Genomic DNA, 103,836 nt, shown 5'->3' on the forward strand with positions numbered 1-103,836 from the left:
CAGGCGGCCTCCGGGCGCAGGCTCGTAAGGCGGGGGCGCAGGATGTCCAGGGCAGTGTCGTCGTTGACGGCGAGCGCACGCATCAGCTCGTCACGCGTCTCGCAGCGGACTACATCGCCGAAACGCTCACGCAACGCCGAACCGGCCGCCCGCACGGCGTCCGCGGTGCGGTCGAGCAGGTCGGCGTCGGAGGTGACGACGTCACTGGTCTGAAGGGTTTCGGACATGGTGGTGCTCCTGTCTGAGGAGGGGTGATGAGGCCGGTCGGGGCCGCGTTCGGCGCACGGCGGAGGCGGATGGCGCGCGTTGTGGAAGCGCCTTGGTCAGGCGCGCCGCGGCAGAAGGCTCAGTCGAGCAGTTCGGCAGCCCGTTCGGCGATGGCGTAGACGGTCGCGTTGGTGTTGGCCGGCGGGATGGACGGCATCACCGAGGCGTCGGCGACCCGCAGCCCGGCGATCCCGTGTACGCGCAGGTCCGCAGGGGCGACGACGGCATCGGCGTCGGTTCCCATGCGACAGGTACCGGTGAAGTGGAAGTAGGGGCCGGTGGCCTTGCGGATGAACTCTTCCACGGATTCGCCGCTCGTCCGGGAGCCCGGCACCGCCTCCCGCTTGCGCCAGTCGGCGAACGCGTCGGCCTCGCCGATGCGGCGTGCCACGGCCAGGCCCTTGCGCATGACCTCCAGGTCACGGTCATCGCTCAGGTAGCCCGGGTCGACGACGGGAGCACTGGCGGGACGGGCGTCCGCCAGACGCACGGTGCCACTGCTGCGCGGGGCCATCGCAGAGAAGGCGATGGAGTATCCGTTGGCCGGCGGCCGGCCCCATGCCGACGGGAGCGGTGCGGCGACGACGTAGACCTGAAGGTCCGGCCGGGCCGCGGCGGGGTCGCTGTACAGCAGGCCCATCATTTCGGCCGGTGGGTTGGCGGGAACGAAAGGTACGGGCCGGTCGGCCTCGTACACCACTGCCGCCATCGGATGGTCCTGCAGATGGGATCCCACTCCCGGCAGGTCGGCGACGACGCCGATGCCGTGTTCGCCGAGGTGTCGTGCCGGGCCGATCCCCGACAGCATCAGGAGGTGCGCGGAACCGATGGCCCCCGCGGTCAATATGACCTCGGCGCTATCGACGGACCGGTGCTCGCCGCCCACGGTGTACTCGACGCCGGTGCAGCGGCCCGCGGTGACGCACAGCCGCTGCACGGTCGCGTCCGTGACGACGTCCAGGTTCGGCCGGTCGAGGAACGGACGGATGTAGGCGTCGGCCGCGCTCTGGCGGGCGCCGCCGGGCAGATTCATGTCACTCCACCCGAACCCGGTCTCCAGCCCGCCGCCGATGTCAGCGGCGCGTGTGAACCCAGCCTGCACCGCGGCGTCGACGCCCGCGGTGGCCAGGGGATGGGGTTCCGTAACCGGGGCGACCACGACCGGCCCGTTCGTGCCCCGCAGGGAGGTGTCACGACTGCGGGTGCTCTCGCTGCGGCGGAAAGAGGGCAACAGATCGTCGAAACCCCAGCCCGGAGCCCCGAGTCCGGGCCATTCGTCGTAAGCGGAGTGGTGTCCCCGCAGGTGGTAGAGGCCGTTGATGCTCGACGATCCGCCGAGTGCCTTACCGCGCAGCACGTCGGCGGCCCTGCCCGTACCGGCCTGCACGGTCGAGGAACCCAGCCACAGGGATGCCGGGTCGAACCCCAGGAACCCCCAAGGAGATGCCATCGCCTCGGTCGCGTCCCGTGCTCCCGCCTCCAGCAACAGCACCCGCAAGCGCGGGCGTTGCGAAAGCCGGGAGGCGATCACGCACCCCGCCGTCCCCGCTCCCACAACGACATAGTCATAGTCATAGTTCATCAGGACTCCGGCCCCTCATATCTTCGCTTCCCACGGCAGCACTGTCCGACCACCGGGTTTCGGGAAAGGGCTCCTCGACGATGCTCCGACGGACCTGGGCGTGCCCGTCCGGCCATTGCCGATCACCCCGTCGGGGACGTCCGTGCCGGCGCCCGTCCTGGAACAGCGCGGGTTTCCCACCTGCCGTCGAATCCTAGGAACACCGACACGGGGCGTACTTGAACCTCCGCGACGTTCGTTCGGAACCTCAGCGCCATACGAGGGGGTGGAAAGCGGCCGGATCACGGCAGAGCACGTAGACATCGACGCTGCCCGGACACGCCTCATGCGGTGCACGGCCGAGCCTCGTACGACGGACCAGCGCAGGCGGCCGGTATCGGCCCAGCGCTGGATGATCGACCGGTGATGCCGCACGGGCGGACGTTGTCAGGTTCGGCCACGTGGTCTGGGCTCCTCCCTTCGCGCTGGTCGTTCATCACCCCCGCTCCGGGCCCGCTCCGACGCGCCACGGCGGGTCGGGCGGCAGCCCGGGCGCCGACGGGGCCCGGCAGCAAGCGGCGCGGGTACGGCTGATCGCCAACCGAAAACGGCTCGGCAGCAAAGGCGGCCGACCACCGGCTTTCGACAAGACCGCCTACAAACAGCGGAACACCGTCGAACGCTGCATCGACAAGCTCAAACAGTGGCGCGGCCCGGCCACTCGCTACGACAAGACCGCCACTGGCTTCGTAGGTGATGACGGGCTCCGGTCCACATCTTGTGGGGACTCACGGACAGTGATGTCAGTGTCGTGTGGTGGGATGGCCAGACTCTGCCGTTGATCCGCTGGGAGGCCCTCGTGACGTCCTCGTACCCGTCCCTGACTCGTGCCTTGGCCGAGGCTTTGGTCGATGTCCTGTGGTTCATCGACGGCAGCGAGGACGAGCAGATGGATCAGGACGACGCGGTCAAGGTCATGGAGGGTGTTGCCCACGTGGTCAGCACGCTGCCGAGTGATCAGCGACAGGAGCTGATCGAGCTCGTCGGGGAGATGGCAGCCGCCGAGAACAATCCGGCTCGCCGCGAGTTCCTGGAAGCGTTCCGGAGGGCTTTGGGGTGATCGACGATGGGTCCTGAGGCGCCTTTCAGGAGTAGAGCTCGCAACCGTGGAGCTCCAAAGTCGTCGAGGGCCATGTCAACCGGAGCAAGATGCTGAGCTCGGCACTCAGCTCGTCCAGCCGCTGCCGGCTTACGGACGGGGGCAACAGCTCCGGTCTCATGTCCACAGCTCGAAGTATGTCCGTCGGTGCCGACCCGCCCGAGCCAAGCTCACTGGGTGCTGTCAGTGCTCGGTTCCGGCACAGGTTTCGGAGGCTCGGAGTACTACTGCTGCCCTCCCCAGCTCAGATTGCGGGGCGACGCAGCACGTCAGTGGGCTCCCAACCGCTCTTCCAAAAGGCCTCCAACCCGTGCTCGTTGATGAACTGGCGCTCCACCTCGTGAATGGGGTAAATCCCCTGGATGTTGATCACGTCGTGGCCTTCGTGTCCCGGAACGCCAACGTCGATGCCCAGGGAGTCGTCCCTTTCGAGGACCATCGGAGCGAACACGCAGAATGAGCTCATCTCGGACTCGGGAACGATGCGCTCGCCGAAGTTGATGGTGCTGCCGTAGCTGAAGGGACAGGTACCGCGGAGCTGCTCGGCGAGGTAACCCACGGCGTGGGCCCAGATCACGTTGGTCGAGTGCACGCTGAGACAGAGTTCCGGCGATCCGTGCTGCCAGTCCGAATGTTCTGCCAGCGACAAGCCATAAGTGAGCGCCGTGAGAAGCCCGTCCGGCAGGTCGTCGTACACGATCTCCGTCACGCCCCCCAGCCCCTGCTTGGTCGACTCGACCGGGAAGAACCGCGGCTCCCTTCCCCCGGAAAGTCGATCAAGATGAGCGAGGTACTTCTCTACCCGACTGGCCATGTGCCCAGCCTGCACGATTGCTCTCCGGTGCATGCCACCGGGGGCCGTCACCAATAACACTCCGCAACAAATCATCAGAAGTTGTGCCAGAACCCGAAACTCGCGAACAAGGCCACGGCGTCTTCGGCCTCCACGGCCGGGCGGGGCTGATGCGTTCTCATCAGGTGACCTTGAGAGCCCGATGGCGTAGTCGGGGGGCGACCATTAGTGGTCGGCTGCGACGGCGACGTTGGTCCGGCCGCCGGGCGCATAAGGCCGACGGCGAGGTTGCGGAGATCGATGGCGGTGTCGGCGCTGCTATCCGATGAGGATCACGTCGAGGACGTCGTCTCACCTCACGCCGAGGCGAACTTGGCCTGGGCCATGGATGGCCGGAGCCGGCCGCTGCGGCTGCCGACTCCCCCTCTTCCACTGCTGCGCCCGCACCCGGGAGGAGGGCCAACCGCGCGATGGAACTACTCCTGGTCATTGAGCACGTGGCCAGGAGGCTTCAGCCCATTGAGTTCGCCGTCAGTTCCACCTCCGTTAAGCACGCCCAAGCGTGCTCCACCCGCCTCGGTACGGAACACACAGCCCGTATCGGGGCGACATGTGGCAAAGGGTCGCGGCCGCTTGCGAGGTAGCGGTTCACGTGTTTGTGGCCAGAAGAGACCAGGGGCTATGAAACGCTGACGTGGGTTGGCGCGAGAACGCGAACGCCTACCGCCTTCGTTGACCGGGAGAGAAATATGACCATCAAGGACATCGGGCCGGAACCTCAAAGCTTCGACCTCGAGAAGGCGACGCTCGAGAACACGAACTATCGCGCGGTCGCCTGGTCCGGGAAGTACCTCCAGTTGACCCTCATGTCGATCCCGGTGGGTGAGGACATCGGCTTGGAGGCCCACCCGGAGACTGACCAATTCCTACGACTCGACGCGGGCCGGGGCCGCGTCCAGATGGGCCGCACGAAGGATCGACTCGAATTCGACCAGGAGGTCGAGGATGGCTGGGCGATCTTCGTGCCCGCCGGCACGTGGCACAACGTCACCAACATCGGTGACGAGACCCTGCAGCTCTATGCCGTATACGCGCCGGTCCATCACGCGTCGGGCAAGATCCATACGGCATCCGCCGACGCGGAGCGCGACGAGGACTCAGACAACGACGAGCCACCAAGCTGGTCGGTCCAGCCTGCCCAGCAGCCATCGGACGAGCACGCCTGACCAGCGAGGGATTGTCGCGACAGCAGCTCCTTGCCCCGAGGCGAGTCGAGACGATCACGATCCTCCCCTCAACGGGCTGGGTAACGATCGGACATGACTGCTCAGATATGCGCCGAAGGGCTCGCTGCACCGCGGGCCGGGGGTCCTCAGGGCCGCTCCCATGCCTGGAGAGACGACCTGGTCGCTGATGCGTCGTCTCTCTGCCCGCTACGGGCAGGACTCCAGCTGGCTGCTGGGCAACTGGGCGGGGGAGAATCCACCAGCCCAGGCACGACAGTGGATCGCGGAAGGCCGACGCCGAAGCGCTGCTCGACGCAGCCGGGCGGAAGTGCTGGCCGAGCTGTGCGGGGTGGAGGAAGCAGTGTTCGGCCGTGCGCTGCCGTCCTGGGCCCGCGAAAATGAAGATGAAAAGCTGACGAGGCAGGACACAGCGGGACAACCTCACGCGGTGTGGCGGATCGGCGGCCTGCAACACCCCAGCTCACCGAGCAGCTCATACCCCGACCGCCCTCCTCCTCAGAGACACCGGGGCACTGCATGTCCTCCACTACGCCGCCCACGGCGTCGCCCGCCTGCACCGCCTCATCCAGGGGGTCGACGGCGCAGGTGGCGGAGGTCGGCGAGGCCGAAGGGCTTGCGGGTGCTCGCCTCCGTCGCCGACGCCACCAGCAGGGCTTCGAGCGCTTCCTCCTCCGGCGACGCCTCACCGGTCACGCGGCGAAGGCAGAGAGAGAGGATGCCCAGAGTTCGTAGCTGCGCCAGCCAGTCGGGACAGTCCTGCGGGAGAAGGGAGACGAGTTCCCTCTGGATCTCGACCACCCGCCGAAGGACGGTGTTGTCGTGCAGTTCCTGCACGCCGCCGTAGAGCGCCTCGGCCACCTGCTGGCGGAGCCTGATCTGCCGGCCCAGCGAGATGTGGGGGAAGGACGGGGCGGCCAGTACGTCCTCGGCGGCTGCCGACAGGGCGGCGAGCCGCTCCCCCGTAAAGACGTACGAGGCTCGACCAGGTATACAGCGGCGGAGGGCATCGCCCACGCCGTCATCAAGTCCGTGCTCCAGGTCCTCACCGAAGAACATATGAGGACATCACCGATGTCCTGCGCCGGCTGGAGACGTTCGAGTCGCTCCCGCCGCTCGCCTTCCTTGCGTTCGTGCACGGCCGCTTGGCCGCCGAGGGCCACCCAGACGGACTATTCCTCTCAAGGCAGAGATCGGCTTCGATGGCGGCACCATCGAAGGGGGACCGATGACACTCGACGTCTGGACCAACTACGTACTCATTCGCCTGAAGGCCCTACTTGCGATCTTTCCTCCGCTGATCGAGGAACAGCGCGCGCGCAACATCGTCCCGGACGCAATAGACGGAACCCTGGAGTGGACGCTCCCATGGGGCATGGACGACGGGCTTGGAAACGTCCGGCTCACCCTGATCCGCGAGCCCTCGGGCTGGGGCGTTCCGAAGCGTGTGCGCGTGGTCGTGGCCGCGAAGGCGGCGGCATTCTCCTCCACGGTCAACGAGGAAGTGGCCCTCCCCCGCTACGACCCCACGGCGCCCCCCGCGCCGCCGGCCGGCGACAGGCAGGAACCGCGGCGAGTCAGCACCAGCATGGCCCAGTGCCTGCTGGAACACGTCGGCGGTGACCTTGACTCGCTCCGGTACGAAGCGGACGGTTCCCGAAGTTTCACCGTGGTGGTCGCAGAATGACATTGACGATGTTTCTGCACGTGGTCGCGGAGGACACCCGGTTCGCCCTCGAGTCGGCCTTGGCCGACGGCTCCGTAACCAAACGGCGGCGCTGACACCTGACATCGACACCGCCGCTCGCGGTGACAACCGCTCCCGTGCCATGCAGAGGAACGCGAAGCTGGAGGGCTGGCCCACAGGGCGCGGGTGCGGACCAGCCTTCCGGGTCAGTTCCTGCCGGCGGGACGTGCGGCCAATGCTGTGCGCAGGCGCGCGGCGATGGGCTGGAATCGCTTTGGCTTCTTCTCCCGGTACGTGGAACGTGAACACCTTGCACGGGAGCGCGCCGACACCCACGTGACACCGGAGTGGCGCCGTCGTTGAACAGCGCGCTCTTGTAGGGCCGGGCCCGGGGATGTCATGGCTGATCCCCCCCGGGCTCGTGATGTGTCCTGGGTAGGGCCGTGGTGCGTCGAGGGGGCCCGCCTCGTGCTGCGTGGGGCGGTTGGAGATGGCCTGTGTGTCCGACCACCCGTGGTGGTGCCCTTCGAACTTCAGGATCCGGGAGCGGGGGAGCGTCCGGTGTGGCCGCGGGCGTCGCGTACTGCGCCTTGCACGGCCTCGCTGCCGGAGTTCGCGAAGCGAACGAGTTCCGCGCAGGCAGCATCCAGCAGATCGTCTCGGCCAGTTCTACTTCCGGGACGTTGCAGGTGCCGAACATCGTGCCGGTGTGCAGCACCTGGGTGAGGGCGGGCGTCCGTCAGTACGGGCGGGGGCATCTCCGAGGACGGCGCTGCCGTAGGAGATGAGGTAGTCGATGTACTCGCGCCGTCGACGTCCCGGATCAGGGAGCCTGACCCGCTGGTGATGTAGAGCTTCTCATACTGAGCCCATTCCAACCTGTCTGCTGGTCTGCGCTCTGTTGCCGATCGGGTCCCCGTAGCTGGCGCAAGCTTTTGACCAGGAGCTCCGCAGTCGATCGGGGGTTCCGGGGAACCATCTGCGGGGCACTCCTTTCCTCACGCGCCTCAGATTGGAAAAGCTCGATGCGACGCGTTCACCGTTCGGGTGGCGGAGATTGAGCCAGATCCGCGCGCCGGAGGACTGGATGAACGCACTCCACGCCACTCTTGAACTCGGACGCTGAATCGATTCTTTGACCGCTAGAGCAGCGATTGGGATGGATTACGGCGTTTCTTGACCCATTTGAGAAAATCACTGGAACCCTCTCCTGCCGGTTCTCTGTCCGAATGGTTTCGTTCACGTACTCCGTGTTCAGGTGTGAGGAATCACAGCTCCGCCCGGTGGGGAGTTCTCCGCACGTGACATCACTTTTTGTCGTCGACGCAGAGGAATCGCCCTCATGAGCACCCCCTCGCCCACCCTCGTCTCTCTGGCCACCAACCGGGCACCGGATGACACCCTGCTCGTCTGGGACGAGACGCGCTGGGAGGCTGCTGTCGGTAGCTGGACCGATCTGCCCGGCGCCACCATCGACCTGCACATCGGGCAGGGCGCCGCTTCCTACGGGGCGATCTTCGTGGCGACGTTCAGCGCCGAGGCCATCGCCTCCCACCCCGACAACAACGCGGTCGTCAGCGCCACCGTGTTCTTCGGCAGCGACCCAGCCTCTCCGGTCAGCGCCAACCACCGCTTCGTGACGGCCCGCGGCAATCCGGAGTGGTCCTCTCACACCATGATCCGTGTCGCCGAGTTCCGGCCGGCCTTCCCTGCCAGGGACGTCACCGCCCGGGTGAAGGTGAATGCCTCGACCGGCACGACGGCGGGCTTCCAGAACTGGGTCCTGAGGATCGACCGGTACAACCTCTGACCAAGTCCGCGAGCTGCTGAACAGCGACGCGGCAACTCGGAAGCCGGCCGTGTCCGCCTCGGCCTTCAGCTTTCTGGAATGGAACGAAACCTTGCACAGCGGGGACAGGTGAAGGGACGACCATGAGCACTACCCGCACGGAGCCCGTAGGCGTCGAGCAGTCCGCTCCTGCAATCAGCACGATCGCCGGAACCGGTATCGGCGGATTCGAAGGAGATGAAGGGTCGGCCGTTTCGGCTCGGTTGAACTATCCCTACGGAATCGCGGTGGACGACACCGGCACCCTGTACTTCTCCGACCACGGTAACCATCGGATCCGGAAGGTCACGGCAGACGGGACGATCACCACGATCGCGGGCACCGGGGCCGCGGGCTACAAGAGTGACAACGTCCCCGCGATCTCGGCGCTGTTGAACTGGCCGCGGGGCGTGGCAGTGGACGGCGCGGGCACCGTCTACATCGCCGATTCCAGCAACCACCGGATCCGGAAGGTCACGGCAGACGGGACGATCAGCACAGTTGCCGGCACAGGCAGGGCCGGATCCAGCGGTGACGGCGGCCTTGCCGCCTCCGCCCAGTTGAACGTGCCCTTCGGACTGGCGGTGGACGGTACCGGCGTCCTCTATGTCGCCGAGTACAACGGCCATCGGGTTCGGAGGATTACGGCCGACGGGACGATCAGCACGGTTGCGGGGACCGGGGTCGCGGGATCCAAGGAAGACGGCGATCTTGCGGCTTCGGCCCAGCTGAACCGCCCGCAGGCCCTGGCCGTGGACAACCTAGGCACCCTCTACATCGCCGACAGCAACAACCACCGGATCCGGAAGGTCACGGCGGACGGGACGATCAGCACGGTCGCCGGCACGGGCACAGCAGGCTTCGGCGGTGACGACGGCCCGGCGACCTCGGCACAGCTGAACAACCCCTTGGGAGTGATGGTGGACGGTACCGGCACCGTCTACATCGCCGACAGCAACAACCACCGGATCCGGAAGATCAGGGCAGACGGGACGATCACCACGGTCACCGGCACGGGCACAGCAGGCTTCAACGGTGACGACGGCCCGGCGACCTCGGCACAGCTGAACAACCCCGTGGGGCTCGCCGTGGATCACGCCGGCGCCCTCCACATCGCCGACCACGTCAACCACCGGATCCGGAAGGTCGCGGCGGTGAGAGTGGCCGGGCTGCCCGAGTCGGGCGCGGTGGTCTGCTGGACCAATGTCCGCAGCAGGCTGCGGATGGGGGTCTTCCAAGAGTCCCCCAAGGACGGGGCCGAGGTCCACCTGTCCCTCGTCTCGCCCCGGAACCACCAGCGGTGGCGGCTGGTCGAGGTGGGCCAGGACGGCGCTGACGTCCTGTACCGGATGGAGAACGTGCGCAGCGGCAAAGTCCTGGAGGTCGCCGACGCGCAGGAGGCGGCAGGAGCTGTGGTCGTGCAACGGGCCTACGAGGGCGGCGACGCGTATCACCAGCATTGGAGGCTGATCCCGGTGGGCCCGGCGACCGATACCCTGCGGGTATTCGAGATCGCAAACCGCAACAGTGGTCTGCTGCTGAGCGTCGACACGAACGCCCGCACGGCAGTCAGGCAGCACGGGCCGGAGGGCGATCATCGGGGCCGCCAGTGGCAGTTGCTTCCCGTATAGCGTACGAGAGGGGGGCAGGGGCGGTCTCGCCCCTGCCCCCCTCTCGACTCCGGCCCTATTGCTCGGAACGGGACGGCTTCTCCGCCGTCGCCTTGGGTGCCTTGGGGGCTTCCGGAGCTTTGGGGGCCTCCGGGGTCTTGGGGGGCTTGGTGAAGTCGCTCTTCTTCGGCTTGCTCTCCAGGTCCTCGTCCTTCTGGAGATCGCCGTACCCCGTCACCGTCGCGCTCGCCTCCTGCATGCCGGCGGACGCGGCCTTGGTGACCGAGCCGGGATCCTGGGCGTACTGGGCCTGCGCGCCGGCGGACGCCTGTGTGGTCTGGATGAAGGAGCCGAGGAAACCCAGGACGGCGCGGGCTTCGGGCGATGTCTCTTGCACGATCTTGGCGCGGGAGGTAGCGCCGTGGATCGCGTTGTTGAACAGGCTGGCGCTGGTGTCGTCGTACGTGTCGTCGTTGGAGTCCTCGAAGTCGACGCCCTCGCCCGGGTGGGGCTTCGTGCTGTCGGTGGTCACGGAGAAGAGCCCCGCGCCCTTGCCCGCGGAGTTGAAGATGTTGTCGAACACCATGGTCGTCACCTCTGGTCGTTGTGGCGGCGGTGCCGCGTGGTCAGGGCTGCTTGTAGAGCGTCTGCTGGCTGAGGGTCAGGCTCTCCACGTCGAGCAACGTGTGGTGGACGTCCAGGGCGGATACGACCTCGGCCAGTCCCTTCATGCGGAAGCCGCCGGGTGCAAGGTCGATGTCGCCGATGTCGCGGGCGACCATCGGGCTCAGGCCGGGATAGGCGCCGGGCTGCGGGGGAGACAGGACCGACACCGGCACGGCGTACTGCACCGCGATCAACCCGGAGAAGGTGACCGGGATCTCGTAGGTGTACTGCTTGCGGGTGCGCCGCTGCGTGACGATGGTCTGCACGCGGGAGTTCGCCGGGACCTTCCCGGAGATCTGGGACTTCGAGGCCCAGCTGGTGTTCAGGGAGCCGCCGACGGTGGCCGCGATCCCCAGGGCCAGCTGTGCGTTGAGCGAGGCGTTACCAGTGGCGCTGCCGGAGGTGGTGAACCCCACCGAGTTGGTCATCGTGTTCGACGAGGAGTTCGTCGCGGAGCTGCTCGCGGACGTCTCGGTGGTGTTGGCGTTGTCGACCCCGATGCTGTCCTTGCTGTTCTTGTTGGTCACCGTGTTCGCGTTCTTGTTCGCCGTCCCGTTCTGGCACGACGCCGCAAGCTGTGACTGCAGGTCCAGGCGGAGCTGGTTCTGCAGCTGCAACTGGAGCGATGCCCCGATGCTGCCGCCGAAGGTGAGCTTGGCATCGCCGTTGAGCGACCAGGTGACCCCGTTGGTGACGGTGAAGTCGACCGAGTCCGTGAAGGTCATCTCGGTGCTGCTGCGGTTGACGTAGGAGCGCGAGGAGAACGTGTCGGGCGGGGGCTGGGCGATGTCGCCCCGCACCTCGATCAGCGGCTCTCCGAGGTTCATGTAGACAAGCCAGCCCCGCTCGAACGCGCTCCCGGAGAAGGTGCCGAAGCTCGACTTGTTCACGGAGAACCCGACCGGCTTGTGCTTCACGCCGGAGGGGTCGACGTACACCAGATTGGGGTGGTTCAGGATGGACTGCCAGGTCTGCTCGATGTTGAGTTCCCGCAGGTTCTTCTTCGTCAGCGGCTGACGCTTGGCATCTACCAGACTGTATGCGGTGGAAGGCATGCACCCGTCCTCGAATATTTGGACCGAACCACGCTCGGTGAAATCTAAACAGAAATATGCGCACGTTTCAGCAGGCGAAATTACCGCCTCTCCCCCAACCCGAGAAGACGCATCTACACGTCACACTCAATCGAGTGATCGATTTTCGGAAATTGTTTCCGAAACGCCGTCGGAGTGACCTTTCTTCACCGCCTGTCACCCGATCGATGACTTTTCGGCTCCCTTGCCTTTGGGTACCGTGACCTCGGCGTTTCCGTGGGAATAATTTCATTTTCAGCCACTGATTCGGTTTCGGACACCTCTTTGGCGAAGACGATCAGGCCCGCGGCAATGTGGCGTCATGACCCCGCATCGAGCGTCCGAGGCATTGTTCTCCGTATTCAGAACAGGTGAGGTTTCCGCGATGTACACCCAAGAGCGCACGGCGATGTCCAATTTGGTGGTCGGCGGCCCGGTGGCCGTGAACAGCTACGACAACGCGATCGTGGCGGCACTGGTCGAAAACCGGCCGGTCATGCTCGTCCACGCCTTCAACGGCGGCTACCTGCGGCCCGTAGAGCTGAGCGGGGAGAGCCACGACAAGGGCGTCCAGTTGGCCACGGCCCTCGACCCGGCCACGAAGGAGGCACAGGGCCACCTCTGGTACCTCACCCCGGCCGGCTTCTTCGGGCAGCGGCCGTTGTACGTCATCGAGAGCGCCGCGGGCCAAGTGACGCCCAAGCCCGCCGGTGCGGGCGACGCCGACACCGGGCGCGGCGACGACGGGATGCCCAAGCCGCAGCGCAGGCGCGTCACCGTCCACCAGGACGCCCCCCAGAGCACAGCAGACACCGTCCAGGTCGGCCTGCCCGACAAGGTGGGCGACAAGTGGCGGGGGAAGAACGGCGCGCCCGAGGACACCCAGCTCTGGGTCGTCACGGTGACGCCGTGGGGAGGCATCACCTTCGTGCCGATCACCCACCCCGACGCCATCCTCGGGTTCAAGGACCACGCGGTGACGGCCAACGGCGAGGTGCGTGTCACCTACAACTGGGGCGGGGACTTCACCGGGACGGTCATCAACACGTTCTACCCGCGGCTGCCCAGCGAGTGGAACGTCCCGTACCACCACCTCTTCACGTGATCCGCGGCCACCGCCGTACCGCACCCGTCCCGAGCCAACCTCCGCACCGCCTGGAAGAGGCACCACGATGCCCGTGCCCACCGAAGAACTGAAACTGGAAATCGTCAACGCCGCCACGGGGAAGACCCTCGACAGCAGGGCCGCGCCGGGGCAGGGCGGGGCGCTCGTCGTCCGAGAGCTCCCCAAGGACGGTCCGACCCCGGAGCAGTGGCAGATCGTCCCCGTGCAGTCCACGCAGGACGAGCAGATCTATGTGATCCGCAACGCGGCCGGCGGCAAGGTCCTTGAGCAGCCCGCCGCCGCGGGCGGCGTCGTCCGGCAGGGGGACGCGGCCGACGGTAAGAAGAGCCAGCAGTGGCGCGTCATTCCCGTCGAGGGCGCAGCCGGCCTCTACCTCATCGAGAGCGCGACCGACGACACCGTCCTTGACCTCGACGAGTCCGGTGCGGACGGCACCCCGGTCGTCCTGTGTGCGTACGACGAGGACGCGGAAAGCCAGCGGTGGCGTCTCGTCCCGGCCGAGCCCGAGCGCGTCAGCGACCCCGTACTGCGTTGGGGAACGCTCAGCCACTGGAACGGCCGCCGATCCTGGCGGCTGGTCCCCTCGGCCGCGTTGCGGCCGACGCCCGGCGCGGCGCCGTCCTTCAGCGACATGCTGCTGGTCCTCGAACGGTTCGGAAGCGACCAGGACGCCGGTGGCTGGCAGAGCGACGGGCCTTCTCCCTCTCCCGACGGCCGACCGGGCTGGTGGGCCGCACTCGGCGCCCGGTTCCTCGCCGGCACCACCGGTAAGGGGCCGGCAGACATCATCGGGCTCAAGCCCGCCAAGGGGGCTATGACGTCGGCTGCGCGAGGTGACGGCACGTTCGATGACGAGGAGCGCGTCCTGCACCCTCCCGCGCCTACTGCGAGCACCGCGGACCTGTGGACCCTCGCTGACATGACGGGCGACGGCAAACTCGCCGTCGTCGTGCTCGCCGCCGACGGCGTCCGGATCTCCCCCCAGGGAGAGGACGGAACGTTCGAGTCCCCGGCCGGCGAGCCGGCCCTCAAAGCCTTCGGCCACGGCGAACAGGCCGGGGGGTGGCTCGTGGACAAGCACCCTCGCTTCCTCGCCGACACCACCGGAGACGGCAGGCTCGACATCGTCGGCTGCCACGACGACGGCGTCTGGGTGGCCCTCCAGGACGAGGAAGGGAAGTTCGCGCCGCTCTCCGACGAGCCCGCTCTACGGGCGTTCGGCCACGGCGAGAAGACCGGGGGGTGGCTCGTGGACAAGCACCCTCGCTTCCTCGCCGACACCACCGGAGACGGCAGGCTCGACATCATCGGCTGCCACGACGACGGCGTCTGGGTGGCCCTCCAGGACGAGGAAGGCGTATTCGCCGAGCCCCTGTACGTCCTCGACGACTTCGGAACCGACCAGGGGTGGAGCTCGGCCGCGGAGCATCCCCGATTCCTGCTCAAGATCACCCGCGACGGGGCGTCGGACCTCATCGGCTTCGGCCCCCACGGCGTCGTCGTCGCACGCGGCCTCGACGATGGCACCTTCGAGCCCACGAAGCTCGTTCTGAACGACTTCGGGACCGCCCAGGGATGGACCGCCAAGAAACACCTCCGCTTCCTCGCCGACGTCACCGGCGACGGCAGCCCCGACATCGTCGGATTCGGCGACGAGGGGGTCTGGGTGTCGCACAACCGCGGCGACGGCACGTTCGAGCAGGCCCAACTGACCTGCCGCGGCTTCGGATACAACGACGACGCCGGCGCCTGGCGAGTCGACCGCCATCCCCGCTTCCTCGCCGACGTCACCGGCGACGGACGCGTCGACATCATCGGCTTCGGCGGCCCGGGCGTGTACGTAGCCCGGAACCTCTACCGCCGCTTCCGGACCCGATAGCCCCGGAGAACGTCGCGACGTATCGGCGGACCGCCTGAACCGTACCCCGAATCCCCGCTCACGGACTTCGCGGAAGACGGCTCGCGTCCGTGCAGCCGTTGAGGAAGCGGGCGGGCTTGCAAGTAGGGTGCGAGGAGCCCCGTTCGACGATGCCGTGTCGAAGATGTCCCATTCGAAGGTAGCCGTACCCGTGGGGGAGTTTTTGCGCATGATCCGGCCGAGTACGTCGCGCTCGTACGTGATCTCCTCACCGAGCCCGTTCACGCATGAGCTCAGCCGCCCGTTCGGGTCGTAGGAGTACCCCCTCGAAGTCGGCGTCTGAGATCAGCCGCCCTGCCGCGTCGTACTCGTACTCCCAGGTCAGGCCCTGGGGGTCGTGTACGCAGGTCAAGCGCAGCAAAGCCTCGATCGACGCCGGCTACGACGCCCCGCGCATGGCGCACCTCCTGGCCGGGCTGCCGGTGGAGGTCCTTGGACGAATGCGCACGGACCGGGTGATGCGCAAGCCGGTCCCGGTGCCCTGGATCTCCCCGCCGCAGGGCGGACGGCCGCCGAAACACGGCAAGGAGTTCCGCTTCGCCAAGCTGGAGACCTGGGGCGAGCCCGAGGCTGCAACGACACAGGTCACCGACCGGTACGGCACCGCCCGAGCGATGGCCTGGGACCGCATCCACCCCCGGCTGACCACTCGCTCCGCCTGGATCGACCGCACCGGTGAACTTCCCATCATCGAGGGCACCTTGATCCGCCTCCAGGTCGACCGCCTGCCCGGTGGCGGGGACCCACTGCCTGTCTGGTTGTGGTCCTCTGCCACCGGCCTGACCGGCGAGGGCATCGATGTGCGCTGGCTGGCGTTCCTGAGGAGATTCGACCTGGAGCACACCTTCCGGCTGATGAAGCAGACCTTCGGATGGACCCGTCCGAAGCTCCGCACCCCCGAGGCCGGCGACCGCTGGACGTGGCTCGTGATCGCCGCCCACACCCAACTCCGGCTCCCCCGCGAAGCCGCGGCGGATCTCCGTCGGCCCTGGGAGAGACGGCCGAGCCCGCACGACTCACCGGCCCGTGTCCGCCGAGGGTTTCGGAACCTCCGCCCAAACCTGGCCTGTCCGGCCCGTGCACCGAAACCATCAACACCCGTACCTGGAAGGCCGCTTGGCTCCAAGAATCGCCGCCCCGCGCCCCGCTATGACGTCGGGAAGACGACCAGACGACCCGAGAGCGTCATCGAGCGCGACAGTCTCAGAGGTTAAAAGACAAGTTCAGCCCCTGTCTCTGAACTCCCGTCGTCCACCCAGCTGACGGGGGGTAACCCCACCTTCAAACAGGTGGTTGGCGTTATCCCGGGCCCGGACCTTGATCGAAATACTGGGTCCAGATCAGGTCGTCACCTATCAGCGACAGGAGTATTCGTGTACGAGCACGGACACGCAGCCAATGGGTCACGTGCGTCCACGAGGGGTGGCCGCAGCCGCGGGGAGCGCAGGCTGCGGGTCGCTGTCGTCGGGGCGGTTGCCACGGTCGTGATGAGCGCCGGTCTCGCCCTGCCGGCGTCGGCTGCCGGCACTGCGGACGCTTCGGCGGCACGAGGCGGGCATGCGGCCACGCGGGCGGCACTGGACTCGGTCGTCCAGGACGGGGCGCCCGGAGGCATCGTGCTCGCCGAGCAGGGGCACGACATCTGGGCTGGACATGCGGGCACTGCGGATCTGGCAACCGGCCGCACGCCGCGGGCCGATGACCGCTTCCGGGTCGGCTCGATCACCAAGACGTTCGTGGCCACGGTGATGCTCCAGTTGGAGGAGGAGCGGAAGCTCAGCCTGGACGACACGGTGGACCACTGGCTGCCGGGCCTGGTGCAGGGCAACGGGCACGACGGCAGCAAGATCAGGCTACGGCAGATCCTCAACCACACCAGCGGCATCTACAGCTACACCGACGACGAGGACTTCAAGCGCAAGGAGTTCGGCACCGACTTCCTCAAGCACCGCTACGACACCTGGACGCCCCGCCAGATCGTCCGGCTCGCCATGACACACCGGCCGGCCTTTGCCCCCGGCGACGACTGGAGCTACTCCGACACCAACTACGTCATCGCTTCCATGGTGATCCAGAAGGCTACCGGCCACTCCTACGCCCACGAGATCGAGCAGCGCATCCTGCGCCCCCTGCACCTGGACTCCACGAGTCTGCCGGGCACCCGCGCCCGCGTCCCCGGACCCAGTGGACGCGCCTACTCGAAGCTGACCGGGGAGCTCGCCGGGCCGGGAGAGCCGAACAGCGCGATCCACGACGTCACCGAACTCAACCCCTCCTTCGCGGGCGCCGCCGGAGAGATGATCTCCAACAACCAAGACCTCAATCGGTTCTACCGGGCCCTGTTCTCCGGTCGGCTCCTGGAGGAGCCTCAGCTGAAGGAGATGATGACGACCGTCTCGATCAAGAACATGCCGACCTTCTCCTACGGCCTGGGACTGATGAGGATGACGTTGTCGTGTGGTACCGAGATATGGGGGCACAACGGCGGCATTCAGGGATCCATCTCGCAGACCATGGCGACGGCAGACGGAGATCACGTGCTGTCGCTGAACTTCAACGGCGACTGGAACATCCACGAACAGCGGCTCGCCGACGCCGAATTCTGCGGTGTCTGAGCTTGACTCGGGGATCTCGGAGGCGTCGTGGTCAGATGCCGAGGCGTCGGGACGTGCTCGGGTCTGACGGGCGGGCACGGGCTCGCTATCACCGAGGTGGTCAGCCTCTGGTCGTCCAGGCTGCGGGTGGGTAACGGAGCGGCTGTAGATGGTGCCGGACTTCGTCCAAGGCGTCGGGCTCATCCCCCTTCTGTCAGGTCGATGTCGTTCGTGACCTCACCGAACCGATCCCGCACTACGCGGAGCGTCGATTCGCCAAGCCGGCGGCCGGTGATCGCGATGTCGTATCGGCGCGCGTTGTTGAGAGCATCCTTGGCCAGGGCCCTGTGCTGGTGGAAGTCCCGGCTCATCGCGTCCAGGGCCTTGCCAGTGAGTGGGGGTCATGTCGCTCAGCTTTGGGTGGAGAACGGCATGGCGTCAGCCCACTTCCAGAATGCCCGGCCTTCGGACACCTCGCGTTGCATGATGTCGAACAACGTCGAAGGCTTCGCCTCAGGTGGAATGTCGACGGCGACGTGGCGGTCACCGTTCCACTCGCTCAACAGACCTGCGACAGCGATTTCGGTCGGGAAATCCTCGGCGGTGACGCCGCAGATGAGGCCGCCGGACAAGGAACGGGCGATGAATTCGATTCGCCCCTGGTCATCTATGAGGCGGGATACATCGGCCTACCGGCACCCGGTCCGCTTCAAACGCCTACGCCTGGACCTCACGGCGGGAGACGTGGTCGACGGAGGTGTCGGCGCTGACCTCGGCGACCAGCTCCGGGCGGACCAAAGTCACGTCCAAGGCGTCGCGGCCGCCCCACGCGGAGGCGAACCGCATGCCGGTCCAGGGGTGCCCGGGGTCGGCCTCGGTGATGCTTCCGGCGACGAGGCGGGCCACTTCGGGACGCCCTTTGTCGCCGCCGGGCTGTTGTCCCCGCGGCACGACATCCGCGCCCTGCGCATGGACGAGAGCGTCGTCGGAGGCGGGGGCGGCATGGTGTTCGACATCGACTCCCGCGTCTACACGCAGTTCCCCGCACCTACCAAGGCTCCGACCCTGTCCGAGGCCATCATCGGCGGCGACCCCCGCCCCTTCGGACCTGACACCCCCTGAGAAGTCCGGATTCCGTGTGTCTCAGCCGGGCCGCGCGAATCAGGACGACACTGCCCTGGCGCCTGCGGCTCGACAGGCCGTAGCCCAGCCCTCAAGGCGCCGGGGCTCTCGTAGCCCGCTGCCCTCACAGACGCCCCGCCGCCCGACGGAGCAAACGGACGTTCCGACTGGTTGGTGATGCCCACCTCGGTCAGGTGGCGGCGGGTGTGGGCCTGCACGTGGCGGGCGGGAATGCTCCGAATGCCGTGGGGCGCTCCGCCGCCGACCAGGTAACGGGCACAAGGCGCGGCATCGGGGTGGTCATGGGCGGGTCCTCTCCATGACGGCACTGTAGTGAACCGTTTCGCCTCCCCGGAGATGGTCTCGCGGGCGCGTCGCGCAAGCATTCGAACACATGTTTCACTAAGTGGATGGCACCACTCCCCTTCCCCGACGACCTGATCCACCTCCAGCAGCAGTGGACCCGCACGTACAACCTGCTCGCCGTCCGGCCGCAGCAGGGCGGTGCTGAGCTGCGGCGGGAGCTGATCCGGCTCTCCGAGATCAGCGGGCATCCGTTCTGGCGGGCGCACGGGTACGGCGCTGCCCGGCGGGTGGAGCTGCGGCGGGCCGCCGAGGCGGCTGTGGGTGAGGAGCCGGAACCGGTGGTGCGCCACATCGACGGCGCCTTCACCGTCTCCGACCCGGGCGCGCGGTCGTCATGAGCGGCACGAAGGAGCGGCTGGAGCGGTGGCGGGCCGTGCAGGCGTGGCTCACCTGGCAGCAGTACCAGGTCGCGCGCACCATCGCCGCCCTGGAGGCCGCCCTGGCCGAGGAGCAGAGCCGGCTTCCCCTGCCGCCGCCTCCGGATTGGAAGGCGGAGGCGATACGGACTCCGGGCGGCCCGCAGGTGCTGCGGGTTCACCTGGGCGTGTGCGGCATGGGCAAGGGAAAGCCCATCGGCCGGGAGCAAGCCCGCCGCATGCTCGCCGACGGCGTGGAAGCGTGCCCGTACCGCGGTCCGGACACCGCCCTCGGCATGCCCGGCTGAGCATGGGACGGAGCCCTCCGCCGGGCACGAGGTGCTGCGCCGACTCGCTGTCAAGGGGCAGCGCCCTTACGGATCGCGCGGTCAAGGGGTTGCCCGCCTGGTGATCAGCGGTTGCGCGGCAGGAAGCCGAGCCAGCCGTTCGCCCGGCGCTCGCGCTCCAGGGCCGCCTACGTCATCATGCCGGCGGCTCCGCACGGTCGTGGCGGGCCACCACCAGGCCCCGGTCCGCCCCCGCGATCCGCCCGCAGCGGGCAGCACGTCTCCCGGACACCGTCGGCCGGCTCCAGGCCGGCGAGAGGGGAGCGGCGGCCCTCGTCGATCGTGCGGACCGCTGCCAATCCAGCCCGGGTGGGCCCAGGGGGCGGGAGCGGCCGTGCGGCCGCTGCTCCCCCGTCGCGAGTACTTCTGCCCCACGCCCCTCGCCCTCCTTCTGGGCAGCGGATCCCCGCACGCGCTGCGCGCCGGCAGGCTCATGTCGACCCTGGTGATGACGATCGAGGCCCTCCTGCCCCTCGGGCTGCTCGTCCCGGGCATCCGTCCTTACGCCGCTGCCGTCGGCATCTGTATGGACCTGCGCTTCTGGGCTCTGCTCCCCGTCCAGCTCGCGGGATTCTCCCTGACCACGGCGGCCTCCTACATCCTGTTCGCCGGATGATCAGCCGGTCCTCGGGGTCAGTCCTTGGTGGCGGAGTGCCAGCTCATCCCCCAGCCGTATTCGAGGTCGGCGGCCTGCTGCTTGAAGACGCCCGGCGCGAGCACCAGGTACTTCGCCTCTCTCCGTACGACCAGTTCGCCGCCCACGTTCTCGATCAGTGCGATCGCGGCGACCGGTGAGGGAACGGTGCACTCGTCCAGACGCACTTCGATCGGTGGGCCGGCGGGTGGATACAGCGTGGCGACGCCGTGGAGTCCCGCGAAGTCGGGCGCCCCGTCGTAGATGACCACGAACACCAGGAGGCGTTCGATCTCGGCGGAGTGATCAAGGTTGATCATCAGGTTCTCGCCGTCCTCGCTGCAGCCGGTCCGGTCGTCCTGATCCAGCAGGACGTACGGCGGTCGGTCGAACGAGCCGAACTGGTTGCCGATGGGGTGGACGATGCCCTTCGTTCCGTTCCGCAGCTCCCACATACAGGAGAGGTCCAGGTCGACGTCCTCCAGCCGGACGGCGTCCTTGCCCCTGCCCAGCCGGCCGCGCCCCGGCTCGGCCGCGCTCCACGTGAGGTTGACCCGCATGGCCCCCGAGGTGGCGCCCTGCTTGGTCAGCGACACCGCGGGGGCGGCCTTCGTCAAAGTGATCTTCGACAGCCGTACGGGTTCGGGCGCCGGGGGCACCGGCGCGGGCGGCGGCTGCCGTACCGGCGGGGATGACGGTGTGGTGGGCTCGTCCACGGTGATGCCGAAGTCGGTGGCCAGCCCGGCCAGGCCGGAGGCGTAACCCTGGCCCACCGCGCGGAACTTCCACGCACCACCCCGCCGGTACAGCTCGCCGAGCAGGAACGCCGTCTCGGAGTCGGCGTCGGTGGCGTCGAACCTCGCCGCCTCGGCACCACTCTCCGCGTCCAGTACGCGTACGAACAGACCGGGCACTCGGCCGAACGTGCCGTCGGTGGAGGCCGCGACCACCACGGTCGAGATGTCCTGCTCCACCGCCGACAACGTCACGCTGATCGTCTCGACGACGCTCGCGCCGTCCTGTCGCCTGCCCTCGTGGCGGACGGCGCCGCTGCGGTGGGCGGGCTGGTTGTAGAACACGAAGTCGTCGTCCGACCGCACCTTGCCGGCTGCGGTCAGCAACAGGGCCGACACGTCGACGTCCGGAGTTCCGGGGCGCTCCTGCCATCCCAACTCCACCCGCACCGAGGCGTGTTCCACCGGCACATTGGCGCCTTTTCGCAAGCCCATGCGGGCCCCCTTCCGCGACTGCCCCCGACGTCCGCAGCGTACGAGATTGTCCCGCCCGTCTCGGTACTTCTCGCTCAGCCGCAGTGCTTCCTGATCAATTCGTAGGAGCGCAGGCGGTCGCCGAGGTCGTGGACGGGCGTGGTCAGCATCAGCTCGTCCGCGCCGGTCTCGCGCGCCAGTCGGTCGAGCCGGCGTACGACAGTCTCCGGGGCCCCGACGGCCTGCTGTGCCCGGAAGTGGGCCAGCACCGTTCGCTCTTCCTCCGTGAACGGGTGGGTGGCGGCTTGCGCGGGGGTCGGGAACGGCATGTCGCTCACCCCCTTGAGGAGCCCGGCCTTGACGACGGCCATCGGCCCCGTCCGCCGCACGGCCTCCTCGTCGGTGTCCGCGCACACCGCCTCGACGCACAGCAGCACCCGGGGCCGCTCGCACCAACGGGACGGGGTGAACTCCGCCCGGTAACGTTCGAGTACCGCAAGGGTGTTGTCGGGTCGGATGTGGTGGGCCACGGCCACCGGCAGGCCGAGCGCCGCGGCGAGGGCGGCGCCCGCGGGGCTGGAGGCGAGCAGCCACGGCTCCGGCAGCGGGTCGAGGGCGACTTCGTCCACCAGGAAGGAGAGGACCGAGGCCACGTCGCTCCCGTACTCCGCGTCGGTGGTCGGTCCGGCGCCGCGGCGCAGCGCCCGCGCGGTGGCCTCGTCGAACGTTCCGGGGCCGCGGCCGACGCCCAGGTCGATACGGCCCCCGTGCAGGGCGGCCAGTGTCCCGAACTGCTCCGCCAGCATGATGGGGGCGTGGTTGGGTGCCAGCACCCCGCCCGAGCCGAGACGGATGACGGAGGTCGTGGCGGCGGCGTGCGCGATCAACACGACCGGCGGGAACGCGCCGATCGCGGGCGAGTGGTGGTGCTCGGCGTACCAGAGCCGGTGGTAGCCGAGCCGTTCGAGTCCCTGTGCGAAGGCCGCGGTGTCCCGCAGCGTGTCCACGGCGCGGGTGTCCGTCTGGACCATCGCGACTTCCAGTGCTGAAAGAGGTATGTCGAGCATGTCGTCAGCATAGGGATCATGCGCCTGCATGGGGATCACTCGTGGACACGGGCAGCACGCGTCCGGCGGGAGGTCAGGTGCGAGGGGATCGCAACGACTTTGAAGGTAAGGCCCCGCCCGGGCTGGACGACTGCAAGGTTGCCTGCGCTGTAGTCGATGACCAGCGCGGAGAGCGGCAGGGCGATGCCGGGCGATTTCACGGTACTGATCCGCGTCCCGGTGCCGTCACGCGGCGTGGGAGTAGACGGGCATGTCCAGGGCGGCGACCTTGCCGCCCAGGCCAGGGGGTGTTGCCGGAACAGTCCCAGCGGTTCCGCTCGCCGGGGTGCGGGTCGTACAGGGCCCGGCCGCCGGCGCCGGACTGGCCGCCTTCGGTCAGCAGCGCGGCGCCGGTCTGGCTCTCGTTTGCCGTCCGGCCGGTGATGTCGAGCAGCAGCACGTCGAGCGGGCCGCCGACGAACTCGGCGCAGTCCCGGCCGGGCCGTGGGCCCGGGTTCGGGTCGTCGTGGTCCGTGCCGTAGACCCGGCCGCGCAGGTTGCGCAGGCCGGTCGCGATGATCGGGGCCTTCCTGTCGTAGCCGCTGAACCCGTCGGCCGGCTCGCCTGCCCACAGCGGCCGGGTCAGCTCCTGAAGTCGCGGGACGGTGCGGTTGGAGTCGCGGGCGCCGATGTGGTTGAAGACGATCAGCATGGGCGGGTGCGGGTCCTTCGGTGCCGCGGTCGGCTGGTCCGCAGGACGGGTAGCCTGTGGCTGGCTCTGTTGCACTGGTCGGCCTGATACCGAAGTTGTGTGACGTGCAGGTGTTCTCCGTTGAGATCTCCGATGCTGTGGTGGCGGTCCGTGCCCGCACGAGGTCCGGCGAACCGGCGGGGCGCACGGGCTGTGGCCAGCTCAGCGAGTGGTGCCGCAGCCGCTCCGCACATTGGTCCGGCGGTACGGCCGTGGGGCAGGTCGATAGCCCGGGCGGCGGTTGTGGGAGCCCAGTGGCCGGGCAGGTGCTGAAGGACCCAGTACCAGCGCGAGGCCGTCAACCGGGCGGACTTCACGGACGAGTACGCCAGCCCCGACGTTCCGGGCCAGGCGGAACAACGAGGCCTCTCCCCCGGGAGCCCCAGAGGCCGGGTCACATGCGGAACGTCTGGCACCGCATTCCTTTGCCCGGCCAATCTTGAGGTGGGTTGGGAGTTGCTGGGACGATCCGTAGCCTGACGGTTCGTCACCGGGCGGATCGCGATCTGAGGGGGCTCGATGAAGCGGTACGCCAAGAAATTGGCTCTCCTGACCGTTGCACTGATGGCAATCGGCTTCGCGCCCGGCACGGCCCAGGCCGCGAGTGGCCAGAACATTCAGAACGGGAACGGCCTGTGCCTTGATTCAGGGAAGTACATGGACCAGTCCGTCTCCGATCAGGCATGCAACCTCGGAAGCTATCAGGCCTGGGGCTTCTCGAACGTAGGGACCTGGAACGGATACCAGGTATACCAGCTCTGGAATGGGGCACACGGGTGCCTTGACGACCCGAACTACGACGCGCCGACGACGCATGCCTGCAACGGCGGCGACTACCAGCACTGGGCATTGATCCCTTACGGCTCTGGATTCATGCTGGAGAACGTGCACTTCCACAACGGCTGTATCTACGCGGACTACTCTGGCGTCGGCGGCGTGAGGACGGGAAACTGCGACTACAGCTCCAAGGCTCTGTGGCACCACTTGTAAGACATCTTGCGACGGTGTGCGCATGGTCGGTCCGGGACGTGATCCACCACTTCGACATGCCGGCGTGTGCCCGGTGAAGCGGTCCTCCTGGGCGGTCGGAGAGGGCGACAGGCGCGGTCCGGCACGGGGCTGGGCGGCTGCCACAGCGGATGGTCGGGATGCCCACGATGGCAGCCGGGTGCCCCGCTCCGACAGGGTGGCCCCCACGGTCGGTGCCGCCGACCGCACCCTGACGACCTCGACCGCACACTCGGCCGCGAGTTACGCAGCCGCTCTCGGCGTCGGCGCCTCCACGCCTTCCCCTTGACCGCCCTGACCCTGTCGAAAGCGGTCCGGCCCTGTGCCATCGATGGCACAGGGCCGGAGCGTCGCGCGGTGACGTCGTCGAGGGGCTTCAGACCACAGCAGTTCCACCTGACCGAACAGCCTGAACGGCGTCAGGTCGGCTGGGCGATGTAGTTGCAACTGCGGTCAGGGCCTCGAATTTCCCCGCCCCCGCCCGCCTCCTGTGGCGCACCCTCGGCACCCGCCTTTACCAGCGCACCACCGTCCGCGTCCGCCGAAGCGGCACCGTGGTCCGCCAGCCATAGCTCCCCCGCTCCATGTGCGGGGGGACGGGCCCTCACCGGTCCAGGGCTTCGCCGCCTTCCTTCAGAACGACTGGGACGCCGTCGTGAACGGCCTCACCCTGCCCCGCAGGTGGCAGCCCTGGCGCCTTCCCACCGCCGGGGCCCTCGCGCCTGCCCGCCGCCAGTGCCGCGAACGGCACACCGACGTGCCGAACACGCCGCCGTCTTCACCGTCGGCATCAATGGCCCACTACAGCCACGGCAGAATCACGGCCCGGGATCGTCGTCCGTGACCACGACCAGCCTCAGCCAGGCCGTTCCGTCCCTGCCCACGGGACCGCGATAGGGGCCAGTCAAGGCGAGCCGAAATCCCGTGGAAACCCACCTGCGTGGCGTGGAATGATCTTCGGCGGACTGTTGACGAAAGGGAAGGGTGAAGACGTGTACGTACCGTCATCTGCACGAGCTCTCGATGATGACGAGCGTGAGCTCGTGGAGCTGGCACGCCGCACCATAGACGCGCATACCGACGCCGGGCCCGGCGAAGACGGGATCCACACAATGGGCGCCGCGGTCATGGCCGCCGACTACCGGATGTTCGCCGGCGTTAACCTGTACCACTTCACCGGCGGACCCTGCGCCGAACTCGTGGCTCTGGGAGCCGCACGAGCCCAGGGCGCCCGCCAGATGCGCTGCATCGTTGCCGTGGGAAACCACGGACGGGGGGTCATCGGCCCGTGCGGGCGCGATCGGCAGGTCTTCGTGGACTACTACCCCACCATGCGAGTCATCGTGCCCACGCCCGCGGGGCCCAGGTCCGTTCTCGCCGCCGACCTGATGCCGCTGACTCAGCGATGGACCCCGGAAGGCATGAACGGTCTCGACCCATCGCTTTACCAAGACCCCGAGACGGCCGGTCCCCCGATCATCCGGTTCAACCCCCGCTACCTTGAAGACGTCCGCTCCGGCGCCAAGACCAAGACCACCCGCTTCCGGGACCCGGCCCAACTCGGGCCGGCACGGCTGGTGTTTGCAAGCGACCCCGAAGTCGTCCTGCCGGCAGAGGTGACCGGCATCAGGCACTGCCTGGTCAGCGACCTCACCGACCAGGACGCCCAAGCCGAGGGGCTGACGACCGCAACCGAACTCAGGGAATGCCTCAAGGGCCACTACCCTAATCTGGCGGGAACCGACGAAGTCGACGTAATCACCTTCCAGATCAACGACAACACAGGCGCTGCTTGAACTGCGGAGGCACCAGCGACGACTGGGCTGCAAGGTGACGACGAGCAGATCTCCTCTGACGCGCGCAGCACACGGCCGAGCTTCCTTCGTTCTCTTGCAGACCCTCGTCCTCGCCCAGCCGCCATGACCATCACGAGATATCTGCCACAGCCGTTTTCAGGAATCGCCATCAAGAGCCGGTCAGAGGCGGTGCCGCGGTGCCGTAGGGTGGGGTTCACCGACGCGGGGTGGAGCAGCTCGGTAGCTCGCTGGGCTCATAACCCAGAGGTCGCAGGTTCAAATCCTGTCCCCGCTACTACCCGGAAGGGCCCGGATCCTCAAAAGGACCGGGCCCTTCTGCCATACCCCGGCCCTCACGGGTGAGGGGCGTGGTGGCCGGGCCGCCGGATTTCGGTTGGTCCACGCGACTGCGGTCAGGAGGCGGGTCGTAGACACCAGCGCCGTCACCGCCCTGGCGGGCGGACACAAGGCGCTCAACGCCCTCGCGGTCAACATCACCGCGAGCGGCGACCGGCTCCTCGTGCCCGCACTGTGCCTGGCTCGGGCCGAAGCCGACCAGACCGGAGCGCGCCCGCCGTTCTCGGCTACCCGTGTACCGACCTCGAGCCGCTGGGGCAGATCGACGCACCGGCCGTGGGCACGATGTTCCGCGACGGGTACGGCGGCATGGACCCCCGCCACGCCTCTACACCGCACTGCGCCGCACGGCGCCGGGGGAATGCCCATCCTCCTGACCGACGACCAGAACCGCTACCCGCCAGGCATCCTCGCCATGGGCATCGACACCCCCGGCATGCTCGGCTTCCACTGACCTCGACTGGCGAACCAGAAAGGCAGTCGGCGGCTGACCGCGTCATCGATCACCTCGGGCCGATGTTCGCGCTCCAGTCCGCGAACGGTGCGTCAAGAACACCGTCCTCATCGTGGACGGCACCCTGGTCCCGACCCGGGACCATGCCGTCGCCACGAAGCCGAGGAACTATCGGTAGTCCACCAGCACCAGGCCGTCATCGACGCCGACACCCGCTTTTTTGCAACACCCTTCAAGCCACTGTTGCGCCTGTCAGGGCCGCAGGCCCGCCCGCCTAAGTGCGACCTCAGCCAAGGCGGCAACGACCTGCTGGTCGCCGCGGCGCCAGGCGTCCGCGAAGCCGCCCGGCGGGGCGGGAATCGCGCGGAGGTCGCCCGGCGGTCCGGTGAGGGCTCGAAGCGCAAGGAGGTCGGCGCCTCCGGTTCCGTCGTAAAGGCTGCGAACGATGGCACTGCGACGGATCCAGCGCAAGCGCAGGGGAAGCCACACCAAGAGTACGAAAACCACGGGAACGACGATCAGAACGACTGCGACCAGGGTAGCCAGCTGGCTGATGGCGTCTTGCAGGGACTGCCCGGCATCGGCAAGCCCGGTGCCGGCATCGGCCGCGGAATGGAAAGGCTTCTTCAGGAGGCCGCCGACCAGCGGCACATCCGAGGCTGTTGCACCGGCGTCGTCGAGAGCGCTGGCGAAGCCTTCACCTGCGCTCTCCACCTTTCGTCCCGGCTCGGCCAGCAGCATGATCGCGTCGTGGACAGCCAGCGCGAACCACACCGCGCCGGCGATCACGACCACGGCGATCAGGTCCGCGAGGATCTGGCGGTTCCGCTGTGCTGGGGTCTGGGCGTAGAGAAGCATCCGCTGCTCCGCTCCTGGTCCGGTCATGGCGTCGAGGCGCCGACCCGGGAGGCCGGCGCCAGAGTGTACGGTCCCGGCCGCAAGGCTCGGTCCGTTGCTCGACCGTACGTCGGCACGGGCCGCACGACCGCTGTTCACGGGTACACGTCCGCGCCAGGTTGCCAGGTGCAGCAGCAGCAGCGCCCGCGGCGGGCGGGCGCGGAACAGGTGGCGCCGTTGTATTAGCCGCGTCGATGGGGATATTGGCGGAACAGGACCAGCCCCAGACCGAGGGAGCCGGATATGCGGTGATGGAGCAGATGCTCGGGGACCTGGTCCTCATCGGGGCGGCAGTACGCGTCATCGTAGGCGCTGTCGACGTGGGGCTTCACAGGCTCGGGCAGTCCGCACCTCGCGGGCCGAGGCCGGTCCGCCTACGGCACAGGACCAATCGGACCAACCGCCGGGCGAGGTCTTTGCCCCGCCTGAAATGAGTGCCGCTTCACCGCCTGGGTTGGCCGGTGAGCCCGCACCGTGCGGGCTGTGTCGCGTGATATCAACTCAGCAACACGCCCGTGAACCGCGTTTCGGACAGACGTCGATGCCGAGGAGTTGATGCGCATGCCGTCGGCCGAGAGTCCCGTCGGGGCACCTGTGGCGCCGCCGCCGGACCCCTTCGCCCAGGTCAGGACCCGCGGCTATGTGGGTCTTCTGGTCATGGCAGCGGTGCTCGGGGTGCCGATCTCCGCAGGGGCGTACGGCTTCCTGGCGCTGGTCGGTGCGCTTCAGTCCTGGACGTACACAGACCTGCCCAAGACGTTGGGCTTCCAAGGGACCCCACCCTGGTGGCCGCTGCCGCTGCTCGCGGTGGCGGGCCTGCTGGTCGGAGCGACCATCCGCTACCTTCCCGGGACGGGCGGCCACAAGCCGGCCGAGGGGCTGTCGATGACGGGCGCGCCGAAGCCGCTCGAGCTTCCCGGCATTCTCATCGCGGCCGTGGCCACGCTGGGGCTCGGCGCTGTCCTCGGACCCGAGGCGCCGCTCATCCTGCTCGGCGGGGGCGTTGCCGTCCGGGTGGTGCGCCTGCTCAAGCCGGAGCTGCCGCCGCGGGTCGACGCCGTGGTCGGGGCAGCGGGGAGCTTCGCGGCGGTCAGCACCCTGCTCGGGTCACCCATCACGGGGGCCTTCCTCCTCATGGAGGTGTCGGGCATCGGCGGGCCGATGCTCGGGATCGTGCTGGTGCCCGGCCTGCTCGCCGCCGGCATCGGCTCGCTCGTCTTCATCGGCCTAGACAACTGGACCGGCCTCGGCACGTACTCCCTCGCCATTCAGGACGTACCGCACGCCAACGCGCCCACCGGTGCCGAATTCGGCTGGGCACTGTTGATCGGACTCGCGGCGGCGCTCGCGGGCACGGGCATCCGATGGCTCGCCCTGCTGCTGCAACCGCGCGTCGAACGGCACCGCATCCCCGCCACCGTGCTGATGGGCCTGACGATCGCAGGGCTCGCCATCGCCTACGCCCAAGGCTCAGGCAAAGCCGCGACCGAGGTCCTGTACTCGGGGCAGAACGCCCTCGGCCCCCTAGTGGCCCACAGCACCGACTACACCGTGGGCAGCTTGATGCTGCTCATCGCGTGCAAGGGGTTGGCCTATTGCGTCTCACTCAGCGCCTTCCGGGGAGGCCCGATCTTCCCCGCGATGTTCCTGGGGGTGGTGGGCGGGATCGCTCTCTCACACCTTCCAGGCCTACAACTGACCCCCGCGTTCGCGATGGGCATCGGAGCCATGTCGGTCGCCATGCTCAAACTCCCGCTGACCTCGGTGCTGCTGGCCACCCTGCTGCTGGGGACGCAGGGCCTCACCGTCATGCCCCTGGTGATCGTCACGGTCGTGGTCTCTTACGTCGTGACGCTCAGGCTCAGCCCTGCCCCGACCGGCGACACCAGGACCGGCACGCGGAAAGACTCCGCTCCGGCATGAGAACCCTTGAGCCCCACCTCGGCGGGGTCGGCCGCGGCCGACCCCGCCGTTCATGACGTCTCTTGGGCGGTACACCCGCGCGCTGCATGTGCCGATCCAAGATGCCCACAACACACCTGGCACACACGACAGCCGTCCGGTCGGTTTGCGCCGGCGGTGAAGCCTTGATCAGCGCCGGTCCCGGCGGTCGTCCCGCCGGTATTCACGGTCGTCCCCGGCGGTCCTTGCGCCGGTCACCACGGCGACCGACCCGGTGGGCGACGACAGCTTCCGTGCCTGCGACGGCCGCTGTGCCACGTGCCGCTTCGCCCAACTGCTTTCGGTCGAAACGGGCGAGCGAGTCACAAAACGATTCTGTGAGAGACGAGCTGCCCACCTCGCCGTCACCCACCATGCCCGGGCCGCCGCCCAACCCAGGACGCTACGCTGGCGCGGTGACTGATGAGCAGGAGCGGGTGCAGCCGTCGGGAGTGTGGGCCACGGCGGTGGGGGTGGCCAGGGTGCGGGCGCTGGAGACCGAGCGGGAGAACGCGCTGTTCCGCGACCCACTGGCGCAGGCCTTCGCCACCGCCGGCGGCCTGTGGCCCTCGTCGCCGCCGCTGCCCGATGACGAGGCCGCGCGCCGCCGCCGGCTGGCCGTCTCGTTCTCCATCGTCATCAGGACGAGGTTCCTCGACGACCTGTTGCAGCGGGCCTCCGCGTCCGGGGTCCGGCAGGTCGTGCTGCTCGGCGCCGGCATGGACAGCCGGGCCTTCCGTATGGACTGGCCCGAGGGCACCCGGCTATTCGAGGTCGACACCGCCGCCCCGCTGGACTTCAAGGCTTCGGTGCTGCGCCAGGAGCGGGCCGTCGCACGCTGCGAGCGAATCACCGTCGCGGTGGATCTGCGTGAGGACTGGCCAGGCGCGCTGGCCGCAGGAGGGCACGACCCGGCCGCGCCGACCGCCTGGATCGCCGAAGGGCTGCTGATCTATCTGCCCGAGGACGCGGTGGAGCTACTGCTGGCCCGGATCAGCGAGCAGTCGGCGGCAGGCAGTCGGATGGGGCTGACACTGGGCTCGCGCGGCGTGATCGAGCGCTTCAGCGCGGACGCCGCGCCGGGATCGGCGGCGTCCATGTGGATCTCGGAGATGCCGGACGACCCGGTGGGCTGGCTGGCCGAGCACGGCTGGGAGGCCGACAGCCACACCCTGCGCGAGCGCGCCGCCGCCTACGGCCGCCCGATCAACACCCCACCGCAGCACGAGGAACGGCCCGGCGGCCTGATCTCGGCGGTCCGCCGGTAGACCGCCTTCCGGTTCCCTTTCTTCGAATCATGATCGGAAGTTCCTGCGTCTCACCTCACCGCGAACCGCAGGCTTGATGCGCACCCGCCCCCGCATCCGGGCACGGGATCGCCCAAACCGGTCCGCTCGCCGTCCCGGCCGTCCACAAGGCCGCCCCGAAGGACGGCACATCCACAACCGTCACGAGGGTCCCGTCCGGTATCCCGGGCGGGGCCCCCAGCGTCGAACTGTTACGGGATCACGAGGTAGAACGCCTGGTCGGCAGCTGCGCCGTTGGTGCCGGTGGTCACGCGGATCGAATTGCCGGGGCACGTGTTGTGGTTGCGTGACACCCGGACCTCGCTGTCCCAGTCGGCCGAGGCGCTCGGTGTGGCGGCCGGAACGGCCCTGCCGGCGTCGATGCCCGAGACCAGCACGACGCAGTACACGCCGGTCTCGGGCTTGCTCACCGAGGCGATGGTGCTGGTCTTCTGGACGATGCTGCCGCTCGGGCCGACCGAGGTCGCGTCCTGGGCATACGGGGCCCTGACCGTGTTGGTGGGGTCGGCCGCCATCACGATCCCGCCGAAGGCGGCACCGGCGGTGACAACGCCGAGACCGGCGAGGAGCAGCTTGGTACGCATTCGCATGGGAACCGTGACATGGGTACGGCATCTCACCAGCGTCCGCCCGGTCGCACCGCGCACGCCGGATGCACAAACCAGAGCGCCCGAGCCTGACCAGCCCGGCACGGCGCACCAGCGCACCGGCACGACTCCGCCGCAGTCCTGCCACTTGCACACGCACGCCTCCCCCGGGCCCGTGTACGCCACCCCGTGGTGTTCCACCGCAACCGAGCCCGCCGAGCCGGCGCCCCGCAGACCGCCGGCCAGGCCGGCGTGTGGCACGGTCAGCCGGCTCACCGACGAGGCTACCGTCGGCCCCGGGGGTACTTCGATCTTGTCGTGCGCCAGGAGCCGGGCAACAACCTGGTGGCGCTCGAACTGCGGGCGCATATCCGTGCCGGCCACCGGGCCGGGGAAGTCGGGATGCCGGCGGCGGCGGCAGTTCACCACCAGGTCCGTCTCCGGCGTCAGGCGGCCGGAGCGGAGGCCCGCGAGGGACCAGCCGAGGTGAAACGTCACTGGTAGGACGAGTTCGTGCCGGTATGCACGGCGCACTGCACGTGGCACTTGCGCCCCATGCGAACTCTGCGCGCCCTACCGGTTGCCACCTGTGACGGAAAGGATGAACGCACCGCACATGAACCAGGCGATCCGCACACCCCTGTCCGTCGGCCAGGTGGACATGCGGCGGAAGGAGCTCATGGTGTTGCTTCTCATCTCCCCGGACAGCGTCGAGGAAGCCCTCGATTGTGTGAAGGCTGCGGAGCACCTCGACATCGTCGACGTCAAGAAGCCCGACGAGGGCTCGCTCGGCGCCAACTTCCCCTGGGTCATCAGGGAGATCCGCGACGCGGTACCAGCGGACAAGCCAGTGTCCGCGACCGTGGGTGACGTCCCGTACAAGCCCGGCACGGTGGCGCAGGCCGCGCTCGGCGCGGTCGTCTCCGGCGCCACGTACATCAAGGTCGGCCTCTACGGGTGCACGACGCCCGAACAGGGCATCGAGGTGATGCGCGGGGTCGTCCGGGCAGTGAAGGACCACCGCCCCGACGCGCTCGTCGTCGCCTCCGGCTACGCCGACGCCCATCGCATCGGCTGCGTCAACCCGCTCGCCCTGCCGGACATCGCCGCCCGATCCGGTGCCGACGCGGCGATGCTCGACACCGCCATCAAGGACGGGACGCGGCTGTTCGACCACGTTCCACCGGAGGTCTGTGCCGAGTTCGTAGGGCTGGCCCACGCCTCCGGTCTGCTGGCCGCTCTCGCGGGCAGTGTCCGGCAAGCCGACCTCGGTCCGCTGACCCGCATGGGCACGGACATCGTGGGCGTGCGGGGAGCGGTCTGCGAGGGCGGCGACCGCAACGCCGGGCGGATTCGGCCGCATCTGGTGGCAGCCTTCAGGGCGGAGATGGACCGCCATGCCCGGGAGCACGCTGTCGGCGTCCCCGCCGTGAACTGACCGCGGGCATGCCGACGCCTGAAGCCGGAAGCGTCCCCGCCGGACGCCGAGTCGTACGTCTCCCCGTCGTCGACCCGGCCACCGGAGAGACCTTCGACGAGGTCGCCGACCAACAGCCGGGCGAGTTGGACGACGTGGTCGCCCGTGCCCAGCGAGCCTGGCATGGCTGGCGCGCCGACCCCGCCGCCCGCACCTCCGCGTTGCGCGGCGCGGCCGACGCGGTGGCGACGGCCGGCGACGACCTCGCCCGGTTGCTCACCCGCGAACAGGGCAAGCCCCTGGCCGAGTCGTACGCGGAGGTCGCCCGCACTGCGGCCCGTCTGCGCTACTTCGCCGACCTGGCCCCCCGGACCCGCCGGATCGACGACGGCCGACCCGTGCACAGTGAGATCCGCTGGCGCCCCCTCGGACCCGTCGCGGCGATCGTGCCGTGGAACTTTCCCCTCCAGCTCGCGGCGGCGAAGTTCGCGCCCGCGCTCGCGGCGGGCAACACCATGGTCCTCAAACCGTCGCCGTTCACTCCGCTCGCCACCCGGCTCCTCGGCTCCGTCCTCGCCGCCGCTCTGCCCCAGGACGTACTGACCGTCGTCACCGGCCGCGAACCCCTCGGTTCCCGGCTCGCGTCCCACCCGGGGATCCGCCACGTCACCTTCACCGGTTCGGTGCCCACCGGGCGGGCCGTCGCCGCAGCGGCGGCGGCCTCACTCGCCCGGGTCACCCTGGAGCTGGGCGGCAACGACGCCGCCCTCCTGCTGGACGACGTCGACGTGGACCGGATCGCGGACCGGCTGTTCTGGGCGGCGTTCCGTAACTGCGGGCAGGTGTGCATGGCGGTCAAACGCGTCTACGTCCCGGCCCGGCTCCACGCCGAGGTCGTCGAAGCCCTCGCCCACCGCGCGAAGAGCGTCACCGTCGGACCCGGCCTCGACCCCGAAACCCGGCTGGGACCGCTCAACAACGCCCCGCAGCTGGCCCGGGTCGAACAGCTCACGCGGCAGGCCTTGGCCGACGGCGCCCGGGCGGCGTCCGGCGGCCACCGGCTGGACCCGCCGGGATACTTCTTCGCTCCCACGATCCTCACCGACGTCCCGCCCGGCAGTGTGGTGGTGACCGAGGAACAGTTCGGACCGGTTCTGCCGGTGCTGCCCTACCGGAGCCTCGACGAAGCCGTCGACGCGGCCAACGGCACCGAATTCGGACTCGGCGGCTCCGTATGGGGCACCGATCTCGACCGGGCCGAGGCAGTGGCCGATCAGCTCGAATGCGGCACGGTCTGGATCAACCACCATGCCGAACTGTCCCTCGCCCAGCCCTTCGCAGGCATCAAGGACAGCGGAGTCGGCGTCGCCGGCGGACCGTGGGGGCTTTACGGGAACCTCCGGCCCTTCGTCTTCCACCGCCCGCAGGAGGGATGACGTGAAGTTCCGGGCCGCGGTACTGCGCTCGTACGAGAACCCGTTCACGGTCGAGGAGGTGACCCTGCGAAGCGAACCCGCCGCGGGCGAGATTCTGGTCGAGATCGCAGGCTCCGGGATGTGCCGGACCGACCTCGCGGTCCGGCGATCCGCCGGCCGCAGCCCGCTGCCCGCCGTCCTCGGGCACGAGGGCTCCGGGGTCGTGGTGCGGACGGGCAGCGGCCCTGACGTCGCGATCAACGTGGGTGACCACGTCGTGCTGAGCTTCGACTCCTGCGGACACTGCCGTAACTGCCTCGGCGCGGCCCCCGCCTACTGCGACTCGTTCGCCTCCCTCAACCTCTTCGGAGGACGCGAGGAGGAACTGCCGCGGCTCACCGACGCGACCGGGAAAGCACTGGCCCCCCGTTGGTTCGGCCAGTCCTCGTTCGCCGAGTACGCGCTCGTCCCTGCCCGCAACGCCGTCCGGATCGACCCCGCACTGCCGCTCGAACTGCTCGGGCCCCTCGGCTGCGGCTTCCTCACAGGCGCCGGAGCCGTACTGAACACCTTCGGCGCGAGTCCCGGCGACACCCTGGTGGTCCTCGGCGCCGGAGCCGTGGGCCTGGCCGCGGTGATGGCGGCCACCGCCGCCGGCGTAGTGACCGTGGCCGTCGACCGGAACCACCAACGGCTCGCCCTGGCCGAACGGTTCGGCGCGATCCCACTGCCCGCCGGGGCGACCGGACTACCCGAGAGGATCCGACGGCTGACCGACGGTGGCGCGCAGTACGCCCTGGACACCACGGCCGCCCCCCAGCTCATCAACAACGCGCTCCAGGCCCTGCGCCCCACCGGCAGCCTCGGCCTGGTGGCACGCCTCCACACCGCGCTCTCACTCGAACCGGGCACGCTCGACCGCGGCCGCGGCATCCGCCACATCTGCGAAGGGGACGCCGTACCCGGAGTGCTGATACCCCGGTTGACCGGGCTGTGGCAGGCCGGCCGCTTTCCCTTCGACCAGTTGATCCGCACCTACCCGCTGGCCGACATCAACGCGGCCGAACGCGACTGCGACGCGGGCCGCGTGGTGAAACCCGTCCTGCTCCCGGAGCGAACGAACCGATGAGCCGGGCCTGCGACACCACGCGGACCCACCCCGTCCGACAAGCAGACACTCCACACCCGCCACTCCCGCCAACGGAGGAAACATGCCCGGCACGGCCCCGCAGCAGACGGACACGGAAGGCGTGGACGGAGGTGTGGGCCTGACCGCCCTCCTGGTCGCCGCGGCACGGGCGATCGAGACCCACCGCCACGACAGCCTGGCCCAGGACGTCTACGCGGAACACTTCGTGCACGCCGCCCCGGCCTGCGCGCACTGGCCGGTACGTATCGAGCAGGTCCCGGACGGGGACGACAACCCGCTGTGGGGGCGCTTCGCCCGCTACTTCGGCCTGCGGACCAGGGTCCTCGACGACTTCCTGGTCCAGGCGGCCGGCACGAAAGCCCGCCAAGTGGTCCTGCTGGGCGCCGGGTTGGACACTCGGGCCTTCCGGCTGGACTTGCCGTCCGACGTGGTGGTCTTCGAGATCGACAGGGCGGGCGTGCTGGCCTTCAAGCAACAGGTGCTCACCGGTCTGTCGGCTGCCCCGAAGGTCGAGCGCGTCCCCGTACCGGTCGACCTGCGCGCGGACTGGGTCATCGCGCTGACCAACGCCGGCTTCGACCCGGCCGCGCCGAGCGTCTGGCTGGCCGAGGGGCTCCTCTTCTACCTGCCGGGCCCCGCCGAGACGTACCTCATCGACGCGGTGGACAGGCTGAGCACCGCGGGCAGCGCTCTGGCCTTCGAGGCCAAGCTGGAGAAGGACCTGCTGGCGTATCGGGACAGTGCGATCTACACGGCGACGCGAGAACAGATCGGCATCGACCTGCTCCACCTCTTCGACACGGGACCACGACCCGACTCCGCGGGCGACCTGACGGCCAAGGGCTGGTCCACCTCGATGCACACGCCCTTCGACTTCTCCCGCCGGCACCGACGCGGCCCGCTGCCCGAGCCGAACGACGCCCTGGAGGGAAACCGGTGGGTGTTCGCGCACAAGCCCCGATCATGACGTCCGCAGCGCTCACTACGACGTCCCACACGGCCCCCGGCCCGGCATCCCCTGGCCGGCCCGAGGGTGCCTCGCTACGGCTGCCGCCCGAGCCCGGGACGGCGGGCGCGTTCGATGACGAGCGAGCGCCGGCGTCCCGGGACAGCCGCTGACGGGCCGGTCGTGTCAGGCGGCCCCGACAGCCACCAGCTGGTCGCCCGGGATCCCGGCCAGGTCCGGCGCGTAGTATTCCTCGATGCCGGTGGCCCACGCTGCCACGGTGATGCGGTCGTCGGCGTCCGGGCCGAAGGCGTCGAAGAGCGCGTGGATGTTCGCCTTCTCGAAGCCGATCGCCGTCATCAGCGATTCGAAGAGCGGGCGCTCGATCAGGCCGTCCTTGTCGGGGTCGCCGAGGGCGGAGAGCGCCCGGGCGAACTCGGCGATCGTGGGACCGAAGCGCTCGGGGTCGAGCACGAACGGACGGAACTCCTCGACGGTGATCACACCGTCGCCGTTGGCGTCCAGTTCCGTGGCCAGGGTCGTCCAGTAGCGGCGGAACGCGGCCCGGATGGCGGCCTTGGCGCCGTCGTCCGACGCGACCGCCGCCTCCAGAACACGGCCGGTCATCAGGTCGAAGTCGTCGGAGTCGATGACTCCGTTGCCATTGGCGTCGAAGAGGGAAAAGACCAGCTCGACTCGCTTGGCAGCCTCGGTTCGCATGTCCGTCACCTGTCTTCAGTGGCCCGTCGATCCGGGCCCGGCTCGATGAGTGCCTCCACGTAACCGTGCTGAGGCGGAGACGTGACGGTGAATCGGTCTCTGTTACCGGAAGGAGTGAGTTCGCCGACGATCAGTCCGGCGGGTCGGACCTGGTGTTGTCCTCGAGAACCAGCTTCTTGACACCAGGACGCACGGCGCTCGGGGGGCCTGGCAGACAGGACACCGGACACCGCAAGACCGGGCACCCGGACGGGCGGGCCGGGGAACATGCCGCAGCGTCCGATGTGCCGGTCCGCAGGCGGGCTCTGGAGGTGATCGATCGCATCATGCGTGGGGTCCGGGGTGGCGATGACGCCGCCATCGACGCTCTCTTGTTCGACCTGGCCGCTGTTGCCGACACCACCGCCCTGCTGCACCTGCGCGAGCGGTTGTACCAGCCCATGTGAAGGGTCCGCGTTCATCCACGGCGCGGGAACAGGTCACCGCCCTCCACCGACTGCGGAATGCCGTTCCAAGCCGACCCGGGACGACGGGGTACCTCACGGCCGTCGGCGAGCAGCTGCCGATCCACGGCATCGTGGATCGGTACATCCGGCCGGCGAGACGGCCTCGCCCGCCGGGCGCCGGGCGCCGGACGCCGGACGATGGGTCGAGCGGGTGGAGTGGGGGCCACGGCGCCCGGTCAGGCGCAGCGGCGGGCCGGCCTCGACCCCGACGATGTCCACCTGGACGACGCGCACTCGATCGAGTGCGCGGCGGCGGCCCCGCCGTCTGGGTCCCGGACCCGGGCGTCGAGTGACCGGGAGCAGTGCGGGGCGCCACCCGCAGAGTGTCCCCTTAGCTGTGTCAAGCCACGTTTTTCAGTGGTCTGACAGGAAGTGTCGCCATCGGGCCTACTTGAGGTGTGGCCACCTCGGGATGCGACAGCACAGCGAATCCCAACGCGTGACCACTTCCCGTACACCCGCCCCAGCAGCCTCGGCCGCTGGACGCACACACTTCAAGGAGCTCTCATGTCCCACGACGTCCACACCCCCGCTGCCACCCTCCGGCCCCAGCGGCGCATCTCGCGCTTCGTGATGCCCATCGCCTCGGCCGTCGTCATCTCCGGAGCCATAGCGCTACCGGCGTCCGCGGCGATCCATTCCCCGCCATCGTCCCCAGTCAGCATCGTCGCCGATGACAACAACCCCTTCGTCCAGCACGGCGGCGGTGCCTACGGGCCGCAAACGTGTCAGCAAGGCTTCGTCTGGCGCGACAGCTTCGACGGCGACACCCAGTGCGTGACGCCGGCCGAGCGCCAGGTGGCCCACGACCAGAACCCCAACCGTCAGCCCGGCGGCGGTGCCTATGGCCCGCACACGTGCAAGCCCGGGTATGTCTGGCGTGAGAAGTTCGACGGCGACACCCTCTGCGTCACACCGCAAGAACGCCACAACGCCAAGCAGGGCAGGCTGATCGACAACGGCCCGCACCTCATCGGGATACCGGGAGAGTAATTTCCCGTACGGGAGTCCCCGTCCCGCCGCTCACCGGTGTGGGTCCGGGGCTCCCACTGTTCTTGCCGCCGTTTGCGAGCTGTGAAGGTCGCGCGATCGGACGACTGGACCGCGCACGGCCCACCAGTCGCCGTATGTGCTGCCAAGGTGCTCGTGCTGAAGACCTGGCTTCGCCAAGTCGCGGTCGAACTCGGCGGGTGGGCCGGCGAACGGCTGTGCCGCCGCATGCACCTCGTTGCAGGGCGCACGCGACCTGCGGCGATTCCGGCTCGCCGGACAGACCGCCCAATCCCGGCAGCGGCAGCGGCAGCGGCAGCGGCAGCGGCAGCGGCAGCCGACCGTACAACACGAGCACCAAGGGCGCCCTCCCGTCATGGACGGCCCGCTGTCCTCCCGGCTGTCGCTGACGCGTTGCGGGTGTCGCATCGTTCGGTGGAGCGGTGCAGAAGGAAGTGGCGCGAGGGCGGTGCGGCCAGTGTCGCTTCGAAGGGTTCGCCCAGGCGTCCCAGGCCCTCTGACAAACGCTCGTGGGCCGGGGCGAGACGGTCCGGGTCAGGCGACCTGGTGCTTCGAGTGCGCCCTTGGTCGGTGTCGTCCGGGTCCGGAGATCCGCTGATCAGTCGGGGCGTGGTTGGTTTACGTCTTAGGTCGAGGGGTAGCCGGAAGGCACGCCGCCGCAGCGCCGAGGGTGCTTGGGGAGCCGGCGGCGGCGCCACCGTTCCGCCTGAACCGGGTGAACGGCCCGCAGAGGCGTCCGGAGCCGCAGACCCGACGTACCGATGCAACAGTCAGGCTGTGCGCTCCGCCTCCATCGCAGCCGTGCTGCGGTCATGCCGCAGCGCCGAGAGAAGCGATCATGAGAGCAGCGGTATATGAAGGCCCGCGAACGGTCACAGTGACGGACGTGCCGGACGCGAAGATCGAACACCCCTGCGATATCATCGTCAAGATCACCGCCACCAACATCTGCGGTTCGGACCTGCACATGTACGAGGGCCGCACCTCGTTCGAGTCCGGCCGCACCATGGGGCACGAGAACATGGGCCAGGTTGTGGAGGTCGGCCCGGCCGTCCGCAAGGTCAAGATCGGCGAGTATGTGGTCCTGCCCTTCAACATCGCCTGCGGCTTCTGCAAGCAGTGCGAGCGGGGGCTGACCAACTACTGCCTGACCATGCAACCGGAACCGGCCCTCGCCGGAGCCGCCTACGGATTCGCCGACATGGGCCCCTACCAGGGCGGCCAGGCAGAACTGCTGCGCGTGCCCTACGGCGACTTCAACGCGCTGCGTCTGGGCGAGGATGCCGCCGAGCGGCAGACCGACTACGTGATGCTCGCCGACATCTTCCCCACCGGCTATCACGCCACCGAGATGGCCCACGTCAAACCGGGCGACCAGACCATCATCTTCGGGGCCGGCCCGGTCGGGCTGATGGCGACCTACTCCGCCCTCCTCAAGGGCGCCGGACGCGTCTGGGTAGCAGACCACCAGCCCGACCGGCTGCGCAAGGCGGAGGAGATCGGAGCCATCCCGATCAACACCGCCGAGCAAAACCCGGCGGAGGTCGTCAAGGAGGCCACCCTCGGGCTGGGCGCCGACAACGGCTGTGAATGCGTCGGCTACCAGGCACACGACCCCGAGGGACATGAGGACGCCAGCCTCACGCTCAACGGTCTGATCGACTCGGTCAGGTTCACAGGCGACATCGGCGTGGTGGGGGTGTTCCTGCCCCAGGACCCCGGCGGTGCCGAGGCCCAGGGGGACCTGGAGGCGCAGGGCAAGGTCCCGATCGACTTCGGCATGATGTGGTTCAAGGGCCAGCACATGGGCACCGGGCAGGCGCCGGTGAAAAAGTACAACCGGGCGCTGCGGGATCTGATAGCCGGCGAGAAGGCAAAACCGAGCTTCGTCGTCTCCCACGAACTCAGCCTGGATGAGGCCCCCAGCGCCTACGAGCACTTCGACGCCCGCGACGAGGGCTGGACCAAGGTGGTCCTGCACCCCGACGGACACGGGAACGGCCACAAGCGGTAAGGAACCTGAGGGCCGGCGTCCCGCCTGTACCGCAGCACGCGAGCAGCCGCGACCTCCAGCACCGCCTACTGCTACGCATGCGGGGCGAGCCCGGTTCGCCTGTCTTTCCCAGGGCCGGCCCCGCCGCCGTGTGCGTGTGCCGCTCCGCCGCCCCGCAAGTCGCGACAAGGCCATCGACTCCCTGCACCGCCGTGAGCCAGGAAGCAAGAAGTGCGATGCCCGGCGCGCCAGCTGCGCAAGGACGCCGAACGGGGCGGGCGTACCGCATGCGAAGGCCAACCAGAGTGCCAACGAGTCATTCACCCTTGGGCCCGCGTCCGCGCTCCGAACGCGGACGGCTGCTGCGCCACCCCTCGTGCTCTTGCGAACGGTCCCAGGGAGCCGACTGACCCCCGGAAGGCTCTGCGCCCCTCTGGGGGCATAGAGCCTCCCTTAAAGCAGGTGCGGCCGCCTATCACTCCGTCGACCATGTGAGGCGCGGCCATCCTTGCTGCCGTCTTCTACCCCTTCGCAACGCGCCAGGCTCGACCGTGCGTTTCGGGGCTCCCGCCGCCGGGTCGTCGAGAGCACGTGACACGTCGGCGGGCCTCTGGCACCGGCCGTCTTCGGGGAGCCGTCGGCCGGCGTCCAGTAGGTAACCGGGGGCGTTGGCCTCCTCCAGCGCCGTCACCAGGCTTGCCCTGTCGGTCGGGAAGGCTGTGCGTTCGAGGTGGCGGGCCACTTCGGTCTGGAGACTGCCGGGCGCAGAGGCGACCACCGGGTCGTCGTCGGCACCACGACGGCCTCGCCGCCGGCCGCAGCCGTACTGAGCACCAGAGCGTCGTCTGCCCTGGCGGGGCTGGCATGGGCGGCGCCGAGCTGCTCGGCGTCGGACCGCCGTACGGCCGGCTGATCAGGCCCGTCTCCGACCCACACTCACGGTGCAGGTCCGGGGCCGTGCCCCGCAGAGGGAGTGTGTCAGCCGCCCTGGAAGCCCCATAGGACGAAGCACACCGCGTAAAGCAGGAAAGTGGTCAGGTGCGCGCAGACCAGGGCGGTGAAGGCGCCGATTCCGCCCAGGACCAGGCCGCGGGCCCGCGCGTCCGCTCTGGAGGACAACCGCCAGGAGGCCGATGTCAGGGCCGGCGGAACGGCGTACGGCAGGGCCAGCCATGCTGTGGCGGCAACGATCGGGGAGGAGCGGTAGCCCCACACTCCAGCCGGTAGCGCCGCCACGCTGAGCACGGCCGGGGCCAGCCACCACGACGGAGCCAGGGGCCGGATCGCTTGAGGCGTCAGCGGAGGAGTCGCGTTCATGACCCCATTGCACCGCCCGGCCGGCAGCATCCGCATGGGTGCACGTACTCAGATCGCCGATCCGCGTACCCATGCCCGACGATGGCGCATCGCCAAGCTGGGAGTCAGCAAGCTGGTATACAGGAAGAGGGGGAGTTCCTCCGAACCTGGGGCTTTCTTCACAAGGCTGCGTCCTCTAGGGCGAACCATGCCTTCGACGTGGACAACGCTCTCCTTTGAGGTGACGGCCGGAAGCATGCACTCCTCCGCGGCCAACCACGCGCGGCAGCCGGTCAGGCTGAACACAGGACTGCGTCGGACGGCACGGCGATACGGGCGGCACGGGCGGTACGGGCACGATGTCGCCCAGCGAGACGGGAAATGTCACGGCTTATGGTTGTCCCGCCGCCGCAGTGCAAACCGGATCACTGCGGCAGCGGGACCGAGACGCTCGCTACAGCGGGCGGAAGGTGCGTGCAGCCGGGTCCCAGTTGAGGATCGCGCTGGTGTCGTCGTCGTAATACCAGGTGTGGACCCGGAGTTTGCGGGTTGCGATGCGCCGGGTGACACAAGGATACGTACGCAAATGGTGGAGCTGGGCGAGCAGGTGGCGCTGCTCCACGGCGCGCGTACGGTCGGCTCCCGTGGCTTCCCCGGTGTCTCGGGTGTGGGGGTGGTGGGCGGCCAGGTTCAGCCAGTTGCGGGTCAATGGGAGTCGAGGGTCGATTTGGTCGTTCGTCAGGGCCCGTACGGTCGTGCAGCGAGTGTGGCCGCACAGGATGACGTCGGTGACACGCAGGGAGCCGAGAGCGAACTCCAGGGTTCCGCCGATGCCGCATTGGGCGTCGGCCCGGTAGCGCGGCACGATGTGGCCCGCGGTACGCAGTTCGAGGAGCTCGCCCGGTGCCGCTCCGGTGAGCAAAGCGGGCGTGATGCGGGAGTCGGAGCAGGTGATGAACAGCGCCTGCGCCGCCGGGCCGTCGCCCGGCTGCTGGGCTTGCCTGTGAGGATCAGCGGGCGGAGGGGAGAAGGAGCGGGCATGGCTGATGAAGGAGTGCATGATCGACCTCGGACTCTGGTGTGTCGGCAGGAGACGGTGACCGGCCTGTGCTCCGCATCACGGCTGGGGGTCCCCCGGGCACGGGCCCGGGGCGGGACGTCCGCCGGCCGGAGGCGGCAACGGAAGCAGTGCCCTCGAAGCACCTTGCCGATCAGCAGCGCAATACCTGCAGCATGGCGAGATCCGGGGGATTCCCCGCCTCGGTGACGTCAACACATCGCGCCAAGGGCAGGTCTCGCGGCGCCGGCACGCCGGTTGCCGGGGCCGCCGGTGACCCGTCCGGGAGATGACGCCTGCGGTGGCGGACACGGGACGCCCCTACGATCGGCGTGTTCACGGTCTGGCACGGCTCTTGGCCGTCCCGCTCGTCACCGGCATCGCCACCGGCATCGCGACCGGCGAGAGGCTGCTGCCCCGCAGCCGGACCGGCGATCGATGAGCTGCCGGGCCCCACTTCCGCGTCACCGAAGGCACCGCCATGGCCGAGCGCCAGATGCAACAGCAGCACCGAGACCAGCAGCATCACTGCGGCAGCTGCCCTGCGCACCATCGCCCCCTCCCCGGTAGCCCGTGTCGCCCTGGCGACTCCTTTCGACCCCAACGCCCGGGACACCGCCGGAGTTCCGGGACCAAGTACGCACCATCGGGCGCCAACGACACTGCCGCCGGCGCGGGATGCCCGGCACCAGTCAGTCCGGCGGGGACAGGCGGCACACCCCAGGGCGCGCCCGCGATCGACTGAATGCCGCAGGGCACAAGTGAGGTGTGACTTGGATGGGGAGCCCACCCAGTCCCAGCGACCCCAGGAGTCCCCCGAGGCTGATCAGGCGTGGCCGCAGCCGCGGCGCGGCCACACCCCGGTCGGCGCAGGCAGCCGTCCGGTGGCGCGCGCGCAGGACAGCCACGGTGGCGGGCGTGACATTCTGATCAGGCGCCTGCAGTCGAGCCGGACAGACATGCATGCGAAGCGGCTCACCTCGGCGCGGGGCTACATGAGGCCCGCTCCCAATCGCTACAAAACCGTCGGGTCGGCTCGCAGGGCCGGATGGCTCGCAGCCACCTACATGGTGTGGCAGGTGCCGCCACGGACCATGTCGAGGTGTAGGGCAACGACCGGGCGAGCCTTCTTGGCGGCGTTGGTGACGGCCGCGTCCGTGCCCGAGCGGATTTGTGTGTCGATCAAGGCCAGGGTCTGGGTGTGGGCGGCTTCCTGATTCTTGAGCCACGCCGCGTCGTATCCGGCCGTTCCGGCCTTCTCCGTGACGCCCCGCAGGGCCTGCTGCTGTTCCACGGTGGGTGCGGCCGGCAGCACTGTCTTGCTCTTTACAGCCAGGGCTTTGAGGTCCCTGTCGAGCTTCTGGTGGTCGGTGACCAGTCTCGCGCCCACCGCTTTCACGCAAGGGGTCATAGCGCTCTTCTGCGCGTCCTGACCAGCGGCGATCTCGGCCAGGTTGCCCTGGTGGGCGGACCTCACGAAATTGGTGTCCTGGTCACCGACGGGTACGGCGGCCAGCGCCGCCGGTGCACACATCCCGGTCACCACCGTCGCTGCGGCAGCCACCCCCAACAGTCGCTTACGCATGGCATCCATCTCCCTCACGCGACCTGGGCTCGGCGAGCCACACCTTGGGCCGCGTCATGCCCCTACCCGTCCCGCATGAGCCCAACGTCAGGGCTCGCACGAGCACCCTTGCCTGGCCGACCGAACGACGGGCCGTGGCCCCAGGTTGTGCCGCCGAGGACCGGTGGCCGGCCTGGCCAGGCTCGAGGGCTACCTGATCAGCCAGGCCGCCCGCCGCGAGGCCGACGAGGCGGGCGAGAACTTCGCCGAGGCGCTCTCCTGGCTGGGCCCCGACGAACAACGCGTGATCGCCGAGCGTTTCGCCCAACACCACCTGCGGCTCAAGTGGCAGATGCTGACAGCCGTCGTGGGCGGAGCCCAAGAACCCAAAGCCGAATACGGCTCCGCTACACGGTCCTTCGCCGCGCCTGGTCGGCCTCACCGTACCGCCTGCGGTTTCCTGACCGGCACCGCGCCCGGCGCGACTGCGACACCGCAGTGGCCTGCCCCACCGGCCTGTCGCGGGCGCATTCAGTGAGTGAGGTGCCAGTCCGGGACCGTGGGCATGTGCGGGGAGAAGGAGCGGGCGCGCTGCCAGATGCCGTGGAGTTGTTCGGTCGGGCGTTGTTGTTCGCCGTGGAGGGCGTTGAGGATGACCAGGCTGCCGGTCAGGGCGGGGACGGCCCATTGCAGGCATGCCAGGTGGCGTTGTGCCCTGTCGGTGTCGATGGGGTGCTTCGCCGCTTTCTCGGCATCCTGTGGATCGGTGGAGGCGGCGAGTTCGATCTTCTTGCCCAGGACGCGACTGTAGGCGGTGGCCGCGAGGGCGGCGCCGGTCAGGACGGTCTTGGCGAGAGTCGAGGCCGCGACGCCCTGCTGCGCGGCGACGCGCGGCGCGTTCGCCACGAGCAGTCCCCCGGAACCGAACAGGTGCGCGGCGATCGCCGCGGCGTTGACGGGGGTCCACTTCGCCCAGCCGGCGCTCGCGATCCGCGCCGAGGTGGCCCAGGTGCCGCCCTCGTCCACGGCGGCGCCGTTCAGGCCGACCGCCCCCATCAGCGATCCGCCGAACCAGGCGGCCAGTCCCACATCGTGAAGGCTGCGCAGCGTCGTGTGACGATCGGACATGACCGGCTCCCTTGCCCAGGCGGATGAAGGCCCCGGCGAGCGGCCGGTGCCGTGACCACCGTCGTTCACCGGCCGCCGGCCTGCCATCGGACTGGTACGAACGGAGCACACACCGACACCTTGGCAGGGACGGAGCCGAGGACCCGAATCTTTGCCCCAGGAAGCGTCCAGGGCGGGGCGTGCCGGCCAGGGCAGCGCTTTCGGTATGCCTGATTTCCGGCGCCGGGTCTGGTGGCGGGGCGGGGCGGCCCGAATAAGACCGGGCAGACCCCTCGTGAGGGGTTCGGTGCTCGGGGGCGTCAAGCCCGCGGAGCCGGTGGGTTCTCCTGATGGCCGTGAGTGTCACGCGGTGCAGGGGCCATGTCCGTGCTGGACGGGTGTGTTCCACAAGGTCCCGGCTTGCTAGGAGGAGGCACTGGAGCGGTCGGGGACCCAGGCGTCGAGATTTGTGGTCGAGACCGCGGGGCCTGTGCGGACGGTCTACTTGTACGACGGGCCGCCCGCCCGGCGACGCCCGGTGTAGCGGCTCCCCACCGGTGAGGGAGGCGATTGGGCCGTCAGGTCAGGTCGCAGGCGAGCGCTATCCGGGGCACGGCAGGTGCCGTGCATGACTCCGACGATCCACGACCGCCAGAGACCGGTTCCAGGTGTCGTACGTGGCCGGCCATGCGTTCATCGGCTGGGATGGGGAAGAGGATGGCAACACGACAGGCCGGAGGGTCTTCCAGTGCCCGACACCTACTACAAGGACATGCTCACCGGGCTGCTCCGGGCGAGCCATGTCACCACGTTCGAGCAGTTGCCCGCGCTCGTGGCGGAGCACGCTTCGCGGGCGGGCTTCGGCCGGGTACGTATCTACGTCTGCGATCTTCGTGAGGACATGCTGCGGCAGGTGACCGGTGAGGGAATCGATGCCGGCCGCGGCGGTGAGGAGCTGCGGGTCGACACGACCTTGGCCGGGCGTGCCTTTCAGAGCATGCGGGTGGTGTCCGCGAGTGCCGAGGAGCACCGGTTCCATTGGCTGCCGCTGTTGGACGGTACGGAGCGTCTGGGTGTCTTGGGTGTGGGTACGGAGGAGGAGCCGGACGCCGAGGCGCGGGAGGCCATGGGAGATCTGGCGTCGTTGGTCGGGATGATGTTGGTGGCGGCGCGGGCGCACAGTGACTCCTACGCGCGGCTGATCCGGTTGGAGCCGATGTCGGTGTCGGCGGAGATGCAGTGGACGCTGATGCCTCCGCGGACCTTCACCGGGCCGCGGGTGACGATCGCGGCCGCGATGGAGCCGGCCTACGCCACCGCCGGGGATGCCTTCGACTACGCCCTGGCCGCGGATGTGGCTCATCTGGCCGTCTTCGACGCCATGGGGCACGACACGGCCGCCGGCCTGACCGCGAATCTCGCCATGGCCACCTGCCGCAACCAGCGCCGCCAAGGCGCGAGCCTGAATTAAGCACGTGACGGCATCGAGGCGATGCTGATCGAGCAGTTCACCCTCGACCGGTACGCCACCGCCATCCTCGCCGACCTCGACCTGAACAGCGGGCTGCTGTCGTGGATCAACTGCGGCCACCCGCCGCCCATCCTCATCCGCGAGGGCCGCTGGATCACCACACTCGAACGCGCCCCACCCATCCGCTGGGAACCGACCTCGGCCTGCCCGCCCACGTCCACCGCGAACAGTTGGAGCCCGGCGACCGCCTCGTCCTCTACACCGACGGCATCACCGAAGCCCGCGACCACGCCGGCCGTGAATTCGGCCTGGCCCGCTTCGTGGAATTCATCGTCCGGGCCCAGGCCGACGCCCTGCCCGTCCCCGAAACCCTGCGCCGCCTGGTCCACGCCGTCCTCCAACACCACGACGGGCAACTCGGCGACGACGCCACCGTCCTGCTCTGCGAATGGCACGGCCACCAGCCGGCGCCGCCCACGGGTGCTCATGGCCCGTAGGGATCTCGCAAGCCCGCTCGCCGACGCCCTCCACCCGAGACTGCGGCGGAACGAATGCTTAGCGGCACCTACCGGGGTAGGCGCGCCTGTGAGGTTCGGCTAGCAGCCGTCTGTTGAAAGCGAGGAGGCTCTCATGACGGTGCACAGTCATCACAGTGTTGCGCAGGCACGGGTCAGTGGCGGTAAGAGCCTGCGCCGGAGTCAGCACGATGACATTCTCGGCCTGCTGATGCTGCTCGTGGCCCTGGTTTTGTGCCTGGCGCCGATGGCCCTGCAGGACGGCCCCAAAGACGCGCAGATCAACGAGGTCATCGTCGGCACGATCGTATTGTTCGCAGCCGGCTCACGCCTCTACCGAGGGGCGGACATGCGCTCCGACGTGATCATCCTGCTCTGCGGGGCGTGGCTGGTCGCTTCCCCCTTCGTCCTCGGGCTGCAGAAGACCGCGTTCACCGACAGCAATCGGGTCTACGACGTAGTCCTCGGCGCCGCTCTCATCGTGCTGGCGCTGGTCGGCATGGCGTTGCTGCGGGCCGCCAAGCGTTCGGAGACCGGCGGCCCGACCGAGCAGCTGCCGGCCCACCGGGTCGCACCAAGCCCGGACCGGACAGCGCCGCCGCGGCCGTAGAACCGTCGGGGGCACCGGTGCCGCCGCTCAGGCAGCGGGTCAGTGGGCACCCTGCGGGTGCCCGCCCATTCAGGTACGAACGCGGCTGTTGACGCCGTCGTGGCGGTCACCGGGCCCGCGCCGGCCGGAGGTGGACATGGCTTGGGGAGAGACCTCGTTCACCCGCCGCCGCCCGGCACCGGCCCGCACCGGCCCGACGTGCGGACATGCTGTCGAATGCCTGCCGCGTGGCAGCGTGGAAGGCACCCCTGCGAGTGCGAGGAGTTCCCTCATGGGCGGTACGCCAGACAAGCGGCCCTGGTCCGGCAAGGGACCCGACGAGGTACGGCCGCGGTCGCAGATCCCGACCGGGCAGGGCCCGGTCCATCCGAGTGCACTGCTGATCCCCCTCCTGGCCGGCCATGACCTGCGGCTGCTCTACACTCCTGCCCGGACCGTCCACCACGCTTCCCGTGGGTACCGCGGCGACGGCAAGACCGATGCGAAGAACACCTGAGGTCAGCGCCGGGTGCCGGGCGACGTAGCCACCCGGATGACCCGAACCCATGGCCTGCCGGTTCAAGGGTTCAGGACACCATGGCGTAGACCGCCACGCCCAGGACGAGGAGGACCAGGGCCAGGACGACCGTGCAGGTGAGACGGAACCCGAATCTGCTCCAGTACTCCGCCCGCCAGCCGTCGGGAGTGTCGGTTCGCCAGACCGACGGGATGTCGACGCGGCCCTCGACGATAGCCGCCGCGGCCCGCCGCACATCCCCGGGGTGATAGGTAATAGGTCGGAGCCGCCCCGTACGTGCCCCGGCTCTCCCCGCCGAACCGTCGCACGCGGACATCCGCCCGACCAGCGGCGCCCGGCAGCCACTCCTCACGCACCGGCCACAGCTCCGCGACCTCGCGACTGTCCAGCCAGGGCTCCTCCTGGTGCGCTGACTCTGATGCTCCCCGATCCGGCGTTCGCGACATAGTTCCCCCAGTTGCGGCTAACGCCCAGTACACACCCGCCGCCCCACATGCCGACAGAGCCCTACGACCAGCATGCGATCCGTGTGCTCTCCAGCTCGTGGACGAGTTCGCCGCCGAGCAGGAAGTCTCGAGAGGGCTTCCACGGACCAGGTTCACTGAGACGAAGCCACGGGCCTGTCTCAGTACACCTGAGCCCAGGCCGGACTACAGAGATCCGCTGGTTCACTTCACTGCGACGGGGCGCTTCTCCTCGAGACTGATCGTCCCGACACCCGATGTCCGCCTCGGGCAATCCGGTCCCTGCCTCGAATGATCTGGTCCGATTCGTTCGCCGTCCCAGATGATCTGGCCCCGCAGGTCTGCTTCTTCGGTCTCGCCGGCCCTGGTGGCATCTGAGCTGTGCCGGGTGCGGACCGATGGGGGTGGAAGCTGGTCATAGCCGTGTGGCCGTGCGGATCAGGCCGGCCAGGGCGAGGGAGCGGCTGTGGGCGGGCCAGGCGATGTGGGTCACGACGGGAGGCGCGTCGGTCAAGGGGACGGCGGTGTGCTCGGCCCACAGCCAGGAGCGGGCGGAGTCGGGGACGACCGCCACGGTGCGTCCGAGGGCGATCAACTGGGCCAGTTGCGTCTGGTTGTGGACCTCGGGGCCCGGGCCGGGGGCGTAGGTGCCGTGGGTGGGCCAGCGGGCGAGCGGCAGATCGGGGACGTCCCTGACATCGGCCAGGGACAACGTCTCGCGGGCGGCGAGGGGGTGCCCGGCAGGCAGGACGGCAACCTGTCCCTCGGTCGTCAGTGCCTCGCTGTCGAACCCGGCGAGGGAGTTCCACGGCGTGTGCATGAGCGCGACGTCAGCGCGTCCGTCGCGCAGCAGCTCTTCCTGCTCGGAAATGCCGCACGGCAGCACCTCGATCTCGGCGCTGTCGGGCTCGGAGGCGTAAGCGTCGAGAAGTTTCCGCAGCAGTTCGTGGGACGCGGCGGCCTTCACCGCGAGGACCAGCCGACCGCGGGGGCCGCCCGGGCTGTCGGCACCGCCGGCGCGCCGGGTGCGGCGAGCGGCGGCAGCGGTCGCGTCGAGAGCCGCCCGACCCTCGTGCAAGAGCACCTCTCCGGCGCCCGTCAGGCGGACGCCACGGCGGTTGCGCTGCAGCAGGCAGACGCCGAGGCGCCGTTCGAGCTGCTGGATCGCCCGCGACAGGGGCGGCTGGGCCATCCCGAGGCGCTCGGCGGCGCGCCCGAAGTGAAGTTCCTCGGCGACGGCCACGAAGTACCTCAGCTCGCGGGTCTCCAGGGTGTCCACGGCCGCAGCATACGCGGTGATACCTGGCAGGTATGACAGGACACCGTATCGGTGTTGGCCGCGCCACTCGTCCGCGAGCCAACATCATCAGCATGAGCGAAACGATGATCGCGCTGGTGACCGGCGCGAACAAGGGCATCGGGTACGAGATCGCGGCCGGGCTGGGCAGCCTCGGGTACCGCGTGGGCGTGGGAGCCCGCGACGCCGCCCGACGCGAAACCGCCGTCGGGAAGCTGTGCGCCCTCGGCGTGGACGCGTTCGGGGTACCGCTGGACGTGACCGACGACCAGAGCGTCACTGATGCCGCGGAATTGGTCGAACGGCTGGCCGGGCGCCTGGACACCCTGGTCAACAATGCCGGTATCTCGGGCGAGACGGACCCGGGGTGGGTACAGGACCCGACCGCGCTGGACCTGGAGGTGCTCCGCACGGTCCTGGATACCAACGTCATGGGTGTGGTCCGGGTGACCAACGCGATGCTGCCACTGCTGCGGCGCTCGGCCTCGCCACGCATCGTCAACGTCTCCAGCAGCGTCGGCTCCCTGGCCCGGCAGGCGGACCCAGACATCGAGATCCCGATCATGGCGGCCTACGCGCCATCGAAGTCGTGCCTCAACGCCCTCACCGTGCAGTACGCGCGGCAGTTCGCCGGTACGAACATCCTGATCAACGCCGCCTGCCCGGGCCTGGTCGCGACCGACTTCACAGGCTTCCAAGGGCCCCGCACTCCTGAACAGGGCGCGGCCACAGCGATCCGGCTCGCCACCCTGCCCGACGGCGGCCCGACCGGTTCGTTCTTCGAGGACAACGGTGTCGTCCCCTGGTGATCACACACCCGGCCTGAATCGACGAGGCTCCGGTAGCTCCACGAAACGGTGGCGAAGGACCATCACGAGGCGATTTACGGCGGTTCGTCCGTGGCGCTCGCATGCCGGCCGCCGTCAAACCCGGAGCCATGCTCACCCGTAGTCCTCGACTATTTCGCCGATGAGCGCGAGTAGGGCGTCGGCGCGGCGACGGTCCTCTCGCTGGTTCCGCAATGCCTGATCGAGCGCCCGAAGTGTCGTCAGGGCGACCGGCTTCCGGTTCCTCACCTCGTCGAACAGCGACGTGGCGACCAAGTCCAAACATCGGCTGAGTAGCAACCGGGTGGCGGGGGCGGGAGGAGCCGGGTCCGGGTCATCGAAGCCTCTGGCCAGGTAGCGCGCGGGATCCGTGAGACTCCAGCCGACGACGGTGCTGTGCTGGACAAGGAGCGCCACGTCGGGGGCGATGCCGATACGGGCCTCCAACGGCTCGTCGAGGACGTCGAGGTCGCGCAGGCAGGTCAATACAGTGTCGCCGGGGGCGCGGCAGAGTTCCGTTGTCACCTGAAGGCGGAAGTCCCGGGCCTCGTCCGCGCGAAGACCGCCCTGCTGGGCGAGGGGCACGGCGGGAACACGGGCGCAGTCCTCGATGTCAGCAGCGTCACCCGCTATTTGAAACTCTGCAGCGACCAGTTGCCGGCTGACAGGATTGAACCGGAGCTCGTCGGGGGTGTCCCATAGCCATGCTGTACTACCGAAAGTACCCGTCAGGAACCGGCCCCGTTCCTCCATGTTCGCGTACGGCGCGATACGCACCGAGAAGTCCCGGAAATTGAAACGAGGGGTGCAGCGCAGCGGCTCGCCCATCACCACCGCCGTCCAGTCGCCGTCGATCGTGAGTCTCGTTGCAAATGCCATGTCATCTCACCTGCGCTGCGGGAGGCTGGTAGCCGTTCTCGCCGGGAATCCTGCCCTCCACCACGTCCGTGTGGGTGATCGGCGAACCGGGATCGGTCGGCGAGCCGCCGAGCCGGTGACGAACAGCGGGGCGGGGCCGCCTGCAGCAAGGTGTCGAGAAGACGAGCGGCGCGCTCGCCCGCGTCAGGAGCACCGGGCAGGCCGGGGCCGGCCCGAAGGCGTCACAAGGCGGTCAGGTCACGATTGGGCCGACGCGGCGCGCGAGCGTTCGTATTCCTGGAAACCGTCCTGGACTCCCAGCGAGATCTCGCCGAAGGCCATGTACCCGTCGGCGAGGAGCGGGGTGTCGCGCAATGCCTCGATCAGGAAGTAGTAAGCGCGCAGGTCCTCGGTCTCCAGCACGGCGAAGTCGCTCATGCGGGTGTGGAACGCCTCGGCGTCGAAGAAGCGGGCGGTGACCCGGTCCGCGTACGCGGCGAAGACCGGCTCGATGTGGGCGGCCCGCATCGCGTTGCGTTCCTCGCGGGACAGCGCCAGCCAGCGTGGCGTGACGGTATAGGTCAGGACGATGCCGTACTTCAAGGGAGCCTCCGACGTTTGCTTACACCGTTCACTTTCGACGGTCAGCTAAAGTGATAGGTGTTAACTTTGTCAAGCGCCCGTCCTCACTCATCGCCGCCAGCCCCCACGAAAGGCCGCCGTGACCAGCACCGGCACACCACGCCGCCGTCACCGGATCCGCGAACACGCGATCGAGGAGATCCTGCACACCGCCCGGCGACTGCTCGTGCAGGAAGGCCCGACGGCCGTCACCCTGCGGGCCATCGCCCGCGAGATGAACATGACGGCACCGGGTCTGTACCGCTACTACGCCAGCCACCACGACCTCATCCAGGCGTTGGCCTCCCACCTCTACGAGGAACTCGCCGCAGCCCTGGCCGCCGCGCGCGACCGGCAGCCCGCCTCCGATCCGGGCCGGCGCATGCGGGCGGTGTGCCGGGAACTGCGGCGCTGGGCCCTGGCACACCCGCGCGAATTCGGCCTGCTGTTCACCAAGCCCCTCACCGACGCCGACACCACCCCCGGCACCGCCGCCCACGACGCAAGCTGGCGCTTCGGCGGGATCCTCCTGGAGCTGATGGTGCAGCTGTGGCACCTCGGCGGCATCCGGCCTCCCGATGACCTGGACGACCGATGGATCACCCAGCTCGGAGAAGTACGGGAGCATTTGGCGGGCGAGGCGGTCCCTCCGCAAGTCATCTACGTCTTCGTGTCCTGCTGGGCCCGGCTCTACGGAGCCGTCGCCGTAGAGGTCTTCGGCCACCTCGACTTCGCACTCACCGACCCCGAACCCCTCTTCGAGCAGACCCTCGACGACATCCTGACCAGCCTCGGCCGGCTCACACACTGAACGCCGCACCGGTTCCCGGACATCCAAAGTTGCCAGAACGACCACTCCCCCGCGCGGCCCCGAACAGGGACGTAGCGGAGCGACCGCGGCGTCAGCCCCGAGCGGCGGCCGCCTCCTTGGGGAAGGGCCGGCCATCAACCTTCGCTTCCCTGTCTCTCCCCCGGTACGAGCACCGTGTCGGCTATGTGCCGCATGCGGGCCGTCGACAGAGGCCACGCAGCTGCTCGGGCTCGCGGTGGTGTGCGGCGTACCGGTGGAGGTGGCGGGCCGTGGCGGCGAGTGCCCTTGGGCGCGCCTGTGCCAGTCGCCGACGCGGTCCGCGCGGACCGTCTGGTCTGGGTGGGGTCCCAGGACGACATGGCCCGCGCCTATCCCCGCGCCGCCGCGAGCCTCCCCTACCGGTTCGCGATCGCCGCGGCCCCACTACAGGGCAGAGGCCGGTGCTGGGGCGCGTTGATGCTGCTGTGGCCCGCCAGCCACCCGGCCGACGCCACCGCGCGTGAACGGAGCCACATCGGATCCGCGGCCCGGCGTATCGCTCGCATCGTGGAGGAAGCCGCCGTACCACCGACCGCACCCGAGCATCCTCGGCTCATTCCGGTCAGCGCGGCCGTCCGCCCGCTCGGCGGGCAGTCGCCGCAAGCCGCCCTGGACTACGTCGAGCGCCTGCCCGAAGGTGCACTCGGCCTGGACCTGGAGGGCCGGATCACTTTCCTGGCCGCTTCGGCGGAATCGCTCTTGGCAGTCGATGCCGCACGGCTGCTGGGCACCCGTCCCTGGCAGTCCCTGCCCTGGCTGGACGACACCCTTGTCGAGGACCACTACCGCACCCCCGTCATCAGTCGTGACCCGGTCGCCTTCACCGCGCTGCGTCCCCCCGACACCTGGCTGCACTTCCGGCCGTATCCGGACGCCGGCGGCATCAGCGTCCGCATCACCCGCGCGACGCCACCCGGGTACGACCGGACCGTGCCCGACCGGGCCTCGCGCTCCACCGAACCGGCCGCGACGAGTGCCCCTCAGGTCGGTCGTCTGTACCAACTGGTCCACCTGGCAGCCGCGTTGACCGAAACGGTCGCCGTCCGCGACGTCGTCGAGCTCATCGCGGACCAGGTACTGCCCGCCTTCGGCGCGGACAGCCTGGTGGTGTCGGCAGCCGACGCCGGCCGCCTGAAGATCACCGGACACCACGGCTACGACCAGCAGACCATCGAGCGACTCGACGGCCTGCCATTGGACACCGACCTCACCCCCGCGGGACAAGTGATCGCCGAGGGCATCCCGGCGTTCTTCGCCGGCCCCCATGAGCCGGCCCGGCGCTATCCGCGGGCTTCGCAGATCAGCGGCAAGCAGGCATGGGCGTTCTTGCCGCTGGTCGTCTCGGGCCGGCCTTCGTGGGCTGCTGCATCCTGTCCTACGAGCGGCCTCGCGATTTCGGCGCCGACGAGCGGGCCGTGCTGACTTCGCTGGCCGGATTGATCGCCCAGGCGCTGGACCGGGCCAGGCTCTACGACGCCACCCGCGACCTCGCCCGGGGCCTTCAGCAGGCTCTCCTGCCTCGCAGCCTGCCCACGTTGCCGGGCCTGCAGAGCGCCGCGCGCTACCTGCCCGCCAGCCGCGGCATGGACAACGTGTCGGCCACCGCCCTCATGGGGCAGGTGCGTACGGCGATCCACGCCACGGCCGGCGCGCCGCCCGACCAGGTCCTGGCCCGCACCAACCGGGTCCTTGCCGACCTGGAGACCGACCTGCTCGTCTCGTGCCTGTACGCGCACATCGACCTCACCCGCCAGGAAGCGGTCCTGGCCAGCGCAGGGCACCCGCCGCCGCTCCTACACCGCCCCGGCATGCCGCCGGGCGTCGTGGGACTCGACCCCGGCCCCCTGCTCGGCATCGGCCCCGGCCTTTCCTGGCGCAGCACAGCGGGCACAGTCTCGACCACGTCATCGATGTCCTCCTCCGCCAGACCCGGCCCACCGCCCACTACACCGATGACATCGCCATACTCCTGCTGCGGACCGGCCCACAGCCCATATGAGCGAGCACACTCCACGGGCTGCGGACCCGGCGCGCTCAGTAGGGCCCGTCGGACGTTTCCCCTCCCTTATGGCGGGAAGGCGCCGGTCGCCGGAGAACGAGCGGGTGTCATGACAGGGAGGAGCGGGCTCATGAACAACCCGATGGAACAGCGCTCCGAAGGGCAATCTCCTCTCGAACGCGTCACGGGCGAAAAGGACGTGCACCCGGAGGAGGAACGCCGCCAGGAAACCGAGAGCGGCCGGCCCACCGGTGCGGAGAAGCACGCGCGTAGCACCGACTCGGAGAAGAGGGGCGAAGGCCACGAGCCGAATCCCCTGACGGGCTGAGTGCGGTCGAAGGCCGTAAGGGCGATCCCGCCTACGAAAGCGCTGCGCGAGACCGCCCTCAAGCGGGCGGCCGCTCCCGATCGGCCTGAACGTCCTCGCGCGCCGAGCTCGCGCAGGAAGAACGGCTACCGGCACCGAGAGGTCCTGAGCGGCTCGCTGCTCAACCGTCGGACTGATGTTCCACGGCGCCCGTTACGGGTCCCGGGAAGAATTCCCCGGCCGGGTGCGCTGAGGTGCGTATGACACGTGGACACGACATCACAATCGACCAGGGCACCGAGCACGTGCGTGTCGTCAAGGACGGGCAGGTACTGGCCGAAAGCAGGCGGCCCTTGGTGCTGCGCGAGACGGGTTGCCCCCCGCGGTACTACCTGCCGCCCCAGGACGTGCGCACCGACCTGCTGACCCCCTCCGACACCAGTACCCACTGTCCGTTCAAGGGGGACGCGAGTTACTGGTCCGTACCCGACGCCGGCGACCTCGTCTGGGCGTACGCGGATCCCAAGCCGGACGTCGCCGCGATCAAGGACCACTTCTGCTTCTACGACACCGAGATCGTCTGAACCGCCCGCGGCGAGCAGCCTGCCCTGGCAGGGAATTCCACGCAAGCTGATCGGAACCGGAACGGGCGTGCGGCACCGGCTGCCGGACGACGGTGTGGGCGGCCCGGGGCGCGATGCCCGGCGGCCCTCACGCGTCGCCCGTTCCACGACGAGCCAACACGGTGAGCAGGGGGCTGGACCATGCGGTTCCACCGGCAGAAGTAGGTCCCCGCCTACTTCTGCCGGGCGGCCCGCCGGCCCGGGTATCACATGTTGATCATGTGTCCGGCCAGGCCGTGCACGGCCTCCTTGACGGCCTCGCTCAGGGTGGGGTGGGCGTGGACGTTGCGGGCGACCTCGTGCACGGTGAGGTCCCACTGCTGGGCCAGGGTCAGCTCGGGCAGCAGCTCGGTGACGTCGGGGCCGATGAGGTGGCCGCCGAGCAGCTCGCCGTACCTGGCGTCGCTGATCAGCTTGACGAAACCGGTGGTGTCACCGAGACCGTGCGACTTGCCGTTGGCGGTGAAGGGGAACTTGGCGACCCTGACGTCGTGTCCGAGGTCGCGGGCCTGGGCCTCGGTGTAGCCGAAGCTGGCGATCTGGGGCTGACAGAAGGTGGCGCGCGGAATCATCGCGTAGTCGAGTTCCATGGTTTCCGCGCCGGCGAGGGTCTCGGCGGCGATGATTCCCATGGCCTCGGCCGCGTGCGCGAGCATGAGCTTGGCGGTGACGTCGCCGATGGCGTAGATGTGCGGGACGGAGGTGCGGCAGCGGCCGTCCACGTCGATGGCGCCGCGCTCGGTGACCGTGACGCCGGTGTTCTCCAGGCCGTACCCGGTGACGTTCGGGGCGAAGCCGATGGCCTGGAGGACCTTGTCGGCCTCCAGGACCTGCTGGGAGCCGTCCTTGCCGGTGACCGTGACCCGGACCTGCGGGCCGGACTCGTCGATGGACTCGACACGAGTCGAGGTGAGCACCTCGATGCCCAGCCGCCGATACTGCTTGGCCAGTTCGGCCGAGACCTCGACGTCCTCCAACGGCGCCATCCGGTCCAGGAACTCGACGATGGTGACCTTCACGCCGTAGTTGTGCAGGACGTAGGCGAACTCGATGCCGATCGCGCCGGCCCCCGCGATGACGATGGACCGCGGTAGTTCCTCGGCGAGGATCTGCTCCTCGTACGTCACCACCTGGGCGCTGCGCTTGGTGCCGGGAAGCAGCCGGGGCGTGGCGCCGGTGGCGATGATGCAGTGCTCGAAACCGATGGTGCGGGTCTCCCCGTCGTAACCGGTCACCTGGAGCGTGTGCGGGTCGACGAAGGTTCCGCGGCCGTCGTACTCGGTGATCTTGTTCTTCTTCATCAGGAAGTGGACTCCCTTGACGCGGCCGTCGGCGACCTTGCGGCTGCGACGGTAGGCCTCGCCGTAGTCGAAGGAGACCTGTCCGTCGACCTTGATCCCGAACGTCTTCGCCTCACGGGTGAAGATGTGCGCGAGTTCCGCGTTGCGCAGGAGGGCCTTGGTCGGGATGCAGCCCACGTTCAAACAGACCCCGCCCCAGTACTTCTCCTCCACGACGGCGACGCGTTTTCCCAGCTGGGCGGCGCGCACAGCGGCGACATAGCCGCCGGGGCCGGCGCCGAGTACGACGACATCGAAACGCTCGTCCTGCTCCACCATGGGGCGTTCCTCTTCCTCGGTTGCGTTACCCGTTCCGTGATGGATTGTTCCGCTCCGTCGCGCCCGCCGCCACAGAGATCATCGCGGTGTGTCCGAGATCGCCATGGGAAGGGGCCCGCCGGTGGCGGTCCGACGGGCCCCTTCCGGGCGTGGTCACCCCTCCGTCGCCGTCGGCCGACGCGAGGCGGCCAGCGCCCGCGTGCAGCCGGTCCGATGGGTCGTGGCTGCCGAGGATGAGCAGCCCCGGGCGGGTGAGGATGCCGGTGACGGCGCCGATGACACTTGGTCACGGCATCGAGGAGCGCAACCCCGGCAGCCAACGTGGGGCCGTCTCACCACGTCGCGTTCCCGAGTACGCCGAGGGCAGCAGCAGTTGGCATGGGGTGTGCCCAGGCGCGGCGCAGTCCTGGCAGTGGGCGGCAGGCCGGCTTTCGTCCCGGGGGCGAGCGGGTGGACGGTGGGCCGGTCACTGCCGGCGCACCACCGGGCCAGACGGAGACCAGCGACTGAATGCCGGCGAGAACAGAACGGGAGCGTAGGCAGCGTGTCGCACATCCCGCGCCCGGCAGCCGTGTGCCGCCCGAGGCCGGACTCCGAGTGTCATTCGGTCCCTTTCCCGACCCGGGGCGCCCGGCACCGCGCCTGGCGGCGTCACTCCGGATCGTTCCGGGTTAGCAGGGCAGCCTGCGTGTGCGTGACTGAGGGCCGAAGGCGCTCGGCCGTCCGGCCGAGCAAACGGTTCCTCGGTGTCGGCCATGGCGGCCCGGGCGATCACCTCCCTCCAGGAAGCACACCCCGAGACCACAGGAAGTGATGATGAAGAGGTATATGACCAGGGCCGCGAGACTCCTCAGCACGCCGGCTGTCGCCCTGGCCCTCCTGGGCCCCGTCCTCGCCGCGGCACCGGCGGGTGCCGCGACCCGGGTCAGCGCCGCGGCGACCGACGCCTACACCTTCACCAATACGGACGGCACCCTCAACGCGACGGGCACGGGCGACGGAAACCAGATATCCGTCACTCCCGATGGCACCAACTTCCCGAACTGGCGCCTGATCAAGCTCAGTTCCCCTGGTACCTTCAACATCGCCAGCACCTCCTCCGGGAAGTGCGTCTACGCCTCCCAGCCCGCCGTGCAGCAGTCTTGCGGCAAGGACGGCGAGCAATGGAACTTCCGCCCGGTCGACGGCAAGCCCAATACCTTCGGCATAGTCCGGCGCGAGGAGAGCAGCGGCACCGAGTACTGCATGGACAACCGGGGCGGCCTCCACCTGTGGGGCATCCTCGCCCAGCCCAACCCGTGCAACGGCAGCGCGAGCCAGGAGTGGACGGTCCCTTCCGCGAAGGCGGCCGAGGCCAGGGGCCTCGCGCTCGACTACTACAGCGACCTGTGTTCCAAGAAGACCTCCACCTGTTCGTGGACGCAGAAGTCCGAGGGCCGGCCCGAGGTGCTGCCCCGCCAGCCCGCCTCGTCGGTCTGGTACAACGACACCAGCACCACGATGAAGCAGATCTTCACCACGATCTACCACTCCGGCTGGGCCCAGTCGTTCTCGGCCGGGCTGTCGACGTCGGTCGGCGTCACCACCCCGATCCAGGCCATGATCAGCAACCAGTTGACCGCGACGCAGACGTACACCTCGGACGAGTCGACGATCAACGGGATCGCGGTCGACGTCCCCTCCAAGAGCTACGCCTGGGTCGACTTCGCGGCCGTCGGCAAGAAGGTCACCGGCACGTGGACCTTCGACACCGACAACCAGCCGTGGACGACCGACGCCACCGTGACCGTCCCCGTCATCAACTCGGCGGCCGGGTCGACGATGTACGTCGCCCACACCGGCGCCACCCCGCCGGGCAGCGACACCGGCAGCCCGGACGTGAAGCCCACCGCCCTGGCAAAGATCGTTTCGGGCACCGTGGACCTCCCGGCGGGGACCGAGTTGGCCGCTGTACAGGGCGGCCTCCAGGTCAGTGACGCGCACGGCGCCGTCATCGCCACCGTGCAGCCCGGCACCGTCACGGACACGAACGGCACGGCTCACAAGGTCGCCCTCGCGGTCAGCGGCGCCACCGTCACCCAGACCATCGAAGGCGTCACGGATGAGACCGTCACCGGCACCATCTCGCCCCCGACCTTCTCCCTGGGCACGAACGGCGTCTCCACGGCCGCCGTGAAGAAGACGGCCGAAATGATGACGGCCGCCTCCTTCACGGCCTCGCCGGCTGCCGCGAGCAGCGACGCCCACGACAAGTGCATGGCCAAGGAGATCGGCAGCGGCATCGTCGGCGGAGCCCTCGGTGGCCTCGTGGGCGGCCCCCAGGCAGCAGCCGGCGGAATGCTTCTCGGCGCGGTCACCGGCATCGCCAAGGGCATCGTCAACTGCCCGAAGTAGCCCGCCACACGCCGTCGCAGCCAGCGAGTTCCACCCTCCCGGCAAAGTGCGCACTATCGGACAGCGAGCGGGGCCGTTGCCGCGAGGCAGCGGCCCCGCCCTCCGTCGTGGTGCGGCCGTCGCCCGGCGAGCGGGTCTCCGCCCGCCGGTGGCAGGTGCATCGACGGATCGGGGAGCGCCGCTTCCTGCGCGAGCAGGCCGAGCGCTGGTGTGCCGACGGTGGCTCGGTCGGCGGCGCCGTGCCACCACTCCCCTGCACCGGGAGGCACCCTGGAACACGTTGGGTCCGTCGATAAACGACTCGACACCCGTCGCGTTGATCGAGGACGCTTCGCTCGATGACCAGAATCGACGACACGCCGCCCGCGTGGGACGAGCGCACCCAGCTCACCACGTTTCTCGACTACACCCGCGACACCGCCCGAGCCAAGTGTGCCGGCGTATCTGCGGAGAACGCCCGCAAGGCGCTCCTGCCGGGCTCGCCGCTGATGACCATGAGCGGAGTGGTCAACCACCTCCGCTGGGTCGAGTCGTTCCAAGTGGTCTTCCTCGGCGAGGAAGACGAGGGCCCCTGGACCGAGGAAAATACTCTGAGCAGAGCGCCCGCTACCGCGAACTGGTCGCTGGGAGCGGCCTGGACAAGCAGGCTCAACGAGCCGTCCGCAACGGCCTCCATGTCGATCTGCGCTGGATCCTCCTCCACCTCACGGAGGAGACGGCCCGCCACAACGGCCACCTGGACCTCCTGCGCGAGATGCTCGACGGCACGACCGGCGACTAGGCTGGGTCGATCCCGGGCGTGACCCGGCCGCACAGGGCACCGGCGGTCAGGAGGTGGGGATCGCGAGCACAACCGGAACCCGTTCGACGCTGCCGTACTTCACCGAGTCAGACTCGTCGCCTGCACCGCGTCCCGGATCAGGTCGGCGACCCGGGCGGGCTCGGACAGGGCGACGGCGTGGGAGGCATTCGGGAGTTCGACGACGACGGCTCCGGCCCGTGCGGCGCCGAAGCGCTGGACCTCAGGGCTGATCGTGCGGTCCGCCCCGGCCACCAGCGCCCAGGACGGCTTCGTCCGCCACGCCGCGGCGGACGCGGCCTCGGTGAAGGCGGCTTTGGCGAGCGGGCGTTGGGCCGCTGCCAGGACACCGGCGACGTCCCCGGACACGTCCGCCGCGAAGACGGAGGGAAAGGCCGTCTCCTCGATGGTGACCTCGACTGCCGAGTCGCCGTCGCGGAGCGGGTACGTCCACTCCTTCAGGTTGCTCGTCAGGGGGGACTCGGGAAAGCCGCCTTGGAGCTGGTCGAGGCTCTCCCCCTCGTGGGGCACGTAGGCGGCCACATAGACGAGCGCGACGACGTTCTCCGCGGTGCCGGCCACGGTGATCAGCGCACCGCCGTAGGAGTGGCCGACGAGTACGGCCGGGCCGTCGAGCTGCGCGAGGACGGAGGTGAGGTAGGTGGCGTCCGACGTCAGACCGCGCAGCGGGTTCGACGGAGCGATCACCGGGATACCGCTGCTCCGCAGTTCCGAGATGACGCCTATCCAGCCTGTCGCGTCGGCGAAGGCGCCGTGCACGAGGACGACGGTGGGCTTGGTCATGCGAGTTCTCTTCTCGGTGTCGGGCCACGAGCGGCGTCGTCACGTGGGTCAGCGTGCGTCCCCGGGTTCGGCAAGAGGTCCGTGCGACTGTCACTCACGGTAGGGCCGTGGCAGTGACACCTCTTGTGCGTGCGCGCATCCGCGCTGTCATGACAGCGCACGCACGTCTCAGCGCCTTCGCTCGTCCCGCACGTCGGCAGTCGTCGGTGCGAAGGCCGAGGTCGCCAGCGCCTGCCATTCGCTGGGGCTCATGCCGTAGGCCCCCCGGAATGTGCGGCTGAAGTGCGAGGGGCTGCTGAATCCCCAGCGTTGCGCCACCGCGGCCATGGTCACCCTCCGGTTGGCGCGGCCCAGCTCCAACCGGCAGAACTCCAACCTGCGCTGCCGCACCCACTGGCTCACGGTGCTGCCGTCGTTCTGGAAGAGCTTTTGCAGGTACCGGACGGAGATGTGGTGCGCGCGTGCGATCGACTCCGGTGAGAGGTCGGGGTCCATCAGATGTTCTTCGATGTGGACTCGAATACGGGACAGCATCTCGTTGGCGGTCCCGGACCCGTCGTCGGCCTCGTCCGTCGTTTCCGCTTCGAGGAGTTCCATGACCAGGACGGAGAGCAGGTTCACGGCTGTCCGGTCACGTCGGTCCCAGACAGTGGAGCGGCGGAACTCCGCCTTGGCGGCGAGCGCGGTCAGGAAGTCGGACACCAGCGCCCCGAGCCCTTGCCCGCCGCGCACGGGAACGCCGAGCACCCGGTTCAGTTCCGGCTCGGTGACGCCCAGATAGCAGCGGGGCACCCGGAAGAAGAGCATCCGGCAGTCTTCGCCGAACCGCAGCTGGTGCTGTCGGGCCGGGTCACAGAAGACCAGGTCGTTCGGCTCCAGAAGGGTCTTGGCACGGTCGCGGACGACGGTGACGGGCCCACGGACATGGACGCCGAGGTAGACGTGGATCCGGTCGCTCGTGCTCGGCATCTCGGAAAGCATCCGGACCAGCCACTCCGAGCGGGAGGAGGGCGAGGTCGGACCGGGTGTTTGCCGGGGCGCCCGTTTTTCGGGCGCATGTGACATCAGTGAGAGGGTCATGAGGGCTCCAAGCCGTACGGTTCGTGCGGGCGGCGGGCGCGTTCACGCCCGCCTCGCCGGCTCCTCGGCCAGGAACTTCTCCACCACGGCGTTGAAGGCCGGCGGGTTCTCCAGGAAGGGGAAGTGCGAGCTCGCCACGTCGGAGGCGAATACGTGCAGCCGTGCGCCCGGAATCCGGTCGGCGACGAAGCGCTGCGAATCGGGGTGCACATGGCTTCCCTCACAGCCGATCACCAGGGTCGGCACGTCGATCCGGGGAAGCACGTCGCGCCAGTCCTGCGCGCAGTGGTCGAACAGCAGCGGTACGCCCGCGTGGGCGGGCGTCGACCTGATCTCCTCGGCGACGAAGGCCAGCACCTCGGGGTCGGGCTCGCCGGAGAACATGCCGCGCACGAAGTCGGCGCGGACCGCGTCGCCCTCCGGCCCCGCGAGGGCCGCACCCAGGTACAACAGCCCCGACACATCGAAGATGGCGCCGGCGTCCCGCTGTTCCCGCTCGGTCATCCAGGGCACGGCGGCGACCGCCGCGGGCTGGTCGACGGCGATGAAGCGCCGGATCCGTCCGGTCCCGTACTGGTCGATGAAGCTCCACCACACCGAGACGCCCATGGACCAGCCGAAGGCGTCGAAATGGCCCAGCCCGAGATGGTCGACCAGTTCGAGCACGTCGCGGGAGAGCCGGGCGACACGGTAGCCGTGACGCGGTTTGCCGGACTTCCCGTGGCCGCGGAGGTCGACGGTGACGACGCGGCGGCCGGGCGCCAACCCCTCGATCTGGTGGCGGAACATCGCCTGTGTCTGCCCCCAGCCGTGCAGCATCACCAGCGGGACGCCCTCGCCACCGGTGTCCTGGTACGCGAGCCGTGCGCCGTCCGTCGTGATCAGTTCCTGCATGACCTCTCCCCTGGTCAGAGGCGGTACGTCGGTCCCGCCCGTCCCGAACATCATCGAATGGGGTCCGCCGCCCGCACCACCGCGAGCTGTAGGAATCGGACCGTGGATCCTTCTCGTTTTGTCGCAGCGGGTCCGCGCTCAGACGGCCCCGTCGTCGCCCGGCGGCAGGAGTTCCTCGATCCTGAGGCCGAGGTGCAGAGTGAGCCGGTGGGCGCCGTCGTCGAGGTCGAGGCCGGTGATCTCCTGGATCTGGCGCAGGCGGTAGTAGAGCGAGGTGCGGTGGATTCCCAGCGCGTCCGCGGTCTTGGGAATCGACCCCGCGTGGTCGAGGAAGCAGCGCAGGGTGTCCCGCAGGCGGTCGCCGCCATGAGCCTCGCTCAGGGTATGGAGCGGCTTCGGGAGCAGGGACGCGTTCAGGGCGTGCTCGGGGAGTTGGAGCAGCACGGCGAGTTCCCCGAGCAGTTCCCAGTCACCGGCGCTCTTCAGGGTGGGCAGTCGGCGTGCCGCGCGCGCCGCCACGAGCGCCTGCTCGTACGAGGTCCATGCGTCGTCCAGGCCGGGGTGCCGGCCACCGACGCCGATCACCGGGTCCGCCGACGGGCCCAGGAAGGTGCCGAGTTCGTCGAGGATGCGAGCGGACTGGGCAGCGACCTCGTCCGGACGGGGCGGGCGGTCGCGGAGCTGGAGCAGCGTCGCCCGCTCCTTGCCGACCGCGATGAGGCCCTGGGCGGCGCGCGTCTGCCGGAACCCCTCCAGCGCCGTCGACAGGGCGGCCTCGGACTGCCGCGCGAACTCCGTCGTGCGGCTCAGCTGGACGACGGTGACCAGGACGTGTTCCGCCGCTCCGAGCAAGCCGAGTTCCCGGCCTCGTCGGCGTGCGGTGGTGCGGGCGGCGACGTCGCTGCCGACGAGTGCGAGGACGAGGTCCCGCTCGGCGGTCTTCCGGGTGTCGGCGGCGAGGTGCTCCCCGTACATCTGATCGGCCATGGCGTCCGCGGCCCGGGCGATGGCCCGCGTCTCCTGCTCTTCGAGCGCCTTCTCGGGCACGACCACCATGAGCAACCCGAGGAGGTGCCCGCGCTCGCGCAGCGGCACGACGTATCGGGGCAGCAGTCCGAGATCGTCACGGCCGTCGATGAATCCGGCTCTGGACCACTGGGTCACGCCTTGGGCGAGGACGTAACGGATGGTCGCGTTGTCGGCGCGGCCCTGCAACAGGGTGCCGATGCGTACCGGGTCCTCGTCGCCGAAGTGGCGGCTCGTGCAGACCATGCGGACCAGCGGGTCATCGACGGCGACGGACCGGCCGAGCCGCTCCGCGAGCTCGTCGACGAGCGCCTGGAGCTCGGGGCTGCCGGGGCGGGCTCGCTGGAGCCTTGCGGTCATGCGCTGTTCCTCTCTCGATCAAGTGTTCCCCGCGGACTTCGCCATTCCGCGGCTCTTGATCATTCTGAGGAAGCGACGACTTCGGCACATCACACGAATCGTCCATTGCCCCGACGCCCACGTGGGATACGAAGCGACTACTCTCCGCTGTCGCGATGGCTCACCAGCCGGGTCAACTCCACGCGCGAGGTGATGTCCAGCTTGGTGAAGGCCCGGCGCAGGTGCGAACCCACCGTGTGCGGCGAGAGGGAGAGGTGCTCGGCCACCTGTCGGTTGGTCAGCCCTCGGGCCACGAGCCGTACCACCCGTACCTCCGCGGCCGTCAGCTCGGGCCACGCACCGGAGAGCCCGGGCGTGGCGGGCCGGCGGCGGACACCGGCGGCCCGCAGGCGCCGGCGGACGCGTGCGACGTCCCGCTCGGCGCCCGCTCGCACGTAGAGCGCGAGGGCCGTGTCGAAGTACGGCACCGCTTCGGACGTGCGGGTGGCCGCCAGCTTGCGTCCGGCGTCCTCCAGTGCCGACGCCCGGGCCAACGGCCGAGGGCAGTCCTCGTACAGCCGGACGGCGCGTACGAGAAGGGCGAGGTCGTTGTCGAGGAGCCCCCGGGCGTGCGCGGCGGTGGCGGCGAGGAACGTGAGGCCGGGGTTGAGCGCGGCCAGTCGCTCGGCCAGGGCCACTGCCTGCGCGGCCCGTTCGTGCGCGCCGGCACGAAGCGCCAGGCGGACGAGGAACGGGGCGTCGGCGGGGTCGACCAAGCCGGCGTAGGCCGGCCGGTCCGCGGCGGGCGACGTCATCACCTCGTCGAGTTCGGCCATGGCACGATCGGGCCGGCCTTCGAAGTCGGCCATCAGTGCCAGCATCCAGGAGCCGAAGTGCCGGACGACGGGTGCGCCGTCGCTCCGCATGCGCCTCGCCTGCGCCGCGTACGCCCGTGCGGTCTGCTGGTCGCCGGTGTGGAGGGCGACGCGCATCATCACGTACCGGAGCGTGACGTCGGCGAAGTTGCCCGGGCCGAGATCGTCGGCCGTCGCGGACGCGGCTTCGGCGTCGGCCCGGGCGTCCGTCAGCCGTCCGGCCTCCAGAAGGATGCGGGAACGGGTCATGAGCCACATACCGGTGGCCGCCGTCCGGCCCTGCTCCCTGGTGATCCGGACGCCCTCCTCCGCGGCGGCGAGCGCCTCCGCGGAGCGCCCGGTGGTGTTCGACAGGAGAGCGTGCCACAAGGCCTCCGGAACCCACAGTGAGGTGCTGACGCCCAGGGCGTCGGCCAGCGCGGTGGACCGCTCGGCCTGCCGGAACGCCTCGGCCAAGTCCATGCGGTGGAAACTCACGGCCGAGCGGACCGTCGTCAACGTGGCCTCGGCGGAGCGGTCCCCCGCCGCCGCCGCGGTCTCCCACGCCTCCGCGGCCACCCGTTCGGCCGCCGAGTGCGCGCCCGACATCGACAGGCCGACGGCGAGCATGGCGAGCAGTCGCCCCCTCACGTCCACGGGGATCCCGGGCAGTGCCGCCCCGGCGCGGGCCTGTCGGACCGCCTCGGAGAAGTCGAACGGTGCGGCCAGGCGTGCCAGGGCAAGGCGGATGCGCGCCTCGTCCTCGGGTCCGAGACCGCCGTTCGCCAGGGCGGAGGCTCCCAGTTCACGCGCCTGGGCGGCCCGGCCCGTCTGCCAGAGCAGCGGTATCGTCTCGGCGATGACCCGGGGCCGCTCCGGAGCGTCCGCCGTGGTGAGTTCCAGGGCCTTGAGGCTGCGTTCCGCGGCGGGTCCGGGAGCGGTGGCCGCGAGTTCCGCCGCGGCGGTGCGCAGCCGGTCGGCCTCCGCCGCGTCTTCGTCCCCCGGCCCCGCGCCTTCGGCCTCCGCCACATCCGCCCGGACTCTCCCGGCCGACGGCCCGGGACGCCCGGCGGGGGAGGCTGCGCTCCCCGCCGACAGCTCGGCGACTTGACCACGCAGGGCCTGACGCAGGGACAGCGGAAGGCCGGCTTCCACCGCCTCGCGGATCAGGTCGTGGCGGAAGGCGAGGCGATCGCCGCTTTCGGTGAGCAGTTCGGCGTCGAGGGATTCCCGTACCGCCGTGATGAGCGCCGCCGAGGACCTGCCGAGCAGTTCGGCCAGCAGTGCGACGGTGACCGGGCCGCCCACGGCGGCCGCCGTCCGCACCAGCTCCCGTGCCTCGCCGGACAACTGGTCGAGGCGGCGCACGACAGAGGGGAATTCGCGTGGGGCGGGGGGTCCGGCCGGCAGCCTGGCCGTGCCGTTCTCGATCGTGACCGCCTCCCGCAGCGAGCCGAGCAGCGCCATCAGCAGTTGCGGGACCCCTTCGGCGCGTCGGACGACGCGGAGGACGGCCGGGTCGGGGGCCGCGCCGAGGACGTCCTCGGTGATCCGGGTGGTGGCCCGGTCGTCCAGCGCTGCCAGCGCCAGCTCGTGCGCGCCTGCCTGCCGGATCCTGTCCAGGGTCGTGCGAACCCCCGACGGCACGCTGCCGCCGCGCACGGCGACCAGCCACAGGATGGCGTGCGACGAGAGCCCGGCCGCGAGGGTGTTGAAGGTGAGAAGGGTCAGGTCGTCGCACCACTGGAGGTCGTCCAGGACGACGAGCAGGGGACCGTTTCGAGCCGTCTCCCGCAGGCGGTCCCCCAGCTCCTGGAGCAGCCAGAAGCGCTGGCCGGGCGTCGTGGCGAGGTCCCTGAGACCGACGGCGCCCGACAGCGGTTCCTCGCCGGAGAGCAGACCGTCGAGGAGCGGGCCGAGCGGCACGAACTGTTGGTCGGGGTCCGCCGCTCCCTCGAACACCCTCGTCCCGCGCCGCCTCGCGGCTGCCGCGGACTCCGCGAGGAGCCTGGACCTGCCGATGCCGACGGGGCCTTCGACGCGGATGATCCCGCCTTCGCCCCGGTCGAGCGCGTCGAGCCGCCCCTCGATGAACGCCAGTTCCACCCTTCGACCGCGGATGGCCGTCCGTACACCGTCGACCTCCTCGGGTACGGTCCGTGTCGTCACTCGGTTCACGCTCATTCCGCCGGTCTGGAGCCGCACGCGACGGCCTCGGTCCGCGTGCGGTACGGCGGATCAGTATGAACCACCCCTGCGCCGCCAGGGCCCGGGGCCCGTTTCAGTCGAAGCGCAGGTCGGCGAGTTGCCGTTCCAGGACGGTGACGTCGTCCTCGGGCTCTTCACCGACCGGGCGCGCCACCATGAGCGTGGCGAGCTCGGCGCCCGCCCGGCGGACGCGGCCGGGCAGGCCGTCGGTGTACTCGTCTCCTCCCGAACCCCAGTCCTCGGAGGCCGCGTACACGGCGGTGGGGACGACGACGGCGCGGAGATAGGCGAAGAGCGGGCGCACAGCGTGTTCCAGGACCAGTGAGTGGCGGGCGGTGCCTCCCGTCCCGGCGATCAGGACCGGCTTCCCGGTGAGGGCGTCCGGATCGATCACGTCGAAGAAGGACTTGAAGAGACCGCTGTAGGAAGCCGCGAACACGGGACTCACGACGATCAGGCCGTCGGCCGCCGTCACCGCGTCGATCGCGGCGCCCAGTCGCGGTGGCGGAAAGCCGGTCACGAGATGGTCGGCTATGTCGCCGGCAAGTTCGCGCAGCTCCACGATCTCGGTCGACGGTGCGTGCTGCCGGGCGGTGAGTTCGGCGCGGGCCGACTCGGCCAGTCGGTCCGCGAGCAGTCGGGTGGAGGAGGGGGTGCTCAGCCCCGCGGAGACGACGATCAGCTTCACGCGGCGGACACCTCCCGGACGGTTCGCGGCGACGCGTGCGTGGGGGCCTCCGGGACGTCGGCCGGACGCCCCTTCGCGAATTCCTTCCGCAGCACGGGCACGACCTCTTCGCCGAGGATGTCGAGCTGTTCCAGCACGGTCTTCAGGGGCAGGCCGGCGTGGTCCATCAGGAACAGCTGGCGTTGGTAGTCGCCGACGCTCTCCCGGAACGACAGGGTCCGCTCGATGACCTGCGCGGGCGAGCCCACCGTCAACGGGGTCTGCTCGGTGAAGTCCTCAAGTGACGGTCCGCGGCCGTACACGGGTGCGTTGTCGAAGTAGGGCCGGAACTCCCGTACGGTTCTTGGGGAACACCTCGGCGAGTTGGGGCAGCAGGGGTCCGGAGAACGACTCGGCGGCGACCGTGGTCAGGACGGTCGGCACGTCGAATGCCCGAGCCGCCTTGGCGAGACCCACGGTGCTGTTGATGATCGCGGCACGGTCGCCGCTGCCGGTGCCGAAGAACATCTGCGGCTGGTGGTCGACGAAGAGCATGACCGCGTTGTCGGGCGTGAGCAGGTCGGCGCTGGGGGCGGCCTGTACCTTGTTGATGTCGAACATGAGGGGTCCTTTCGAGGCAATCGGCAGTGCGTTCGCCCGCCTTCGCGGCTCGGCACTCCCTCAAGCTACGAGCGACCCGGCCGACCGCGTTGACCATCCGCGCCCGGCGGTTGGTACGAGGGCGCACAGCCGCTCATCCCGAACCCCCGGGGCCGCCGGCGCCTCTGGTGGAGTGTCACGGGAGGGCATGAGGCTGTCGCGACGCAGCGCGGCGATGTCGGCGTAACCGTCGAGGCCCATGGTGAGGCGGTCCGTCTCGGCGAGCAGGCAGCGGAGCATGTGTTCGGCTCCGATGATTCATGGGTGGGCCACGATGACCTATTATCGTCGTTTCGACGATAAAGAGACGTGAGTCCCCTTGCCGCACATAACACCTTCCCGGAGAGCTCAATTGACCACCCGTCAGCGCCTGGTCGCGCAGGTCCGCTCCGTGCCCAATCCCATTACGGCGGCCCAGGCGCTCGCCGGCGCCTCCCGTCCGGACCGCGTTGAAGACCCGGTCATCGCCTGGATGCAGGCCGCGCGCACGGTCCTGGGGCTGGTGGCCGCGGCCTGGCTGATCCTGGCCTATCCCCTGCGTGCGGGGCGCCAGGATTTCGTGCTCGGCAAGCTGGAGGAACTACTGATCGGCTGCGCCATCGCCGTGGTTGCCGGTGTCATCGGCATCGGCCTGTGCATCATCCTGGCCCGCCCGCCCCTGGGACGCGTCTACGCACGCCGTCTGGGCGGCCCGCTGCTCGCGTTCGGCGCGCCGGTCCTCGGGGTCGGGGCGATCTGGCTGACGACGGCAGCCCTCAGGGGCGACATCATCACCCCTGACGACGTGGGCCCCCATGACATCACCTTCGGGCTCTTCGGCACCTTCCTGGGCACGATGTTCACCGGCTTCCTGATCGTCCTGCTGTTCGTCGTGGCCGCACTCGTCTGTGTCGTGGTTCTCGTCGCGGCCGTGCTGTTCACCCTGGCCGCCCTGGTCTACGGAGTGAACTGCTGCTTCCGCACGGGGGACGTGCACCAGCTGCTGCCGGCTCTCCTGTCACCGCTGTTGGTGTGGTCCCTCTTCGGCTTCCAGCTCTTCGACGGCCCGGACGTGGCCGCACCGCCCGAGGTGGTCTACGCGTTCATGCTCGGCGGCCCGCTCTCGGTCACCGCTCTGTCCCTCTGGGAGATACGGCGCCTGCGCGCCCGGTACGGCGTGACGCTCGGCTCGCTTCTCGGCCGCTAGACCTGCGCCATCAAGTGCACTGAACGAGCCGTTTCCCGTCAGGAGTCATCCATGTCATCGACGTGGGACGATGAGCCACTCACATCGCCGCACGGCGGGCCGGCGCGCCGAACGGTCTCGACGGGGTCACCATCGGCCACCGGCATCCGGGTCGGGTCACGGGAGCAGTGGCGGGAGTACCCCGGTGGGGTCGTGGCGGTGTTGAAGCCCCTGGAGTCGGGCCAGGTTGCCGCCGTAGGCCGCCCGTGTCTCGCTCTCGGTCTCCGGTAGGCCCGGGCGCAGTTCGACGTTGTAAACCCCGACGGTGTGCGCTGCCAAGGCCCGTAGCGTGTCGCGGGCCCACATCCTGCAGGCGACGGCGGCGGCGGGGTCGTCCCATATCGCGTTCACCGGGATGCTCCATTCGGCGGTTCTGCCCCAGAACGCGGTCGCAGTGTCATCGACGTCGGCCATAGCCCCGCCGGTGTGCTGGAAGTCGATGCGGCACGCCAGCGTGGGTGCGGCGCGGATCCGGTCCACGAGGGCATCGGCGACCGCGGCGTCGAGAGTAGGACCGGTGAAGACGGCTTTGCCGAAGAACGAGCCACGCGGACCGTCGCCCGGCCGGGGCAGCCGGATCGGTTCGGGCTCGGCGCCGCCGGCACCGGGGATGGCGAACTCCGGTAACCCGGCCAGGTAGCGGCCGGAGACCTCCGAGCGATAGAGCGGCGACGAGTCCGCGCCGGCGACGACGGCGGACGCCGCTGACCTGGCCCGCCCGACGGCGTTGTCGTCCCGGCTCGCGCAAGCGGTGTAGAGGAACACGACGGGCTCGTCCGGGGAGAGGGAGGTGTATCCGAGGACCGCGCTCATGGTGGTGTCTCGCGGAAGCTCGGGAGCCACCCGGAAGTACGTGGCGAGCGCATCAATGCCTGTCACCGCCCGGTCGACCCAAACCGGGCCGATCTCGTGGGTCCGGAACGTCGCGGAGGTGACCACCCCGACGCAGGGCGCGCCGCCCCGGACCGCCCACCACAGGTCGGCCTCCGCACCCGAGCTCCTCTCCGAGAGGCGGACGATGTCACCGGACGGGAGCACGAGTTGGACCGCGACAAGGTGATCGACGGTGAGGCCCAAGGACCTCGTCAGATAGCCGACGCCGCCTCGGGTGGCCATCCCGAGGCCCGCATGGCCGACGACGCCGACCGGCACCACACGACGGGCCGGGGCGAGAACCTCCAACATCGTGGCCACGGTCGCCCCGCCGTCGACGACCACTCGCTCCCCGTCCGGACAGGCGGCGTTCCAGTGCTCCGAGAGGTCCAGCATGATGGCCCCGTCTGCGACGCAGTTCGAGCTCAGACCGCCGCCGCGCACCGTAACCCGAACTCCCGCTTCGGTGGCGGCCCTCATAACGGCCGCGACGTCGTCGACCGTTCGGGGCGCCACGACGTACGCAGGTCGTCGACGGGCGGCCTCCGGGAAGAAGACGGTGGCCAGAGCCTTCTCGTAGCCCGTCGTCCCCGGCGCGCGTACCCCAGTTCCGAGCGCAGATCGCAACGGCCCGAGGATGTCGTCCGACGGACGGACCAGCGCGCTCACCGCAGCCGCCGGAGCCGGAAATCGCCCGAGTCCGGGACTGTCGGGCTGTCGATATTCATCATGGAGGCGCTCCGATTCCCGCTGATCGGGTTTCGGGCACAGAGCCTTCGGTTGTCCCGGATGGACAGAGAAGCAACCCCAGGAGGCTAGGCCAGTCGGACAGCTCCGCACAAGGCTCCGGGCCGGCCCGGCAGACCCGCGGTGTCCTCGGGACGTGCGTGGCGCTACCCCTCGGCGAAGACGGAGTGTGCTCGTCTTCGACGACGATCCCCGAGGGGCGGAACGGTCAGCGCGGCGTGGTGTCGTCGGCCTCGAACGGGCCGCCGTGGCCGGGCACGATCAGGTCCGCCGCCGCCAGCACCCGCAGCCGGGAGGCGCGCAGTACCTCGCGGTCCGGGGCTACGGGGTCGTCCGCCGGACCGTCGGCGTGCCACCACAGGTCGCCGGCGAAGGCCACCACGCCCGAGTCCGTGCCCGCCAGCAGCGTGATGTCCTCGGGGCTGTGGCCCGGGGTGCGGATCAGCCGCAGCGACGGGGTGAGTTCGTAGCCCTCCGCGTCCCGGTTCGTCCAGTGGTCGTCGAGGTACTCCACCTTGTGGTCGTGCACCCGGGCGCGACCGAAGAGGCCCACGTTCATGGTGTTGTCCGGGTGGTGGTGGCTGAGCACCACATCGGTGATGTCGTCGGGGCCGAGCCCCAGTTCCGCGAGCGGGGCGAGGATGTGGTCGCGGCTCGCCACCATGCCCGGGTCGAAGATCACATGCCGTCCCGCGTCAGCGATGTAGGAGACCGTGGCGGCGACCCCGGGCCCGGTGGAACCCACGTAGCCGGTGGTCAGGACCTTGAAGGTGGCGTTGCGTCCGAGCGGTGCGTCTGTCATGGCCTCAATCCTGCCGAGTGCGGCCACTGTCCACGAGTGGCACTGCTGCCCCTCATCGCAGGATTCGTGCCAACCGTGTGCCACGCTGTTCCCATGCCGCCTTTCAAGACCGTCGCCGCGTACGTCCCTCCCGGCGTCGGCATGCTCGCCGTCGGCATCGTCACCGAGGTGTTCGGTCCCCACGGAGCGGCGCTGCCCGGTTTCGACTTCGCCCTGTGCGCCGACCGGCCGGGACCGGTGCCCACGGACTGTGGCGTACCGCTGTCCATCGCGCACGGACTGGACCGGCTGGCCGGCGCCGATCTGCTCATCGCCCTGCCCGGGGCCGGATTCCGTACACCGCCCTCTCCTGCCGTACTCCACGCGCTGAGGGCCGCGCACGGGCGCGGTTCCGTGGTCGCGGCTCACTGCGTGGGCACGTTCGCGCTCGCCGCCGCCGGACTGCTCGACGGCCGACGGGCGACCACGCACTGGCGGTTCGCCGAACTGCTCGCCGACCGCCACCCGGAGGTCGCCGTGGAACCCGACGCGCTCTACATCGACGAGGGAAGCATCGTCACGGGCGCGGGGGCTGCCGCCGGCTTCGACCTGTGCCTGCACCTGATGAGGCGGGAGTACGGCGCCGCGCTGGCCAACGCCGTCGCCCGGGACATGGTGTTGCCCTCCCACCGCGACGGGGGACAGGCCCAGTACCTGGCCGCGCCCGTCCCCGAGGACGGCCAGGACGAACGGCTCGCCGAGGTCCTCGGCTGGGCCCGCGAGCACCTCCACGAGCCGCTGCCCGTCACGGAACTGGCCCGCCGCGCCCTGATGAGCAAACGCTCCTTCGCCCGCCGCTTCACCGCCGCGACCGGCACCACCCCGCACGCCTGGCTACGGAGCCTGCGGCTGAGCAGAGCCGAGGAACTCCTGGAAACCACGGACCTCCCCATCGAGGAGATCGCCCACCGGGTCGGCTACGCCAGCGCGGCCGTGCTGCGTGAACAGTTCGTACGGCGCCGGGGAGTCCCACCCCGCTCCTACCGCCGGGCCTTCACCAGCACGCCGTAAGCGAACCGGGCGGGCCACCGCCGGCCGGCGTTCCGCTGCCGAAGGCACCGGCGGTGCCGACCGGGCCGACACCGCGGGCCGCACCGCCCCGCATGGTGAAGACGGCCTGCGGGACTGCGGCTATCGAGCTTTCCGGCTGTGCCGGGCGACAACCGCTGCTCGCGAGCCCAACCCCACCGGACAGCCGCCGATCAGGTACGGCCGGTACCGGATCGGCCGCAGGCCACCCCGGACGGCACCGACGAGGTGCTCGGCGTCATTCGGGGAAAGTGGTGCCGGCCGGCGAGGAAACCAGCCGGGATGCCCTGCACCGGTGGACCTCAAAGTGGGCAGCCGAAGGCGGGCAGGGGGCGCGACGGTTGCGCGCGGGGTCGTCAAAAGCGCAGGACGCCGATGTCGCGGACGGTCTGGGCGAGGGCCCGGATGAGGTCGTTCTCGGCGTCCCTGCGCCACACCAGGGCGTAGGGAATCGTCCCCATGTCGGGGACGGGGACGAAACGGATGTGGGACATGGACCAGTAGCGGGTGACGTGGGAGGGGAAGGGGTGGACGATCTCGCCGGTGCCGACGAGGTGGATCAGCTCGTCGGCGTTGGTGACCTGCTCGACCCGTTCGATCGGCTTCCCCCGGGCCGTATGGAAGGACAGGTAAGCGTCCTCCCAATAGTCGGGCATGTCGGGTGGCATGGCATGGGCGAAGTCGGCCAAGGCCTCGAACGGGATCGCATGCCGTTCGGCGAGTTCGTGGCCGGTGGCGACGGCCAGGACGCGGGGGTCTCGGAAAAGGACCGGGCCGACGGTGAGATCGGGCTCGTCAACCGGCAGCCAGGTGATGAAGACGTCCATGTCACCCTCGCGCAGCCTGGCGAACGGCTCGACGTACGGCGCCCGGCGCAGCTGCAGTTCCCACTCGGGATGACGGGAGCGGAAGGCCTCCCAGTAGGGGTACATGTCGGGCACGTTGAACGGCAACATGCCGACGCGCAGGCGCGCTGTCTTGCCGCGGGCGGCCATCCTGGCGCGTTCGAGGCTGTCGCGCAGGTTCGCGTAGACCGGCCGCAGGTCGGCACGTAGTTGCCGGCCGAGCGGGGTCAGGCGGACCTGGCGGCGGTTGGAGCGGTCGAAGAGGAGGCCGCCGAGTTGTCGTTCCTGGCGTCCGATCACCTGGCTGACGCGCGCCTGTGTCAGGTGCAGGCGGGTGGCGGCCCTGCCGAAGTGCAGTTCCTCGGCCAGCGTCAGAAAGACCTCGATGTCGCGTAGTTCCACGTGCTGCCGACCCCCCGTCATAAGCCTTGGTTATCGGATCCTACTGATCTTCGATGTTGATGGGTACGGCGGGAAGCTGAAGGATCGGCACCAGCCCGGGGCCGCTGTTCGGTGATCTGTGAGCGGTGCGGCGCCGCTACCGGTGACATCGCACCGACCAGCGGAACCGCCTGCGGCCGCCGAGCGTGCCGGACGGTGGACAAGCCGTTGTTCCCGAGCGTCAGCACGCCCACGCACGCAGGAAGGAGATTCATGAAAGCCGCTCGTCCGAGCCACCCGGAGGCGTACGCGCCGCCTGCGGGAGGAGGCCAAGCAGTTCGCCGAAGGCTCGGCGGCCGAGCCTCGCCAGGGGAACCCGTGACCGCCCGGTCGTGGAACTGCTGAGGGGGTGCGGCATGTCGTTCCGTACCACGGCCGAGGTCGCCCACCGTTTCAACCGGGTCTTCCTCGACCGTGACACCTCGCCACTCGCCGAGCTGATCGCCGACGACTGCGTTATGGAGGCGAGGTCGCCGGCCCCCGACGGGGCCCGCTACGAGGGCGCCGCGTGCGTGGAGTTCTGCCGGGCCCTCGCCGAGGACCGTGCGGGCCGGTTCGAGCCGGAAGCCGTCGTGGTCACCGGTGAACGTGCCACGATCCGCTGGCGCTACCACTTCGGCGACGAACCGACCGACTCCGTCCGCGGCGTGAGCCTCGTGCTCGTGCGGGACGGCCGGATCGTCGAGGCCTTCGTCTACGGCAAGACCCCGGGCGACGCTCCGCCGGCCGGGACCGGAATCAACGGAAAGCAGAGGAAATCCTGAAATGCGTGTGTTGTTGGCGGCGCACGGTTCCCACGGGGACATCGAGCCGATCCTCGGACTCGGGTCGGAACCGCGGGCACTCGGCGCGGAGGTGCAGACGTGCGCCCCGCCGGAGTTCGCGGAGCTGCGGGACGGTGTCGGCGTCCCACTGGTGCCGCTCAGCCGGTCGCTGCACGCGATGGCGACCAGCGCGGTGACCGGGAGGGGCAAGCCATTGCCGGCGGAGAGCCTGTCCGAGCGAGCGGCCCGGGCGGTGGCCGAGACCTGCGAATCCGTCACCGCGGTGACCGAGGGATGCGACGTCGCGGTGGTGACCGGCGTGACCCCCGGGACCCGCGCACGAGCGGCTGCCGTGGCCGCCACGATCCGCATCGACGGGGCGACGGCGGCTGTGAAGCCGCTGCTCGACACGGTCGGCTGCGAAAGGCCGCCCGTAACCGCGCCTCACCCCGCACGTGCGGAGAGGATATGAAGGTGAAGGAGCACCGGGTGCCCGGCGAGCGGAACCTGATCGCCGGGATGCTGGTGGACGCGGTGGGAACCGGCATGTACGTGCCGTTCAGCCTGGTCTTCTTCCAGCGGATTACCGGGCTGCCACTGCCGACGATCGGCACCGTCCTGACCGTCGCCGGGCTGCTGGCGATGGGTGCCATGCCGGTCGGCGGCTGGGCCGTCGACCGATTCGGTGCCCGGCGGGTGCGGCTGGCCCTCTACCTGGTCCGCGGCCTCGGCTTCCTGGCCTTCCCGCTCGGCACGACCCTGCCGGTCTTCGCCCTGGTCGCCACGCTCGCAGCCTCCGGCGCCCAGGCGTTCCCCGCGACCCAGCAGGCCCTGATCGGCGAGCTCGCCCAGGGGGAGCACCGGGACCGGCTGATGGCACTCGCCCGCAGCGTGAACAACTCCGGCCTTGGCGCCGGCGGCCTGCTCGCGGCCGCACTGGTCCAACTCGGCGGTGACCGCGGTTTCCTGGCGGTCGCCTGGCTGAACGCCGCCACCTTCTTCGTCGCGGCACTGTTCGCGCTACGGATCAGGACCCCCCACCCAATTCGCCCCGCAACCGGCCGACAGCGGGCCGGCTACCGCGCGGTGCTGCGCGATCGCCCGTACGCCGCGCTCACCGTGACCAACTTCCTGATCGCCCTGGGCTATTCGGCGCTCAGCGTACTGCTGCCGGTGTACGCCGTGAGCCAGTTCGACCTGCCCGCCTCCGTGGCCGGTCCGCTGTTCGCGGTCAACACCGCGCTCTGTGCCTTCGCCGGCGTGCCGGTCGGCAGGCTCAGCCGGCGCTTCGCCCGGCGTACGCGGGTGGCCGCGGTCGGCGCCCTGGTCTTCGCCACCGCGTTCCTCGGCTATGCCCTGTTGGACGGCATGCCCCACCAGGGCGTGATGGCCGGCCTGGTCGGGCTTCTGGTCCTGTACACGATCGGCGAACTGGTGCACAGCCCGAGCGCGGGCGCGCTCTCGGTGAGCGCCGCTCCCGCCGACGCGCGCGGCCGCTATCTGGCCACCTACCAGTTGTCCTGGGCGCTGTCCCAGACCCTGGCGCCGTCACTGTTCACCGGGCTGCTGGCGGTCGACGGTCGGCTGCCCTGGCTGGTGCTGGCGGCGAGCTCGACGGCGGGGGCCGTCATGCTGCTCGCCGTGGAGCAGCGACTACCGGCCGAGGCGGTGTACACCACCACGGTCGGGGCCGTGCCGCCCGCAGGCGGCAAGACCCCCGAGGCGAGGACGCCCAGCCGGGGCCGCGCCGGCTAGCACTCAGCAGCGTTCTGCTATCCGGCCTGCTCAGACTCGGTCAGCCAGGTTCGCCCAGGTCCTCCGAAACAGGAACGGCGTATCGGCGACGTCACGTATGGCGAGACCATCGGCGTCCACCTGATCGGGCACGACGCCACAGAGCTGCCGCCCCGAGCCGGCGCTCACCGGGCGGTGAGACGCACGTCCACGAGGTGGCCCGCGGCGTGCACGCCCACCCGACCCTGGGCGAAGCGGTCGAGGAGGTCGTGCACGGCCTGGCGGAAGCGTGATCGATCTCTCAGGCGAACAGGCCGCCGAGGGGCCCGGCCCGCGCGCTCAGGCCGGGCCCCTCAACCTGAACAACCTGCTGTCCCTTCGCTTCCTGACCCCGACCGTCCGTGACGCCAAGCAGCAGGTGACCGGCCTCAATTCCGGGCTGTCCCCGGCGCCGGCCAACGCCAACGCCACCGGCCTCGGCAGCCTCCTGAAGTAGACGACGAAAAGATCTGTCCACGTGACGCTCACCAGGACTCTCGCCACGGTGTGCACCGCCGCTGCCGCGACGGTCGGCTGGTAGCCGGTCTGTTCGCACAGGGTGGCCGTCCGGAGCGAAGCGGACTTCCTCGACCATGCTCTCCCCGTGGCAGCGAGGCGCTGCTTCGCTACGCGGCGACCGAGCGGGTCGTAGCGGTACCTCCAGCGGGTTCCGTCGGGGGTGGTCACGGAGGTGAGGCGGTTCTCCGTGTCCCACGTATAGCGCCAGGTGCCGGGCTTGCGGGAGAGCCGCGCCCTCGACTGTGTCGCCGGCAGTGCAGGTGTACCGCCCGTCCGGTCACGCCCAGGCGCTCAGGGTTTGCGGGACTCGATCACCACCGGCTGTCCGCCGTGGTCGGCGCGGATCGGCTCCTCGCGGTCGACAGCGGACGCATCACCCAACGCGGCGCCCACACGGAACTGCTCGCGGACGCCGAGGGCGATACGCGCGCATGTTGGCAGCCCAGCGGTCGGCGCGGCAATACCGCATGCCCACTCTCCCCGGCGCGTCCCTGCCGACCTCCGAGGAAGCGATCCGCTCGTCGGAACCGCGCCAGAAGTCGTCGTCGTGCTCGTGGCGGCTTGGGGAATCCCGGGGAGTCTCATGGGAGTTCGTACCACCCCCGTTCACGTCCCGGTGGGTTTCGCGTCGTCTTGGGCGAGGATGTTTCGCGCCATGGACCTTCCTGATTTCGGTATCCCTGAGAAGCTCGCCTCACGGATGAGCATGGCTGAGCAGCACGACTACCTGCGCTCGAAGTTCACGCGGCGCGGCGCGCTGCGTGCGGGTGCCGTGACCGCGGCCGCGGTCGGGGCCGGGGTCGGCCTGAGCACCGGCGCGGCCTCCCCCGCCTACGCGGCCCCGACCCTGCTGGTGTCCACCGCACGGCGCGGTGTCGATGGTTCGCTGGCCGCGCCGTTCGCGCGGCACTTGCAGTACGGCGCCGACCCGAAGACGCAGATGCGGGTTTCCTGGCAGGTTCCGTTCGCGGTGAAGAAGCCCTACCTGCGCGTCGGCACCAGCCCCTGGGCGCTGAGCGTGAAGATCGACGCCGAGGTGCGGCACCTGAGCACCCCCGTCCTGAACGGCGGCAAGATCGCCGCGGCCGAGCAGTTCTACTTGCACGTGGGCCTGGACCGGCTGCGGCCAGGCCAGACGTACTACTACGGGGTCGGGCACGACGGCTTCGACCCGGCGGACCACCGCAACTTGGGCACGCTCGGCACCTTCACCACCGCGCCTTCGCGCGCCGAGAACTTCGTCTTCACCGCTTTCGGCGATCAGGGTGTGAGCTACCACGCACTCGGCAACGACGCGGTGCTGCTGGCCCAGAACCCCGCCTTCCACCTGCACGCCGGTGACATCTGCTACGCCGACTCCTCCGGCTCCGGGACCTCCGGCGACACCTACGACGCGCGCGCGTGGGACCAGTTCCTGGCGCAGACGGAGACGGTCGCCAAGACCGTGCCGTGGATGGTGACGACCGGCAACCACGACATGGAGGCCTGGTACTCGCCGCAGGGCTACGGCGGCCAGAACGCCCGCTGGTCCCTGCCGGGCAACGGCCCCGACCCGGTCAACCAGCCCGGCGTGTACTCGTTCGTGCACGGCAACGTCGGGGTCGTCGCGCTCGACGCGAACGACATCTCGTACGAGATACCCGCCAACTTCGGGATCAGCGGCGGGAAGCAGACCGCGTGGCTGGACCGGCGGCTGGGCGAGCTGCGGCACGACCGCGACGTCGACTTCATCGTGGTGTTCTTCCACCACTGCGCGTTCTCGACCACCAGCTCGCACGCCTCGGAGGGCGGGGTGCGCGATGTGTGGGTGCCGCTGTTCGAGAAGCACCAGGTGGACTTGGTCATCAACGGCCACAACCACGTGTACGAGCGCACCGACGCCATCAAGGGCAGCAAGGTCGGGCGCAAGGTCCCGATCGGTGAGCGCACCGACCCGACGCAGGACGGCATCGTGTACGTCACGGCCGGTGCGGCCGGGCGTTCGCTGTACAGCTTCCCTGTGCCGGACTCGTACGAGGGTCATGTCGCGGACCGTGAGAGCGTGGACACCTACCGGTGGGTCAAGGGCGGCACGAAGGCGACCGAGACGGTGGAGTGGTCGCGGGTGCGGTACACCAACTACTCGTTCCTCGCCGTGGAGGTCGAGACCGGCCGCTACCCGAAGCTGAAGGTCAGCGCGCTGGCCGAGACGGGTGAGCGGATCGACCACTTCGAGATCCAACGGGGACAGGGCCGCTAGCGGAACGCCGCGCCTGTCACCAGGGACTGCGGACTTTGACGCCCAGCGCCCGGACCCGGTCCTGACCCTTCGGCGCAAGCCTCGGCAACAGGTTCCCGCCGACGACGCCGTCATGCCGCCAGATGGTGCAGGCTCTCCGTGCCGCTTCAGCGACCTCCGGCTCCTCGTCCGCCGCGGCGAGCACCAGGGCTTCCACGACCGGACTGGTCCGCAGTCCCACGACCGCCCCCCGTGCCGTCCGGGCGCACTGCTCCGCGGGCCGGGTCGGCGAGCGAGCGTGGGACGTTCGCCGTGTCACGTGCGTCCTCGCAGGGCAGTCGCCATCACGCAACGAGAAACCACGCTCCACCAGTACAGAAAGCGGTCATGCGCCGATGACGCCCAAGCCGCACCGCCACACGCCCAACTCACCATCGGCGAGACGGGCACCCGCAACCGCATCGAAGCCGCCCGCGCAGCCCGCCGCCAGGGCTGGGCGGTAGCCGCCCCTGCGGGTCGGCAGTAGTCACCGGAATGCCGACTCGTCCTGGTACCCGGTCCGGTGCCCCGACTCGGCTGATCCCTCCGGCTGCCCGTGATCCGCCGCGCCGCCCCCGCTCACCCGGGTTCAGGGGCGTGAGGGTGTAGAAGTGAACGCGGCATGTTCCGCGCTGACGCCCAGACTGGAGTTCCCGGATGAAGGCTCTCGTAGCCCGCGAGTACACGACGCTCGACGGGGTCAACGTCACGGACCTCCCGAAGCCCGTCGCAGGTCCCGGTGAGGTGCTGCTCAAGGTGGAGGCCGCAGCCCTCAACCCGCTGGACCTCGCGCTGATCAGGGGTGCGATGAAGGACGTCTTCCCCGTCGAGCACCCCCTCGTCGTGGGGATGGACGTCGCGGGTACGGTCGCCGAACTCGGTGAGGGCGTGACGGACTACGCCCCGGGTGACCCCGTCCTGGCCTTCACCGGTCAAGCGGGGGCCGTTGCCGAGTACACCGTGGTCGCGGTGGGTCCGCACCTCGCCAGGCGGCCGGCCGGGCTCGCCACGCCCCACGCCGCAGCCATCCCCGAGTCCGGGATGACGGCCAAGTGCCTGCTGCGCGCGGTCGGCCTCGCGGCCGGGGAGAGCGTGCTGGTGGTCGGTGCCACGGGAGGTGTCGGCCTGTATGCGGTACAGCTCGCCGCCTCGCTCGGCGCCAAGGTGTTCGCCACCGCGACCCCCGAGGACACGGACTACATGCGCGGGCTGGGTGCGCAGGGCACCATCGACTACAAGGCGGGCGACGTCGCGGAGCAGACGCTGCGCCAAGTCCCGGAGGGGGTGGACGTAGTGGTCGACCTGATCAATCGCGGTGACGCGCTTTCCAGCACGGCCCGCGCGGTCCGTGACGGGGGCCGGCTGGTTTCTCCGCTCTTCGGGCCGGAGGATCTGGGCCGCGGAGTCACCGGCGTCTACATCGGCAGCTTCACCGCCGAGCCGGGCGACCTGGAGGACCTGGCCACCCGCGCGGCCGGCGGGCGGCTGCGGGTGGAGATCGGCGCCACCTACCCGTTCGCCGACGCCCCGCAGGCGGTGTCCGACTTCGCGAGCAAGCACATCCGGGGCAAGGTCGTCATCACCGTCCCGTAGCGACGAAACCGGTGTGCGCTGTCACGGTCTTGAAACCGGGTAGCGGTACAGCGGTAGGCGCCAAGGAAGATCTTGGCCTCTTCGCGGTCGTCGGCGGGTCAGCAGGACGCGCCGGCGACCAGGCGCCCGCGCGGGTTGATCTCCTCGGGGTGAGCGGGCCGCCGGGCTGGAGGATGCGCGCAGGTTGGCATGGGTTTGCGGTCGGTCGGGGCCGCTCAGGTTGGCGTGGTTCATGCCGCGAGAGCGGCTGCCAGGCCGCGTCTGCTCTGCCTGATCCTGTTTCATCCCAGGCTCCGGGTGACACGGTGCTCTACGTGAACCGGACGGGCATCGCATGCGCTACCTTCCGCACGATTACCCGCACTGGAACACCGTCTACGCTCACTTCGCCCGCCGGCAGGAAGAAGATGGACCACCCGACTCGCCCGCGCCTACGAAGCCCGTCCGCCCGCCGCTCCGAGGCAATGATCCAGCTCGCGATGATCAACCTCATAACGCGCAGACTCACCGCCGAAGCCACCCTCGAACTCCGCCAGGGCTTTGTCCCCTTCTTGTGGTGTGCGGGTCGGGTGTAGGACCCCCGCCCGACGTCGTAGCGGGTGACGGGCCGCCGGTCCTTCGAGCCGAGCGGCCGGCCATGGCCGGGGCGGGTGGGTTTTGGTGCACGGGCCGGCGTGATGAGGGCCCCGGCGTTGGGCGCGCCGATGAGCTGGGTCATCTGGTCGCCCGCAGGGGTGAGGAGTTGACCGGTGGCGCGCAGGTGGACGGGGATGGCGGCCTTGGGGACAACGAGGTAAGCCAGGGTTGTCGAGTATGTACATGAACGATGGCATGGCGGTGGCCGGCCGCCCCACCCGGGGAGGCCGGCCACCGCCAACCCGGAAGGGTGGGGGCGGGAGCGGACGGTAGCGCCGTCGATCAGGCGGTCTGGGTGAACGTGTGGAGATGTTCGCGGAGGAACGTACGCAGTGTTCTGGCGGGGCGGCCGAGGATGGTCTCGACGGTGTCGTTGGGGGATTCCGGGCGTTCGTTGGCCAGTTGCTGGATCTCTACCACGTGGCTGGCGAGCCAGGACGGCATATGTGCGGTCGACACGAGGTGGCTGTGGAACTCGTTCGATGGCAGGTCGATGTAGCGGACGGGGCGGCAGGTCAGCTCGCCGAGTAGCCGGGCGAGCTCGGGGTGGCTGAAGGCCCTCGGGCCGGTCAGGGTGTAGGTGGCGCCGGCAAGGCTGGGGCGCAGGAGGGTTTCGGCGGCGACGTCGGCGATGTCCCGGACGTCGATGTAATTGCAGGGTGCCTCGCGCATGGCCCCGATGAGTACGCCCTCGGCGATCGCCGGGGCGTTCAGGAGCAGCTTCTGCATGAATGCGTACGGTCGGAGCAGCGTAGCCGTCATATCGGTTCTCGCCAGGTGTGCCTCGACCCGCCAGTGGCCGCGCGAGATGGCCACCGGTGAGGCGGGCTCTGCTGCCGGGGCGGAGAGTTTGACCACATGCCGTACCCCGCCCTGGGCTGCGGCATCTATCACGTTGGTTTCCAGCTCGGCTTGACGCGGGCTGTTGGCCATGGCGAGGAACAGTTGCGTGGATCCCTCGAACGCGTCGCGGAGCGTTTGAGGGTCTGCGGCGTCCGCACCGACGATCTCGACGGGCGTGTCGGTGCCGATGACGGCGCGCAGATCGTCGGGGGTGCGGCTGACGGCGCGGCAGGGGACTTCCAGTTCGGTGAGCCGCCGGAGCAGAGCGCCGCCGGTGGCACCGGTGGCTCCGATGATGGTGATCACAGTGTGCTGCCTTTCGTGGGTGAGAGCTTCGGAGAATCGGGGGGGAAGGGCTGGGTCAGGCCTGTCGCCGGGATGTCGTGCCGTGCCACCGCCAGGTGACGATGGCGGCGGCCAGAGCGGCCGACAGCGGCAAGTCGATCCGCAGCCGCTCCAGCCATGCGGCGTCGGGCACCGGTGTGTGCGACGGCAGCCAGTCGCCTCCGAACCACCCGGCAAGGCCGCCGATTCCGGCCGCCGCAATGGCAAGTGCAAGTGTGAGTACCGGTCGGGGCGCCGAGGTTGTCCAGCGTCGAGGTCGGCCACGGTGGTGCAGCCACGCGCCGACGAAGCAGGCCACCAGGGCCGATGTGGCCCCGATGGAGGTAAAGGCGGCCCTGGTCAGTTCGGGCCGCCCGCTGAGGAATCCGCCGAGCCCGGCGGTGACCGCGGGGGCCAGGTACGCGGTCGCGACTTCCTTCCACAGGGTGAACGGGCGCGTCGCGAAATCTCGCGGGGCGGTTTTATGAGGGGGACTCATACAACTCCAAAGATAATTAGTTGGCTAACTATTTACTTAGGCGGCTAACTATGAGGGTATGAGAAAGTGCCGTGCGGTCGACACGGCTGTCATCACGCGGGAGTGATGCCGTACCTATTCGGCAGTCAATGCACCGATTCGGCGAGTGATCCGCTCCAGGAGGTCGAGGAACAGCCCGCGTTCGTCGGCGGCCAGTCCACCGACCAACTCCTCAAGCCGCGCGAAGTGGTCCGCGGCCATATCGCGCAGCCGTCGGCCGCCGCGCGCTGTGAGTACGACCACTGCGCCCCGCCCGTCCTCCGCGGAGGCGTGGCGAGCCACCAGACCCTCGCGTTCCAGGCCGGCAACCAGGCCGGTCACTGTGGCGCGTGAGACGCCAAGACTCTTCGCGAGTTGCGACGGCGACTTCTCCCCGTCGCTGTCCTCGAGATCCACCAGGAGGCGGTAGCGCCCGGTCGAGAGCCCGGAACGCGCAAAGTGCACTTCGGACGCCCGGTCGAGGCGCGCCCCGGCAGCCATCAGGCGCACCGCGACGAGCACCGCCTGCGGGTCGGCGTCAAGCCCGTACCGCGCGATCTGCTTCCGCGCCTGTTCGATCGTGGGCGCGGCGCCGGGGTTCGCATCCTCGTCACTCATGAGGAGTAATATGGCGGCTAACTATCTTCCGGTCAAGTCACCGAGGGCCTCGCTGCGGAGCAAAGCGAAGACGGGCGCCGGTCATAGCCGGGGGGCGTCCGGCGGGCGTGGCAGGCGCCGGCGGTGGTGAGAAGTGGCAGGGCAGTGAGGGCGAACGCGGGAAAACCGCGCCACATCAGGTCCTTGATCACGCCACGGTTGTAGCCGCACCCAGCACACCGGCCGGAGCCCCCCGGCAGGCGGATCACCCGCACGGCCGCCGGCTTTCACCGCGGAATCAACACCGCTCGCATCATGCCGAGCGCAGCGCGCACCGGCATTAAGGCCGCGAGCCAAGAGGTGGCACGGCTCACCGGCCGAAGAGGCGAAATAGTCCCGCTCGGCCGGGGCCACGGCGGAACCGGCAGCGCAAAGCGACTGAAGACCGATCGCAGATCGCGGCCTACGCAGACACAAGGTGCACTCCCCAGCCGGGTTGCAAAGTATAGAGAAGGCTCCTGTGGCCCCGGGAGTCATGCACAGAGCGATCCGGCCTGCCGCCGCGGCCGGAATTTCACCGTTTCGTCATCTCCAGGCCCTCATTGATGCCATGTCGCGCTTGCTGAGGATCAGTTCACTGAAGCGCCCCCCTCGAACCGGACCTGAAAGAGGGACTCATGCCAAGACGCGGGTCTATCACGCTCGTTGCCGTCGCTCTCGCCGTTTCCCTGGGGTCGGTGGGGCCGGTCGCCACAGCCTCGGCAGCCCACAGCCCGGTGACACTCGCTGTGTTCGGCGACTCGCCGTACGGCAGATCGGCGTACGCGCCCGCGGGCCAGACCGCCGACACCTCGCAGTTCCAGAAGACCCCCGCGTTCATCGGCACCATCAACAGTGACCCGACGATCAGCGACGCCATCCACGTGGGCGACATCCACTCGGGCAAAGAGTTCTGCACCGAGGACCACGACGCCTCGATCGCCTCCGTGTGGCAGACCTTGACCAAGCCGCTCGTCTACACGCCGGGCGACAACGAGTGGGCCGACTGCCACAAGGCATCGAGTCTCACCTCGCCCGGTCAGGGCGGCGGCTTCTACGACTCGGCCTCGGGCGCGACCGACTACATCGGCACGAGTGGCCTGTCGACCAACACGGCGGACTGCGTCAGCTACCACTGTGGCAATCCGCTCGACAACCTGGCCAAAGTCCGGCAGGACTTCTTCGCGCAGCCCGGCCGCACCCTCGGCAGCGGAACACTGAAGGTGGTGTCCCAGGCCACCGACTACGACGCGCGCCACCCGGGCGACGCACAATACGTCGAGAACGTGAGGTGGGCACAGAACGACATCGTCTTCGTGACCATCAACGTGCCCGGTGGCTCGAACAACGACGCCGACCCCTGGTACAAGGTGCCGACCGCCACTCAGGAGCAGACCGACGAGCGGACCAACCGGACCGCGGCCGACGTCCGCTGGCTCGATGCCGCCTTCGCCCACGCGGCGGCCCAGCACGCCAAGGCCGTGGTGATCACGGCACAGGCCGATATGTGGGACCTCGACGGCAAGACAAAGGACCACCTGACGAACTACGAGCCGATCATCAGCGAGGTCGCGGCGAAGGCGACCGAGTTCCGCCGTCCGGTGCTGATGCTCAACGGTGACTCGCACCTGTACCGCTCGGACAACCCGCTGTCGCCGACGGGGACGTGCACCGGTGAGACGGACCCGGCCACCGGGGCCGGAGTATGCGCCCACGACCCGGGTGACAACGCATGGAACGAGCACCCCTACTACAACGTCTCGAACTTCCACCGGATCGTCGTGCACGGCAGCACCATTCCGCTGGAATGGCTGAAACTGACGGCCGACCCGAACACCAACTACGCCGTCACCGGCACAACCTACGGCCCGTTCAGCTGGCAGCGGATGCCGCAACCACAGCTGTAGAACCCGCTGAGCCACACGACCGGCCAGGCGTCCGACGTGGACCCCTGGCCCGTCGCATTTCCACGGGAAACGTTGTCGCTGCGCGCCGCTGACAACCTCGAAGTCGCTTCCGCCGCACCTGGACGACAGTGTGTCCAGCTCGGGCAGACCAGCCCGATAACCAGTCCTCCCCTTCGGCGTCCTCGACCAAGACCGACCGCGGGTCATCGAGGCGGAACCGCCGTGTGGCGCCCCCGGCACCGGACTCCACCAGCGACCGACCGACCGTCGGCCCCGTCGACACTCCGATCCTGTTGTGGGCCGGGAGCCACGCGACGACCTGGCGGCGTTCGAACGGCGGATGCACATCCGCGCCGCCCACCGGGTCGTGCAAGTCGGAGAGCGGGGGCGCCGGCTCATCACCGCAGGTCGGCCCACCATGGCGATCCGAAACGGCTGGACCTCCGGCCACTCCGTCGTCGAGGTCGTCAAGCGACGACATGCCGTTCCTCCTGGACTCCGTGCCAACGAGCTGTCGCGTCAGTCTGCGGCATCCACAGCGTGATCCACCTGTAGGTCGTCGTCCGCCGTGACGTGATCGACGCGCCTCCGACGGCGACGCCGTGACGCCGGGTGTCCGGGCGTGCAGTCCCGTTCAGGCCGCCTTCAGGCCGCCGACGCCCTGGCCGCCCAATGGGTCGGCGAGCAGCCGCGCGCCGCCAGGACGGCGCAGGTGTGCTCTTGTCCGGCGTGGGTCCCAGCCGGAGGACGCCCGCGCTCCCCTCGATAAGGCACAGTGACGCTGCCGGACCGTCACGGTCCGGCCAAGACGACGAGCGAACCGATTCTGCCTTTCCGAACTCGCCGGACCCGACGGACTCCCCACTCTCATGCCCCACACCCTGAGACTCGCGGACTATTGGGAACCACGACTGACCAGTCGCAGCAGGAATCGCGACATCCCGCGGGGCCTCGCACTATCGTGGAGGGCGACGAGTGGAAGAGGATAGGACCATGACCACCGCCCCCGGGCCCTCCCAACGCGTCCCAGCTATGCCGGAGCGCAGCATTCCCGCGTTGCGTGCCGCGATCGCCGCGCACGCCCCACAGCTGCTGGCCGATTTCGAGGCAAACTGGCGGGCTCGGGTCGCCGACACGTACGACATCGGCGCCGCCCCCGCGTTCCTGGCGCGCTGGTGGGGTGAGTACGCCCTCGCCCGGGATCCCGATCTCGACCACCACGTGCGTGATCTTGAGCAGCGGGCCGCCGAATGCGCCGACCCGGACAAAGCCAGGGATCTCTTGGAAGAAGCCTCCCGGATCCACCACCAGGTGGCTTCGCTCGGGCCGGGCGAGTGAGCGCTGAGTTCACCGGCCCGCCCTGGGCCACGGACTGGACCAAGTTGGCCGCCGAGTACCGCGACGCTTTGCCCACCCGCGTGCGAGATCTGATCATCGATGCCGTCACCGAACTGAAGACCTCCCGCCACCCGTACCGTGACGACCACCTCGACACCGCGAAGATCAGCATCGAGCCCGCCCGCTCCACCGAACCCCGCGGCGCGCACATCCTGTACTTCGACTACGGCCACGGCTGGCTCCGCTACACCTTCACTCACCGCACCGCCGACCCCCAGATCGTCATCGAACGTATCTTCTGGCAGTGACAACCGCGGTTGCACCCGCTGCGCCGGTCGCCTGCCTCCAGGCCGGCGAGCCTGCTCCTCCTAGTGCCGTGACCGGATAGGTTCACCGAGGTCTCGTGGTCTGCGGGTGCGTGAGCAACCACCGCTCCCCGGTTCCGACTGGTCGCAGGGCTGAACGACCTGGTTTGTGTGGTTTTAATCAACTTGCCGCCTGCCCCGTCGGGCGGGCAGGGTCTGCATCATGCTTGAACTACGCACCTTGGAAGCAGACGACTGGCCCCTTTGGCGGGAGTTGCGACTGGCCGCGCTTGCTGAGGCGCCCTACGCGTTCGGGTCGACGCTGGCCCAGTGGCAGGGCTCCGGCGACCAAGAGGAACGCTGGCGTGCCCGTCTGTCGATTCCTGGCGCGCACGATCTCATCGCGCTCCTCGACGGCCTTCCGGTGGGCATCGCCAGCGGAGTGCCGGGCGAAGGAGCAGAGAACGTGGAGTTGATCTCGATGTGGGTCAATCCCACGGCTCGGGGCAAGGGCGTGGGTGACTGCCTGATCCAGGCGGTCGAGCGGTGGGCGGCGGAGGGCGGTGCCACGATGCTGCGGTTGTCCGTCATGCCGGACAACCGCAAGGCGACCGCGCTCTATGAGCGGCACGGTTTCACGGACACGGGTGAGCCCGGCGATCTTCTGCCCGATGGCGTGGGCAGGGAGCGGGTCATGGCGAAGAAGCTGGCCGCTGTCTGATCTCCACATCCGGGCACGGCGGGCTCCCCCACGTGCTCGGGCTGCGGCGGCGAGGGGGCGTCCGCCCCAGCGAATGCCCTTCTCGCTGCGGACGCGAGCGCGTTCCCGGCGTTGTGCGGCGAGTATGTCGGGGCGGCGGGCATTGGCATTGCGCCACGCAGGTAGGCGTGCAGCGCCCGGGTCCGCACCGTGTGATTCGGATAATTGGAGTTGGCCGGGGTGAACTGCCGCAGCGGGCCGAAGTTCGCCTCGATCGGGTTGGCCCAGGAAGCGTAGGTCAGGGTGAAGCGCAGCTCGACCTTGTTCTTCTTCGCCCAGCGGCGGATGCCCGCGCCGGTGCGGGCGGAAAGGTTGTCCAACATGATGTGGATCGGGGCATGGTCGGGTCGGGCGGCGCGGATCGACTTCAGCGGGGCCGGCGTGTTGGCGGTCCCTTGCGGCGGTGGTTGAGCCCCACAGCCGGTCGTCGCCGATGGAGTAGCAGCCGTGGAAGTAGGTCCCGCCGTGCGTGCGGCGGTAGGTCGCCGGCAGACGGTCGGGCTTGCCCTGCCTCGCCCAGCAGGAGCCTGTGGTCGGCCTGATGCCCAGGGGCCCGAACTCGCCGAAGGCGAAGACTCGGTCCGCGATGTGCTCCAGCACGTGCTGCTCGATGCGGTCGAGCTTGGCGTCGCGCTCGGGGTCGGGCGACTCCTTCCATGTCTTGGTGCGCTGGAAGGTGATGCCGCGGCGCAACAGCAGGAACCATAAGGCTTCACGGCCGATACGGATGACGCGTCCGTGCACGCGGGGCAGGTAGGCGGCGAGTTCGCGGACCGACCATCGGGTGAAGGGCTGGCCGAGCTTGGTGGGGCGGGTGGTGGCCGGCTGGACGACGAAGTCCTCGTCGTCAGGGCTGATCAGGCGGGGACGGCCTCCCTCCGATCGAGGGTCCAGACAGGCCAGACCGATCTCGTCCAACCGGTGGATCGCGTCCCGCACCGTGTCCTCGTCGGCGTGGACCAGCTGGGCGATCACCGGGACACGGTTCCCGCCGGCCGACGCGAGCAGCATCATCGCCCGCCGATGGCGCACCGAGCTTGTACACGTTCTGGGGTCGGCGGTCACATGGCCATGGGGGCCGGTGCGGCTGCGGCGAGGACGGCGGCGGCGAGGGCGTCACCGCTGCGCAACCCGATAGTGCGGCCAGGTCTGCTCGGCCGGCTTGTGCCGCCGAGCTGCGGCTGAGCGGGGTGTCCCGGGCGGCGGCCGTGGCTGCGGCGGTTGCGCGGCGTACCTCGGCGTCCTCGAGAGCCGTGAGTCGGCGGCCCTGGGCGTATCGGCTCAGTAGCCGGTCGGCGTAGAGCCCCGGTCAACGAGTCCTTCCCAAGTCCTTTTCATGTGTCAGTCCGTCTTGGTGAGGTCGAGGCGGAAGTCCGGGCACGTGTCAGGGTCGGAATTCTCGTAGAGGACCGTCTTGGTGGAGTCCATGGCGACGGACAGGCGGTCGATGGTGTCACCTGACATCCAGTCGTGCGGCTGGGTGAAGTAGAGGTGGACCAGGGGATGGTCCTTGGGGTTCGAGGGGGTGTCGATTTCCCAGGTGCCCGAGCCCTTGAAGGTGGCTCCCAGTTCCGCCCGGTAGTAGTTGCCGGTCGGCCAATTCTCCGCCGTCAGGGTGCCGCCGTTCTGGCCAGGGGTGAGCGAGAGTGTGAGGGTGACACCCTCCGCGTCGTGTTTTCCTCGATAGACGCCGGCGAGTTCGCTGCCGCCCGCAGCTGTGGCTTCGGGCGGGATGCAGGGCTCGAACGCGCTGGAGGCACCGCACGCGGTCAGCTGGAGCGTCAGCAGGGAGAGGGATACGGCCATGGCGAGCGCGCGCAGGGGGCGGTTCATGGGTTACTTCCCTCCGGCCGGGATACGTTCGGTCCAGGTGATCTCCTGGCGAACGGTGGAGAGGACGCCCTCGTCCCGGTTCGTGCTCTTGAGCCAGTCGTAGTAGCCGATGAAGTGCAGGAACGATTCGTTGCTGGTGGCGTTCTTCAACTTGTACTGCACGACGAGGGAGCCGTCGGGGTCTTGTCCCCGCACGTCGTAGTCCAGGGAGTAGGAGCCGGTGAAGGCTTCGCCAAGGTGCTTCGGGTCCCCGGTGACGATGGCGGGGATGTCCGTCGTGATCAGCTTTTCGATCGCGCCGATCTTGCCGCCGTCGGAGATCGAGTAGTGGACCGTGCCCGATGCGTTGCCCTCCTTGCGCCACTCGTCGAGGGTGTCCGTCCGAAGCTTCTTCATGCTCTCGCTCTGGCGGATGAGCTCGGTCATCTCGTCCCCGGCCTCGTAGTGTCGGTCACGCGGCCCTTCGCCGAGGAGCCATCCGAAGCCCAGGTCGTACGGGTCTTCCCTGTTGGGCAGCTGGTACGGGGGCTTGCCTTGGATGGCGCGGTTGAGCTCGTTGTACTCCTCGTAGCCGATCGTGTTGGTGGAGTCGATGTTCTGGTGCTGGGGCTTGGCGTTGAACCACTCGCCGAGGCCGATATCCGACATCAGGCTGAACGAAAGGTTTTGGTCGGCGGCTATGCCACGCTTGACGATCTCCACGAGCTCCCGCTGGGCCGTCTCGATCGCTTTCGCGTCGTCGGACCCCTTCTCGATGACCTTGCACTCGCCGTGGATCATGGACGTCGACACGGCGCCGCTTGAGTCGACGTGCAGGCCCCGCTCGCCGGCGCGCCTGACCGCTGCCTCGAGTTCGGTCTTTACGCTCTTCAGTTCGCCCAGGGCGTCGTCGAGGACACCGAGCACGGCCTCCGCGACCTTGGTGGCATCGTCGAGCTGGCGCTCGATGTCGTCGATCATCCGCCAGGCGTACGGGGCCGCCGCGCCTTCCCAGTAGCCCTTGTCCCGCAGCGGCTGAAGCATCTCGTCGTGGACCCGCTTGCCGAGCTTGCCTATCGCCTCGTGCGAGGTGCGCCACTGGTCGGCAAGCTTCTGCAGCGGCCCAAGGTCGGTATCCAGGATCTCCCGGTAGAACGAGGCCATCAGAGTCCCTCCAAGAGCGACTTGCGGGGCTTGATCCCCCGGAACGCCTCTTCGATCTCGTGGTTCGTCTTCGTGTAGTCCCGTGCCCCGATCCGGAGGCTCTCCGCGATCTGCGCGAGCCAACCCGCCACCGTGCCGGCCTGCGTCTCCCATTGCTTGTGGGCGGCCCGCAGGGCGAAGGCCGTCTCCCAGCCTCCCATGGCCGACGCCGCCGCCTCAGCGGGTCCTTCGAGTGCGGCGGCGGGCTTGGTGAAGGCGGTGTGGATCTCGTCCGCGCTGCCGGCGGCCTTGGTGAGGATGGACGGCTCGATCCTCAGGACCTCGCCGTCCTGATGCGGCCCGGCCTTGGGGGCCGGCTTGAGAAACGGGTACGGCTGCTGAAACGGGGTCTGCTGAAGAGGGACCGGGACGAGCGGGTCGTGGTAACTGTCAGCAGGCGGGGCCTTGGTCATCCCGCCGGCCCAGGGAGAGTTGTGCTTCTTCAGCTCGTCAGGCGTCAACGGCAATTGAGCCGGTTCGGGCAGCTTGTCGTCACTCATGTTGATTCCCCCGCGGTGATGCGTGTTCGCCCAGCAGCCTAATACGCCGGTCTGACTTCGGAATCCATGTGCCGGCTCCGGTGTCAAGCCGTCGTCGGTGGGTCGACCTCTTCGGCCCGGTCGGGATCGGAACGAGTCGCCCAGGCCCTCGGCCACCTCACCGTCCGTCAGGGCGAGGCCGCCGGTTCACGCAAGACCGGCCGAGGTCCTTGCGGATCTCACTGACGGCGGTGGACCGCGCCCCGCAACAAGGCGGATCCGTGAACCGGTACACCCGACGTGCTCTTCCTCGGCGACTTCCATGCGCCGGCTCGGAGCAGTCCAGGCCTATGACCTCTATCATCTGGCCGGCGAACGGCAGGGCCGGTCCTGTCAAGAGCGTGGAGCAGGCCGATTTCCGTTGCGGTGTAGCTGTACCGGGGGCTTTGTTCACGAGCTGTTGGCAGCTCCGTTGCCGGTGCTCAGCGGCGGTACGCGCCTGTGGCGATTTCGATGAATGATCGGAGCAGGGGGTTGGTGTCTCCTTCGTTACACACCGCCACCACCCGGCTCGGCGCTATGTCGATCAGCGGTACCACGGTGAACTCCGCGGGCAGGTTGTGTCCGAGCGGGGCCAGACCGACCGTGCCGTTCCACAGCACAGCCTGCAGGCATTCCTGGACGGCGCGCACCACTGGTCCCTCGCGCGGCCTGCCACCGTTCCAGTACGACTGCCAGATGGGATCGGTGCCCTGCGGAAACTGGAACCAGCGGCGGTCGCGCAGTTCGGCCAGCCGCAGCCCATCGCGGCGGGCCAGCGGATCGTCGGCGCGCAGGACAACGCCGACCGGATCGGTCCGCAGCTTTCGAAATCCTGCGCCGGCGACGCGTGATCCAGTCGAATGGCCCGAGGCTGGGCTGTCAGGCCGGCGAGGTGATCGGCCGGCCGAGGTGCCGGGCGAAGAACCGGACCGCGCTGTCGGCCTCGAACCGGGGCAGCTCCTTGTGCTTGCCCGAGTTCACGTGCAACGACTTCTCCTTCGAGGCGAAGGCGTCGAACAGCGCGATACCTTCCTCGCGCGAGATGTGCTCGTCGTCCCATTGCAAGTCGAACTCGATCGGGATGGTGATCTTCTTCGCATGCTCGGCCAGGACGTCGGGCCAGTGCTGCCCGAAGACCGCAGCCGCGATCCTGGGTTCGCCCGCCACGAAAGGTACGCCGATCGCGGTGCCCATGTTGATGCCCCAGAAGCCGACCGGCCCGTCGGCGCCGATCTCCGGTAGTTCCCCTAGGGCGTCCAGGGTCGCCCGGTACTCGGGCACGGCAAGCTTCGCAAGGTGGTCGTTGTAGCGCACGACGATCGGGCCTTCCGGCTCGCCCGCCGCCCGCGCCCGGAACAGCTCCGCGATTTCCGCTTCGTCGTGTGCCGTGCGCGGCCGGTCGCCGTGACCGGGCGCGTCGATGACCGCGACGTGGAAGCCGCAGCCGGTCACGAGAAGACGGGCGCGGCCGGACATCGCGGGGTGCTTCTTGTGGTTGCCGCCACCGTGGGCCATCAGGACCAGGGGGGCGCGATCGGCCACGTCGGCGGCCGGCGACCAGAGGACGCCGGGGGCACCGTCCACGACGAAGTCGCGTTCGAGCATGTCGCCGGACGACGACTCGGCGGTGAACTGCATGGAGTGCATGAGGTGTTGCCCTTCGGGAGTGCCTTGTTGTCGAGGCGCTCCCGGCGACAGCTGTGTCAATCACCGGCCGTGACGGCAAGGGGGAGCACCCACATCGATACAGCGTTCATGGGTCTCACCTCCTCGGCTGGTGTCACGGTCGACTGGAAGCTACCAGCCCCGGTGACCGTTCCTCAACGCGTTTTCCCGCCCGTACCGTCGCCGACGGCGAGGTCCTCGCGCTCATAGGCGTGAGCGGGGATCAGGCGTCGACGCCGATCGGGCGGTGCAGCAGAGTTCGTGTCGAGTGCCGTCGGCTACGGCGTGGAGCTTGTCCGGGTTGGCCACGTTGCGGATGGCCGAAATGCGGCCTTTCGGGTCGAAGTCGAAGGTCATCGTGGCGATGACGCGGTCCGGGCCGCGGAAGACCACCCCCGCACCGGGCTCGATGCCCTGGTAGATCGCGTGCCGAGCGCGGCGAACCGGCGTGCCACGGTCTCCCAGGCCGACGACCGGCTTGAGGGCCTGGCGAAGCGGACCCTGCCCCTTTCGGTCCACAACGTCCCGTCCGGGAGGGCAGTTCCATGGGGGCGTGGATGTCGCCACCCCGCCGCCGCGAAGAACCTTGCGGCCACGCCGCGGGGGCAAGCACGGTCCGCGGTGCTTCCGCCCCGCCCGGGAGCACGATCGCCTCTCCCCCACCCCGGGCGGCGGAACGCCAGACTGGTCAGGGGATGGTCCGGCGGTGCCGTAGGGTGGGGTTCACCGACGCGGGGTGGAGCAGCTCGGTAGCTCGCTGGGCTCATAACCCAGAGGTCGCAGGTTCAAATCCTGTCCCCGCTACTACCCGGAAGGGCCCGGATCCTCAAGGGTCCGGGCCCTTCTGCCATACCCCCAGTGTCAGGCGAGCGGCAGGGTGACCGAGCCGCCAGGCCTCGACTCGTCAACGCGCAGCCGCTGCCAGGTGCCCACCCCCGCGACACGGGGTCGCGCCCGCTCTTGGAAGGCGCTACTCAGCCCCCGCCACCCGGGGCCACTCCGCCCTGCCCGCCGGCACCGAGGCGGGCCACCACGCGGTCACGGCCGTCGACCGGGCCCCAGCGCGAAGGCCCCGCGCTCCCGGTCCTGCGGCCTCGCGAAAGCCGTCAGTGCAGGCGGGCCGCGAGGCGGGCCGCGACCTCGTCACGCAGGCGGGGAAGCAGCGCGTACAGCCGGTCGCCGGGGCAGGCGGTGTCGTTGAAGTCCCGATGCCCCCAGATCTCGGCGGGATCCAGCCCGTACCGCCCGCAGACGTACGCAGACAGCTCCACCAGGGCTTCGAACTGCTGCGGGGGCGGCTCGACGCCCGTGTAGGTGCCCTCGGTCTCGATACCCACCGCCACGTCGTTCTGCCCGACGCAATGAGCGGAACGCACCTGCCGCAGGCCCTCGTTCAGCTCGGCGAGACTGCGGTGACGCCCCTCGGTGACGTACGCTCCCCGGCTGACGGTGAAGTGCTGGCCCGTGTCGATCCAGCCGCGGGTGTCCATGTGGAGGTCCTGGACCGCCCGGGCGAGGGCGACGGCCCGGCCGAGGGAGAAATCCTCCAGATTCCTCGTCGCCGTGTGATGGACCACGATCCGGCGCGGCGGCGAAGCCAGTACGACCACGTCCTCGGCAGGCGGCCGAGCCCCCCACCGCTCGCAGCCGATGATCCCCGCTACCGAGCGGACCCGTTCGGAGGCTCGTGCCGCCGGCGCCCACACGGTCGGCGCGAGCCCCAGCACGGAGCCGAGAGCGAGCCGTCTGCTGATGAGCCGCGAGGGCGCTGTCTCCAGCGATGCCCGGCCAGGATGAATTCCCACGGTTGCGCAACGATCAGAAGATCGAGAGGAAACGTATGGCCACCCCTTCACTTCCGCGCAGCACGCCTTGAGCCCGCTTCCTCTCTTCGAAGCTCGCTCCGGGCATGGCACAGCTGCCGTCGGGGGTGCCCGCGACGTCGTGGACGGAGCCGCGGTGACCGCTGAGGACACGTGGGCAGCGACTGGTGTCCACGTCCAGCCCCGGACGGCGCCGCCCCCGCCGGCGGAGAGCGCGTAGCGGTCGCCCGCACGGGTCACTGAACGGAGCGCCGATCTCCAAAACCGAACAATTGTATGATTCGCGGGAGAGTGGCGAGACCGCCTTCCCCGACGACCTACGGCCGCCTCGTACTCGCCGCGGGCGGCCTGCTCGACGGCATGGAAGCGACATCGGGTGGTACAGGCCGGGTAGGCGCCGTGAGCTGGACAAGGGAAGCTGGAGGAGGTGGCGGCTGTGGCGCGTCCCGTGTGGGCCGGGAATCTGTCGTTCGGGCTGGTCAGCCTGCCGGTTGGCCTCTACACGGCCACCGACAGCCACACCGTCCACTTCCATCAGCTCCAGCGCGGCACGTCCGACCGGATCCGCAACCGGCGAGTGAACGAGCGCACCGGTGACGAGGTCGAGCTGACGGACATCGTCAAGGGCTATGACACCGGCGACGAGTACGTCTTGGTCGAACCGAAGGAACTCGACGACATCGCACCGGGCCGCTCCCGGTCGCTGGACATCGCCGGGTTCGTCGACCTGACGGAGATCGATCCGATCTTCTTCGACAAGACCTACTACCTCGGCCCGCGCGGCAAGGAGTTCGGGAAGGTCTACAGCCTGCTGGAGCATGCCTTGGCCAGGGCCGGGAAGGCGGGCATCGCCACCTTCGTCATGCGCCAGCACGAGTACCTGGTCGCCCTCAAGGCCGAGAACGGCCTCCTCACGCTGCACACGCTGCACTGGGCGGATGAGATCCGGGATCCGAGGAAGGAGATCGACACCTTGCCCGGGAAGGCAAAGGCTTCGGACAAGGAACTGAAGATGGCCGAGCAACTCATCCGGGCCATGGGCATGGATTGGGAACCCGAAGAGTTTTACGACACGTTCCAGGAGAAGGTCGCGGCCCTCATCGAGGCCAAGAAGGTCGGCGAGACGGTGGACAAGGCGGAACCCGCCGCGGAGCCGACCGGGGTGGTCGACCTCATGGACGCCCTGCGGGCCAGTGTCGAGCGTGCCGGAAGTCCGAAGGCCACGGGTGGTAAGGCCACGGTCTCCGGGAAGACCGCGGCCGGGAAGAAGCCGGCGGCGAAGAAACGGATCCGTTCCGCCCCGAAGGAGGACCTGACCGACTTGTCGAAGGCAGACCTCTACAAGAAGGCGGCGGCCGCCGATGTGCCCGGCCGCTCGCACATGACCCGCGACGATCTGGTGAAGGCGCTGTCCCGAACATGACTCAGGCAGATCATGACGAGCACGCCCCGTCCACCTTCGCGACCGCCCGCGAACTCCTCGCAGCCGACCGGGCCGACACCCTCGCGCGGGCTGCCGCGCTGAGCCGCGACTTCGACGGGATCGTCGCGGCGAACGCCCTGGTGGCGGTCGACGACGAGCACGACCCGGAGGGGGGCAGCACCGCCTTCGAGCGGGCCCACGTGGCCACTTTGCTGGCGCGGGCACGGGAACACCTGGAAGAACTGGACCGGGCGCTGGAACGGCTCGAACAGGGACAGTACGGACGGTGTGAAGGCTGCGGCGGGACGATTCCGCCCGAACGCCTGGAGGTCCGTCCGGCGGCGACCACCTGTGTTCGCTGCGCGTCCGATCCGCGCCGGCCGCCGCACCCCGCCTGACGCCGACCGGTATCCGGCGCACCTGTCATCGATCCCGCGTGCCGGCCGGCCGGTCGTGGCCTCGGCTCCTCGGCGCCCTGCGGCCGCGAGCCGTCGGTTCGGACGGGCGGATCAGCGCAGTCCGGCGAAGAGATCGTTCTCGGGTAGGGCGGCACCGGTGGCGTCCTTGACACGCACGAAGGTCTCCATGCCCATCAACGTGCCGAACCTCTCCTTGCCCATCTTGAGGAAGAAGATGTTCTCGCCCTGACTGGCGTGTGCGGCCAGCGCGTCGAACTTCTGGCCGCTGAACGCGGTGGTGTCCACCCACGTGCTGATCTCATCGTCGGGGAGGCCGATCTCGGCCAACGCGGCGGCCTCGGCGGGATCCTGCTCCGGCATGTCCTCCTGGAACTCGCGCATGATCTCCCCGAACCGCCGCATCCCCGAGCGGGGCACCGTCGTCCAGTACACCTTCGGTGTCAGCGCGGTCATCTCCAGCGCCGCCATCGTGATGCGGTGGGCCTGAATATGGTCGGGGTGGCCGTAGAAGCCGTTCTCGTCGTACGTGACGACCACGTCGGGCCGGTAGTGCCGCATGAGTTCCGCAAGTCGGGCGGCACCCTCGGCTACGGGAGTCTGCCAGAAGGCTCCGGGGGCGGCGTTGCTCGGCCAGCCCATCATCCCGGAGTCGGCATAGTCCAGCATCTCCAAATCGCTGACCTTCAGGACGTCACAGCTCGTCCGGAGTTCTTGCCGGCGCATCAAGGCGACCGTCGCCGGATCGTGCCCGGGATCGCCCGGCTTGACACCGCCCGGTCCGTCACCGCAACCGCCGTCGGTACACGTCACGAGAACCGTGCGGATGCCCTCCGCCGCGTACCGCGCGAGAACCCCTCCGGTTCCGGTGGCCTCGTCGTCGGGGTGGGCGTGCACTGCCATGAGCGTCAAGGGCCGGTCAGTCATGAAACAGTCCTCCTGCAGCCGGTGGGGGTCAACGGAACACGGACCGGAGCGGGTGCGCCCCGCCGCCGGTCCCCGCGGGTGAGTTCGCCCAGCGCCTACTCGGCTGCCCTCAGGGGAGAGCCGAGCACCACGACGTGCCCGCCAGTCGGGGGCGCAGCGCGACCAGTCCGCCTCTCGGCGGGCGTCGAGTTCGCCGGGGATGACACGTTACAACCTCCCCTACCCGGGCCTGGCTCCGCCGGCGAACTTCTCGGTACCGCAATCGCCGTCCCCCTCCGCCGGGGAAGGCCGGCCGACGACGGCCGGTGGCCGTGCCCTCCGTGCGAGCGCTTACGGAGCGCTACGGACCCGGCGGCGTCGCCTGCGGCTCGGCTGTCGCTCTGCGGCGGACCTGGTCCTCCTGGGCCAGCCGACGCAGCAGTTCGAACACCGGGGCGCAGATCGCGAAGACGATGACCGCCCGCTCGGCCAGAGCGACCGGGTCGTCGAGGCCCGCCGCGCGTTCCAGGTCCAACCGGGCCACCGACTCGGCCAGTCTCGCGTAGGCGGTGAGCTCGCCCGGGGCGTACTGCGCATCCAGCCGCCGCAGTTCCCGAAGGGCCGCCGTCAGCCCCTTCACGTGCGGTGAGGTTGCGGGCGCCTGCCAGTCCAGTGCCGCAAGCAGCTCCGCCACCTCGGCCCCGGCGGTCGCGTCCGCCTCGGCTTCCTTTTCGTGGTCTTCGGCAGGCTGGGCGGCCACCGGCACCGGCAGGGCGTAGCTCACCGCTCCGAGAGCACCGTCGGAGGTGTGCGCCTGGTCGACGGCCCCGAGCACGTCACGGGTGGCGGCGATGGACAGGCCGCCGAGCGTGGTCAGCGCCTTGATCAGCCGCAGCCGCTGCGCGTGCTCCTCCCCGTACTCGGCGATGGTCGCGGCGGTGGCCCGCCCCGCGGGCAACAGACCCTGGCGCAGAAAGTACTTGATGCTGGCGACCGGCACGCCGGTCCGCCGGCTGAGCTCCGAGATCTTCATGCGGCTTCCCTGCTGGTCATGCGGTCCGGTATCCGTCGTCGGTGATTGGACACCACAACAAGATACTGCCAGTATCCAGTATCTGGATACCTCAGGTATCCAGCTCAGGAATCGCAACGCAGCCGCACCGGAGAATCGATGCCTCATCCCACGCCCCCCTCCGTGCTCCGCCGACCCCGGTTGTGGATCGGAACGGGACTCATCGCCGCAGTGGTCTCGATACTGTTCGCCCTGCTCTATGTCGGCGGCAACGTCAACCCCAGAGGCAACCTGCGCGACCTGCCGGTGGCCCTGGTGAACACCGACAGCGGCGCCGACGCGGGCGGCCGCCACCTCAATCTGGGACAGCAGGTCGTCTCGGGGATCCAGAAGGCCGCCGAGGGCGACAAGAGCATCGACTGGCAGGTCGTCAGCCGCGAGGAGGCCGAGAGGCGGTTGGGCCGCGGCAAGGTCTTCGGCGCCCTCGTCATACCCAAGGACTTCTCCGCCACGGTGACCGGGCTCACCGCCCCCCAGCCGGCGCCCCAGGGCCGGCCCGCCCCGCCGACCCTGACCGTGCTGACCAACCAGCCCGCAGGCAGCATCGGCTCCTCCATGTCCTCCCAGGCCGCCCAGAAGGCCGCTCACGCGGCATCCGCCCAACTCGGCCAGGAACTGCTCAAGCAGGCCGCGGCCCAGAAGACCCCGCTCCCGACGGCGGCCCAGCTCAAGCTGGCCGATCCGGTGACCGTGAACGTCGCCGACGGCCACCCCGTCGGCTCCCGGAGCGCCATGGGCCTGAGCGCCTTCTACTACGCACTCGTCCTGGTCGTCTGCGGCATGCTCGGCGCCAACGTGGTCAACTCCCAGGTCGACACCGCGCTGGGCTACCTGCACACCGATTTCGGCCCTTTCCGCAAGCGCGAACCCGTCCGGCACACCAGCCGTGTCCGCACCCTGGCCATCGGCATGGTGCTCATGCTCGGCCTGTCCGTGGTCATGGGCTCCCTGGTCGAGGTCGCCACAGTCGGCATCCTCGACATGGATGCCTCCCACCTCGGCCTGCTGTGGTTCTACTCGGTGGCCACCGTCGCGGTGGTCGGCATCGGCAGCCTGACCCTGTTCGCCGCCTTCGGCACCCCCGGCATGCTGCTGGCCACCATCGTGTTCGTCGCGATGGCCGTCCCCTCCTCCGGCGCCACCGTGCCCGTCCAGGCCCTCCCCGGCTTCTTCCGCGTCCTCGCCAAGTTCGAGCCGCTGCGCCAGATCACCGAGGGCCTGCGCTCCCTGCTCTACTACGGGGCCCAGGCCGACGCGGGCCTGACCCGGGCGTGGGGCGCGATGGGTGTCGCCCTTGTCGCCGCACTGCTCTTCGGCTTCTCCATCACCCGCCTCTACGACCGCAAGGGGCTGCACCGCATCCCCCGCCCCGAGGCCGAGGTCGGCGCCGCGGCCGCCGTCCGCAACGAGACCCCCGAATCCCCGAAGTCCCCCGAGGACGCCAGCCCCGCCAGCGCCTGAGCAGCCGGTCCGCAGAGAATCCCCACAGCCGGGCACGGACCGTCGGACCGGACCCCGCACCGGCGCCGCTTCCCGTACGGCCGGCAGCGCCGCGTTACCCGCGGGCCGCCCGGCCCCCGCCGGAGTCGGTCGATCACTCGCGGTGGCCCGCGCGGGCGGTATGCAGAAAAAAGGCGTCCGGCCGCCCCGCTACAGGCGGGGCGGCCGGACGCCGCAAGTCGGTGGCGAGGAAAGCGAAGGGACTAATTTCAAGGAGTGTGGAGAAGGAAGCCCCTTCATGGCCTCGCCACGATCACGTTAGCACTCAGTCGGGGATCAGGTCGCGCAGGTTTTCCGCGGTGATGATCCGCGACCGCGGGTGCAGTCCGGCGGGGCGCTCCAGGCCGATGTAGGTGACGGGCCCCGCCGGGACCGTCTTGCCGTCCCACGGGGTGATCGTCGTCGCGCTGCCGGCCATCAGCTCGGTGAGGTAGCGCACGGTGAGCTGCTCACACTCGACGATGCCGCGCAGGAGCGTCGCGACCGTCACCCGGTTGCTCTCGACCCTGTTCGACGAAGGGGCGCCCTTCAGGTAGAGGTTCAGCCACTTGGCGCGCCATCGGCCGTCGGAGCCGCGCAGGAAGACCAGGGGCAGGGCGACCCGGCCCGGACCCCGCAGCTCCGACTTCATGCGCACCGTGCGCGGCTCGAACGGCCGACCCCTCTGCTCGCCCTCGCGGAGCATGAACCCGAAGAACGACTCCTCGACCTCTTCGAAGCCCTCTCCCGAGAAAATGTTGACCTGGGGCACGATGCAGGCCGCGCGCACAGCACCCAGGCGCAGGTTGATGAACTCCGAGGCCCCGTCGGGAGCGTCCGTGATGTCGCCGGAGTGCTCGCCCTCGACACCGCGCAGGTTGGTGTACGACAACCAGGATGCGGTCGAGTAGTCGGCGTTCAGGAGCGCCGCCGACAGGTCGTAGTCGGTGGTGCGCTCGCTCTGCTTCCAGTACACGAAGAAGCGCAGCAGTTCTCCCTCGACCCGGGACACGGAGCCGCGCGGCAGCACGCCGAACCCGGACGCGGTGGCCTTGCCGCGGAGCGGCAACGCCCCGACCAGGAAGTCCCGGTACTGCCGCACGTGGTACCGGGGCGGCACCCCGCCCCCCCCCGTCGTTTAGAGCCCGGCGCTCA

General features: G+C 69.4%; 92 protein-coding genes, 2 tRNA genes and 15 pseudogenes. 55 read left to right on the forward strand and 54 right to left on the reverse strand.

The features are described 5' to 3' along the window. Both ACFVXJ_RS25360 and ACFVXJ_RS25365 read right to left on the reverse strand, forming a co-directional pair. Positions 1-227: pseudogene (locus ACFVXJ_RS25360) on the reverse strand (3'(2'),5'-bisphosphate nucleotidase CysQ); the annotation flags it as partial. Positions 228-346: 119 nt separating this feature from the next. Continuing rightward, positions 347-1,849, reverse strand: a complete 1,503-nt coding sequence (locus ACFVXJ_RS25365) for a GMC family oxidoreductase (protein WP_389664998.1) — start codon at positions 1,847-1,849, stop codon at positions 347-349. Positions 1,850-2,421: 572 nt separating this feature from the next. Between ACFVXJ_RS25365 and ACFVXJ_RS25370 the strand changes: the two are divergent. Then, positions 2,422-2,670, forward strand: a pseudogene (locus ACFVXJ_RS25370) (hypothetical protein); the annotation flags it as partial. Continuing rightward, positions 2,667-2,948, forward strand: coding sequence for a hypothetical protein (locus ACFVXJ_RS25375; protein WP_389664999.1), 282 nt, complete (start codon positions 2,667-2,669; stop codon positions 2,946-2,948). The pseudogene ACFVXJ_RS25370 and the gene ACFVXJ_RS25375, both read left to right, overlap by 4 nt. A gap of 283 nt (positions 2,949-3,231) precedes the next feature. Here the strand turns inward: ACFVXJ_RS25375 and ACFVXJ_RS25380 are convergent, their stop codons facing one another. Next, positions 3,232-3,801: a suppressor of fused domain protein gene (locus tag ACFVXJ_RS25380; RefSeq protein ID WP_389665000.1), complete on the reverse strand. Its 570-nt coding sequence runs from the start codon at positions 3,799-3,801 to the stop codon at positions 3,232-3,234. Between the two features lie 728 nt (positions 3,802-4,529). On the opposite strand from ACFVXJ_RS25380, the gene ACFVXJ_RS25385 reads away from it, so the two are divergent. Further along, positions 4,530-5,006: a cupin domain-containing protein gene (locus tag ACFVXJ_RS25385; RefSeq protein ID WP_389665002.1), complete on the forward strand. Its 477-nt coding sequence runs from the start codon at positions 4,530-4,532 to the stop codon at positions 5,004-5,006. Positions 5,007-5,588: 582 nt separating this feature from the next. On the opposite strand, the gene ACFVXJ_RS25390 is transcribed toward ACFVXJ_RS25385, so the two are convergent. Next, a complete protein-coding gene (locus tag ACFVXJ_RS25390; RefSeq protein ID WP_389665003.1) occupies positions 5,589-6,041 on the reverse strand; it encodes a hypothetical protein in 453 nt (150 codons plus the stop codon). A gap of 211 nt (positions 6,042-6,252) precedes the next feature. Between ACFVXJ_RS25390 and ACFVXJ_RS25395 the strand changes: the two genes are divergently transcribed. The 3 genes from ACFVXJ_RS25395 (at position 6,253) to ACFVXJ_RS25405 (ending at position 10,170) form a co-directional block, all read left to right on the forward strand. Next, on the forward strand, positions 6,253-6,711 hold the full coding sequence (locus ACFVXJ_RS25395) for a hypothetical protein (protein WP_389665005.1): 459 nt from the start codon (positions 6,253-6,255) through the stop codon (positions 6,709-6,711). A gap of 1,342 nt (positions 6,712-8,053) precedes the next feature. Continuing rightward, positions 8,054-8,521, forward strand: a complete 468-nt coding sequence (locus ACFVXJ_RS25400) for a hypothetical protein (protein WP_389665007.1) — start codon at positions 8,054-8,056, stop codon at positions 8,519-8,521. 122 nt (positions 8,522-8,643) lie between these two features. Continuing rightward, positions 8,644-10,170, forward strand: coding sequence for an RICIN domain-containing protein (locus ACFVXJ_RS25405; RefSeq protein ID WP_389665009.1), 1,527 nt, complete (start codon positions 8,644-8,646; stop codon positions 10,168-10,170). Positions 10,171-10,225: 55 nt separating this feature from the next. Here ACFVXJ_RS25405 and ACFVXJ_RS25410 read toward each other — a convergent pair whose 3' ends face one another. Next, on the reverse strand, positions 10,226-10,735 hold the full coding sequence (locus ACFVXJ_RS25410; RefSeq protein ID WP_389665011.1) for a hypothetical protein: 510 nt from the start codon (positions 10,733-10,735) through the stop codon (positions 10,226-10,228). Positions 10,736-10,775: 40 nt separating this feature from the next. Further along, the gene (locus ACFVXJ_RS25415; protein ID WP_389665013.1) at positions 10,776-11,870 is read right to left on the reverse strand and encodes a hypothetical protein; all 1,095 of its coding nucleotides are present in this window, start codon (positions 11,868-11,870) and stop codon (positions 10,776-10,778) included. A gap of 403 nt (positions 11,871-12,273) precedes the next feature. Between ACFVXJ_RS25415 and ACFVXJ_RS25420 the strand changes: the two genes are divergently transcribed. Beyond that, positions 12,274-12,993 carry a hypothetical protein gene (locus tag ACFVXJ_RS25420; protein ID WP_389665014.1) on the forward strand — a complete coding sequence of 240 codons (720 nt, stop codon included), beginning with the start codon at positions 12,274-12,276 and terminating at the stop codon, positions 12,991-12,993. A gap of 67 nt (positions 12,994-13,060) precedes the next feature. Continuing rightward, a complete protein-coding gene (locus tag ACFVXJ_RS25425; protein ID WP_389665015.1) occupies positions 13,061-14,893 on the forward strand; it encodes an RICIN domain-containing protein in 1,833 nt (610 codons plus the stop codon). A gap of 247 nt (positions 14,894-15,140) precedes the next feature. Here the strand turns inward: ACFVXJ_RS25425 and ACFVXJ_RS25430 are convergent, their stop codons facing one another. Further along, positions 15,141-15,293, reverse strand: a complete 153-nt coding sequence (locus tag ACFVXJ_RS25430; protein WP_389665017.1) for an RHS repeat domain-containing protein — start codon at positions 15,291-15,293, stop codon at positions 15,141-15,143. Between the two features lie 10 nt (positions 15,294-15,303). Between ACFVXJ_RS25430 and ACFVXJ_RS25435 the strand changes: the two are divergent. Both ACFVXJ_RS25435 and ACFVXJ_RS25440 read left to right on the forward strand, forming a co-directional pair. After that, a pseudogene (locus ACFVXJ_RS25435) lies at positions 15,304-16,146 on the forward strand (transposase); the annotation flags it as partial. 273 nt (positions 16,147-16,419) lie between these two features. Further along, positions 16,420-17,547 carry a serine hydrolase domain-containing protein gene (locus tag ACFVXJ_RS25440; protein ID WP_389665019.1) on the forward strand — a complete coding sequence of 376 codons (1,128 nt, stop codon included), beginning with the start codon at positions 16,420-16,422 and terminating at the stop codon, positions 17,545-17,547. 179 nt (positions 17,548-17,726) lie between these two features. Here ACFVXJ_RS25440 and ACFVXJ_RS25445 read toward each other — a convergent pair whose 3' ends face one another. The 3 genes from ACFVXJ_RS25445 to ACFVXJ_RS25455 form a co-directional block, all read right to left on the reverse strand. Further along, positions 17,727-17,897: a hypothetical protein gene (locus tag ACFVXJ_RS25445; protein WP_389665021.1), complete on the reverse strand. Its 171-nt coding sequence runs from the start codon at positions 17,895-17,897 to the stop codon at positions 17,727-17,729. 39 nt (positions 17,898-17,936) lie between these two features. Further along, entirely contained in the window at positions 17,937-18,158 is a 222-nt protein-coding gene (locus ACFVXJ_RS25450; protein WP_389665022.1) for a hypothetical protein, read from the reverse strand. 85 nt (positions 18,159-18,243) lie between these two features. After that, a complete protein-coding gene (locus ACFVXJ_RS25455; RefSeq protein ID WP_389665024.1) occupies positions 18,244-18,432 on the reverse strand; it encodes a hypothetical protein in 189 nt (62 codons plus the stop codon). 30 nt (positions 18,433-18,462) lie between these two features. Between ACFVXJ_RS25455 and ACFVXJ_RS25460 the strand changes: the two genes are divergently transcribed. From ACFVXJ_RS25460 to ACFVXJ_RS25475, 4 genes are all read left to right on the forward strand, one after another. Beyond that, complete coding sequence (locus ACFVXJ_RS25460) at positions 18,463-18,648, forward strand: hypothetical protein (protein WP_389665026.1); 186 nt, start codon at positions 18,463-18,465, stop codon at positions 18,646-18,648. A gap of 410 nt (positions 18,649-19,058) precedes the next feature. Continuing rightward, complete coding sequence (locus ACFVXJ_RS25465; protein ID WP_389665027.1) at positions 19,059-19,352, forward strand: hypothetical protein; 294 nt, start codon at positions 19,059-19,061, stop codon at positions 19,350-19,352. Next, positions 19,349-19,678, forward strand: a complete 330-nt coding sequence (locus ACFVXJ_RS25470) for a DUF6233 domain-containing protein (RefSeq protein ID WP_389665029.1) — start codon at positions 19,349-19,351, stop codon at positions 19,676-19,678. The genes ACFVXJ_RS25465 and ACFVXJ_RS25470 overlap by 4 nt, the downstream gene beginning before the upstream one ends. A gap of 373 nt (positions 19,679-20,051) precedes the next feature. After that, positions 20,052-20,333 carry a hypothetical protein gene (locus ACFVXJ_RS25475; RefSeq protein ID WP_389665031.1) on the forward strand — a complete coding sequence of 94 codons (282 nt, stop codon included), beginning with the start codon at positions 20,052-20,054 and terminating at the stop codon, positions 20,331-20,333. Positions 20,334-20,350: 17 nt separating this feature from the next. Here the strand turns inward: ACFVXJ_RS25475 and ACFVXJ_RS25480 are convergent, their stop codons facing one another. The 3 genes and pseudogenes from ACFVXJ_RS25480 to ACFVXJ_RS25490 all read right to left on the reverse strand — a co-directional run. After that, positions 20,351-21,580: a TerD family protein gene (locus ACFVXJ_RS25480; protein ID WP_389665033.1), complete on the reverse strand. Its 1,230-nt coding sequence runs from the start codon at positions 21,578-21,580 to the stop codon at positions 20,351-20,353. A gap of 74 nt (positions 21,581-21,654) precedes the next feature. Continuing rightward, on the reverse strand, positions 21,655-22,626 hold the full coding sequence (locus ACFVXJ_RS25485; RefSeq protein WP_389665035.1) for an MsnO8 family LLM class oxidoreductase: 972 nt from the start codon (positions 22,624-22,626) through the stop codon (positions 21,655-21,657). Positions 22,627-22,909: 283 nt separating this feature from the next. Then, a pseudogene (locus ACFVXJ_RS25490) lies at positions 22,910-23,161 on the reverse strand (hypothetical protein); the annotation flags it as partial. A gap of 714 nt (positions 23,162-23,875) precedes the next feature. Here ACFVXJ_RS25490 and ACFVXJ_RS25495 point away from each other — a divergent pair. The 4 genes and pseudogenes from ACFVXJ_RS25495 to ACFVXJ_RS25510 all read left to right on the forward strand — a co-directional run. After that, entirely contained in the window at positions 23,876-24,346 is a 471-nt protein-coding gene (locus ACFVXJ_RS25495; protein WP_389665037.1) for a hypothetical protein, read from the forward strand. 1,061 nt (positions 24,347-25,407) lie between these two features. Further along, complete coding sequence (locus tag ACFVXJ_RS25500) at positions 25,408-26,160, forward strand: ASCH domain-containing protein (RefSeq protein ID WP_389665038.1); 753 nt, start codon at positions 25,408-25,410, stop codon at positions 26,158-26,160. 221 nt (positions 26,161-26,381) lie between these two features. Then, positions 26,382-26,455: transfer RNA gene (locus ACFVXJ_RS25505), tRNA-Met, on the forward strand. A gap of 539 nt (positions 26,456-26,994) precedes the next feature. After that, positions 26,995-27,214, forward strand: a pseudogene (locus ACFVXJ_RS25510) (IS5/IS1182 family transposase); the annotation flags it as partial. A gap of 9 nt (positions 27,215-27,223) precedes the next feature. Here the strand turns inward: ACFVXJ_RS25510 and ACFVXJ_RS25515 are convergent. Continuing rightward, the gene (locus ACFVXJ_RS25515) at positions 27,224-27,829 is read right to left on the reverse strand and encodes a hypothetical protein (RefSeq protein ID WP_389665040.1); all 606 of its coding nucleotides are present in this window, start codon (positions 27,827-27,829) and stop codon (positions 27,224-27,226) included. 600 nt (positions 27,830-28,429) lie between these two features. On the opposite strand from ACFVXJ_RS25515, the gene ACFVXJ_RS25520 reads away from it, so the two are divergent. Together ACFVXJ_RS25520 and ACFVXJ_RS25525 are read left to right on the forward strand one after the other, a co-directional pair. Continuing rightward, on the forward strand, positions 28,430-29,791 hold the full coding sequence (locus tag ACFVXJ_RS25520) for a chloride channel protein (protein ID WP_389665041.1): 1,362 nt from the start codon (positions 28,430-28,432) through the stop codon (positions 29,789-29,791). Between the two features lie 470 nt (positions 29,792-30,261). Beyond that, entirely contained in the window at positions 30,262-31,077 is an 816-nt protein-coding gene (locus ACFVXJ_RS25525; protein WP_389665209.1) for a class I SAM-dependent methyltransferase, read from the forward strand. Between the two features lie 230 nt (positions 31,078-31,307). On the opposite strand, the gene ACFVXJ_RS25530 is transcribed toward ACFVXJ_RS25525, so the two are convergent. Further along, positions 31,308-32,132, reverse strand: coding sequence for a hypothetical protein (locus tag ACFVXJ_RS25530; protein WP_389665043.1), 825 nt, complete (start codon positions 32,130-32,132; stop codon positions 31,308-31,310). 253 nt (positions 32,133-32,385) lie between these two features. On the opposite strand from ACFVXJ_RS25530, the gene ACFVXJ_RS25535 reads away from it, so the two are divergent. The 4 genes from ACFVXJ_RS25535 (at position 32,386) to ACFVXJ_RS25550 (ending at position 36,652) form a co-directional block, all read left to right on the forward strand. Then, positions 32,386-33,141 (forward strand): (5-formylfuran-3-yl)methyl phosphate synthase, encoded by a 756-nt coding sequence (locus tag ACFVXJ_RS25535; RefSeq protein WP_389665211.1) that lies wholly within the window; start codon positions 32,386-32,388, stop codon positions 33,139-33,141. 8 nt (positions 33,142-33,149) lie between these two features. Then, entirely contained in the window at positions 33,150-34,556 is a 1,407-nt protein-coding gene (locus tag ACFVXJ_RS25540; RefSeq protein ID WP_389665044.1) for an aldehyde dehydrogenase family protein, read from the forward strand. A 1-nt stretch (position 34,557) separates the two neighbouring features. After that, complete coding sequence (locus ACFVXJ_RS25545; RefSeq protein WP_389665046.1) at positions 34,558-35,664, forward strand: NAD(P)-dependent alcohol dehydrogenase; 1,107 nt, start codon at positions 34,558-34,560, stop codon at positions 35,662-35,664. 82 nt (positions 35,665-35,746) lie between these two features. Beyond that, complete coding sequence (locus tag ACFVXJ_RS25550; protein ID WP_389665048.1) at positions 35,747-36,652, forward strand: class I SAM-dependent methyltransferase; 906 nt, start codon at positions 35,747-35,749, stop codon at positions 36,650-36,652. A gap of 165 nt (positions 36,653-36,817) precedes the next feature. On the opposite strand, the gene ACFVXJ_RS25555 is transcribed toward ACFVXJ_RS25550, so the two are convergent. Further along, on the reverse strand, positions 36,818-37,351 hold the full coding sequence (locus ACFVXJ_RS25555) for an EF-hand domain-containing protein (protein ID WP_389665050.1): 534 nt from the start codon (positions 37,349-37,351) through the stop codon (positions 36,818-36,820). Positions 37,352-38,364: 1,013 nt separating this feature from the next. Here ACFVXJ_RS25555 and ACFVXJ_RS25560 point away from each other — a divergent pair. Together ACFVXJ_RS25560 and ACFVXJ_RS25565 are read left to right on the forward strand one after the other, a co-directional pair. Beyond that, complete coding sequence (locus ACFVXJ_RS25560; protein WP_389665052.1) at positions 38,365-38,850, forward strand: hypothetical protein; 486 nt, start codon at positions 38,365-38,367, stop codon at positions 38,848-38,850. Positions 38,851-39,706: 856 nt separating this feature from the next. Beyond that, complete coding sequence (locus ACFVXJ_RS25565) at positions 39,707-40,882, forward strand: glutathione-independent formaldehyde dehydrogenase (protein WP_389665054.1); 1,176 nt, start codon at positions 39,707-39,709, stop codon at positions 40,880-40,882. 454 nt (positions 40,883-41,336) lie between these two features. Here the strand turns inward: ACFVXJ_RS25565 and ACFVXJ_RS25570 are convergent, their stop codons facing one another. From ACFVXJ_RS25570 to ACFVXJ_RS25590, 5 genes are all read right to left on the reverse strand, one after another. After that, on the reverse strand, positions 41,337-41,639 hold the full coding sequence (locus tag ACFVXJ_RS25570; protein ID WP_389665056.1) for a DUF2795 domain-containing protein: 303 nt from the start codon (positions 41,637-41,639) through the stop codon (positions 41,337-41,339). A 200-nt stretch (positions 41,640-41,839) separates the two neighbouring features. After that, on the reverse strand, positions 41,840-42,178 hold the full coding sequence (locus tag ACFVXJ_RS25575; RefSeq protein WP_389665058.1) for a hypothetical protein: 339 nt from the start codon (positions 42,176-42,178) through the stop codon (positions 41,840-41,842). 433 nt (positions 42,179-42,611) lie between these two features. After that, entirely contained in the window at positions 42,612-43,217 is a 606-nt protein-coding gene (locus tag ACFVXJ_RS25580) for a carbonic anhydrase (RefSeq protein WP_389665060.1), read from the reverse strand. A 151-nt stretch (positions 43,218-43,368) separates the two neighbouring features. Next, positions 43,369-43,767, reverse strand: coding sequence for a hypothetical protein (locus ACFVXJ_RS25585; protein ID WP_389665062.1), 399 nt, complete (start codon positions 43,765-43,767; stop codon positions 43,369-43,371). Positions 43,768-44,277: 510 nt separating this feature from the next. After that, positions 44,278-44,799 carry a DUF4142 domain-containing protein gene (locus ACFVXJ_RS25590; protein WP_389665064.1) on the reverse strand — a complete coding sequence of 174 codons (522 nt, stop codon included), beginning with the start codon at positions 44,797-44,799 and terminating at the stop codon, positions 44,278-44,280. A gap of 163 nt (positions 44,800-44,962) precedes the next feature. Between ACFVXJ_RS25590 and ACFVXJ_RS25595 the strand changes: the two genes are divergently transcribed. Continuing rightward, a complete protein-coding gene (locus tag ACFVXJ_RS25595; protein WP_389665066.1) occupies positions 44,963-45,316 on the forward strand; it encodes a hypothetical protein in 354 nt (117 codons plus the stop codon). On the opposite strand, the gene ACFVXJ_RS25600 is transcribed toward ACFVXJ_RS25595, so the two are convergent. Beyond that, positions 45,310-45,906, reverse strand: a complete 597-nt coding sequence (locus ACFVXJ_RS25600; protein WP_389665068.1) for a hypothetical protein — start codon at positions 45,904-45,906, stop codon at positions 45,310-45,312. The two genes, ACFVXJ_RS25595 and ACFVXJ_RS25600, sit on opposite strands and share 7 nt — an antisense overlap. A 751-nt stretch (positions 45,907-46,657) precedes the next feature. On the opposite strand from ACFVXJ_RS25600, the pseudogene ACFVXJ_RS25605 reads away from it, so the two are divergent. From ACFVXJ_RS25605 to ACFVXJ_RS25615, 3 genes and pseudogenes are all read left to right on the forward strand, one after another. Further along, positions 46,658-47,853 (forward strand): annotated as a pseudogene (locus ACFVXJ_RS25605) (PP2C family protein-serine/threonine phosphatase). A 133-nt stretch (positions 47,854-47,986) separates the two neighbouring features. Continuing rightward, positions 47,987-48,481, forward strand: a complete 495-nt coding sequence (locus ACFVXJ_RS25610) for an SPW repeat protein (protein WP_389665070.1) — start codon at positions 47,987-47,989, stop codon at positions 48,479-48,481. 271 nt (positions 48,482-48,752) lie between these two features. Further along, positions 48,753-48,977: a hypothetical protein gene (locus ACFVXJ_RS25615; protein WP_389665072.1), complete on the forward strand. Its 225-nt coding sequence runs from the start codon at positions 48,753-48,755 to the stop codon at positions 48,975-48,977. Between the two features lie 70 nt (positions 48,978-49,047). On the opposite strand, the gene ACFVXJ_RS25620 is transcribed toward ACFVXJ_RS25615, so the two are convergent. Beyond that, on the reverse strand, positions 49,048-49,233 hold the full coding sequence (locus ACFVXJ_RS25620; RefSeq protein ID WP_389665074.1) for a hypothetical protein: 186 nt from the start codon (positions 49,231-49,233) through the stop codon (positions 49,048-49,050). A 644-nt stretch (positions 49,234-49,877) separates the two neighbouring features. Further along, positions 49,878-50,741, reverse strand: coding sequence for a LysR family transcriptional regulator (locus ACFVXJ_RS25625; RefSeq protein ID WP_389665076.1), 864 nt, complete (start codon positions 50,739-50,741; stop codon positions 49,878-49,880). Between the two features lie 92 nt (positions 50,742-50,833). Here ACFVXJ_RS25625 and ACFVXJ_RS25630 point away from each other — a divergent pair, with 92 nt between their 5' ends. After that, positions 50,834-51,568, forward strand: coding sequence for an SDR family oxidoreductase (locus ACFVXJ_RS25630; RefSeq protein WP_389665078.1), 735 nt, complete (start codon positions 50,834-50,836; stop codon positions 51,566-51,568). Positions 51,569-51,700: 132 nt separating this feature from the next. Here ACFVXJ_RS25630 and ACFVXJ_RS25635 read toward each other — a convergent pair whose 3' ends face one another. Both ACFVXJ_RS25635 and ACFVXJ_RS25640 read right to left on the reverse strand, forming a co-directional pair. After that, entirely contained in the window at positions 51,701-52,465 is a 765-nt protein-coding gene (locus ACFVXJ_RS25635; RefSeq protein ID WP_389665080.1) for a hypothetical protein, read from the reverse strand. 237 nt (positions 52,466-52,702) lie between these two features. Next, the gene (locus ACFVXJ_RS25640; protein WP_389665082.1) at positions 52,703-53,047 is read right to left on the reverse strand and encodes a darcynin family protein; all 345 of its coding nucleotides are present in this window, start codon (positions 53,045-53,047) and stop codon (positions 52,703-52,705) included. 118 nt (positions 53,048-53,165) lie between these two features. On the opposite strand from ACFVXJ_RS25640, the gene ACFVXJ_RS25645 reads away from it, so the two are divergent. The 4 genes from ACFVXJ_RS25645 to ACFVXJ_RS25660 all read left to right on the forward strand — a co-directional run bounded on the left by ACFVXJ_RS25645 (position 53,166) and on the right by ACFVXJ_RS25660 (position 56,805). Continuing rightward, positions 53,166-53,876 (forward strand): TetR/AcrR family transcriptional regulator, encoded by a 711-nt coding sequence (locus ACFVXJ_RS25645; protein WP_389665084.1) that lies wholly within the window; start codon positions 53,166-53,168, stop codon positions 53,874-53,876. Positions 53,877-54,173: 297 nt separating this feature from the next. Then, a complete protein-coding gene (locus tag ACFVXJ_RS25650; protein WP_389665086.1) occupies positions 54,174-55,337 on the forward strand; it encodes a hypothetical protein in 1,164 nt (387 codons plus the stop codon). Beyond that, on the forward strand, positions 55,331-56,242 hold the full coding sequence (locus ACFVXJ_RS25655; protein ID WP_389665088.1) for a PP2C family protein-serine/threonine phosphatase: 912 nt from the start codon (positions 55,331-55,333) through the stop codon (positions 56,240-56,242). The genes ACFVXJ_RS25650 and ACFVXJ_RS25655 overlap by 7 nt, the downstream gene beginning before the upstream one ends. Before the next feature lie 233 nt (positions 56,243-56,475). Beyond that, entirely contained in the window at positions 56,476-56,805 is a 330-nt protein-coding gene (locus ACFVXJ_RS25660; RefSeq protein WP_389665090.1) for a DUF427 domain-containing protein, read from the forward strand. A 245-nt stretch (positions 56,806-57,050) separates the two neighbouring features. Here the strand turns inward: ACFVXJ_RS25660 and lpdA are convergent, their stop codons facing one another. Continuing rightward, entirely contained in the window at positions 57,051-58,463 is a 1,413-nt protein-coding gene (gene lpdA, locus ACFVXJ_RS25665) for a dihydrolipoyl dehydrogenase (protein WP_389665092.1), read from the reverse strand. Positions 58,464-59,291: 828 nt separating this feature from the next. On the opposite strand from lpdA, the gene ACFVXJ_RS25670 reads away from it, so the two are divergent. Together ACFVXJ_RS25670 and ACFVXJ_RS25675 are read left to right on the forward strand one after the other, a co-directional pair. After that, positions 59,292-60,857, forward strand: coding sequence for a hypothetical protein (locus tag ACFVXJ_RS25670; protein ID WP_389665094.1), 1,566 nt, complete (start codon positions 59,292-59,294; stop codon positions 60,855-60,857). A gap of 338 nt (positions 60,858-61,195) precedes the next feature. Then, positions 61,196-61,638: pseudogene (locus ACFVXJ_RS25675) on the forward strand (DUF664 domain-containing protein). 99 nt (positions 61,639-61,737) lie between these two features. On the opposite strand, the gene ACFVXJ_RS25680 reads toward ACFVXJ_RS25675, so the two are convergent. The 8 genes and pseudogenes from ACFVXJ_RS25680 to ACFVXJ_RS25715 form a co-directional block, all read right to left on the reverse strand. Further along, the gene (locus ACFVXJ_RS25680) at positions 61,738-62,460 is read right to left on the reverse strand and encodes an alpha/beta fold hydrolase (protein ID WP_389665096.1); all 723 of its coding nucleotides are present in this window, start codon (positions 62,458-62,460) and stop codon (positions 61,738-61,740) included. 168 nt (positions 62,461-62,628) lie between these two features. Further along, the gene (locus ACFVXJ_RS25685) at positions 62,629-63,429 is read right to left on the reverse strand and encodes a helix-turn-helix domain-containing protein (protein ID WP_389665098.1); all 801 of its coding nucleotides are present in this window, start codon (positions 63,427-63,429) and stop codon (positions 62,629-62,631) included. Between the two features lie 153 nt (positions 63,430-63,582). Further along, a complete protein-coding gene (locus tag ACFVXJ_RS25690) occupies positions 63,583-64,434 on the reverse strand; it encodes an alpha/beta fold hydrolase (protein ID WP_389665100.1) in 852 nt (283 codons plus the stop codon). A 138-nt stretch (positions 64,435-64,572) separates the two neighbouring features. After that, positions 64,573-65,820: a PucR family transcriptional regulator gene (locus ACFVXJ_RS25695; protein WP_389665102.1), complete on the reverse strand. Its 1,248-nt coding sequence runs from the start codon at positions 65,818-65,820 to the stop codon at positions 64,573-64,575. A gap of 137 nt (positions 65,821-65,957) precedes the next feature. Continuing rightward, on the reverse strand, positions 65,958-68,837 hold the full coding sequence (locus tag ACFVXJ_RS25700) for a LuxR C-terminal-related transcriptional regulator (RefSeq protein ID WP_389665104.1): 2,880 nt from the start codon (positions 68,835-68,837) through the stop codon (positions 65,958-65,960). 97 nt (positions 68,838-68,934) lie between these two features. Continuing rightward, entirely contained in the window at positions 68,935-69,549 is a 615-nt protein-coding gene (locus ACFVXJ_RS25705) for an FMN reductase (protein ID WP_389665106.1), read from the reverse strand. Then, a pseudogene (locus ACFVXJ_RS25710) lies at positions 69,546-69,899 on the reverse strand (5,10-methylene tetrahydromethanopterin reductase); the annotation flags it as partial. The gene ACFVXJ_RS25705 and the pseudogene ACFVXJ_RS25710, both read right to left, overlap by 4 nt. After that, a pseudogene (locus ACFVXJ_RS25715) lies at positions 69,889-70,149 on the reverse strand (hydrolase); the annotation flags it as partial. The pseudogenes ACFVXJ_RS25715 and ACFVXJ_RS25710, both read right to left, overlap by 11 nt. A gap of 391 nt (positions 70,150-70,540) precedes the next feature. On the opposite strand from ACFVXJ_RS25715, the gene ACFVXJ_RS25720 reads away from it, so the two are divergent. Further along, positions 70,541-71,374: a hypothetical protein gene (locus ACFVXJ_RS25720; RefSeq protein WP_389665108.1), complete on the forward strand. Its 834-nt coding sequence runs from the start codon at positions 70,541-70,543 to the stop codon at positions 71,372-71,374. A 156-nt stretch (positions 71,375-71,530) separates the two neighbouring features. On the opposite strand, the gene ACFVXJ_RS25725 is transcribed toward ACFVXJ_RS25720, so the two are convergent. Beyond that, on the reverse strand, positions 71,531-73,126 hold the full coding sequence (locus ACFVXJ_RS25725; RefSeq protein WP_389665110.1) for an FAD-binding oxidoreductase: 1,596 nt from the start codon (positions 73,124-73,126) through the stop codon (positions 71,531-71,533). A gap of 115 nt (positions 73,127-73,241) precedes the next feature. After that, complete coding sequence (locus ACFVXJ_RS25730) at positions 73,242-73,835, reverse strand: MBL fold metallo-hydrolase (protein ID WP_389665112.1); 594 nt, start codon at positions 73,833-73,835, stop codon at positions 73,242-73,244. Positions 73,836-73,928: 93 nt separating this feature from the next. On the opposite strand from ACFVXJ_RS25730, the gene ACFVXJ_RS25735 reads away from it, so the two are divergent. Then, positions 73,929-74,885 (forward strand): GlxA family transcriptional regulator, encoded by a 957-nt coding sequence (locus ACFVXJ_RS25735; protein WP_389665114.1) that lies wholly within the window; start codon positions 73,929-73,931, stop codon positions 74,883-74,885. A gap of 374 nt (positions 74,886-75,259) precedes the next feature. Here the strand turns inward: ACFVXJ_RS25735 and ACFVXJ_RS25740 are convergent, their stop codons facing one another. After that, positions 75,260-76,171, reverse strand: coding sequence for a LysR substrate-binding domain-containing protein (locus ACFVXJ_RS25740; RefSeq protein ID WP_389665116.1), 912 nt, complete (start codon positions 76,169-76,171; stop codon positions 75,260-75,262). Positions 76,172-76,545: 374 nt separating this feature from the next. Here ACFVXJ_RS25740 and ACFVXJ_RS25745 point away from each other — a divergent pair, with 374 nt between their 5' ends. From ACFVXJ_RS25745 to ACFVXJ_RS25765, 5 genes and pseudogenes are all read left to right on the forward strand, one after another. Further along, positions 76,546-76,953 (forward strand): nuclear transport factor 2 family protein, encoded by a 408-nt coding sequence (locus ACFVXJ_RS25745; RefSeq protein WP_389665118.1) that lies wholly within the window; start codon positions 76,546-76,548, stop codon positions 76,951-76,953. Position 76,954: 1 nt separating this feature from the next. Further along, on the forward strand, positions 76,955-77,425 hold the full coding sequence (locus tag ACFVXJ_RS25750) for a hypothetical protein (protein ID WP_389665120.1): 471 nt from the start codon (positions 76,955-76,957) through the stop codon (positions 77,423-77,425). Further along, on the forward strand, positions 77,422-78,708 hold the full coding sequence (locus ACFVXJ_RS25755) for an MFS transporter (RefSeq protein ID WP_389665122.1): 1,287 nt from the start codon (positions 77,422-77,424) through the stop codon (positions 78,706-78,708). The genes ACFVXJ_RS25750 and ACFVXJ_RS25755 overlap by 4 nt, the downstream gene beginning before the upstream one ends. Positions 78,709-78,789: 81 nt before the next feature. Further along, positions 78,790-78,980, forward strand: a pseudogene (locus ACFVXJ_RS25760) (dihydrolipoyl dehydrogenase); the annotation flags it as partial. Continuing rightward, the gene (locus tag ACFVXJ_RS25765) at positions 78,977-79,183 is read left to right on the forward strand and encodes a hypothetical protein (protein WP_389665124.1); all 207 of its coding nucleotides are present in this window, start codon (positions 78,977-78,979) and stop codon (positions 79,181-79,183) included. The pseudogene ACFVXJ_RS25760 and the gene ACFVXJ_RS25765, both read left to right, overlap by 4 nt. A 50-nt stretch (positions 79,184-79,233) precedes the next feature. Here the strand turns inward: ACFVXJ_RS25765 and ACFVXJ_RS25770 are convergent. Further along, positions 79,234-79,488, reverse strand: a pseudogene (locus ACFVXJ_RS25770) (RHS repeat domain-containing protein); the annotation flags it as partial. A 412-nt stretch (positions 79,489-79,900) separates the two neighbouring features. Between ACFVXJ_RS25770 and ACFVXJ_RS25775 the strand changes: the two are divergent. After that, positions 79,901-81,484: a purple acid phosphatase family protein gene (locus ACFVXJ_RS25775; protein WP_389665126.1), complete on the forward strand. Its 1,584-nt coding sequence runs from the start codon at positions 79,901-79,903 to the stop codon at positions 81,482-81,484. 16 nt (positions 81,485-81,500) lie between these two features. Here ACFVXJ_RS25775 and ACFVXJ_RS25780 read toward each other — a convergent pair whose 3' ends face one another. Further along, the gene (locus tag ACFVXJ_RS25780; protein ID WP_389665128.1) at positions 81,501-81,704 is read right to left on the reverse strand and encodes a hypothetical protein; all 204 of its coding nucleotides are present in this window, start codon (positions 81,702-81,704) and stop codon (positions 81,501-81,503) included. A 455-nt stretch (positions 81,705-82,159) separates the two neighbouring features. On the opposite strand from ACFVXJ_RS25780, the gene ACFVXJ_RS25785 reads away from it, so the two are divergent. Both ACFVXJ_RS25785 and ACFVXJ_RS25790 read left to right on the forward strand, forming a co-directional pair. Further along, positions 82,160-83,095, forward strand: coding sequence for an NADP-dependent oxidoreductase (locus tag ACFVXJ_RS25785; protein WP_389665130.1), 936 nt, complete (start codon positions 82,160-82,162; stop codon positions 83,093-83,095). Between the two features lie 299 nt (positions 83,096-83,394). Next, positions 83,395-83,501 (forward strand): annotated as a pseudogene (locus tag ACFVXJ_RS25790) (transposase); the annotation flags it as partial. Between the two features lie 512 nt (positions 83,502-84,013). Here ACFVXJ_RS25790 and ACFVXJ_RS25795 read toward each other — a convergent pair. The 3 genes from ACFVXJ_RS25795 to ACFVXJ_RS25805 form a co-directional block, all read right to left on the reverse strand. Beyond that, positions 84,014-84,880 carry an NmrA family NAD(P)-binding protein gene (locus tag ACFVXJ_RS25795; protein ID WP_389665132.1) on the reverse strand — a complete coding sequence of 289 codons (867 nt, stop codon included), beginning with the start codon at positions 84,878-84,880 and terminating at the stop codon, positions 84,014-84,016. A gap of 55 nt (positions 84,881-84,935) precedes the next feature. Next, the gene (locus ACFVXJ_RS25800) at positions 84,936-85,397 is read right to left on the reverse strand and encodes a hypothetical protein (protein ID WP_389665134.1); all 462 of its coding nucleotides are present in this window, start codon (positions 85,395-85,397) and stop codon (positions 84,936-84,938) included. Between the two features lie 114 nt (positions 85,398-85,511). Beyond that, a complete protein-coding gene (locus ACFVXJ_RS25805; protein ID WP_389665136.1) occupies positions 85,512-86,033 on the reverse strand; it encodes a MarR family winged helix-turn-helix transcriptional regulator in 522 nt (173 codons plus the stop codon). Between the two features lie 755 nt (positions 86,034-86,788). Here ACFVXJ_RS25805 and ACFVXJ_RS25810 point away from each other — a divergent pair. The 4 genes from ACFVXJ_RS25810 to ACFVXJ_RS25825 all read left to right on the forward strand — a co-directional run bounded on the left by ACFVXJ_RS25810 (position 86,789) and on the right by ACFVXJ_RS25825 (position 90,322). Then, positions 86,789-87,958: a hypothetical protein gene (locus tag ACFVXJ_RS25810; protein ID WP_389665137.1), complete on the forward strand. Its 1,170-nt coding sequence runs from the start codon at positions 86,789-86,791 to the stop codon at positions 87,956-87,958. A 993-nt stretch (positions 87,959-88,951) separates the two neighbouring features. Then, positions 88,952-89,296: a hypothetical protein gene (locus ACFVXJ_RS25815; protein ID WP_389665139.1), complete on the forward strand. Its 345-nt coding sequence runs from the start codon at positions 88,952-88,954 to the stop codon at positions 89,294-89,296. Further along, on the forward strand, positions 89,293-89,604 hold the full coding sequence (locus ACFVXJ_RS25820) for a hypothetical protein (RefSeq protein WP_389665141.1): 312 nt from the start codon (positions 89,293-89,295) through the stop codon (positions 89,602-89,604). The genes ACFVXJ_RS25815 and ACFVXJ_RS25820 overlap by 4 nt, the downstream gene beginning before the upstream one ends. Before the next feature lie 220 nt (positions 89,605-89,824). Further along, the gene (locus ACFVXJ_RS25825) at positions 89,825-90,322 is read left to right on the forward strand and encodes a GNAT family N-acetyltransferase (RefSeq protein ID WP_389665212.1); all 498 of its coding nucleotides are present in this window, start codon (positions 89,825-89,827) and stop codon (positions 90,320-90,322) included. Positions 90,323-90,361: 39 nt separating this feature from the next. Here the strand turns inward: ACFVXJ_RS25825 and ACFVXJ_RS25830 are convergent. The 7 genes and pseudogenes from ACFVXJ_RS25830 to ACFVXJ_RS25860 form a co-directional block, all read right to left on the reverse strand. Continuing rightward, positions 90,362-91,411: pseudogene (locus ACFVXJ_RS25830) on the reverse strand (IS630 family transposase); the annotation flags it as partial. A 291-nt stretch (positions 91,412-91,702) separates the two neighbouring features. After that, the gene (locus tag ACFVXJ_RS25835) at positions 91,703-92,194 is read right to left on the reverse strand and encodes a hypothetical protein (protein ID WP_389665143.1); all 492 of its coding nucleotides are present in this window, start codon (positions 92,192-92,194) and stop codon (positions 91,703-91,705) included. A 3-nt stretch (positions 92,195-92,197) separates the two neighbouring features. Beyond that, positions 92,198-93,337, reverse strand: a complete 1,140-nt coding sequence (locus ACFVXJ_RS25840; protein WP_389665145.1) for a hypothetical protein — start codon at positions 93,335-93,337, stop codon at positions 92,198-92,200. Continuing rightward, entirely contained in the window at positions 93,337-93,876 is a 540-nt protein-coding gene (locus ACFVXJ_RS25845) for a WXG100 family type VII secretion target (RefSeq protein WP_389665147.1), read from the reverse strand. Before ACFVXJ_RS25845 ends, ACFVXJ_RS25840 begins: the two co-directional genes overlap by 1 nt. Positions 93,877-94,337: 461 nt before the next feature. Further along, positions 94,338-94,724 (reverse strand): annotated as a pseudogene (locus tag ACFVXJ_RS25850) (LysR substrate-binding domain-containing protein); the annotation flags it as partial. Positions 94,725-94,776: 52 nt separating this feature from the next. Next, the gene (locus ACFVXJ_RS25855) at positions 94,777-95,544 is read right to left on the reverse strand and encodes an alpha/beta hydrolase (protein WP_389665149.1); all 768 of its coding nucleotides are present in this window, start codon (positions 95,542-95,544) and stop codon (positions 94,777-94,779) included. Positions 95,545-95,766: 222 nt separating this feature from the next. Further along, positions 95,767-96,081 (reverse strand): hypothetical protein, encoded by a 315-nt coding sequence (locus tag ACFVXJ_RS25860; RefSeq protein ID WP_389665151.1) that lies wholly within the window; start codon positions 96,079-96,081, stop codon positions 95,767-95,769. 211 nt (positions 96,082-96,292) lie between these two features. Between ACFVXJ_RS25860 and ACFVXJ_RS25865 the strand changes: the two genes are divergently transcribed. Further along, positions 96,293-96,366: transfer RNA gene (locus ACFVXJ_RS25865), tRNA-Met, on the forward strand. Between the two features lie 302 nt (positions 96,367-96,668). Here the strand turns inward: ACFVXJ_RS25865 and ACFVXJ_RS25870 are convergent. Further along, positions 96,669-97,367: a peptidoglycan recognition family protein gene (locus tag ACFVXJ_RS25870; RefSeq protein ID WP_389665153.1), complete on the reverse strand. Its 699-nt coding sequence runs from the start codon at positions 97,365-97,367 to the stop codon at positions 96,669-96,671. A 454-nt stretch (positions 97,368-97,821) separates the two neighbouring features. On the opposite strand from ACFVXJ_RS25870, the gene ACFVXJ_RS25875 reads away from it, so the two are divergent. Then, positions 97,822-98,808 (forward strand): Ku protein, encoded by a 987-nt coding sequence (locus tag ACFVXJ_RS25875; RefSeq protein WP_389665155.1) that lies wholly within the window; start codon positions 97,822-97,824, stop codon positions 98,806-98,808. Further along, the gene (locus tag ACFVXJ_RS25880; RefSeq protein WP_389665157.1) at positions 98,805-99,206 is read left to right on the forward strand and encodes a TraR/DksA family transcriptional regulator; all 402 of its coding nucleotides are present in this window, start codon (positions 98,805-98,807) and stop codon (positions 99,204-99,206) included. The genes ACFVXJ_RS25875 and ACFVXJ_RS25880 overlap by 4 nt, the downstream gene beginning before the upstream one ends. A 111-nt stretch (positions 99,207-99,317) precedes the next feature. Here the strand turns inward: ACFVXJ_RS25880 and ACFVXJ_RS25885 are convergent, their stop codons facing one another. Together ACFVXJ_RS25885 and ACFVXJ_RS25890 are read right to left on the reverse strand one after the other, a co-directional pair. After that, positions 99,318-100,151: a PIG-L family deacetylase gene (locus ACFVXJ_RS25885; protein WP_389665159.1), complete on the reverse strand. Its 834-nt coding sequence runs from the start codon at positions 100,149-100,151 to the stop codon at positions 99,318-99,320. A gap of 340 nt (positions 100,152-100,491) precedes the next feature. Beyond that, on the reverse strand, positions 100,492-101,163 hold the full coding sequence (locus tag ACFVXJ_RS25890; protein ID WP_389665161.1) for a MerR family transcriptional regulator: 672 nt from the start codon (positions 101,161-101,163) through the stop codon (positions 100,492-100,494). Positions 101,164-101,301: 138 nt separating this feature from the next. Here ACFVXJ_RS25890 and ACFVXJ_RS25895 point away from each other — a divergent pair, with 138 nt between their 5' ends. After that, a complete protein-coding gene (locus tag ACFVXJ_RS25895) occupies positions 101,302-102,663 on the forward strand; it encodes a YhgE/Pip domain-containing protein (protein ID WP_389665163.1) in 1,362 nt (453 codons plus the stop codon). Positions 102,664-102,967: 304 nt separating this feature from the next. Here ACFVXJ_RS25895 and ACFVXJ_RS25900 read toward each other — a convergent pair. Continuing rightward, positions 102,968-103,753, reverse strand: a pseudogene (locus tag ACFVXJ_RS25900) (TerD family protein); the annotation flags it as partial. Positions 103,754-103,836 lie beyond the last annotated feature (83 nt).

Source organism: Streptomyces sp. NPDC058279, from assembly GCF_042881255.1.
Taxonomy (GTDB): domain Bacteria; phylum Actinomycetota; class Actinomycetes; order Streptomycetales; family Streptomycetaceae; genus Streptomyces.

Coding starts and splice junctions, on each gene's coding strand:
- ACFVXJ_RS25365 (WP_389664998.1), bottom strand. CDS start 1,849: ATGAACTATGACTATGACTATGTCGTTGTGGGAGCGGGGACGGCGGGG.
- ACFVXJ_RS25380 (WP_389665000.1), bottom strand. CDS start 3,801: ATGGCCAGTCGGGTAGAGAAGTACCTCGCTCATCTTGATCGACTTTCC.
- ACFVXJ_RS25385 (WP_389665002.1), top strand. CDS start 4,530: ATGACCATCAAGGACATCGGGCCGGAACCTCAAAGCTTCGACCTCGAG.
- ACFVXJ_RS25395 (WP_389665005.1), top strand. CDS start 6,253: ATGACACTCGACGTCTGGACCAACTACGTACTCATTCGCCTGAAGGCC.
- ACFVXJ_RS25400 (WP_389665007.1), top strand. CDS start 8,054: ATGAGCACCCCCTCGCCCACCCTCGTCTCTCTGGCCACCAACCGGGCA.
- ACFVXJ_RS25405 (WP_389665009.1), top strand. CDS start 8,644: ATGAGCACTACCCGCACGGAGCCCGTAGGCGTCGAGCAGTCCGCTCCT.
- ACFVXJ_RS25410 (WP_389665011.1), bottom strand. CDS start 10,735: ATGGTGTTCGACAACATCTTCAACTCCGCGGGCAAGGGCGCGGGGCTC.
- ACFVXJ_RS25415 (WP_389665013.1), bottom strand. CDS start 11,870: ATGCCTTCCACCGCATACAGTCTGGTAGATGCCAAGCGTCAGCCGCTG.
- ACFVXJ_RS25420 (WP_389665014.1), top strand. CDS start 12,274: ATGTACACCCAAGAGCGCACGGCGATGTCCAATTTGGTGGTCGGCGGC.
- ACFVXJ_RS25425 (WP_389665015.1), top strand. CDS start 13,061: ATGCCCGTGCCCACCGAAGAACTGAAACTGGAAATCGTCAACGCCGCC.
- ACFVXJ_RS25440 (WP_389665019.1), top strand. CDS start 16,420: ATGAGCGCCGGTCTCGCCCTGCCGGCGTCGGCTGCCGGCACTGCGGAC.
- ACFVXJ_RS25445 (WP_389665021.1), bottom strand. CDS start 17,897: ATGAGCCGGGACTTCCACCAGCACAGGGCCCTGGCCAAGGATGCTCTC.
- ACFVXJ_RS25465 (WP_389665027.1), top strand. CDS start 19,059: ATGGCACCACTCCCCTTCCCCGACGACCTGATCCACCTCCAGCAGCAG.
- ACFVXJ_RS25470 (WP_389665029.1), top strand. CDS start 19,349: ATGAGCGGCACGAAGGAGCGGCTGGAGCGGTGGCGGGCCGTGCAGGCG.
- ACFVXJ_RS25480 (WP_389665033.1), bottom strand. CDS start 21,580: ATGGGCTTGCGAAAAGGCGCCAATGTGCCGGTGGAACACGCCTCGGTG.
- ACFVXJ_RS25485 (WP_389665035.1), bottom strand. CDS start 22,626: ATGCTCGACATACCTCTTTCAGCACTGGAAGTCGCGATGGTCCAGACG.
- ACFVXJ_RS25495 (WP_389665037.1), top strand. CDS start 23,876: ATGAAGCGGTACGCCAAGAAATTGGCTCTCCTGACCGTTGCACTGATG.
- ACFVXJ_RS25515 (WP_389665040.1), bottom strand. CDS start 27,829: ATGCTTCTCTACGCCCAGACCCCAGCACAGCGGAACCGCCAGATCCTC.
- ACFVXJ_RS25520 (WP_389665041.1), top strand. CDS start 28,430: ATGCCGTCGGCCGAGAGTCCCGTCGGGGCACCTGTGGCGCCGCCGCCG.
- ACFVXJ_RS25540 (WP_389665044.1), top strand. CDS start 33,150: ATGCCGACGCCTGAAGCCGGAAGCGTCCCCGCCGGACGCCGAGTCGTA.
- ACFVXJ_RS25550 (WP_389665048.1), top strand. CDS start 35,747: ATGCCCGGCACGGCCCCGCAGCAGACGGACACGGAAGGCGTGGACGGA.
- ACFVXJ_RS25555 (WP_389665050.1), bottom strand. CDS start 37,351: ATGCGAACCGAGGCTGCCAAGCGAGTCGAGCTGGTCTTTTCCCTCTTC.
- ACFVXJ_RS25560 (WP_389665052.1), top strand. CDS start 38,365: ATGTCCCACGACGTCCACACCCCCGCTGCCACCCTCCGGCCCCAGCGG.
- ACFVXJ_RS25565 (WP_389665054.1), top strand. CDS start 39,707: ATGAGAGCAGCGGTATATGAAGGCCCGCGAACGGTCACAGTGACGGAC.
- ACFVXJ_RS25575 (WP_389665058.1), bottom strand. CDS start 42,178: ATGAACGCGACTCCTCCGCTGACGCCTCAAGCGATCCGGCCCCTGGCT.
- ACFVXJ_RS25580 (WP_389665060.1), bottom strand. CDS start 43,217: ATGCACTCCTTCATCAGCCATGCCCGCTCCTTCTCCCCTCCGCCCGCT.
- ACFVXJ_RS25585 (WP_389665062.1), bottom strand. CDS start 43,767: ATGGTGCGCAGGGCAGCTGCCGCAGTGATGCTGCTGGTCTCGGTGCTG.
- ACFVXJ_RS25590 (WP_389665064.1), bottom strand. CDS start 44,799: ATGCGTAAGCGACTGTTGGGGGTGGCTGCCGCAGCGACGGTGGTGACC.
- ACFVXJ_RS25600 (WP_389665068.1), bottom strand. CDS start 45,906: ATGTCCGATCGTCACACGACGCTGCGCAGCCTTCACGATGTGGGACTG.
- ACFVXJ_RS25610 (WP_389665070.1), top strand. CDS start 47,987: ATGACGGTGCACAGTCATCACAGTGTTGCGCAGGCACGGGTCAGTGGC.
- ACFVXJ_RS25615 (WP_389665072.1), top strand. CDS start 48,753: ATGGGCGGTACGCCAGACAAGCGGCCCTGGTCCGGCAAGGGACCCGAC.
- ACFVXJ_RS25630 (WP_389665078.1), top strand. CDS start 50,834: ATGAGCGAAACGATGATCGCGCTGGTGACCGGCGCGAACAAGGGCATC.
- ACFVXJ_RS25635 (WP_389665080.1), bottom strand. CDS start 52,465: ATGGCATTTGCAACGAGACTCACGATCGACGGCGACTGGACGGCGGTG.
- lpdA (WP_389665092.1), bottom strand. CDS start 58,463: ATGGTGGAGCAGGACGAGCGTTTCGATGTCGTCGTACTCGGCGCCGGC.
- ACFVXJ_RS25670 (WP_389665094.1), top strand. CDS start 59,292: ATGACCAGGGCCGCGAGACTCCTCAGCACGCCGGCTGTCGCCCTGGCC.
- ACFVXJ_RS25680 (WP_389665096.1), bottom strand. CDS start 62,460: ATGACCAAGCCCACCGTCGTCCTCGTGCACGGCGCCTTCGCCGACGCG.
- ACFVXJ_RS25685 (WP_389665098.1), bottom strand. CDS start 63,429: ATGCCGAGCACGAGCGACCGGATCCACGTCTACCTCGGCGTCCATGTC.
- ACFVXJ_RS25690 (WP_389665100.1), bottom strand. CDS start 64,434: ATGCAGGAACTGATCACGACGGACGGCGCACGGCTCGCGTACCAGGAC.
- ACFVXJ_RS25695 (WP_389665102.1), bottom strand. CDS start 65,820: ATGACCGCAAGGCTCCAGCGAGCCCGCCCCGGCAGCCCCGAGCTCCAG.
- ACFVXJ_RS25700 (WP_389665104.1), bottom strand. CDS start 68,837: ATGAGCGTGAACCGAGTGACGACACGGACCGTACCCGAGGAGGTCGAC.
- ACFVXJ_RS25730 (WP_389665112.1), bottom strand. CDS start 73,835: ATGACAGACGCACCGCTCGGACGCAACGCCACCTTCAAGGTCCTGACC.
- ACFVXJ_RS25735 (WP_389665114.1), top strand. CDS start 73,929: ATGCCGCCTTTCAAGACCGTCGCCGCGTACGTCCCTCCCGGCGTCGGC.
- ACFVXJ_RS25740 (WP_389665116.1), bottom strand. CDS start 76,171: ATGACGGGGGGTCGGCAGCACGTGGAACTACGCGACATCGAGGTCTTT.
- ACFVXJ_RS25745 (WP_389665118.1), top strand. CDS start 76,546: ATGTCGTTCCGTACCACGGCCGAGGTCGCCCACCGTTTCAACCGGGTC.
- ACFVXJ_RS25750 (WP_389665120.1), top strand. CDS start 76,955: ATGCGTGTGTTGTTGGCGGCGCACGGTTCCCACGGGGACATCGAGCCG.
- ACFVXJ_RS25755 (WP_389665122.1), top strand. CDS start 77,422: ATGAAGGTGAAGGAGCACCGGGTGCCCGGCGAGCGGAACCTGATCGCC.
- ACFVXJ_RS25775 (WP_389665126.1), top strand. CDS start 79,901: ATGGACCTTCCTGATTTCGGTATCCCTGAGAAGCTCGCCTCACGGATG.
- ACFVXJ_RS25785 (WP_389665130.1), top strand. CDS start 82,160: ATGAAGGCTCTCGTAGCCCGCGAGTACACGACGCTCGACGGGGTCAAC.
- ACFVXJ_RS25800 (WP_389665134.1), bottom strand. CDS start 85,397: ATGAGTCCCCCTCATAAAACCGCCCCGCGAGATTTCGCGACGCGCCCG.
- ACFVXJ_RS25805 (WP_389665136.1), bottom strand. CDS start 86,033: ATGAGTGACGAGGATGCGAACCCCGGCGCCGCGCCCACGATCGAACAG.
- ACFVXJ_RS25815 (WP_389665139.1), top strand. CDS start 88,952: ATGACCACCGCCCCCGGGCCCTCCCAACGCGTCCCAGCTATGCCGGAG.
- ACFVXJ_RS25825 (WP_389665212.1), top strand. CDS start 89,825: ATGCTTGAACTACGCACCTTGGAAGCAGACGACTGGCCCCTTTGGCGG.
- ACFVXJ_RS25835 (WP_389665143.1), bottom strand. CDS start 92,194: ATGAACCGCCCCCTGCGCGCGCTCGCCATGGCCGTATCCCTCTCCCTG.
- ACFVXJ_RS25840 (WP_389665145.1), bottom strand. CDS start 93,337: ATGGCCTCGTTCTACCGGGAGATCCTGGATACCGACCTTGGGCCGCTG.
- ACFVXJ_RS25845 (WP_389665147.1), bottom strand. CDS start 93,876: ATGAGTGACGACAAGCTGCCCGAACCGGCTCAATTGCCGTTGACGCCT.
- ACFVXJ_RS25855 (WP_389665149.1), bottom strand. CDS start 95,544: ATGCACTCCATGCAGTTCACCGCCGAGTCGTCGTCCGGCGACATGCTC.
- ACFVXJ_RS25880 (WP_389665157.1), top strand. CDS start 98,805: ATGACTCAGGCAGATCATGACGAGCACGCCCCGTCCACCTTCGCGACC.
- ACFVXJ_RS25885 (WP_389665159.1), bottom strand. CDS start 100,151: ATGACTGACCGGCCCTTGACGCTCATGGCAGTGCACGCCCACCCCGAC.
- ACFVXJ_RS25890 (WP_389665161.1), bottom strand. CDS start 101,163: ATGAAGATCTCGGAGCTCAGCCGGCGGACCGGCGTGCCGGTCGCCAGC.
- ACFVXJ_RS25895 (WP_389665163.1), top strand. CDS start 101,302: ATGCCTCATCCCACGCCCCCCTCCGTGCTCCGCCGACCCCGGTTGTGG.